This is a genomic window from Flavobacterium sp. 22659 (assembly GCF_052044235.1).
Lineage (GTDB): Bacteria > Bacteroidota > Bacteroidia > Flavobacteriales > Flavobacteriaceae > Flavobacterium > Flavobacterium johnsoniae.
The window spans coordinates 86,818-175,362 of sequence record NZ_JBQEMU010000010.1 but is presented as its reverse complement, the minus strand read 5'-3'; the positions used below and the strand labels follow the sequence as shown (position 1 = coordinate 175,362).

Sequence of the window (88,545 nt, the reverse complement as noted above, 5' to 3'; positions counted from 1 at the left end):
CCTACTGCTCTATCCCGCGATGTTTCGGGTGCAAAGATACACACTAAATACTGTTATGCAAAGAAATTAGTGAAATATTTTTATTTAAGTTTGTTTTTGTTGTAATGGTTTGGTTTGTAGTTGGTTACTTTTTGTTCTTGACGAAATTAGACTTGATAATCAAGTAATTCTTTGTAAGGATTGTTTTTTAAACCCAATAATTTGCCAAAAGCAGGCTCGGTTTTGTAACCGTTTTGTTTAAGTTTTATAATTTCTAATCGAAAGTTTTCGTCTTTCGATTGCAGGATTTTGTGCTCAATAACCATATGTTTGTAACCATTTTGATTTTGAGTTGGAACGTTCTGCCCAAAAATTTCGATTTCAAACCCCTCTATTTTAAAGTTTGCAATTACAGATTGGTGTTCGTCTATATTGGCTTCCCAAATTTTAAAATCGGTTTTGTTTTCAAATGCAGAAGCGATTTTAGTAATAAATTCAGTTTTGGTTTTCCAATAACAAATAATATCCAGATCGCTGTTTTCAATATCAATATTTATAGGAATTGTGCCAGCCAGAATTGGATCAAATTCAGCCAGGATTTCTAAAACCTTATTTTCAGTCAGGGTTTTATATGCTTGAATTTGTCTGGGATTTCCGTTTTTTAAATATTCTATATTGGTAAAATCAATCATTAATAGGTATAATTTTATTTGATATTTTTTAGAGCTGATAAATATTTCAATCTCCAAAAGCAATAATCCCACTATTGGTGTTTTCAATGATTTCAATTATCTTAAATAATTGTTTTACATCAGTATCGTTTTGTAGTTTATGGTCTATATTATTTTGGCAAATTTGCTTTATTTGTTCACTCTTCCATCTAAAGTCTGAGTTATACTCATAATGGTTTTCAATAATTCCCTTAGTTTTTAAATTTTTAAATGTTTTACTGTCAAGTTGCCCAATAAATTCAAGTTCTGTTGGTGAATCGGGAGTAATTTGATCGTCTTTTATGAGATAAAAATCTAACATTATTTAGTTATTCTTTGATGTAATTTTTTTCTTCGTCAATTTCCTGCTGAAGTCTTTTGTTGATATTGACTTTGGCATTGGTAAAAACAAAAATGGTTGTTCCGTATTCTCTGGCATATTTATTTGTGATTTTGCCCGCTATAAAAGCCGACTGAAAAAACGGACTTGTTTCTTTAAATTCATTGCTGTTTTCTTCAAAGGTTTTAACCCGAATTAAGTTTTTGTAATACACATTCAAATTGAACCAGTTTACATAATCGGCATTAAAAGAAACGGCTTTGATTCCTTTTTTGGTATAAAAATTAATGGCGCCCGCTTGTCCGTAATTGTCACAAAGCACCAACGTGTTTTCTGATTTTGGAAACAGAGTATAAACCGAATCTGTTTTTCGGGCCAGTTCTTTCCAGCCCAGCATATCGGCAAAATCCTGAGATAAGTTGTGTTCTTTTCCGTCTTCCCAACGATGTGTCTGCTTTTCGGCAGCTAATTTTTCGGGACTTCTGTTTGGGAAAGCCAAGTAATACATCGGAACAAAAAATAATAACGGAAGCGCAATAAAAACAGGTTTTAAATAGCGTTTCCATCCCGAGTTTAAAATATCTGCAAGAAAAACAGAACCCAAAGCAATGTATATAGGATACAAACCAATGGCATAATAGGCTTTTGCCTTAAAATATAAAAACACAAGTATTGTAAAAATTATTGAAGCAAAAAGGAACTTAAATTTTTGAAACGGTTTGTAAAATAACAAAGCATAAAATGAAGCAAGGATTACAAAAAATGAGCCTATAAAAAACAAAAGCTGTTCTTTTAAAAAATCGGCACGATTGACATTTACCAATTGTGTTTCAGACAATTCTTTCATGTGATGCACAATTGGAAAATGATTATTATACTGCCATAATAAGTTTGGCAGAATCAGAATTAATCCTAAAAATAAAGCGAAGTATAGCTTTTTTTCAGCCAGTATTTTTCTTTGTTTAGAAAGAATAAGTGCTGGCAAAAGTCCGATAAGGAGAAAGAGAATGTTGTATTTATTTAAAAATCCAAAAGCAAAAACAACGGCTCCAATATAAAGCCATTTTGGTTTTTCGGAAATAATATATTGTATCAAAATATAATAAAATGCCGTCCAGCACAAAACATCAAATGAGTTGGGCTGATAAAGCATGTTGATTCTTAAAAGTGATGAAAATACGATGCACATTGCACCTAAAACCAAAGCGTAAAGATTTCCTTTTAAAAGCTCAATAGTTTTCCAGACAATTATAAGTGTCAAAACACCAAAAAGGGCAGGGAAGAATTTAACCCAGAAAACAGAATTTCCAAGCAGTAAAATAAGATACGAAAACCATGAAGTAACAGGCGGAACAGATAAATAGCCCCAAGCGAGATGATGCGCCTGATCGAGATGTAAATACTCATCACGCTGCAAATCATATTCGGGACTTATTAAAACATATTGAAGAACAAATTTTAGAATAATAAACCCAATTAAGATTAGTGTTTTTTTGTTCATGGAGCTTTTGGTTTAGTAAATGGTTTTGTATAACGAATATAGGGTTTATTTTGATTTGAAAAATGCTTACAGGTTATCGTTAGAAAATAAAAAAGCTCCAGATTTCTCTGAAGCTTATTTTTTTGGATTTTTAAGAAAATTTATTCTTCTTCTGCGGTTTCAAATTCCATGTGGTCTACTATTTCTGCATCTGGTTTTGCAGGTTTAGAAGCTTTTAGCGCATTGAATCTTTCCAGCATTTCGGTTTCTTCTTCTTCACCGCTGAAATACGGGAAAACGTCCATAATTGGCGATTCTGAAATGGCAGGGATAGAATATTCTCCCATTGTGTTTTTCATTACATGAATCGTGTTGTCGTAAGCTTCTCTAACATCATTTGCCTGAACCAGCATGTACATGTTTGATTTTCTTTCTTTACCGCTTTCTTCATCATAAGCAATTAAAGAAACTTTTGATTTAAACCAGCGATCGGCATTTTCAAACGGATGTATTTCGGCATAATTAGCCACTTTTATATTTGTGATTTTAAATTCTTCACTAATATAAGCCCCCATTTCTTCATTAATTCTTTTTTCGGCTTCAGTATAAGATACAGCATCTACCAAATAAGGTTCTGTTAAAACTTTTTGGCCTCCAGTTTCATCTGTTTTTCTATATTTTACTTTGCATTCGTACCAAATTGCGCTCATCTTTTCTATTTTTTAAGGATGCCAAAGATAGATTTTACAGCAAAATAAATCCCGAAAATCAATAAATAGATATTCACAATTTGTGCATGTTTCTGGTAAAGTGCTGACTGTTTTTGGGTTAGGAGATAATTAAAAAAAGCCTCAGAAAAACTGAGGCTTTAATTTCCAAAAACATGATTTCTAAATTATGGTAGATTTAGATCTTTAAATCCTGAAACTTCGGTTGAGACTTCTCCTAACCATCCGCCTTCAGCGCGATTTGAATTGTAAACTTTGATAAAGTCAATTCCTTTTAGTTTTACCGATTCGCCTTTTGCATTTACTGCCCAGCTGATATCGATATATCCTCTTGCATCTGTATTAGCCCAGTTGTCTGTATAACCCCATTCGTAAGCAGGATTTGCCCAGTTTGTTCCTGTTCCTGATTTGTCGTAAATATTAGATTTTAGGAAAGTTCCTTTTAAAGTAACTGTATTTCCTTTCCATAAAGGATAGAAAGATTGTCTGTGAAATTGGTTTTTCGCAAGATATCCGGTTTGTCCCTGATTATCTGTCCAGCGAATGTAGTTTGGTTCGTTTGCATTCGCAGGTTCAGTTTCTGGTTTGTAGTAGGTAATCTCGTAGTTTTTAATTGTAGTTGGTTTGTTGTGTTCAGAGCCTGCAATTTCAAACCACTCGTCGTCAGCAATTCCATTTCCGTTTGCATCATAAGAAACCATTACAATTCCTGGCTCAGACCAATCTGTAAAAGCATTTCCAAGAACTACAAAATCTGCTCCGTCTTTATTAACAATAGTATGATCGAAACCAAATTGTACATAACCTCCAAATCCTCCTAAACTTACCATGCTTCCGGTAGTTAAGGCCGTTTCTGCTTTTGCACGCATTGTTTCATCTGTATCTGCAGCAGTTGCAGCAGGCAGTGTATTGATAAATTGCCCTGGAGCCGGGAAGAAATCAAAAACACGTGTAATTCTGTTTAAATATGTTTTTTCGGCAACAGTTAAAGTGAAATTTTTTGAACTTTCGCCCACACCGTTTTTAGCTCTAAACTCAACATTATAAGTTCCTGCATTAGCAAAAACATAAAACAAATCAATAGTTGAGGAAACTTCCTGATCGTTTACCAGCCATTTGTAAGTAGCACCAGAAGCATTTGCTGTTTTTGCTTCAACTTTAAACCACTGCATTTTATCAACAGTAAAACCTCCTGCTGGATTTGGTAGAGTAATTTCGGGAGCGCTTGCATTAATGCTGATGGTGCGTCCGTCTGCAAAAGTAAAAGTCATGATTCCGTTTGCCAATGAAACCGAAATGATTTCAGCAGCATCTTTTCCTTTTTGCCCAGATGCCGAAACACCCGTATCAGTCCCGTCGATAATCCAGTTTCCGTTAGATCCAATAGTAATTTTTACTGCTTCACCTTTGTCTCCGTTTTGTCCTTTGGCAGATGTTCCGGTATCAACACCGTCGATCCACCAGTTTCCGTTTTCTCCAATTTTTATGAAAGATGAAGTGTTGCGAACCGTTAGTTTTGATCCGTCACTCATTGTAATAACATAGCTTCCGTCTTTAGTTTCATAACTTACAACGTACAATCTTTTATTAAGAACATCAAGCAGGTTTTCATATTGTGCCATTCTGTTTTTCAAGTCATTGACGTCGTTTTTAAGATCGTTAATATCGTCTTTGTAACATCCTGATAGAAGCAGGATAACCGACAATGCTAGTAGAATTTTCTTCATTTTTAAAAATTTAAGGTTATGGATTAATTATTGTTTTTTTGGTTTTAAAAGCAAAATGAGCCGGAATGTCGCCTGTGGTAACGGTAAACTTTGTATTTCCGTTTTTGTCAATGCAGTACAATTTTCCGGGCGAAACATAATCTCCTGCATCTGTTACATAAACGTTTAAAGAAACCGGATCTACCGCAATTCCGTAAGGCATTACAATTTCGTCGCTTACCGCTTTTGGCAGATAACTTTCAGAAAGAAGGGTTTCGGTTTTTACATTAATCATCGAATAATTAATGGCCCAGTCGCCGGTTGCATAACTGAATTCAGAACCTATAATGTAGGCCTTCTCCCCGGCAATTGTGATATTAGAACAGGCAATATCAAAGGTTTTTTTGATGTTGTCTGTTTTAGTGTCGATTACAAATAATTTAGGGCGAATGTTGAAATAATCACCGCGTGAGCTTACGTACAAATCTCCGTCTTCATCGGCTTCAATTCTGTGAAGATTTATGGCAACTTCAATATCTTTTATTTTGGTAAAAGTGCTTAGGTCAATTACAGAAACGGTTTTTTCATAATCAGGCGGACTATATCCTCCTGAATTGGCAACATAAAGTTTATTGCCTACAATTGCCATTTCTTCAGGCTGGCGGCCTACTTTTACAGTTCTTGTAATGGCAAGAGAAGTGGTGTCGATTTCGGCAACGAAACCATTTGGAGAATTCTCACCCAATTGTACTTCACCGTCGTAAGCGCTTAAATAAGCTTTTCCGTTGGCAAAAGTTATGTAACGGCAGTTTTTGGCATCAATTACTTTAAGACGTTTTGCAGTAACCACATCCATAACTTCAACTTTGTTTGAGTTGTTAATTACTGTATAAAGTTTAGAGCCGTAAATACCAATGTCGTTGCCCACATCTCCTAAGCCCAAAGTTGCATCAGGATTTGCCTGTCCGTACACATTGCGTTTGTAAGTTCCTGTTTCGTAGTCGTAATAATCTAACGAAGCTTTGTTCATGTTCATATTTCCTTCGTTAAGAAGGTAAAAACCTTGTACTGTTGTAACCGTTTCCGGAGGTAAAACCACCACTTCTTCAGGAATAATGGGATCTTCTTCCTGACATCCCTGAAAGGCAATTGCTGCGAATACGAGTAAAAGCCAAAATTTGAAATTTGTTTTCATTATTGAGATTTTAATTGTTGATGCTGTTTTAGTTTAAAGATTTATAGACATACTTAATCGGTAATTTCTTCCCGGCATAGGGAAATTGAGTACGACATCATAGTATTGATTAAATAAATTGTTAACCTCACCGCTTATTTTTACAGGAAGTTTTTCAATTTTTCCGTTCCAGATAAGCGCCATGTCGCTCGTGTACCAAGGTTTTACATAATTGACAGGAATGTTGGCTTTCTGGCTGTATCTTTCGCCTGTATAAATAAAACTGTAGTTTAAATTCCAGTTTTTCCAGTTAATAGAAGAAGTTAAAGTACCGCTGTTTCTAGGTGTGTAAGGAATTTGATCGGCATAAGTAGTGCCTTTTGGTGTAATATCGATTGCCTGCTGATAGGTATAACTAAGACCTAAGTCTAAAAATATTTGTTCAGGAAATTTAAAAACCAAATTGGTATTGATTTCTAAACCGCGAATATCAACTTCTCCCAAATTCATCATCGTCCATCTAAAAAGATTAGAAGACGGCATTGCTACAATTTTGTCTTTTACGCGGTTGTAGTAAACATCTGCCTGAAATGAAGCTGATTGTAAAAACTTTTTAGGTTCGATAAGATAAGTGGTTCCAAAATCATATTGAGTTGTAAATTCCGGGCGCAAAAAGCTGTTCCCGATAAAAGTGTAATACAAATCATTAAAAGTCGGCATTCGGAAAGATTCTTTATAAAATGCCCTGATTCTAAAATTCTTTACATCAAATGGCTGAAAAGAAGCTGATACAACCGGACAAAAAACATGCTGACTGTCTCCCTGCTGGTAATATTTGACTTGTTCATCGATATAAGCGCCCAATAAATTTGCCTGAATATCCAGACGTTTCCAATGCATTTCGCTTGAAAGTGCTCCTAAATAAGAATATCGGGTAGGATAGGGGAAATGGTATAAATTAGCATCGAGTGTATTTATAGAAAGATCGGCTGCGAAAGACATTTTCCACCAGTCTTTTATGTTGTAGAGATTAACAATCGAAGCATAAAATTCGTTTTGGTAATATTTGTTGTCTAATGCCCCTTCAAGAGTTTTATAATCCGGGTCGATGTAACGGCTGTAATCACGGCTGAATTTTACATTTGCCAGCATTTCGTGTTTTTCAAAAAAAGAATTTTGTACCGAAGCGTGAATAAAGAAATTCCGATCCCATTGACGCTGTACATATTCGTACCGATTGGCTAAAATAGCGCCAGGAAGACCTCTTTCAGAATCGTAATAATAGGCTTTAAGATTGGCTTGTCCGTTTGTTCCAAACTTTGTGTTTAGGTTTAATTCAGCGCGAAGAGCGGTTATATCTCCATTTTGACGAACAGCTGTCGTGTCGTAACCGTGTTTTTTTTGATACCTGTATTTGTACTTTCCATCGGCTTTCATCCATTCAATATTTGATGAAAGAGCTATTTTAGAAGTTATTTTTTGCTGATAAAGAACAGAAGGATTCACCAGTCCGAAAGATCCGGTTTTAAAAGAAGCCCTGACATTTGCATTTTTACCCGATTCAAAAACGGGAACTTTCGATTTTAGGAATAAAGTATTAGAAGAGAAAAATCCGCGTGCCGGCTGAAAAATAGTAGACTTTTGACCGTTATAAAGTTCGATGGCTTCAATATTGTCAAGCGAATATTTTCCTAAATCGACCTGTCCGTTTTGAGCATTTCCAACCGTCATTCCATCGTAAAAAACTGCTGTATGAGCGCTTCCTAAACTGCGGACGTTAATGGTTTTTAAACCGCCAATTCCGCCGTAATCTTTTAATTGTACGCCTGAAAAATAACGAACCGCATCGGCAACAGAAAGACTGTTAAGGTTTTCGAGCTGTTTGCCAGATAAAATCTGGACAGGCATAGGCGACTCTATCCTGAACTCGCGTTTGCTTGCGGTTAGAATAACTTCGTTTAATGGAAGCGGTTTTAAAGAATCAACTTCTTTAGCTTTGGGATGGTTTTGTGCCAAAATTGGATTCGAGAACAAAATCCAAAGCAAAAAACATAATCCACAATGTATTAGGCTTAACGGCCTTTGTTTACATACGTGCATAAAAAAATGGTCTATTTGTAACAAATAGTTTTAAACGGAAAAAATCGAAATCAAATGTTAGTTTGATATTGCGCTTGTTCAAAGCTTTGGTCCGCGAAAGCCTGAATTTATTTGCAGTGGCAGGTCTCCTGACTTATTCCCATTTTGAACCGCCTTCCCACATTTGATGAAAAATGCAGTGGCAAAAGATTAGATTTTAAAAGCCTCAAAAAGCTTTTTTGTCTGTCAAAATGTTGCATGGAACTTACAGTAACGGGCTTGTTCAGGATTTGCACCTGATTCCCTCTTCGTTAGCTGCCCTCGAAAAGTTGCAGCTAAACCAATGCGGGTGCAAAGGTAAATAAACTAAGTTGGGTTATGGTGCTGTTTTTGAAAAAAATGTTCTGTGCTTTTTTTCAGAGACTTATTGATTGAAAATTCAGTTTTGAGAACTGATATTTAGAGCAGACTATTTTAAACAAAAAAAGCTCCAGATTTCTCTGAAGCTTTTTGTAGTCCGTGGGGGAATCGAACCCCCCTTACCAGGATGAAAACCTGGCGTCCTAACCGATAGACGAACGGACCTGCTTTGTTATTGCGGGTGCAAAAGTGCAACTATTTTTGAGATGTACAAAGGATTTTGATAAAAATTTTTTAAATAATTTTATTAAAAGATCATTTTTGATGATCGTTTTTCTTTAATAAGTAAGATTAATAAATTTGTATTTATTTGATATATAATTTGTTGTTTAGTTTTAGAAGAGCCAATGAAGAAAATTTTATTGAGAAAAAATAATTTTAAAAAAAGTGAAAAAATATTCTTTTGAGGGAATATTCTTGTATGTTTTCTTCTGTATTTTAAAAATCATTTATTCGTTAATAGCTTTTCAAGTCTTGCCATCATTTCATCTTTTTCTTTTAGCATGCGCTCGTACAAAGCAATTTTTTCTTCGTGTAGTTGTACGATTTTATCAATTGGATTAATAGCGCAATTGATATATCCAGAATTGTTAGCAACAGATCCTTCATGAAAAGTGTTAGCAATAATATTTACGGCCTGTTCTTCATCAAAGTTTTGAAAAGCTTCAACAGGAATTTTCAATATTGAAGAGATTTGTTTAAGCAGATTATCCTCAATTACTTCTTTCTGTTCCAGCAAAGAAATCTTTTTTTGGCTCCAGTCTTCGCCCAAATCATAAGCCAAAGCTTCCTGTTTTATGTTGAGCATTTCTCTAAAACGTTTTACGTTTCTTCCCTGATGAATTTTCTGTTCCATAAATGAATCTTGATTTCTGAAGGCTCAAAGATAAAGCCATTTCGATTAAAAAACCTGAATTTCAAAGATAAAAAAATATCCCGAAAATATACTTTTTGTCAGATATTATATCTAAATATGGAATGTCAATTTGAAATATATGTATACTCTCCTTTAGCGATATTTTTTGATGAATAATACTCACAGGTGAAAAAATTATTTCAAGTGCAAACTTTTTTTAACTTCTTTAACAATCTGCATTAGGATGTTAGTTGATATTCTATATATTTGGGACTTAATATTAACAAAATATTTACTATGAAAATAAAACTACTCTATTTACTATTCTTTGCGAGCGTATCATCTTTTGCCCAACAATACACCCTGATCCCCGATCCGTATTTTGAAGCAGAACTAATCCGTCAGGGAATTGATTCTGGTACACCGGATGGTAAAGTTTTAACTTCAAAAATAAACACTCTTACTACTTTGAATGTTAGGGGGATAAGTCTAATCAGCGATTTAACAGGAATTCAGGATTTTACTGCTTTAAAATCTTTACTTTGTGATACGAATCGATTAACGGCTTTAGATGTTTCAAAGAATACTGCTTTAACATACTTGAGTTTTGGAAGCAATTACTTAACGACTATAGACCTGTCCAAGAATACTGCTTTAGTAGAGTTACGTTGTTATCACAATCAGTTAAAATCTTTAGATGTTTCCAAAAATACTGCTTTAACAATTTTACATTGTTATGAGAATCAATTAAAGTTTTTAGATTTTTCTAAGAATCCTGCTTTAACATACTTAGATTGTTCTTCCAATCAATTAGTAGAACTGAATTTGAAAAACGGAAATAATACTAAGTTATCTATAAATAGTTCCTTTGATGGCAATTACTTAAGCTGTATTCAGGTAGATAATGTGGCTTATGCTAATGCCAATTGGAAATCAAAAGATACTGAGGCAAGTTACAGTTTAGATTGCTCAGCTGTTGTTGAATACACCCTTATTCCTGATGTGAATTTTGAGAAAAAATTAATCTCTTTAGGAATTGATTCCGGTATAGCAGATGGAAAAGTACCGACCTCTAAAGTCTCAGTAGTAACTTCTTTGAATATTTCCAGCGGTTCTATTACTAATTTAACCGGAATTCAAGATTTTACAGCTTTGCAGTCTTTAAATTGCAGTGGCAATCAATTAACGACTTTAGATTTTTCTAAGAATACTGCTTTAAAATCTTTAGTATGTTATTCGAATCAATTAACGGCATTAGATATTTCTAATAATACAGTTCTAGAACAATTAACGTGTTATTCTAATAAATTACCAGCTTTAGATGTTTCTAAAAATGCTGCGCTGACCTATTTATATTGTTCTGGTAATGAATTAACGGCTTTAGATGTTTCTAAGAATCCTGCTTTAATCTCTTTAGAATGCTATAATAATCAATTAATAAGTTTAGATGCTTCTAACAATCCTGCTTTGACAGAAGTAAGATGTTACTCAAATAAATTAACAAGTTTTGATGTTTCTAAGAGTACTGTTTTAAAAAAAATATATTGTTATTCTAATCAGCTGACATCTTTAGATGTTTCTAAAAATACAGCTTTAATTGAATTATATTGTTATTCGAATCAATTAACGGCTTTAGATGTTTCTAAGAATACTGTTTTAAGATATATAGACTGTAATTCAAATCAATTAACGAGTTTAAATCTGCAAAATGGAAATAATCAGTATTTCACTAGCTTCAACTTTAAAAACAACCCTAATTTAAGCTGTATTCAGGTAGATAATGATTATTACTCTACTAACAGCTGGAAATCATATAAAGACGCTGTGGCAAGTTACAGTAAAGACTGCTTATCTTCCATTCTTATTCCTGATGTGAATTTTGAAAATAAGTTAATCTCTTTAGGAATTGATTCCGGAGTAGCTGACGGACAAGTGCCGACTTATAAAATAAACACATTAACTGATTTGGATGTATCCAATAGTTCTATTTCTGATTTAACTGGTATTGAGAGTTTTATAGGGTTGTATACATTAAATTGCAGCGGTAATAAATTAACTAGTTTAGATATTTCTAAGAATAAATCTTTAAATTCTCTAAATTGTAGTTCGAATCAATTAACTAGTTTGAATTTAAAGAATGGAAGAAATACTTATTTAACGACCAGAAACTTTAAAAACAACCCTGATTTAACTTGTATGCAGGTAGATAATGTTGCTTATTCTGCTGCTAACTGGGCTAGTTCAAAAGATCCTGCGACTGGATATAGTACAGATTGTTCAGCTGTTGTTCAATACACCCTTATTCCTGATGCGAATTTCGAAAAGAAACTAATCGCTCTTGGTATTGATACCGATGGTACAAACGGAAAAGTGTCAACAGCGAGTATCTCTTCATTGACTTCTTTGGATGTCACGTATAGTAAAATTACTGATTTAACCGGAATTCAAGATTTTGCGGCTTTAAAGATTTTAAAATGTTATGAGAATCAATTAACGAGTTTAGATGTTTCTAAGAATGTACTAGAAGAATTATATTGTTCCGAAAATCAATTAATGGCTTTAGATGTTTCTAAGAATGTTGCTCTAATATCTTTATTTTGTGGAAAAAACCAATTAACTGCTTTAGATGTTTCTAAGAATACTGCTTTACGAGCTATATCTTTTTATAATAGTCAACTAACGAATTTGGATGTTTCTGCGAATACTGATTTAAGATATTTGGATTGCAGTTCAAATTTATTAACGAATTTGGATGTTTCTAAGAATACAGTTTTGTCAGCTTTATATTGTTATTCAAATTCATTAACAAATTTGGATGTTTCTAGGAATATTAATTTACTGGATTTAAGATGTGAAAAAAACCAATTAGCGAATTTAGATGTTTCAAGTAATACTAAATTAGATGTTTTAACTTGCAGTCAAAATCAATTAATTAATTTAAATGTTTCCAATAATAAAGCTTTAACAAGCTTAAATTGTGGTTATAACTTACTGACAAGTTTAAATTTAAAGAACGGGAGTAATGTTAAATTAAGCGGCATTAATTTTACAAACAACCCTAATCTAAGCTGTATTCAGGTAGATAATGTTGCTTATTCTAATGTCAATTGGGCTACAAAGAAAGATGCTGCGGCAAGTTATTCTGATTACTGTCCTGGTGTGGTCGTAGTCAGTAGTGAGTTTGAAGACAAATTAATTGCTTTAGGTATTGATACAGATGGCAAAAATGGTTCTGTTTTGCTGGCGAGTATAACAAATGTAACCAGTTTAAACGTATCCAATTCGGGTATCACCAGTTTATCAGGAATCGAATCTTTTCAAAACCTAGAAATATTAAATTGTCAAGGAAATTTATTGACTTCAATAAATTTGTCTTCGAATCTTGCACTGAAATATTTAGATTGTTCCAAGAATCCATTAACGACTTTAGATGTTTCTAAAAATGCCCAGCTTACAGAATTGTATTGTGATGGTATCGTAACAGGCACTAATAAAATCAATGCCAAAAACAATGCTGTCAGCCAGCTAACAGCTTTAGATGTTTCTAAAAACGTATCTTTAATTAAATTGAGTTGTTCTAACAATCAGATAGTAAGTTTAGACCTTTCTAAGAATACTCTTCTTACAGATGTAAATTGTTCAAATAATCTATTGACCTCTTTGAATTTAAGTAATGGAAATAATGGCAAACTGGTTAATGTCAATTTTAAAACGAATAAGCAGCTATCCTGCATTGTGGTTGATGATGCTGCTTATGCTGATACCTATTGGTCAGCGGCCAAAGATGCAACAGCAATTTATTCGAAAACAAATTGTACTTTAGGAATCGAAGATATGGTTTTTTACAAAATCGCCGTTTACCCTAATCCGACCAAAGAAGAATTACACATTGACAACATTGTACTTGAAAAAGTAAGTGTGTACGATACATTAGGAAAATTAGTAACAGTTGCTAAGTTTACTACTGGTTCAAATCATAATAGTATTAATTTATCAGGATTCTCAAAAGGGATTTATTATCTGTATTTAGAAGTCGAAGGATCTACTGTTGTTAGAAAAATAATAGTCGAATAAATTAAAATGCATATATAAGTTAAAAACCACATTTTTGTTCGCTTGAAAATGTGGTTTTTAAATTTCACTTATCTTCTATTGATAGAAACATAATTTAATATAACAGAAAGTTTAAGAATAAGAAGTGCAACAAGAATATTGAAAAATATCAGTGGCAACATAATTGAAAAGGATTGCTTCTATTGCCAGAAATATCACCACTCATATATCGCAGATTTGAAATCTGTGTTTGCAAAGAACAGAAAGATAAAAACAAAAAAGCTCCAGATTTCTCTGAAGCTTTTTCTTAGTAGCGGGAACAGGACTCGAACCTGTGACCTTCGGGTTATGAGCCCGACGAGCTGCCTACTGCTCTATCCCGCGATGTTTCGGGTGCAAAGATACGCCGATTTTTGTGAAATCCAACGAAAACTTTAAAAAATGTTTTATTTTCTGTATTAACTTGATATGACTACCTTTGCAAAATAAATAATATGCAAATGTCACATAAAGCAGGTTTTGTAAACATCATCGGGAATCCAAATGTTGGAAAATCGACACTAATGAACGCCTTTGTTGGAGAAAGATTATCAATCATAACTTCAAAAGCACAAACAACACGCCATAGAATCTTAGGAATCGTAAATGGCGAAGATTTTCAAATAGTACTTTCAGATACTCCCGGAATTATAAAACCGGCTTATGAAATGCAGGAGTCGATGATGAACTTCGTAAAGTCGGCTTTTGAAGATGCTGATATTTTAGTTTACATGGTCGAAATAGGGGAGCAGAATTTAAAAGACGAAGATTTCTTTAAAAAAATCTTTTATGCTAAAATCCCGGTTTTACTATTATTAAATAAAATCGACAACTCAAATCAGGAACAATTAGAAGAGCAGGTTGCTTTTTGGAAAGAAAAAGTGCCAAATGCTGAAATTTTCCCAATTTCAGCACTTCAAAATTTTAATGTCCCGGAAGTTTTTGACAGAATTATTCAATTACTGCCAGAATCTCCGGCTTATTACCCTAAAGATCAGTTAACAGACAAGCCGGAACGTTTCTTTGTAAACGAAACGATTCGTGAGAAAATCTTGTTGAATTACGCTAAAGAAATTCCATACGCAGTAGAAATCGTAACAGAAGAATTTCATGAAACCGATACGATTATCAGAATCCGTTCTGTAATTATGGTAGAACGCGATACGCAAAAAGGAATCATTATTGGGCATAAAGGCGCAGCTTTGAAAAAAGTAGGAACAGATGCCCGCGTTGATTTGGAGAAATTCTTCGGAAAACAAATTCACATTGAACTTTACGTAAAAGTGAACAAAAACTGGAGAAGCAACGCCAATATGCTGAAACGATTTGGGTATAATCAATAAAAGAGTTTACAGTCGCAGTATTCAGTCTCAATCTGATACTGATAACGGGACTGAAAACTAAATCAATAAGAAAACAGCTGCTAAAAAAAGTAGTCCATTTTTAGTTTAGAGCCACATTTTTACCAGTTTTTTTACTGAATACTTAAAACTGTGACTGCAAACTAAAAAAGACTACCTTTGCAAAAAATTTAAATAAGGCATTTAGGGTTTTAGTGATCCGGTTTTTAGGCAGCTAAAAATCTGAAATCTAAAGTCTAAAGTCTAAAATTCAAAAAAAATGAATAATAACATTGTTGCGATAGTAGGAAGACCTAATGTAGGGAAATCGACCCTTTTTAATAGGCTGATACAAAGAAGAGAAGCTATTGTAGATTCAGTATCTGGGGTTACCCGTGATAGAAACTATGGTAAAAGCGAGTGGAACGGAAAAGAGTTTTCTGTCATTGATACTGGAGGATACGTTCGCGGATCTGATGACGTATTTGAAGGTGAAATTCGTAAACAGGTAGAACTTGCTATCGACGAAGCCGATGTTATTATTTTTGTGGTTGATGTTGAAGAAGGGATTACACCAATGGATGAAACAGTAGCAAAGTTACTTCGTAAAGTAACAAAACCTGTTTTATTGGCTGTAAACAAAGTAGATAACGCCATGCGCGAAAAAGATGCTGTAGAATTTTATAATCTTGGTTTAGGAGATTATTATACTTTCGCCAGTATTTCAGGAAGCGGAACAGGAGATTTATTAGATGCTTTAATTGAAGCATTTCCAGAAAAACCAGAACCAGCAGAGGCAGCAGAAGAATTACCTCGTTTTGCTGTGGTAGGACGCCCAAATGCAGGAAAATCTAGTTTTATCAACGCCTTAATTGGTCAGGATCGTTATATCGTAACCGATATTGCCGGAACAACACGTGATGCGATCGATACAAAATTTGACCGTTTTGGTTTCGAATTCAATTTGGTTGATACTGCGGGAATCCGTCGTAAAGCAAAAGTAAAAGAAGATTTAGAATTTTATTCTGTAATGCGTTCTGTAAGAGCAATTGAGCATGCAGATGTTTGTATATTAGTAATCGATGCAACACGTGGTTTTGAAGGTCAGGACCAGAGTATTTTTTGGCTTGCAGAGAAAAACCGTAAAGGTGTTGTAATCTTGGTTAACAAATGGGATTTAGTTGAAAAAGACACCATGTCAAGCCGTGATTACGAAGAGAAAATCCGCAAGGAATTAATGCCTTTTACAGATGTGCCTATTTTATTCGTTTCGGCTTTAACGAAACAACGTTTATTAAAAGCATTAGAAGCTACGGTTCAGGTTTTTGAAAACAGAAAGCAAAGAATTTCTACTTCAAAATTCAACGAATATATGCTGAAAGTTATCGAAGCATATCCGCCGCCGGCAATGAAAGGAAAATATGTAAAAATTAAATATTGCATGCAATTGCCAACGCAGACTCCTCAGTTTGTATTTTTTGCCAATCTGCCGCAGTATGTAAAAGAACCATATAAGAGATATCTGGAAAATAAAATTCGTGATAATTGGGATTTTGCAGGAGTGCCAATCGATATTTATATCAGAGAGAAATAATAAAAAAAAGTCCCCAAAATAGGGGACTTTTTTTATATGATAATTTTAATGGCACGTTATTTGAATAAATGTAAAAACTACAATTAAAAAATAAAATTTTAAACCTTTTGTTTTTTCTGTAGTCTAACTAATCTAACTAACCCAATTTTATGACCAAGATTTATTCATTTTTATCGTTTTTATTCCTTTTTGTTTTGACTGCCAATGCACAAAACGACGTTACACTTAGAGGAACCGTTTTAGACGTTAACACACAATTGCCTCTGGAAATGGCAACTGTTTATTTTACTACTATAAAAGATTCTACCGTTATCGAATACGCCACTACAGATAAAAATGGTGCTTTTAGAATGGATATCAAAAAATATGAAAAGCCTGTTTTTTTAAAGGTGAGTTATATGGGATATCAAACCTATTACGAAGAATACAAGGGGCTTACTGAAAACAAAGATTTCGGAAAACTTTACATGATAGAAAATGTAAATACGCTGAATGACGTTGTTATAAAAACCGAAGCAGCGCCAATTACTATCAAAAAAGATACTTTAGAGTTTAACGCGGCTTCTTATAAAGTCCGTCCGGATTCTAATGTTGAAACTTTATTAAAACAACTGCCGGGATTTGATGTCGATAATGACGGAAAAATTACGGTGAACGGACGAGAAGTGAATCAGGTTTTGGTAAACGGAAAAACGTTTTTTGATAAAGATGGAGCTATTGCCATTAAAAATCTGCCGGCCGATATTATTAAAAAAATTCAGGTTTCTGATTTTAAAACCAAAAAAGAAGAGCTTTCTAAACAAGAATCAACTTCAGATTTTTCGAGTATCAATATTACTATTGATGAAAAGAAAAACAAAGGATATTTTGGAAAAATAATGGGAGGTTACGGTACCGATGATCGTTATGAAGCCAATGTGAATCTGAATTATTTTAATAACAAGCAGAAAATAAGTTTACTGGCTTCGTCAAACAATATCAATTCGACCGGATTTTCAATGGACGATGTTTTTGATAATATGGGAGGCGGAAGAAACAGCAGCGGAAGAGGTGGAAGTACAAGCTCCGGTTCTAGTGGAAAAGGAATTACGCAGTCAAATCTAGTGGGAGTTAATTACTCTGATGACTGGACTGAAAAACTGCTGGCTATGGGAAGTTACAATTTCTCAAATACCATTAATAACAACGACAGTAAATCAAACCAGCTTAGTTTTTTACCAACCGGAAATATTATAACCGAGGCCGAAGCTAAAACAAGAAACGAAAGTACAGGAAATAACGTCAATTTTGAATTAGAGTATAAAATCAGTCCAAGTATTCGATTGGTTGTAGCGCCAAAATTGAATCAATCGAGAACCAACAGTAATTCGACTTCGTCTAGTTTTTCTGAGGATGAAGATGGAAATGAGTTGAACAGAAGTACTTCAAAATCATATTCTGAAGGTGATAATACCAATTTTGGAAACACAATCAATTTTAATAAGTCTTTCGAAAAGAAATCCCGAAATTTTAGTTTTGTATTTACTAATAACAACACTAACAATACGGCAGATGGGTTGAATCTTTCGGAAACAATTTTCTATCAGGACAATCAGCCGAATGATGAAAGAAATCAAACTACAAAAAAGAAAAATACCAGTGATTCTTATTCGGCAGATATTGAATATACTGAGCCTATAACAGATTCGCTGCGAGTACGATTTGGATCTAATTTTGATTGGAAAAGTACTTCAAACGACGAAAGAACTTTTAATTTTGATCCAGATACACAAGAATATACCGATCTTAATTTAGCATTGAGTAATTATACAAGTTCAATTCAAAACTCGGTTACGCCAAAAGTTGGAGTTACGCTTCAAAAAAATAAATTTACGCTTAACCTTGACAGCCGAACATCGATTGTAAATTTTGATAATCACTCACTGTATTTGAATAATGCGACAGATTTAAGTAAAAAATATGCTTTACCATTTGCAACAGCGGTACTGCGATATAAATTTGACCGTTCTAAAAATCTATCATTCAAATACGATTATTCTAATACTCTGCCATCGGCTGCACAATTAATGCCGGTTGTAAATCTTAATAATCCATTGAATACCATTATCGGAAATCCTGATCTGCATCCTGTAGAAAAAAACAGTATTAATTTTAATTACAGAAATTATGATTTTCGTTCTCGTTCTGGGTATAGCTTGTACATAAAAGGAGATTATTATGATAATGATATTGTTTCGACTTCAATTTATGATGAAAGCGGAAAAAGAACGACAACGTATGTAAATATTTCGGGTGTTTACAATGCTTCGATTGGAGCAAACTGGAACCAGTCTATAAAATCTGGCGCGCATACACTGCGTTACGGATTAGGATTAAATGCTGGTTATACTTTTGATAAAGGTTTTACAAATGCTGTTTTGTATAATGCAAAATCGACTTCTATTACGCCAAAAGTATATTTATCATACGATTATGGAGATGTTCTGACCATTGCACCATCTTATAATTTATCGTACAACCAGTCGAAATACGAAAATTATTCGAGAGATGCTACTTCAAATGTTGTACACAGAATCAATTTACAAACTACAACTTACTGGCCAGAAAATTTAATCTTCGGAAATGATTTTGGTTATACTTATAATTCAAATATTTCCGGCGACTTTAAAAAAGATTTTTATTTATGGAATACGAGTTTGTCGTATGGATTTTTAAATAAAACACTCTATGCTAAAGTAAAAGTATATGATGTTTTAAATCAAAATTTAAGTGCTACAAGAACCATTTCGGCAACTTCAATCCGCGATGAAGAAAATACGGTTTTAAGACGTTATGTAATGTTTTCTCTGGCTTATAAAATAGGAAACTTTACAGGATCTGAAAAAGGAGGAAAGAGAAGACCGAGAGATTAGTTTTCTTTGAGGTTCAAAGGGACAAAGGTTCAAAGGTTCAAAGGGACAAAGGTTCAAAGGGACAAAGGTTCAAAGTGACAAAGGAATAGAATAAAAAAATCCTAAATCAAATTGCAAATTTGATTTAGGATTTTTTATTAAAATCTGCGATCAATTTTATGGTAAAAAGTAAACCTTATAATATCACGGTCATAAAAATCTACACCGCTTGCGCGTCTTTGAAAACTTTTTAAATAACCTAATTCTAAACCAATATTAGGATTAATGTGATAGCGAAGCGCAGTATAAAAACGATTTTGATCAAATGTATTTCGTTTGTTATCTTTTCCGTAATTCAATAAAATTTCATCAGAAATTGTTGCTTTTAGGCTCTGTTTTTCTTTTTTCCAAAGATCAAAAGTAGATTGTAATCTATAACGGAACCGGAATGCAAAGGAGAAATCGTCAAGTAATTCTGTTCGTGTTGCTTTTTGTGTAAAACGTTCTTCGATCTGAAATCGATTATGAAAAGTAATTTTTGCAATATCGTTTATAAAAGTAATATCCTGTTGTGTGCGATATTCTGGAATCGAAAAGTCAGGATCAATATTTGGATCCTGTGTATTTACGTTAAAGTATGCAAAACCGCTGCCCAAATCGATAGTTTCAGTCGCTCGGTATCGGCCTTGTACTCGTATAACAAATAGATTTTGATGAACTGGATTTACAAAACTGCGATTATCAAATTCAGAATGCAAAGCCCATTTTTCGCTTAAAGGAAGAATATTATAATACCGAATCCAGGTCAGTGTCTGCTGATCTGTTTTCTTTATATTCTGCGCCGATAAAAAAGGACTTATAAGCCCTAAAATAAATAGTAATTTGAAAATCTTCATCTATTCGATTGAGGCAGCGAATATATACAAGAAGGATTAATTTAATGTAGAATAAAATTTGTTTTTAAAAGCTTTTTGTGATTTTGGACATAAAAAAAACGAGATGTAAATACTTTACATCTCGTTTTCTGTTTCTTTTTATTCGAATGTATTATTTGTTAAATAATTCTTCTGCATTTACATTTTGGCGTTGCGCTTCTGCTGCCATTTGCCATTCATGCTTTTTGAATCCAAATTTAGAGCCAATTACATTCCCCGGAAAAGTACTAAGCCTATTATTATAATCAGTAATAGATGCACTTAAATAGCGACGGCCGGCGGCTATTTGTTCTTCAGATTCAGTCCATGAATATTGCAAATTCAAAAATTGAGTATTTGCTCTTAAATCAGGATAATTTTCTACTTGCAGCATGATTTGTTTCATCATTTGACTGGCTTCACTATCTGCTTTATATTCAGTTGTATCCGCTTTTAATTGACGTAATTGTGTAATTTTTTCTAATACGTCTTTTTCGTAATTTGTATATTGTTTTACAATTGTTACAAGATTAGGAATAAGCTCACTTCGTTTTATAAATAAAGCATCTAAAGATGAGAATGCATTTTGAATTTGATTACTTCGTACATTTAGTGAGTTGTAAACAGAAATTATAAATATGATTATGGCAATTACAACGATGCCTAAAATTATTGCTGTCATAATGTAAATGGTTTTAATTAGCTTGTTGTTTCCAAATATTGATATTCAGTTTTAGATCATCAATAATTGAAAATTGTTTGTATAAATCTTCATAAAAGGAAACAAGTAATTCTGGATTTAATTTGGTAGTTACTCCAGTTTCAAATTTGTTTATTCGATTATTGTTTGCAGCAATTATTTTATTGTTTATAAAAAAGAAGAAAAGACTTCCTTTTGCTTTATGTGCAATATCTTTAATGTTCTGCATAGTGGTTGGAGTTAAAATATAGCGTGCTTCTACCTGATCATTAGCATATACATCAAACATTTTTGCAAACTCTGGATCTTCCAGCATTATCTTAGCAGAAGGCTTCACTATATTAGAAGAAAAAGAATTACCAATAATAAATTCTGAAATTCCGGCCTTTGGAGAAATTACAATTTGTGTACTAAATGTTTTATTGAATTTGGCCATAAAAAATTGTCCGGAAAAAACTTCTTCAGGCGATTCGTTTTGTAAACGAAAAGTTGGTGTATGGCTCATATACAAGTCACAATATTGAAATGGAACCCCGTTATAGCTGCCAAGTATTTGATCATTTCCTGTAACATCATAATTTTTATCTCTAAATATATCTAGTTCGTGTAATTCTCTTGCTCCAATATAGCCATGCTCTACATATTGAAAAGACGGATTGATAAAAGCAATCATTTTCTTGAAAATCTGCTCTTTAAATGAAGTGTAATTTTCTCCTGAATCTCCAATTTGCTTATATCTCTTTTTCATAATTGGTATGTATACTAAATAAATTAGAGCACAAACAACTCCAAATCCTACTATATAACTAGTAAACAATGAATTTGCATAAGAAGAGGCTTCTTCCGGACTGCTATTACTTGATATGTTAGCTGCTGTTATATAATTAAAAGCTGCAAAACCACCAACAACCAAAACACAAAAAATTATTCCAATGATATAAAGGTTCAATCCTTTTTTTCGGCTTTTTTCAAGGTTTTCCAGTTCAGGAGCCAATTCAGCATCAGCATACTTCTTAAATTCAGGAATTGTTTTTAAGGGAACAGATTCGATAGTTTCAATAACCTTATCACTATTAAGATTTTCTTTAAGATTGTTTACATGATCAATATTTACACCGCTCAATAAAACCTTAAAGTCCGGTTCTATACCTGGAGGTACAGGTAAATTGTACACTTCATTTTGTATTGAAAAACAAACGAAATTTATAGGATACACCCTGACTCTGATTTTACCTAACGGTAATGTTATCTTGTAATCAACAAATTGTGTTATTGAAGCAGCTTTTTTTCCTGCGTTTAAATCATTAAAAAGCTTTTCTATTAATAAATGACGATTATTAAGTATTTTTATTTTTTTAAATATTGAAAATCCAAATGCAATAAGAATGATAGGTATGATCAATTTGTAATAAATAGGAGTACTTGTTGTACTTTCGTTTCCACTGAAGCGAGACAGGAAAACATTAGATAAAACACTTATAACCACAATGCCGATTACTGCATAAAGAGCGAAAGCATAATAGGTTAATTTTTTATCACGATTATGTTCTCGTAAAAGGATTTCTTGTATGTTGTTATTGTTCATTGTATTTTTAAATTATGCAATTATTTATCTTTTAATACAGTAAAAAAATCTAGTATATAGCTGTTGGAAAAAGAGGGACTATAAGCCCCTCTAAAAAATAATCATGTAAAAAGAAATATAAGAACTACTTTAATGGATAAGTATTCCAAATGCTCTTTTTACTGCTTAGCATTGCTAATATCACGGTTGCAAAGTCTATAGGGCTGCCTCCGTACATAAATGCACGGCCAGTCATAAATGAAGCAGCATACTCAGACCAGTTATTATATCTTTCTTTTGCCATTTTTCTGGCAGTTTCCAAATATTGTAAACAAGTTTGCTGATCTATATATCCGGCAGCATAGCAATATCTTGCTACAGAACCTATACGCTCAATATCCCATGCATCAATGTCAGTTGGATTTCCGTCTTCATCAATGTTTAATTTTAGAGCGGGAGCCAGTGCCTGTTCATATTCTTTGATGTCATCTTCAGTATCTTCGTCAATTTCTGCATCTTCTCCTCTGTGACCTTCATCTTTCAGCCATTCCAATATTTCAACTGCATCTTCATGATCTGTAATATTCCAGGCATTTTCAAGCATTTCTTTTAAATCACTTTTATAACCGTTGATTTCAAATGTATCTGTAGGATGCTGGTGCAATATTATTGAACCAATAGAAAGCAGTTCTTTTTTGTCATCAGGTACAGGTTCAATGTTTTCGAAATCGTCATCATCGTCATCGTCATCACCACCGCCAAATAATCCTGAAAAATTATTCATTAGCTGAGTAAAGCTTGAATTAGCTTCAGCGTTGCTGTTTATTTGTTCATTACCAGCAAGATAATTGAATTTAGGACATAACGCCGGATTACTGTAATACTGCATATATGTGCCCATATCCTGCAAGGCAGCAAATTGATATTTAGTACATACTTCTGTCCACTGTTCAGAAGTGATATTTAGGGCTTTAAGTACAGCATCAGTATCAATTGACTGAGTTGTCAAAGCACCAATTGCGGCTGCATATTCTGGTAGGCTTACGCCATGAACTGTATTGCTCATTTTATTTGTGTGTAAATATTAAAGGATTATTTCCAGTCTTTTTCTAATTTCGTATCCCATTTTACCTGAAACGGACTTTTTGTATCTTTTTTTAATTCAGAAATAAATCCTTGACGTTCAGCGTATTTTGATGAGCTGTCTTTAGGATTTTCGTTACTCCAGTATAAATAGCCATACATGTAGCTTCTGTTGTATTCATCCCATGATTTAAAAGTTTTTTGAATACGTTTTGAAACTTCTAATGCTTTGTCTAAAGCTGTATTTTCATCATTAAAACCAGCTACATAAAAACTAGTTAACAAGAAGTTCGCTCTGCCAAGATCCCATCCTAAAATAGCATTATAGCCAAGATCAGTATAAGCATCATATAATAATTGTAAATGAATTTTTTGCTCAGGATCTGTAATAGCAGCTAGTTTAGTTTCAAACTCTTGTTTACTCATCTTATCAATACCAAGTTCTTTTACTTGGTCAACAAATTCTTTGCTGTGCATTCCATTTTCAGATGTAAGTTCCTGAACTTGTTTCATTCCTGAATTTAAATCAGATATTGACCAGTATTGCTGCAGCATTTGTTTTATAGGTTCTTTCATACTGCTGTCCTGACCGCCAACTAAATTATAGTCTCCTTGATTCTGCATAGTCATAATAGCATAAGTACCATTTATAAAACGTGTAGTTTCACTTGCTGTATCAGCAGTGTTTCCTTTTTTGCATCCGGTTAATAAAAAGCATGTTGTTAATACAAGAGTTGCACTTAGGTTAAAAAACTGTTTTACTTTGTTCATTTTGTTCATTTTAATGTTTAATAATTGGTTTTAAAAAATTATCTTTTAAGTATTTTATCTTTTTCAATTTTAAATTCTATTTGTTCAAAAGAAAATATGCCTTTCCATGAAGTTGCAAAACTTTCTTTATTGAAATGAATTATGCTGTAGCAGGTATTTGTAAACCGTTTTGTAGAAGTTCTAAAAAAACATCAGGGCTTGTTATCTGCGAATAAAAAATTACAAACATTTCATCACCGCTTTTGTTGAATGCTATAATATTACCATCATGAGTAATAGAAGCAGTCTGCATATCGGTAAAGAAAAAGTCTTTATTATTGATCATTACTTTTGTCTTGGATACGAGTATATTTTTATTGTATTTGCTTAATCTTGAAAGTGGGTCATGAACCATTTGATTCATAGTTGGATTATTGTCTGATGATGTTTTAAAAATAATATCGTTTCCGTTGTCCTGTTGTTGAATTAAAATTGGCGTACGTTGTTTTTGATAAAGATTTTTAAAATTCTGTATTAATTCCATATAATTTTTCACCTGCGGATCAATAATATGCCACTCATCATCATCATTTTTTTGAAAGCCAAGATGTAGTAAAGACATTTTGCCACTGTAAAAGCTTACTTCGTTTTTAATATCCCTAATAAGGATTTGTTTTCTTTCTTTGGTTTTTCGATTGATAACTGTAATATCTGTTTCTGAAAGTTCAAAACTTTCTTTTGGGAGTATTTTGCGGGATAGTACAAAAAAGAAAATACCGCCAATTAGGAAAAGAAAAAGGCTTTTTTTTGACTCATTTGCTAATTCTGGCATTTGTTCAGAATACTTAAATAAAATGAAAAAACAACCAGCACCAATTGTCAGGCATAATATAGCAGCTGCCATTAATAAATTGCTGTTTAATGAACTAGAGTTATATGTCTTTTTCATAATGTTTTATTTGTGGTAAAAAGTTTAACAAGAAGTGTGAAATGATTTAATGTTTTTTCCAGTAAACTATTATTGTGATTATTATAGAAATAATAAGACCAGTGAAGAACCATATTTTAGGACTTGGAAGTTTTGTCTTATATTCCTCTATGTAAGAAGTTGGCATAGTATGATCATCAGTACTATATCCGCAGCTGCTGCATACCGTTACACCTGAGCGGGATAAAGGTATCATAGGAATAAACCAAATATGATAGTATTTTTGATAATACTGAATTTGAGTAGTATTGTTTTTCCCGCATCCTGTACAGGTTATATTGTTTGTCTGCTCTTTTTTTGTTTTTACTGTTCGTGTTCCGTAAACAATCATGATGTTTTTTATAGTTATTGTCTAATCAAGAATTTGTTTCTTTTTAAATAATTGATTTTTAGTGAATTGTGTAAATGGTGTAAAACGAGAGCAAATTTATTGCGCAGAATTTCTATGAAATGCCCCTAAAAGTTTAAAGTATGATAAAATAAGGTATTTTTTGATGGAGGAAATATTGTTGGACAGGAGTTATTTATAATAAAAAACCTAAATCAAATGGAGAGTTTGATTTAGGTTTTTGGAAAACAAAAAAAAACAGGATATGCTTTACACATATCCTGTTGATTTAGTTTTTAGCTTTTATTTTATATGTTTTATAAGCTGTATTTCAATGTAATTCCGTAAGTTCTTTGGTCTCCCAATACACCAGCATATTGTCCTGCGTTACCACCTGCAGGCAATAATTGCTCATAGTAATCTTTATTTAAAAGGTTACGTCCCCAGAAGTGAACAGACAAACCTTGTGATGCGCGGAAACCTAAGCGGGCATTAAAAATTGCATAACCCTGAACTACTAAATATTTTGAAGCCGAAGGGCTTGATGAAAATTCAGAACGAGCATAAGAGTCAACAGCTAAGAAAACTTTTCCTGCGTTTCCAAAAAATCTTGCATTATCAGAAAGCTCACCGCCTAATGATCCTGCCCATCTTGAAGCACCTGGAAGATTAGTTCCTGAAACATCTTTGAAAGATACTGGAGCTCCTGTTTCTTCTAACGGCAGCGGTGCATTTGTAAATTTCACATAAGTACCATCAGTGTAAGTTACGGCACCATTTATTGTTAAGTTTGGACTTATAACAAAACTTCCGTCTACTTCAACACCTTGTACACGTACTTTATCAGCATTGGCAAGATAACCGCGGTTTACACCCAATTCAGCTGCCTGAACGTTAGTTTGGAAATCTTTAATATCAGTTTTAAATAATGCAATATTGAAGATTGAGTTTCTAAAAGGAGAAGTTTTTACTCCCACTTCATAATGATATACTTTTTCAGGTTTAATTACCGCAAGATCAAGTAACGGCTGACCAGCAGAGTTAGTTGGAAGTCCGGCAACGTTTACACCAACTGGTTTGTAGCTTTTTGCAAAAGTTCCGTAAGCATTGATTTTGTCTGAAGCTTTAAAAGTAACCGTAATGTTTCCAGAAAAGTCAGTATTGTCAGTACTTGAATCAAAAGCCTGATCAGAATAAACCAGTTTTTTCAAAGCCAATAACTGCGGATCTGTTGTTTGTAAACCTCCGTATGTTGTACGTGCGTAATGCGCGTCTTTTTTGTCAAAATTATATCTTAAACCAGGTAAAATGTGTAAACGATCTGTAATTGCCCAGTCAATTTGTCCAAATACAGCAGCACTAGATGCTCTGATTCTTGCATCAGTTTTGATTCCGTATCCTTCAAAAAGCCCTGGTGTTTTCCATAAGTTACTTGTTGTGCTTTGAGAAAATCTCCATTGTGCATTTCCAGATTCTTCAGTTCCATCAGTCTGTGATGTCTGGTCAATAAAAAATACTCCGGCAACACCGCTTATTTTAGAAGTAATCTGTCCTGCGTAACGAACCTCTTGTGTAATTTGTGTTTGTCTTGTAGGGTTTTGAGATTTAGCCAAAACTTGTAATCCTGTAAAATCTCGGTCATTTGACGGATCCCAGTTCCAGAAACGCCATGCTGTAGTAGAAGTAAGAGTTCCGCCTCCAATTTTTGTATCAACATTTAAAGAGAAACCTCCCATATCCTGATTAGAACGCCAAGGTGTATCCTGATCAATTTTACGGTCAAAAGCATTTAAACTTGGTAATTGATAATTTAAATCGGCAATAATGGCGTCAAACTGGCGGTAAGCTGCTCTTTGTGTTGGAGCAACGCCAGCAACAACCTGCGCATATCCGTCTGGGCGCTGTGTTGTAATATCAGCAGCAAAAATAACATTTGTATTTACAGTTGGAGTCCAAAGCAATTGTCCTCTAATCCCCTGATTATTTAAAGTGTTTGTAGATCTTCCAGTTGCAATATTGTCAACTAAACCGTCACGTGAAGTACCTGAAAACGATAATCTACCTGCCACTTTTTTACCTAGAGCACCTGTAACAGAAGCTTTAGCCTGTAAGAAAGAATAATTTCCATAACTAACCTCAAAATCAGCACCTGAAGTAAAACTTGGTTTGCGTGTTGTAATATTGAAAGCTCCCGAAGTTGTATTTTTTCCAAATAAAGATCCTTGAGGGCCGCGTAAAACCTCGATTTGTTCTACATCAATAAAATCTAGAGTAGTGGCAGCCGGACGGGCATAGTAAACACCATCAACATAAAAACCAACACCCGGATCAATTCCGTCGTTTGTTAATCCAAAAGGAGAACCTAAGCTTCGAATATTAATACCTGTATTTCTTGGGTTTGAAGAATAAAGCTGTACAGAAGGAACTAATTCTTTAATACGGTTTACGTTAAAAGCTCCGGTTTGTTCTGCTTGTTTTCCTGTAATTACAGAAATAGCGATTGGCACATCCTGAACTTTTTCGATTCTTCTTCTTGAAGAAACGACAACTTCAATAAGTTCGTTTTCTTCTTTAAGTGCAACCTGCAGCGGATTTGCTGGGATTGCTGTAAGTTCGATTTCAGCAGTTGTATAACCTACATACTGAATTAAAAGTGTTAATGGAAGTCTTCCTTTAGAATCGATTATAAATTTACCGCTGTTATCAGTAACAGCACTATTTGTAGTTCCTTTAACTACTACGTTTACAGCTTCTAAAGGAACATTTTCACTTGTTGTAACTACACCTTCAATATTTTGAGCGAATGAGATAGAGAAGGTTAAAAAGAATAATATTGTAAAGATATTTTGTATTGATGTTTTCATTTTTATATTAAGTATATGTGATTAGTAGAATTTAAAATAAATTTTTTTTAAATCAACATATACACATCATAGATGAATTTCTTTTTACAGAAGCAGAAAGCTTTGTTTGGTTATTTTGCAAAAGTTTTGTGACACCTGATGAACTAAAATGTACTTTCATGTTAAAAATTTTGTAAATGGTTAGTTAAATATTTTGTGCAAATATAAATATTAATTCTATCGATTTACTAGGAATTAGAAAATATTTTTTTATTTTTTTACTAATGAGGCGATTGTGATACCTTCCATTGCCTTTAAAGTTTTGTCTCTAATAAGCATTAAACCGTGACGCAGACTGCATTCAGACTCGGTTTTGCAATCAGAGCAAGGCTCGTAAAAATTTAAAGAAGCACATGGCAAAAGTGCAATTGCACCGTCAAATAATCGGTGAATTTCTGCCAGAGTGATGTCATTTTTGGATTTTATCAGATAGTATCCGCCAAATTTTCCCTGCTTACTGCTTACAAAACGTCCTCGTTTTAGATCTAATAGAATCTGTTCTAAAAACTTTTTAGGAATATTAGCGCCATCAGCAATTTCCACAGTTCTGGAAATGTGATTTTCGTCTTGTTCTGCTAAATAAAGTAAGGCCTTAAGGGCGTATTTTGCTTTATGTGATAACATCTATATTGAATTGTAATTTGTAAAAGTATGAAATTATTAATTATTGTTAACTGAAAACTGTGACTGAAAACTTTTTTCTTTTCTACCAGCTTCCTCCAGAACCTCCTCCAGAGAATCCGCCTCCGCCAAATCCACCGCCGAAGCCTCCGCCTCCGCCAGATGATCCGCCTCCAAAACCTCCAAATCCACCGCCGCTGCTTCTGCCAAGACTGCTTAAAAGAATTACATCCATAAGACTTGGGCCTCCGCCATTGCTGCCAGAATTTCCTCCACCGCCTCTTTTGCCTCTTGAAAGTAAAATTAAAACAATTACAACAATAACAATAAAGGGCAGTATTGGGAAATCGTTTCCTTTAGACTGTTTGCGTTCGCCTTTATATTTTCCTTTAAAAACATCAAAAAGTGCATCCGCACCTTTATCAAGTCCGCGGTAATAACTTCCTGCTTTAAATTCAGGGATAATAATATTTCTGGTAATTTCGCCGCCAATTCCTGCCGTCAAACGATCTTCTAAACCATAACCAGGAGAAATCCAGATTCTTCTTTCGGCTTTAGCCAATAAAATTAATACACCATTATCTTCTTTAGCCTGTCCAATTCCCCATTCCTGCGCCCATTTTGGTGTCAGGATTCCAATATCTTCGCCTTTAAGGCTTTCGATGGTAATAACAACAATTTGGGTTGAGGTTGAATCTGAGTAACGAATTAATTTTTCTTCTAATTGTGTTTTTTCAGAAGCACTTAAAACGTTGGCATAATCGTAAACAGAAGTTTGAAAATCAGGTTTTTTTGGAATATCAAATTGTGCAAAAATTGTATTGCAGATAAAAAACGCGATAAACAAAAAACTAAACTGAAAAATTCTATTGGAATTTGAGATTTTATTTTTGGAATTTTTCATTATTTATCCTTTTGAGATTTCGTTAGATAATTCGTTTATATCGTCTTCCTGAGATGGGAAATATTTTTTAAGCTGTTCGCCGGCATTCAAAATACCGTCTACAATTCCTTGTTTAAAATTGCCGGCTTTAAAATGATTTGTCATAATATCTTTTGTACAATGCCAAAAGTCATCAGCAACAAGATCATTAATTCCTTTATCGCCGCAAATCACGAAGTTTTTATCTTCAACTGCAAAATAGAGCAGTACGCCATTCTGCAATTTAGTTTCATCCATTCGTAATTGATGAAAAACTTCTAAAGCCCTATCAAAATGGACTTTAGAAGTTGTTTTTTCTATATGTACTCTAATTTCGCCAGAAGTGTTATTTTCGGCCATGCGAATAGCTTCAACAATTTCGTGTTCTTCTTCTTTGGTTAAAAAATCTTCTACTTTTGACATGGAAATTATTTTAGAGTTTAGAGTTTAGATTGTAGATTTTAGATTGCAGATTAAATCTGAAATCTAAAATCGCTAATCAAAAATATTAAATCTTTAGAATTTTACTTCAACTGGCTTGTCTGCTCCTGTAGAAGCTTCGAAGTATGGTTTTTCTTTATACTCGCTCAAGAACCAGTTATTAGGAATTTTTAAAACATATCCGTTGTAAACTTGTACAGCTTCGTTAAAACGAGTTCTAGCTGTTAAAATCTGATTTTCTGTACTTGCCAGTTCATCCTGTAATTTTAGGAAGTTTTCATTAGCTTTTAAAGTTGGGTATTGCTCAACAGAAACTAATAATCTAGATAATGAAGAACTTACACCGCTTTGTGCCTGGTTAAATTGTGCTAATTGCTCTGGAGTTACATTGCTAGGGTCAATTGTTACAGATGTAGCTTTTGCACGAGCTTCGATTACCGCTGTTAAAGTAGATTTTTCAAAATCAGCAGCACCTTTTACTGTGTTTACTAAATTTCCAATAAGGTCATTACGTCTTTGGTAAGCCGTTTGTACGTTACCCCATTCTTTATTTACAGCCTGACTGTGTTGTAAAGCAGTATTTTTAATTCCAATCGACCAAAATGCGATGATAGCGATAAATGCGACAATAATTCCAACAGGGATTAACCACTTTTTCATATTTGTTTAATTTAAGTTTATTTCTATTTTTAATTACAATTCGTTTTTGATGTCGTTTAATTGCGTTTTTATGGACTCTAATTTACGTATTATTTCGAATTTATCTAACGTTTTCTTCTGACCTTCTTTTAAATGCGTTTTGGCTCCTTCAAGTGTAAAGCCCCTTTCTTTTACCAAGTGATAAATCAATTGGAGATTGGTTATATCTTCCGGAGTAAACATTCTGTTGCCTTTGGCGTTCTTTTTAGGTTTCAGGATATCAAATTCGCTGTCCCAAAATCGTATCAAGGATGCATTGACATTAAAGGCTTTGGCTACTTCGCCAATGCTGTAATATCTTTTATCTTTTGAAAGCTCAATATGCATGTTTTTTTATTTCTAATTTATTTCAAAAATAATACTTTTTGCAGTATTAATCTAATGACTGATTTTCCTGGTTTGCCATTTGCGAAATTGCGACGTATTCTGCTGCCGAAATATTGCCGTAATAGAAGTTCAGCGGGTTTACGACTTTTCCATCTTTATGTACTTCGTAATGACAATGTGGTCCTTCAGATCTTCCTGTACTTCCTACATAACCTATAACGTCGCCTCTTTTGACTTTTTGTCCTGGTCTGCAGTTGTATTTGCTTAAATGCGCATATAAACTTTCATATCCAAAACCGTGCCTGATCACAACATGGTTTCCAAAGCCTGAAGCTGTGTCATCTGCTCTTGCCACAACGCCGTCTCCAGTGGCATAAACCGGAGCTCCGGTGTTGGCAGTAAAATCCATTCCGTTATGCATTTTTCTCACTTTCGTGAAAGGATCAATTCTGTATCCAAAACCAGAAGCAACACGTTTTAAATTTTCATTCTGAACAGGCTGAATTGCCGGAATCGCCAATAATAAACTTTCTTTTGCTCCGGCTAATTTCAATATTTCATCTAATGATTTAGATTGAATTGCTAATTCTTTCGAAAGCTTATCTACTCTTTTTGTGGTATTCAAAACCAGCTGGGAGTTGTTATAACCTTCTAATGCTTTATATCTTTCAGGATTTCTAAAACCAGCTTTTCTAATAGAATCGGGAATTTCTGCTTTATTAAAATACACCCGGTAAATATTATTATCACGTTCTTCCAGGGCATCTGCAGCAGCGTCGATTTCGTCCAGTTTTTTATTCAAAATCGAATATTGAAGTTTTAAATTTTCAATTTCACGTGCCTGAAGCCGATCTTTTGGAGTTTCAAAGTAAGGTGTGTTAATTAAAAGTACAAAAACTAAAAAGCCAAACAATGCCGAAGCCACTAAAAACAGTAATGCGTAACCAATTTTTATTCTTTTTCTGGTTTTTATTTTCGTATAAGCCAGATTTTCTGAGTCGTAATAATATTTTACTTTCGCCATATTTTAAAATACGCTATTTTTGCAGCTTGTAAAATAACTTAGACGAACAAAATGGCTAAATGCTGCAGTTATTCGGGGGACTTTTTTACAAGAACAAAATAATTTGATAATTTGGGGGAATTACATAAATTATATAATGCGCAAAATAGGCAATTTATTGTTGTAAAACATAAGTTTTTAATTTTCGATTTTAAAATTAACGCATTATTAATTTGATAGGATTTCTAATTGTCACATTATCAAATCAACACATTTTAAACAGACACATTTTCTAATTTAAATATGAAATCACAAGACGTACGTAAACAATTTTTAGATTTTTTTGAGAGTAAAGGTCATACTATTGTTCCTTCAGCTCCTATTGTACTTAAAGACGACCCAACCTTAATGTTCAATAACTCGGGAATGGCCCAGTTTAAAGAATTTTTCTTAGGAAACGGAACTCCAAAAAGTCCTAGAATAGCCGATACGCAAAAATGTCTTCGTGTTTCAGGAAAACATAACGATCTTGAAGAAGTAGGTATTGACACGTACCACCATACGATGTTTGAAATGTTAGGAAACTGGTCTTTTGGTGATTACTTCAAAAAAGAAGCAATTAACTGGGCTTGGGAACTATTGACAGAAGTGTATAAAATTCCAAAAGAGAATCTTTATGTTTCTGTTTTTGAGGGAAGTAAAGAAGATAACGTTCCGTTTGATCAGGAAGCTTGGGATATCTGGAAAACATTAATCGACGAGGACAGAATTATTCTTGGAAACAAAAAAGATAACTTCTGGGAAATGGGAGACCAAGGACCATGCGGACCTTGTTCTGAAATTCACGTTGATTTACGTTCTGCAGAAGAAAAAGCTTTAGTTTCTGGAAAAAGTCTGGTAAACAATGATCACCCGCAAGTTGTTGAAATCTGGAATAATGTATTCATGGAATTCAACCGTAAAGCAGATGGTTCGTTAGAAAAACTTCCTGCACAGCACGTAGATACCGGAATGGGATTTGAGCGTTTGTGTATGGCATTACAAGGAAAAACATCAAACTATGATACTGATGTTTTCATGCCATTAATTAGAGAAATCGAAACGATTACAGGTGCAAAATATACAACTAATGATGTAACAGGCATTAGTGAAGAACAAAATAAAATGAATATTGCTATTCGTGTAGTGGCAGATCACGTTCGTGCGGTAGCTTTTGCTATTGCAGATGGTCAGCTGCCATCTAACACAGGAGCTGGTTATGTAATTCGTAGAATTTTGCGTCGTGCAATTCGTTACGGATTTACTTTCTTAAATACGAAAGAGCCATTTATCTATAAATTGGTTGAAACTTTAAGCGAGCAGATGGGAGATTCTTTCCCGGAAATCAGAACGCAGAAAGCACTTTGTTCGAATGTAATTCGTGAAGAAGAAAATTCATTCCTGAAAACATTAGATCAGGGATTAATTCTTTTAGATGCTGTAATTTTAAATAATACAGGAGATACAATTGATGGTAAAAAAGCTTTCGAATTGTACGATACATACGGTTTCCCGATTGATTTAACCGCTTTGATCCTTTCTGAAAGAGGATTGAAATTAGACGAAGAAGGATTCCAGAAACAATTGCAATTGCAAAAAGAAAGATCTCGTGCAGCATCAAAAGTGACTGCTGGTGACTGGAACGTAATTGTAGAAGACGATATTCAGGAATTTGTTGGATATGACAGATTATCACAACAAGTTAAAATCACGAAATACCGCAGAGTTGAAAGTGTTAAAGATGGTGAGATTTTCCAATTGGTTTTCAATGCAACGCCATTTTATGGAGAAAGCGGAGGACAAACAGGAGATAAAGGATATCTTGAAGCTCAAAACGGTGATATCGTGTATATTATCGATACTAAAAAAGAGAATAACCAAACGATACATTTAACACAGTCGTTACCGGAAAATATTACCGGTACTTTTAATGCAGTTGTTGATGCAAACCAGAGAGCCAAAACTTCGTCAAATCACTCGGCTACGCACTTATTGCACCAAGGTTTACGTAAGATTTTAGGAACGCACATTGAACAAAAAGGATCAATGGTTCGTAATGCTTCATTGCGTTTTGACTTTTCTCACTTCTCTAAAGTGACTGATGAAGAGTTGTTAGAAGTAGAAAACTTTGTAAATGCAAGGATTCGTGAGAGTTTGCCATTAATTGAAAAAAGAGCAATTCCAAAAGAACAAGCTCTTGAAGATGGAGCAATTGCTTTGTTTGGAGAGAAATACGGTGATCTAGTTCGTACTATTAAATTTGGAGATTCTGTCGAATTATGCGGAGGAACTCACGTTGCGAATACATCTGACATCTGGCATTTTAAAATTGTTTCAGAAGGAGCTGTTGCAGCTGGAATTAGAAGGATAGAGGCAATTACTAGTGAAGCAGCAAAAGAATATTTTGAGTCTCAGGCTGTTTCTTTAGCAGAAATTAAAGAAGCACTTAAAAATGCTCAGGATCCGGTGAAATCGATCTTGGCATTACAAGACGAAAATGCACAGTTGAAAAAACAATTAGAAGCTTTATTAAAAGATAAAGCTAAAAATATGAAAGCTGATTTGGCTAAAGAATTACAAGAAATCAATGGCGTTCAGTTTTTAGCAAAACAAGTTGATTTAAACCCAGAAGGAGCAAAAGATTTAGCTTACGAATTAGGTGGTTCTTATAACAACTTATTTGTAGTTTTCGCAACGGCTCACGAAGGAAAACCAATGTTAACTTGTTACATCTCTAAAGAAATTGTAGCATCCAAAAATCTAAACGCAGGACAAGTTGTTCGCGAATTAGGTAAATACATCCAAGGCGGCGGCGGAGGTCAGCCTTTCTTCGCTACAGCAGGAGGTAAAAATGTTGATGGAATTGCTGAGGCTTTAGCTAAAGCGGTGGATTTCGTCAAGTAGTTTTTTTTATTCTCGCAAAGACGCAGAGTCGCAAAGTTTAATTTTTAAGCTTTGCGACTTTTTTTTAAGTCCAATTTAATCGTTAAGATTTTTTTGTTGAGTTGATGGTGTTTTAATCTCGCAAAGTTTTTAAATTTTATTTTTGTAAGTTTATACTTTAATTTTTTAAGAATGAATGAGAATGAAATTTCGGCTATTGTAGTTGATGTTTGCTATAAAATACATGTCAAATTAGGGCCAGGATTATTGGAATCAGTTTATGAAGCGATTTTGTTTCATGAATTAACAAAGAGAGGATTAAGTATAGAGAGGCAAAAAACGTTGCCTGTTATTTGGGATCAAATAAATCTGGATATTGGATTTAGAGCAGATCTAATTGTTGAAAATAAAGTAATTCTAGAAATTAAGTCTATCGAACAATTAACAGATGTACATGCAAAACAAGTTCTTACATATCTAAAAATCACAAAAATGAAGTTAGGTTTACTCATTAACTTTAATGTACCAATTATCAAATTTGGGATAAAAAGAGTTGTTTCTAATCTTTAGTAAAACACTTAAAAACTTAAATAAAAAAAAGAGTCGCAAAGCTTAAAAATAAACTTTGCGACTCTGCGTCTTTGCGAGATTCTTTACCCGTGCCTATTTTCGCTCGCCAATCTGCTGGCGCCACATAGCGTAGTACAATCCTTTTTCGACAATTAAATCTTCGTGTTTACCTTGCTCAATGATTTTACCTTGTTCCAGAACAAAGATTCTATCAGCGTGCATAACGGTTGATAAACGGTGAGCGATTAAAACTGTGATTCGGTTTTTGTCTGAGATATTTCGAATCGTATCGTTGATTTCTTCTTCGGTAATTGAATCCAAAGCAGAAGTTGCTTCATCAAAAATCAATAAATTCGGATTTCTAAGAATAGCTCTGGCGATAGATAAACGCTGTTTTTCTCCACCCGAAACTTTAATTCCGCCTTCACCAATTGTAGTATTTAAACCATCTTCGGCACGTCTTAAAAGTTTGTCGCAGCTTGCTCGTTTTAAAGCGTCGTATAAATCCTCGTCGGTTGCATTTGGTTTAACAAACAATAAGTTTTCGCGAATAGTTCCTGAAAACAATTGCGCATCCTGAGTTACAAATCCAAGTTGTTTTCTCAGATCAAGCAAATCAATATCTGTTGAATCAATATCATTGTAAAGAACCTGACCTTCGGCTGGAGTGTATAAACCGACTAATAGTTTTACTAAAGTTGTTTTTCCGGAACCAGACGGACCGACAAACGCAACAGTCTGCCCTTGTTTAATTTCGAAATTGATATTTTCTACAGCTTTAAATTTGGCTGTTTTATGCTGAAAACTCACATTTGAGAATAACAATGACTGAATTGCTCCAACATGTTTTGGATTCTGCGGACGAAATTCTTTTGGAGCACTTAATAAAGTTTTGAAATTCTCCATAGATACTTTGGTTTCATTCAATGCAATAATGAAATTTCCAAGTTCCTGAAGCGGACCAAAAATGAAAAATGTAAAGAAAACCATTGTAAGCAAATCACCCACAATAATTTTTCCTCCAAATAAGAAATAGTACAAAGTAAAAACCACACAAGTTCTTAAAAAGTGAACTGTTGTTCCCTGAATAAAACTTAAGCTTCGAATAAATCTGATTTTTTCTAATTCTAACTGCAGGATTTTAAAAGTGTTTAGATTTAAACGCTTCTCTTCCTGATAAGTCAAACCAAGACTTTTTACCAATTCGATGTTTCGTAAACTCTCCGTTGTAGAACCCGCCAAAGCATTGGTTTGGTTTACGATTTTTTTCGAAACAATTTTAATCTTTTTACCCAGATAAGAACTTACCAAAGCAATAATTGGTGCTGTGATTAAAAAGATAATCGAGATTCTGTAATCAATGCGTGCAACATAGAGAATTACAAATATAAATCCGATAATGGTTTGAAAAATAAGCGAAATAGAAAGTGTAATCAGTTTTTCTGAATCAGAACGTACTTTGGTTAATTTGCTCAAAGTTTCACCGCTTCGCTGATCTTCAAATTCAGCATAAGGAAGATCTAAAGATTTTTTAATTCCGTCAGTATACATTTGAGCGCCGGTTCTTTGAATCACGACATTGGTAAAGTAATCCTGAAAGTTCTTAGTAATTCTGGAAATCATGGCCGCACCAAGCGAAAGCCCAAGCCAGAAAGATAAAGATTTAATAAAGCCGGCAGCATTTCCGTCGTATTTATGCAGACCAACCCCGCAGTCCTGCATTAATTTACCGGTAATAATAGAATCTGATAAACTGAAACAAATGTTTATCGAGGCCATAATCAAAGCAAAAAACAACAAAAGTTTATGTTTGATTATGTAAGAATATAATAATTTCATAGAGTATTTAAAAAAATGGAAGATGCAAAAGTAAGCAATTGTTTTAGTTTCTGAAGTTCATTTTTGTTATTAAAAATCTAATTTTTTTACAGATGCAGTTATTATAAAAACCAAATACTTTTCGTATTTGGTTTTTTTATTGGTGAAAATTGGTGAAATTCGTGTTTAAATTTAGAAATCATGCAATTCAGAACCCAAATTCCAATTTCAAAAAGTAATTTTCCAATCGATTATAATTCGAAAATACTTTCTATTGGTTCTTGTTTTGCAGAAAATATGGCAGCGAAATTTGATTATTTTAAATTTCAAAATGAAACCAATCCGTTTGGGATTATTTTTAATCCTGTTTCAATTGAAAAGCTGTTTGAAAGAGTTTGTAACAAACAGTGGTTTACAGAAAAAGACGTTTTCTTTTACAACGAGCGCTGGCATAGTTTTGAGGTTCATTCTGATTTAAGTAATGCTGACAGGCAGGAATTACTGGAAACGCTCAACAAAGCTATTACAGAAACCAATAAACAATTAAAAGAAGCTTCACATATCATCATTACATTTGGTACTTCCTGGGTTTACAGAAACCTCGAAAGTGAGCAAATAGCGGCCAATTGTCATAAAGTCCCGCAAAAACAATTCTCAAAAGAATTATTATCTGTTGATGTAATTCAGAAAAGCATTCAAAAAACAATAGATTTAATTCAGGTTTTAAATCCTGATATTAATTTCATTTTTACAATTTCGCCGGTACGCCACATAAAAGATGGATTTGTAGAAAACCAGTTAAGTAAATCTCATTTGTTTTCGACTTTACATCAAGTTTTAAAAACGCATAATTCGAAACTCATAACTCATAGCTATTTTCCTTCTTACGAAATTATGATGGACGAACTTCGCGATTATCGTTTTTATAATGAAGATATGCTTCACCCCAATCAAATTGCCATTGATTACATTTGGAAACTGTTCAGCGAAAATTACATTTCGCAAGAAAGTGTTTCAATAATGCAGGAAGTAGACGAAATTCAAAAAAGCCTTCGCCACAGAAGCTTCAATCCAGAATCTGAACAACACCAAAAATTCTTAACTAAACTTCAGCAGAAAATAAACCTTTTAGGAGAAAAATTACCACACATTAAATTCTAAATCGGGGGATCAAATAGTATTCTAATCTCAAAAATAGGTAATATCTTACTTTTTGGTATCTTTGCGTTTGTTAATCAAAGTAAATTTTTGTTTTAACTCTAAATTTAAGTTGAGAAATGAAAGCATTAGAATCCAAAAGAGGACTGCCCCGTATTATTTATATAGGAAATGATGAGCCAGATCTTAAATCTGTAAAATTAGCCAGTTATGAGTCTAATGATTTAGAGGTAATGTATTTAAAGGATGATAAGGATATTAATAGATCTATCATTTCATTTAATCCAGACTGTATTGTAACTACTGTTAGTTCTCCTGAGCATTATCTCAATCTGATGAACCTGCCAATAGACATAAGAAGAAGATGGATAAATTTACCAGATTCAAAAAAAGATGATATTGGTGAAATCGCATACAATTGTGCGATGAATTATATTCTGTCCTATCAGACTCATGATTTGATTTCTTTTTTTACACCGATTTATAATACAGGTGAAAAACTTTTAAGGACTTATGAATCAATAAAAAATCAAAGCTATATTAATTGGGAATGGATAATAGTAAACGACTCAAATGATAACGGAAAAACTCTAAAGATTGCTGAAGATATAGCTGCAAAAGATCTACGTGTTAAAGTGTATGATTTTAAAGAAAAATCAGGAGGAGTAATTGGTGAAGTTAAATATCGTGCTGCGTGTATGTGTAATGGAGATTACCTGGCAGAACTGGATCATGACGATTATCTTATACCAGATTGTGCTTTTAATATAGTAGAAGCATTTAGAAAGTATCCGGAAGCTGGGTTTGTTTATTCAGACTGCGCAGAAATTGATGAGAACTGGAATTCTTTAACTTATCCAGAGGAGTTTGCTTTTGGTTACGGGAAATACGAAAACCAATTTGTAATGGGGAAATTGATGCAGGTCTATATTTCTATGAATATCAACCCCAAAACAATTCGTCATATAGTTGGAATACCCAATCATATTAGGGTATGGAGAAAATCGTTATATCATCAAATTGGAGGACATAGAAGAAGATTATCTATTGCAGATGATTACGAATTAATGGTACGGACTTTTCTAGCGACCCAATTAGTAAGAGTACCTAAAATAGGTTATTTACAATTTATTTATTCTAACGAAAATGCTGCCAATACCCACGATACGGCCAGAGCAGATATTCAACGCAGGGTTAGAACTATTGCCGCTTTTTATAATCAAAAAATAAAAGAGCGATTTGAAGAACTTGGCGTAAAAGATTGGGCGTACGAAGAAAATCCAACAAATCCATTATTAACGCAAAGCAAATTTGGAGCAGAAGAAGGAGCAGTAAACCTGACTTTAGATTAACATAGAAATTTAGAGATATTAGAAGTCTGGATTTTCAATTTTTAATAGACCTTTAATGTAAAGAATTAACTTTTTATAATATTAAGACAAAAAGGGGCAGTGCTGATATTCTCAGCGCTGTTCCTTTTTTGTTTGTATTTGGAATATTTGAAAATGTGAGAAATTAACTATTTAACAGTGAAATTTTAGAATAATTGCTAATAATTATGTAAATTGTTAAAGGTTTAAAATCTACATTTTTGTAAGATGTATAACCCTGCTTTTTTCAGAAGTAATTAAATCCTGTATTTTATTGACCTATGAATAAGAAACCCATTCATTATTTAAAAAAAACACTTCGTGTACTGGTATGGTGCGTGGTTTCTGTAGTGGCACTTTTATTGCTTCTTATTATATTAATTCAGGTTCCATCGGTTCAAAATTTCGTTAAAAATAAAGCGGTTACTTATCTTCAGGATAAAATAAAAACCAAAGTTTCCTTAGATTATATTTCTATAAAATTTCCAAAAGACGTAGTTCTGGAAGGTTTCTATTTTGAAGACCAAAAGAAAGATACTTTATTGGCTGGTAAACGTTTAGAAGTTGATGTTGATCTTTTTAAACTCGTAAGCAGTGAACTCGAAATCAATTCTGTTTCACTTGAAAACGTAAAAGCAAATATTTCCCGAAACAAAAACGGTGTTTTCAATTTTGATTACATCATAAAAGCATTTGAATCTAAAGAACCAAAAGTTGAAGATCCTAATGCAAAACCATTCAAAATATCAGTTGTAAAAGTAAATCTGGATAACATTAAATTTAATTTTAAAGACGATTATGCTAAAAATGATATTCGGGTAAACCTGACACATTTCGATACTAAATTCAAGGAATTCGATTTGGATAACATGAAATTTAATATTCCGAATATCAATCTTGATGGATTAAAACTGGTTTTAGATCAGGATGTTGTCGAAAAAATAGCCGAAGTTTCGGTTGAAACTGTTGATACTATTTCAAAACGTCCGGATTTCAATTTAAATCTTAAAAAAATCAGTCTTTCAAAAATTGATATCCTTTACGATAATAAAGATTCAAAATTAGATTCGGGAATAAAACTTGGAAACCTGAATTTATCCGTTAATGAAATTGATTTAAACAAACAGTTTTTAGATTTCGACACTTTCGAATTAAAAAATCTTAGCGGTAACTTGCGATTAGGGGCAAAAGACAAACAAATCAACGCACCAAACTTAGACACAACCGCAATTAAACAAGCAGGCTGGAAAGCCAGGCTCAACAAAATTAATATACAAAACGTAGCTTTTAAATTTGATGATATGCAGTCGAAACCCACCGCAAAAGGAATCGATTACAGCCATTTAGATTTGAGTAAATTTAATTTTGAAGCCGAGAAATTATATTACGGAAATGATACAATTTCGGGAAATATAAAAAAGCTGACCGTTAATGAAAAACGCGGTTTACAGATTCAGGCTCTAAAAACAGATTTCTTTTACGGGCCTAAAAATGCGTCTTTGGATAACTTGTATCTAAAAACTCCGCAGACATTGGTGCAAGATAAAATAAAAGCCGAATATAAATCGCTTGCATCACTTCAAAAAGAGTTAGGAAATCTTGCTGTTGACGCCAATTTGAAACAGTCTAAAATTGGATTCAAAGACATTTTATTGTTTGTGCCCGATCTTCAAAAAACAAATCCGTTTAAGAGTAATCCAAATGCGATTTTGTATGTGGACAGCCGTGTAAGCGGAAAAGTAAAAGATTTGAATATTGCAAAATTCGAAATGAGCGGTATTGGTACTACAAAAGTTTCCCTTTCGGGGAAAATAACCGGACTGCCTGATGCCGAAAAAGCGTATTATGATTTGAATATTAAAAAAATTTCGAGCACATCAAAAGATATCAATATGTTTGTGCCGGCTGGAACTATTCCTAAAAACATTCAATTACCCTCACAATTAAATCTGCAGGGAAAATTTAAAGGTTCGGTTCAAAACTTTAAAACCAATTTAGCTTTAAACAGCAGTTTTGGAAACGCAAAAATCGATGCACTATTCGACCAGAGAATCAAGAAAAAAGAGAAATACGATGCCGAAGTATATTTGCTGGATTTTGATTTGGGAAGATTAATCAAAAATGATTCAATTGGAAAAATTACACTTAAAGCAAAAGTCAAAGGAAATGGTTTAGATCCTAAAACTGCTAATGCTGTAATAGACGGTCTGGTTCAAAAAGCAGCTTTTAACGGCTATACCTATAGAGATTTAGCGTTAAAAGGAAACATTGCAAACGGTTCATTTGCTGTAAAATCCGGAATGAAAGATCCAAACCTCAATTTTGATTTAACAGCCAGCGGTGACACAAAAGACAAGTACCCAACTGTAAAATTAAAACTGAATTTAGATATTGCCGATTTAGAAAAGCTGAATCTGCATGCGGGACCAATGAAACTTCGTGGAAATATAGATGCAGATATTGCCAACAGTAATCCTGATTTTTTAAACGGGAAAGTATTTTTGTCTAATGTTCAGATTTTACAAGATGCTGAGCCAATCGTTCTGGATTCTGTTCGTGTAATTGCGTTTTCAGATAATACCCGAAATAATATTAAAATCTCATCTCAGTTTTTAAAAGCCGAAGTCGACGGAAAATATAAATTAACCACGCTTGCCGATGCAGTTAAAAAATCACTATCGAAATATATTGATTTAAAAACGCCAAAAGCAAAAGCAGAATCTGATGAACAAAGACTTGCATTTACATTAACAGTAGACAACGATCCGATTCTTTTTAAATTGATTCCGAAACTAACAGGGTTAGAACCAATTAAAATTACCGGAAAGTACAATAATGCAACAGATTCTTTAGAAGTAAGAGGAACTATACCAAGAATTACTTATGGAGACAACACAATCTCTGACGGGAAAATAAATATCGAAGCCAAAGAAAATGCTTTAGAATATTCTATTTCTATTGCCACAATAGAAGGTGGTTCATTGAAAATACCGTTTACCACTTTAAAAGGCGATGTACAAAATAATACTTTGACTTATGCTCTCGAAGTTCAGGATGCCAAACAAAAACAGCAATATTATGTAGCAGGAGAATTTAAAACAGAAGATTCTAAAAACATTGTAAAACTCAATGCCGAGAACTTTGTTTTAAATTATGATAAATGGAATCTTGATCCGGAAAACGCCATTGAATTTGGAGAAAAAAGATTGTATGTAAACAAATTCAATCTCAACAATAACGGAAATGAATTAAAAGTCCAGTCGCAGGGAACGCAGGATAATGCGCCTTTACAAGTTGATTTTGTAAACTTCAAAATAGAGACTATTATGAATATGGTCAAAAAAGACGAAGTTTTAATGCAGGGTTTAATTAACGGAAATGCTCTGGTCGAAAATGTAATGACAAACCCGACTTTTACATCAGATTTAAAAATTGATGATTTTGCGTTTAAAGGAGAAAAAGTAGGCGATTTAGAAATTAAAGTAGACAACAAAACTGCTAATACTCTTGCCGCAAATGTAACTTTAAGCGATGAAGGAAATGATCTTAAACTAACAGGAGATTATCAGCTTGATGCCGGAAATTTTGATTTTGATATCGACATCAATAAACTAAATATAAAAAGCATTCAAGGCTTTACAATGGGCAATATTACCGAAGGAACGGGATATTTATCAGGAAATTTTAAAGTAACCGGAAATACTTCGCAGCCAAAAATTAATGGAGAATTAAATTTTAACGATACTGGTTTTAGAGTAACACAGCTCAACTCGTATTTTAAAACTAAAAACGAAAAAATCACTTTTAGTAATGAGACAATTACATTTGATAAATTCTCTCTTTTTGATGAAAACGACAATGAATTATATGTAAACGGAAATATAAAATCGCCTGATTTTAGAAAATACAATTTCGATTTAGTTGTCGAAGCCGATGATTTTAGAGCCATAAATTCGAAAGCAAAAGACAATGATTTGTTTTATGGCGATTTGTTTTTGGATACAAAACTGAATATCAAAGGAAATCTGGACAGTCCTGTTGTCGACGGAACGCTTAAAATTAATAAAGAAACCAAATTTACGGTTGTCCTGCCGCAGTCAGATCCTTCAATCGCTGATCGTGAAGGAATTGTTGAGTTTGTGAATGAAGATAATATGTATTTGAAACAAACGGTCGACTTGCAGAATAAACTCGATCAGTCTGAATTAAAAGGAATGGACGTGAATGTTGCCATTTCGATTGATAAAGAAGCAGAATTGACCTTACTGATTGATAAGGCAAATGGCGATTATTTAAATTTAAAAGGTGAAGCAGAATTGGTGGGCGGAATTGACCAATCAGGAAAAACGACTCTGACCGGGAAATATGAGTTTTCTGATGGTGCTTATGAAATGAATTTTAACGGAATAAAAAGGAAATTCGATATTCAAAAAGGAAGTTATATTACCTGGAATGGCGAACCAACAATGGCTAATTTAAATATTACAGCTATTTACAAGGTAAATGCGGCACCAATTGATTTACTTGGAAATCAGTTATCAGGAATGGAACAAGCGGTTCAGAATACCTACAAACAAAAGCTTCCGTTTCAGACTTTATTGAAAATGAATGGAGAATTGATGAAGCCTGAAATTTCATTTGGAATTGTATTACCGGAAGGGAATTATAATGTTTCGACAGATGTGGTTACAACAACACAAAATAAATTAAAACAGCTCGAACAAGATCCTGCAGAATTAAATAAACAAGTTTTTGCACTTTTATTATTAAACCGTTTTGTTGGTGAAAATCCGTTCGCGAGTCAAAGTGGCGGCATAAGTGCTGAAACAATGGCGAGACAAAGTGTTAGTAAAATACTTTCTCAGCAATTAAATAACCTGGCAGGAGAATTAATTACAGGATTTGAAGTCAATTTTGATTTAGAATCGTCTGAAGATTACACTTCGGGAACCATGCAAAACAGAACCGATCTGAATGTGGAGGTTTCTAAAAAACTGTTGGACGACAGATTAAAAGTAACCGTTGGAAGCAGTTTTGGAGTAGAAGGAGCAGAGCGCGCCAATGAAGAAAGCACCAATATTGCCGGTGATGTTGCTTTAGATTATCAATTGACAAAAGACGGACGTTATATGGTTCGTGCTTATAGAAAAAATCAATATCAGGTTGCAGTAGAAGGGCAGGTTGTAGAAACAGGTGTTGCTTTTATTATCACGATGAGTTACAATAAATTCAGAGAACTTTTCCATCGCAGTGAAAAAGAAAAAGAATTGATTCGAGAAGAAAAGCTTCGAAAAGAAAAGGAAAAACAGAAAAAAAAGGAAGACAAAGAGAAGGAGAAATTGCAGGAAAATCAAATTGAAGGAAATGAACAAAAAACATAATCATATAAATAATCATTTTATAAAGTATTTTGTACTGCTATGCCTGTTTTTTGTTTTTGGATGCAGTAATACAAAATATCTTCCGGAAGGCGATTTGCTTTATACGGGTGGTTCTGTAAAAGTGAAAGATTCTATTATGAAAAAGAAAGATAGAAAAGCACTGCAAACCGAGCTGGAAGGTCTTCTTCGTCCAAAACCAAACAAAACATTTTTAGGATTACGTCCAAAATTATGGTTTTATAATATAGCAGGCGAACCAAAAAAACAAAAAGGATTTAGATATTGGCTTCGAACCAAGGTTGGAGAAGAGCCTGTGCTTTTTAGTAAAGTCGATTTAGATTATAATGCATCGGTTTTACGAAATTTTACTGAAAACCGTGGTTTTTTTAAAACACGCGTAAGTGCCGATTCTACCGTTCGAAACAAAAGAGTTACTGCCGAATATACAGTTACGCCCAGAAAACAATACAAAATTAAAAGCGTTATTTTTCCCGATGATTCACTCGCAATGTCCAGAATTATAGGAAGATCAAGCCGAAGAAGCCTGCTTAAAGTTGGAAATCCGTATGATCTGGATGTAATTAAATCCGAAAGAGAACGAATCGACGCCAGATTAAAAGAAAAAGGTTATTACTATTTTAACCCAGATTATCTTTTAGCAAAAGTAGACAGCAGTAAAGGCGATCACGAAGTCAATATTAGACTGGTAATAAAAGACGATACACCTGTAAAAGCACTTACGGCTTATAAAATTGATAAAATCTATGTATATCCCAATTATTCGCTGAACAATGACAGCATGGTTTACAGGAAAAAAAATATTCAGCAGTATAAAGATTTTACAATTATAGATACTGCCGAAACTTTTAAGCCCAGAATTTATGACCGTACAATCTATTTTAAAAAAGGGGATTTGTATAATAGAAAAGATCACAATCTAACCTTGAACCGATTTGTAAATCTAGGAACTTTCAGTTTTGTAAAAAATGAATTTAAACCGTCAGATAGTATTAAAAATGCTTTGGATTCCTATTATTACCTCACACTTCTTCCTAAGAAATTTATTCGGGTTGAGGTTTTAGGAAAAACCAATTCAGCAAGTTATACAGGAACAGAAGTAAATGTAAACTGGAATAATCGTAATTTCTTTCGCGGCGCAGAATTGTTCACTTTCTCAATTTTTGGAGGTGCCGATTTTCAGTTGGGTGGTGTAAACAAAGGTAAAAACATCTATAAACTTGGAGCCGAAACCAGTTTAACCTGGCCAAGATTCATTACGCCTTTTAATATTGAAGGAAACAGCGAATATGTACCAAGAACCAAAGCAACATTACGTTATGAATATCAAAAACGTACACAATTGTATGCTTTAAATTCCTTTAATACCTCATTTGGATATTTATGGAAAGAAAACATTCGCAAAGAACATCAATTGAATGTAATAGATGTAACTTATGTAAGTCCAAATCATGTTACGCCAGAATATTTAGAAGATATTCAGGAAGATCCTGCTTTAGGAAAAGTAATTGAAAAACAATTGATTTTTGGCCCGACCTACAATTACACGTATACTAATACAATGCAGAAACGCCGAAAAAACACCATATATTTTAATGGCGAATTAGATCTGGCAGGAAACATAACGGGATTAGTAACCGGTGCAGATTATCCAAATAATGTAAAAACCATATTTGATGTTCCGTTTAGCCAATATGTCAAAATCAAATCAGATTTCAGACATTATTTAAAGTTAGGAAAAGAAAGTGAACTCGCCAGCCGATTAATCGTAGGAGCCGGATTTGCGTACGGAAATTCGAATACACTTCCTGCTTCAAAACAATTTGTGGTGGGGGGAACCAACAGTATTCGAGCTTTCAGAGCAAGAACTTTAGGGCCGGGAAGTTATGTGATTCCAGAAACGACAACAAATATTAATTACACACCAGATCAATCAGCCGATTTAAAATTGGAATTCAATACAGAATATCGTGCAAAATTGTTTAGTATTGTGAGAGGCGCTGTATTTTTAGATGCAGGTAATATTTGGCTTTTACATGCCGATCCGGACAAACCCGGTGCCGAAATTTCAAAAGATTTCATGAAAGAACTTGCCGTTGGTGCAGGAGTAGGCCTGCGTTTTGATTTATCATTCCTGATTTTAAGAACAGATTTAGCCATGCCGCTTCGAAATCCTGCTTTGCCAGACGGACAAAGATGGGTAATTGATGATATTAATTTTGGAAGCAGTTCCTGGAGAAAAGACAATCTGATTTTGAATATCGCTATTGGATATCCGTTTTAAGTTTTCGTCATTTTTTCCGCCACGAATTCACGAATTTTCGTTAATCTATACGGATACTTATAGTTGAATTTCTCAAATTTTAATTTGTGAAATTGAAAAAATAATAGACAAAGTGATTTGCGAAAATTCGTGAATTCGCGGCGGAAAAAGAAACAATTTCGTGGCTAAAAAAGAAAAAAATGAAGTAAATTGGTCTAAAATATTTTAGAATGCAAAACTTGATCAAAAGAATTATAGGTATTGGAGTTGTTGTTTTATTAATTGTTCTGGCTTTTAAATATTGCCAGTTTAAGAAAGAAGACGACTCTGATATTCAGTACAATACTAATTTGATTCAGCAGCAGATTTTAAATGTTGGAAAACTAGTTGTTACCGAAGGACATTTCTCAGAAGTCATTACCTATAAAAATCAGCAGAAATATTTGATGGACATGATTTCTTTTGAGAAAAAAGCACTTATTGTAGTTAATGCCAATGTAACCGTTGCCTACGATTTGCATAAAATGAAATACGATATCGACGAAAAAAACAAAACAATCACGATTCTAAATATTCCAAAAGAAGAAATCACAATCAATCCTGATATTCAGTTTTATGATGTAGAACAAAGCAAACTGAATCCGTTTACAGGAGATGACTACAATAAAATCAACAAATCAGTAAAAGCCAATCTGGCGAAAAAAATCGACCAGTCAACGCTAAAAACAAATGCCCAAAATAGATTAATAAGCGAATTGTCTAAAATTTTAATACTGACCAATTCAATGGGCTGGAAATTGCAATACAACGGAAAAACCATTGAATCAGAAACTGAGCTGAATCAGGATTTGAAATTGTAATTTTTAATATTCTAAGGTTTTTTGCCCACAAGTTTAACCGATGAAACGGGTTTCCACTGGAATTTGTTTAAGTTTTAATAGGCATTAATAAAATATGCTTTGCAACTTTGTAAGATTTAAAAAAATCTGTGTTTATTAGCTTAAATCAGTACAATCAGCGGGCAATATTTATACAGCTTCTTTATCAAAAATCAAATCCAATCCGCCGGAAATCAAATGCGCAATTTCTGGACGTTTTTCTTTCAGCTGGTCTAAATGAACCAAGACTTCCTGTAAAAGTTGTTTTTCATCAGAATCCTTTAAAAGTTCTGCGATTTCAACAGACAAAAGCCAATCGTTAGAATGATTATTTTTTAAATTTTCAAAAACAGATTTAAGTTCCGTTTTAGAGCCTTTATTCTTTCTGATATCTCTTACTTTTGCGTACAAATTCTCTAATTCGTCGCGCTCTTCAGTATGCTTTGCTTTAATAGTTTTTGTAGACGGAACAATATTAATTAAGTCAAAACTATTTACATCAGCAGGACCGGAAAAAGCAGAAATCACTTTTTTCCCAATTGCCATATCATAATTTCCCCATTCAGGCTGAAACAAAATGGTTTCGCCATGCGTTACAGTACAATTTCTAAAACTGATTAAAATAATTTCGCCGTGTAAGTTTCGCGATCCGGTGATAATTTCACCTTCTACAATAATATTCCCTTCAAACTCCAGTTTTACGGTTTCGTTTTCAACAATACTGTAAGCCTGTAAATCCTTTGGACTCATATCTTCAATAGCCAGGTTAAAACCTTTCAGTTTTCCAATCGGACTTCCAAATCCGTGCGGATGCGTTAAAGTCCCGTGACCTACTAATTCTTTTTCTCTATATGATAAAGCTGTTTTTCCAGTTGTTTGAATGTAAACCGGTTTTCCCTCTTCTTCAATAACATTCGTAAAAACTCCTGAAATTTGTAAACCTGTACTCAATTCAATTGTGCCCAGAGCATTGGATTGAATTAGTTTTTTTATTCCCGAAAGTCCTCCGGTACGAAGTGCCATTTTATTGGCAAATTCTTCTAAAACTAAACTTAAATAAGAAAAAGTAGGAGTTACATAAAGTTGCGGCTGTAACTGTGTAATGTCAAAATTCTGATTTGCAGCCGAAATATCATAAGGGATTTTCTTTACATTATCAGTCATGCACCAAGCACTTTCGCCAATTGAAGAAAGTAATCCGGCGCCGTATATTTTAGGGTTTTCAATCGTTCCAATCAAACCATATTCAACCGTCCACCAGTGAAGGTTTCTAATTTGAGCCATTTCAGACAATTCGCCCATATCATTTTGCAAATCAGCCACTGCTTTTTCAGCTTCGTCGATTTTTTCCTGCGGCGTATCTTCTGCTTCTTTTAAAATCGAAAGCAGTCGGATTGCCTCATACATCTGATAATCTTTATGAGATGAAATTGCTTTGCACCCAATTTCACCAAAACGTCTTAAATATTCAGCATATTCAGGATTTGCAATAATAGGAGCGTGGCCGGCACCTTCGTGAATGATGTCTGGAGCAGGTGTATATTCAATATGTTCTAATTGTCGAATGTCTGATGCAATAACCAAAACATTATAAGCCTGAAACTCCATAAAAGCATTTGGCGGAATAAAACCATCAACAGCAACCGCAGCCCAGCCAATTTCGGTTAAAATACGATTCATTCCGTACATACTCGGAATAGAATCGATTTCGATTCCCGTTTTGCGTAAACCATCTAAATAAGAGTGATGTGCAACTTTTGAGAGATAATCTACATTTTTGCGCATAACATATCGCCAAACCGCCTGATTAATTGGTGTATAATCACTATAATCCTGAGGTTTAATAAATTGCTTTAAATGTTTTGGCAATCGTTCTAATAACGGATTGGTTTCTATAGATGCATTCATTTCGAAAACGTTGTAGATTAGAATGTAAAATTACGAATTTAGACTCCTAATTTTTGCATTTCATCACAAAATTTTTATTCGAAACTGATTTTTATTGCGTTTTTGTAGATTTTAGATCGTTAACAGAAAAATAGAAATTTTAGCAGTCGTTATTTTCAAAACTTACTCTTTCCAGTGTTTGTTCGTAGTTTTCAACCTCTTTTTTAGTCATTGAAACTTCTTTTAAATCGATTTTTAACTGCTTTTTAGTATCGGGACTAATCCATAAACCAGAGAAAGTATTTCCAGTTTTCTTTAAAATCAAAACACCACTGAAACCATGTTCAACCATAATGAATTCATTTTCAGCTTTTCTGTTCTGTGTAATATCCAGATGAAGCCATTTATTTGATTTATAACGGTATATTGCTACATAACTTAAATCAGCCGTACATTGGTTTTCTGTTGCTTTAATATAAAAAGTAACTGGCGTTTTTCCATCAACCGTTCCTTTATATAAATTAGAAAAGGGCGCTTGTGATTGTGCCGTTAATTGGTTTATAAATGTAAAACAGATAATAACAAATGAGAATGCTTTTTTCATAACTAAGAAATATAGATTTGGGTTTAATTCATTTAGCCAAATATAAAGTTCTGTTTGTTATTTGAAAGAAATTTTCTAAGATTTTTTTGCAGCATTTCTCATTTCATTCTCAGCATTCCTGAAATATTCAATTTTATGACTAAACATAAAAGCCATGTTTGTGGCACGCATTTTTGCTTCTTCGGTAATTACACCTGCAAATTGAGCATCGATTGTAGTATTAAAAATGGCAATCCAGCGGTCAAAATGCGTTTTGTCAACAGGCAGTTGTTTGTGAGGCGGAAAAGGAGTTCCGGAATAAGCACGAACATCAAATAAAATAGTCTGCCAGAATCCGTACATTTTTTGCAGATGAGGTTCCCAGCGGTCTTGTAGTTTGTCATTAAAAATTGGGCCTATTAGATCATCTTTTCTAACATTGGCATAAAAGCTGTCAACCATTTGTTTGATGTCTTCTAAGGTTGAAATATCTTTAAGTTCTGACATGATTCACTGTGTAAAATTGAAATGCAAAAATACGCCATAACTCCAAGTTTGTTCTATGATATTTGTCATTTGTGAAAATTTTATAACATCATAAAATAGGCTGCATATCGATTAAAGAATTCATTTTTAGAATATTCTAATCAATGTAAAAAATAAGATTAGTTATTTTATGATTTTTAAAATATTAAATATTTGATTTTTAGGTATTTGTGAAAAATGAAGATAAGTTTTTGTTAAGTTAATTTTTACAAATGATGTGTATTTGTAAAGTTTAAAATATATCGATTTCGTGAAAATTGAATTAATTTCGATGCGTTTTAATAAAATTAATCATAATAAAATGAGAAAAATTTAACTATCTACAAACCTCAAAAACCACAAAAAATGCACAAAACTACTCAAAAACCTACAAATCGAGTGAAAAGCATAATGCAGGTCATTATCATGCTTTTATGTATTAATGTAAGCGCCCAGACTGTTACACCTTTTATAACGTCTGGCGATCAGACAAGACTCTTGCAGCAGCAAGGTACAGTAAATTTCGGAGCCAATTCAGGGACAAATCCCTCAACCGTTACGGTTAACGCAGGAACTACTTACCAGACAATGGACGGTTTTGGTTACACACTTACCGAAGGAAGTGCCGAAGTAATCAGCGGAATGGCCGCAACACAGCAAAATCAATTGTTAAACGATTTGTATAATCCAACTACAGGATTAAATGCAAGCGTAGTTCGTATTAGTATTGCAGCTTCAGATTTAAGCAGTTCTTCTTATAGTTATAATGAAACTTCCGGCGATACCAACATGAACAATTTTAGTTTGAACGGACCGGATCTAACGTATTTAATTCCAATTATTAAAAAGATCCAGCAGATCAATCCAAACATTAAAATATTGGCAACACCATGGTCAGCACCCCGCTGGATGAAGACTAACAATTCATGGGTAGGAGGAAGTCTGCAGACACAATATTATGCTGCTTATGCAAGATATTTTGTAAAATATCTTCAAGCTATGCAGGCACAGGGAATTCCAATTTGGGCAATTACCCCTCAAAATGAACCTGAAAATCCGCATAATGAACCAAGTATGCTGATGAATTCTACAGAACAAAAGAATTTTATTAACCAGCAGCTTGGGCCTCAAATGGCATCAGCGGGTTTTGGAAATGTCAAAATTATAGCTTTTGATCATAACTGCGACAATACAGCTTATCCAATCGATGTATTAAACAATAGCAGTTATGTTGACGGTGCTGCGTTTCATTTGTATTTAGGAAATATTTCTGCAATGTCAACTGTAAAGACTCAAACAAACAAAAACGTTTATTTTACAGAACAATATACAGGTTCGGGAGGCAGTTTTAGCGGCGATTTTGGCTGGCACATGCAAAATGTAGTTATTGGAAGCACCAACAACTGGTCTAAAACAGTTTTAGAATGGAATGCTGCCAATAATTCTAGTTTAGGGCCGCGCACACCAGGCGGATGCAACACATGTTTAGGTGCTATTACGGTTAATAACAGTACGAGTTATACCAGAAATGTGGCGTATTATATTATTGGTCAAATTTCTAAATATGTAAAACCGGGTGCAGTAAGAATTGGTTCTTCGAGCACAAGCGGCAGTATTTTATCAGTTGGATTTAAAAATCCTGACGGATCTATCGCTCTTGTAGTATATAACACTTCCGGATCATCAAATACAATAAAAGTGGTTTCGGGTTCATCAGCGTTTAATTATGCAGTTCCGGGTTCATCAGCAGTTACTTTTACCTGGGGAGCAGGAACACCGCCTCCAACTGGTTTTCCGGGATATTATAATATCATTTCAAGAAACAGTAATAAAGGACTTGACGTAGCAGATAATTCAACAACGAGCGGCGGAAGAATTCAGCAATATGATATAACTAACGGCGGCGGAAATAACCAGCGTTGGAGATTTGTTTCTGACGGAGCCGGCAATTATTATATTATAGTAAAATCAACCGGAATGTATCTGGCAGTTGAAAATAATGGAACAGCAAATGGACTAAAAGTACAGCAGAGAACTTTCTCTAATTCTAATGAATTTAAATGGACGGTTGAAAGTCTTGGCGGAGGATATTATAAAATTACGAATGTAAATACAGGTAAGTCTCTTGATGTTGAAAGTGTATCTACAGCAAATGGAGCTAATATTCAGGTTTGGGATTATACAGGAGGATTAAATCAGCAATGGCAGTTTGTTCAGGTTGAGTCTACGGCAAAAAAAGCGTTATCTGTAAACCCTGAAGAAAATGAAAATACAGCTGATATGGCTGTTTATATTGATGAAGTAAGCGATCATTTAAAAATTGAAACAAATCACGAAGGCAGTGCCGATGTAGAAATATTCAATATCAACGGACAAAGCGTGTTAAAACGAAATGTAAATTTTGTAAAAGGAAATCTTTCTGAAATTGAAGTTTCGAGACTTCTAAAAGGAGTTTATATTGTGAGAGTAAACGATGGTGCAGGGTCTTATTCTAAAAAAGTATTAAAACAATAATTATCAATTAAGGGTTCAATTAGTAATTTTATATTGATGCTTAAAAGGCTGTCTAAATTTTTTAGGCAGCCTTTTATTTTATCAATTTATCCAATTAATTGCGTAAACAAATCCTGATTATCGTTTAAGTATTGAAATTCAAAACCGTATTGTGTCATTTTCATTTTGATAGGCAGAATATCTTTTTTCTTTTTTAATTCTAAACCAACTACAACAGAACCAACTTCGCGGCTGTTTTTCTTGGCAAACTGAAAATAAGTAATGTCATCATCCGGACCTAAAATATTATTTACAAATTCTTTTAAAGCTCCCGGACGCTGCGGAAACTGAATCATGAAATAATGCATTAAACCTTCATAAAGTAAAGAACGTTCTTTTATTTCAGCAGTTCTTTCAATATCGTTGTTACTGCCGCTTACAACGCAGACTACGTTTTTACCTTTAATTTTATCCTTGTAAAAATCCAAAGCAGCAATAGTTAAAGCACCTGCAGGTTCTACAACCATCGCTTCTTCATTATACAATCTTAAAATGGTCGTGCAGACTTTTCCCTCTGGAACGAGAATAATGTCTTCTAGATTATAACGGCAGATTTCAAAAGTTTTATCACCAACTTGTTTCACTGCTGCACCATCAACAAATTTGTCGATTGTTTTTAGTGCCGTATTTTTATTTTCTTCTATGGAAGTTTTCATCGAAGGAGCACCTTTTGGCTCAACGCCAATAATTTTAGTATTTGGACTTAAATGCCTGAAAACTTCCGACAATCCAGAAGCCAGTCCGCCGCCGCCAATAGGTACAAAAACATAATCGATAGGTTCCTTATATGTTTCCAATATTTCTAATCCAACAGTTCCCTGTCCGGCAATTACTTTTTCGTCATCAAAAGGATGAATAAAAGTTTTGTGGTTTTTGATAGCATCTGCAGTTGCCGAAGCATAGGCATCATCAAAAGTATCTCCGGTTAAAACAATTTCAACAAACTTTTTTCCAAACAATTGTACTTGCTTTACTTTTTGTTTTGGAGTTGTTTTTGGCATATAGATTTTGCCGTTTATTTTAAGAAGATTACAAGAATAGGCAACACCCTGCGCATGATTACCAGCACTGGCACAGACAATTCCGTTTGTTTTTTCTTTTTCGTTTAACGAAGAAATCTTGTTGTAAGCACCCCGAATTTTGTATGAACGAACAATTTGCAAATCTTCTCGTTTTAATAAAATAGTAGATTTGAATTCGTCTGAAAGATTCAAATTTTGGGTTAAAGGCGTAGCAGAAATTACATTTTCGAGCTGCTTTTTGGCGTTAAGTACTTCGTTAAATAAACTCATGATGTTTTTTGTTTTTGCCACGAATTACACGAATTGACACTAATTTTATTGTCTTAAAAAAAAAATAATTCGCGCTAATTTGTGTAATTCGTGGCTATTTAAAATCTCTATTAAAATAAAAAACCTCCCAATTGGGAGGTTTCTATAAATTATATTTTACAAACTTATATAACACCTCGCCATCATTGCAGAATTGCAATAATGCTGATAATAGCGATAATAATGTTGTTAAAGTTTTTCATTTTTTTAGCTGATTGAATAGCAAATGTATTAATTATTTTGGAAAGTTCACAACTATTTAAAGTTTTATAAAAGCTGAAAACTACCAGCTGCAACTGAAAACTATTTCTTAACAGGCGGATATTGAGCTAAAATTTTAGCAACAAATTCGGCAATTCTTTCATCTTTTTTATCGATGTTTCTTGTCAAAGTACCAATTCCTTCACCCTGCCAGATCATTTCTTTCTTTTTAGCATCGATTAAATCAATGTACAAAGTTCCTTCGGTAGAAGTAGAAACAGTAGTTTGGTTTCCGTACATCATCCACGGATTCCAGCCCCATCCCCATCCGTAGCCCCATCCGGCACTGAATTGGTTTACATCAACCTGCTCTCTTGATTTTGTAAAAATATTTACCAATAAATCAGGATTGTCGCTTTTTGTAAAACCTTTAGCTGCCATTTGGTCATCAATTGCGCGAAGAATTCTTCTTTTATCTAAATCTGATATTTCGACTTTGTCAATTCCGGGCTTAAAGTAAGCGTATGTTTTATAAGGCGCAAAATCGACAGTTTTGTCATAATCAGAATAAACGGTCACAGTACTGCAAGAGCTAAGTATCAGCAGTAACAAAAGTGGAATTAACTTAAGTGTTTTCATATTTCTAAGAATTAATGTTCTCAATTTTAATTAAAGCAAACTTTCATCGACTAGATTAGGTAAAGTTACTTTTAATAAAGGCTCAACTTCCATTGCTCTTTTTATAGCAAAAACAGCACCCTCGTTTCTTGCCCAGCTTCGTCTTGAAATTCCGTTGTTAACATCCCAGAAAAGCATTGACGCTAAACGCTTTGAAGCCTCTGTAGAACCATCAAGAACCATACCAAATCCGCCGTTTATAACCTCTCCCCAGCCAACGCCGCCACCATTATGAATAGAAACCCAGGTTGCTCCTCTAAAGCTGTCGCCAATCACGTTATGAATCGCCATGTCGGCAGTAAAACGAGATCCGTCATAAATATTTGAAGTCTCTCTGTAAGGTGAGTCAGTTCCAGAAACGTCGTGGTGATCACGTCCTAAAACAACTGCGCCAATTTCGCCTTTTGCAATTGCCTGATTAAAGGCTTCGGCGATTTTAATTCTTCCCTCAGCATCAGCATATAAAATACGAGCTTGAGAGCCTACAACCAATTTATTTTCCTGCGCGCCTTTAATCCATTTGATATTATCCTGCATTTGCTGCTGGATTTCATTTGGAGCAGTTTCGGCCATTTTTTCTAAAACTTCGCAGGCAATAGCATCAGTTTTTAGCAAATCTTCTGGTTTTCCTGAAGTACAAACCCATCGGAAAGGACCAAATCCGTAATCGAAACACATTGGTCCCATAATATCCTGAACGTAACTAGGATATTTAAAATCGATATTATTTTCGGCCATTACATCGGCGCCTGCGCGAGAAGCTTCTAGTAAAAAGGCGTTTCCGTAATCAAAAAAGTAAGTTCCTTTTGCGGTGTGTTTGTTAATTGCATCTGCATGGCGACGTAAGGTTTCCTGAACTTTTTCTTTGAATAATTCTGGATTATTAGCCATCAAATCATTAGCTTCTTCAAACGAAATTCCAACCGGATAATAACCTCCAGCCCACGGATTATGAAGTGAAGTCTGATCTGAACCTAAATCAATTTTGATGTTTTCCTGATCGAAACGTTCCCAAACGTCAACGACATTTCCTAAATAAGCAATAGAAACCGTTTCTTTATTGGCTTTCGCCGAATTTACTCGGGCAACCAATTCATCAGTCGTAGTCACAACTTCATTAATCCAACCTTGTTCATGACGGATTTTAGTAATTTTTGGATTTACTTCGGCGCAGACCGTAATACAACCTGCAATATTTCCTGCTTTTGGCTGTGCGCCAGACATTCCGCCAAGACCCGAAGTTACAAATAAACTTCCTTCTGGATTTTGTTTTATTTTTCTAAAACCGTTTAAAACTGTAATTGTCGTTCCGTGTACAATTCCCTGCGGGCCAATATACATATAACTTCCCGCTGTCATTTGCCCGTATTGCGAAACGCCAAGTGCATTCATTTTCTCCCAATCGTCCGGTTTAGAATAATTCGGGATTACCATTCCGTTTGTTACCACAACTCTTGGCGCTTCTTTATGAGAAGGAAATAATCCCATTGGATGACCTGAATACATGGTTAAAGTCTGCTCATCTGTCATTTCAGACAAATACTGCATCGTCAATAAATATTGTGCCCAGTTTTGAAAAACAGCACCGTTTCCGCCATAGGTAATTAATTCATGCGGGTGCTGCGCCACAGCATAATCCAGATTGTTCTGAATCATGTGCATAATCGCTTTTGCCTGCAATGATTTCCCTGGATATTCGTCAATTGGTCTTGCGTACATTCTGTAATCAGGACGAAGACGGTACATATAAATACGGCCATAAGTTTCTAATTCTTCTGAAAATTCAGGAATTAATTCAGCATGATGTTTTGGATCAAAATAACGCAAAGCATTTTTCAGCGCCAGCTTTTTTTCTTCTACCGAAAGAATTTCTTTTCGTTTCGGAGCGTGATTAATAGCTGGGTCGTATACCTGCTTTGGTGGTAATATAGAAGGTATTCCTTGTTGTATTTGTTCTTTGAAAGTCATTTTTTTTAGAGATGCTAAGGTGCTGAGGATCTAAGATGCTAAGGTATTACAGTTAGATTAACAGCAGATTAATTTTTTGTTTTTTTTGATTATGCCGCCCCACTGGGGCTCAAATGTGACTGACGGTTATTATTTCTATAAATATATCGCTCCTCACGGAGCTTTTAAGTTTAGAAAAATCTATTTAAAATATGCTGCCCCGTTGCTTAAAAATGATGGACTGTTAATTGATTGTATAAATATTTCGCTCTTCTGGAGCTGATAAAATAAAGCCTTGGAAAGGCGAAATATTTATAGGAAAACAATAACCCCAATATAAAAGCTCCAGCGGAGCGAAATATTACCCAACCAAATTGCAATTTAAAATCTGAAATTTATTTAAATTATCTCATTTTTAAATTGACTCATTGGCAAATTGTCACATTTTCTAATATAAAAAACTAGGGATAACGGATATCCGACCTATGATAGGATTTGTGGATCGTAATCCTAAATTTTCTTGAACGAATATCCATCTCTGATATTTTAGATTGTTGATTTTAGATTTTAGATTGGGAAATTATCTTAAATTATCAAATTGCCACATTATCTCATTAAGAATAAACTTCCTCATTAACACAAAACGGCATTTTTTTGCCTTCAATAACCGCAATTACATTTTGTGCTGCACAAACTGCCATTCCGTTTCGGGCTTCGTATGTTGCTGAACCAATGTGCGGTAAAACGCAGCAATTTGCAAGCGACAATAACGGATTATCTTGTTTCATTGGTTCTGGATTAGTAACGTCTAATCCTGCGCCCCAGATTATATTATTAGTCAGTGCCTCAAACAAATCATTTTCATTATGAAATTTTCCTCTTGCGGTATTGATGAAAATGGAATTCGGTTTCATTTTGGCAAAAGCATTTTTATTGAAAATTTCATTGTTTTCTGCACTGTAATTAGCATGAATGCTTAAAACATCGCTTTCTGCAAGTAAGGTTTCAAAATCTACATACTTAGCATCCAATTCTTTTTCTGCATATTCTTTTCGGGAACGATTATGATAAATAATGTTCATTCCAAATGCGGCTTTACATTTTTGAGCCATTTCAAAACCAATTCGTCCCAATCCAAATATTCCTAAAGTTTTGCCATACAGTTCCTGCCCTAAATTGGCTAACGGATCAAAACTTCCCCAATCGTTGTTTAAAATTCTTTTATGATTGAAAAATGATTTTCTCGCAACACTTTGCATCAATAAAAATGCAACATCTGAAGTGGCTCTGCTTAAAACATCAGGTGTATTCCCAATAGGAATTTTACGGCTGTTTGCAGATGGAATATTGACAGAATCAAATCCCACAGAAAACAAAGCAATACCTTTTAAATTGGGACATTGCTGAAAAAAATCTTCGTCAAAAAAGTTTTGGGTTCCAACATTTAAAAGAACATCGTTTTTCTGGCAGATTTTAATAAAATCTTCTCTGGATAATACATTTTCTGTTGGGTTTATAGTTAGATTTATGTCTTTTTCCTGAAGTAATCTAAGACCAGCTTCTGGTATATTTTTATTGATAAAAACGTTCATTATGTATTGTTTTTAACCCTTAGGTTTAATTCGTAAAAAAAAATAAACACATAAAAACATAGATTTTATGTGTAAAAAAGGAGAGAAAAAGAAATATATTTCTTTCACAGAGCTCCTTATGTGTATTTTAAATAAGTAAAACGCCTTTTTTAAGCAGTAAATCTATGTTACTATGTGTTAAAAATTTGACGGTTTATTTATTCTTCCTGTTTTTTTATCATATCCGTACGGACAATGACGACAGCCGCTTTTGCAGCAATAGCCTCTTTTTAAATGATGTTTTTCAGTAAAGCATTTATAACCTTCGGGCGTATAGTAAAAATCTTCGCCTTCGATTAATTTATTTTCATTACTTTGCTCTTTCATAAATCTGCTTCGTGTTCTTTTTTGAATAAACTAAAAATCAAAAATATAAATATTTGATTGTGATTTTATTGAAATCGAACAATTTTATAGCTACAAATTTATAAATTTTACAGCCAATGTTTCTGATTGTTGCCAAATATTTAATTCCGAAAGGTTATAGAGGAATGGCTGTATTTCCGTTTCTAATTGCAAAATATGATTATGATAAGACGAATAAAGTTTTTGTTAATCATGAAAAAATACATTTAAGACAACAATTAGAGCTTTTAGTGATTCCGTTTTTTATCTGGTATTTTTTAGAATATCTAATTCGTCTCATTCAATATAAAAACGGGGCTTTAGCATATCGAAATATTAGTTTTGAAAGAGAAGCTTACGCAAAAGAAACCGACGTTAATTATCTAAAAAACCGATCTTTTTTTCAGTTTTTACATTACATGAAGAGTTATAAGCAATAGGCTTTAATCAATAAGCTTGATGCTAAGACAAGAATTATAACTTTTGACTTTCGACTTTCCAACTTAAAAAAAAAATGAATCCAGTTTTCAATCAAAATATAAATATTCAGTTTCCAAATCATATTTCGCTGACTATAAAGCGTGAAGATTTAATTCATCCGTTTGTTTCGGGAAATAAATTCAGAAAACTAAAATACAATTTACTTCAGGCGAAAGCCGTAAATAAAGAAACTTTACTGACTTTTGGCGGAGCATTTTCCAATCATATTGCAGCAGTTGCTTATGCAGGAAAAGAACAAGGCTTCAAAACCATCGGAATAATTCGAGGCGATGAACTTTTGGACAAAATACAGGAAAATCCAACCTTGAAATTTGCTCAGGAAAACGGAATGCAGTTTGAGTTTGTTTCGAGAGAAGAGTACCGTTTAAAAAGTGAAAAGTCGTTTATAGAAAAGCTGAAAGACAAGTTCGGTGATTTTTATTTGGTTCCGGAAGGAGGAACAAATGAACTTGCTGTAAAGGGCTGCGAGGAGATTTTAACAGAAGAAGATTCGGTTTTTAATTACGTATGCTGTGCAGTTGGAACAGGCGGCACAATTTCGGGATTAATTAATAATGCATTGCCAAATCAGAAAATTTTGGGCTTTCCAGCGTTAAAAGGTGACTTTTTAAACGATGAAATTCGTATTTTTGCAAAAAAAGATAACTGGAATTTAATTTCTGACTATCATTTTGGAGGTTATGGCAAGATAAATTTAGAATTAATTGAATTTATTAATTCTTTTTTTGAAGAAACAAAAGTGCCCTTAGATCCAATTTATACAGGAAAGATGGTTTTTGGCGTTATAGATTTAATAAACAAAAATTATTTTCCTGCACATTCAAAAATTTTACTCATTCACACAGGCGGATTGCAGGGAATAGACGGAATGAATATAAAATTGAAGCAGAAGAAATTACCAATACTCAAAACCAATGATTAAAAAAATTGTATTACTTCTCGTAATATTAGCTTTAGCAAGCTGCTCTTCTAGTAAGCCTGCCATCGCGACGACTAAAAAAGCGGCAGCCGTTCAAACCAGAACCGCATCTGCAAAAAGAACCGCTCCTGCTAAACCTACTGCTAAATATCCTTCTACAAATAATACAACTGAGGTTATTCAATCTACTTCAAAAACAGTTGTTACCAGCGATTTAATTAATAATTATGTTTTGCAATACAAAGACATTGCAATGGGAAACATGAAAACTTACGGCATTCCGGCAAGTATTATTCTGGCGCAGGGAATTTTAGAATCGGGTGCGGGCAGAGGAGATTTAGCTGTAGATGCTAATAACCATTTTGGAATTAAATGTCATAATGATTGGCTGGGAGAAAGTGTTCGCCACGACGATGACTCAGCTCAGGAATGTTTTAGAAAATATCCGCAGGCATCTGAATCATATAGAGATCATGCCTTATTTTTGGTTGGGAAAAAGCGATATGCGACCTTATTTACTTACGAAAAAGACGATTATAAATCCTGGGCAAAAGGATTGAGAGCTGCTGGTTATGCAACAGATCCGAAATATCCAGACAAGCTGATTAGTTATATTGAACGTTATAATCTGCATCAATATGATTGTCAGGTTACAGGAAGAAACTATGTGCCAATTAATACTTCGGCTCCACCAAAAAAATCATCTTATGATGTCGCGTCAGATCCAAAGATCAATATGAATTCAAACGATCCTAATTTATACGAAGTTCAAAAAGGAGATACGTTATACTCAATTTCGAAAAAATTCAATTTATTAGTTGATGATTTAAAACAAAAGAATAATCTAACTGATAATGCGATTTCGATTGGGCAGAGGTTGAAAGTGAAGTAAGTTTTCAGTCGCAGTCTCAGTTTTCAGTCGCGTTTTGATTTAATTTTAAAATCCAAAATAAGTTTTCAGTTTACAATCTAAAATTTAAAATCTGAATTCTAAAATCTAAAATAAAAAATGTTATATAAAAGAAGTAGTCAGCTTTTTGCTGAAGCAGAAAAAGTAATTCCGGGAGGAGTAAATTCACCAGTTAGAGCATTTAAAGCAGTTGGCGGAACTCCGATTTTTGTAAAAAGTGCCAAAGGTGCTTATTTATATGATGAAGACGGAAACAAATTAATAGATTACATCAACTCTTGGGGACCAATGGTTTTAGGCCATGCTTATCAGCCGGTTGTTGATGCTGTAATCGAAAAAGCAAAACTGGGTACTTCATTTGGAATGCCGACAGAATTGGAAACAGAAATCGCTGCTTTAGCCGTTTCTATGGTTCCAAATATTGACAAAATACGTTTTGTAAATTCGGGAACAGAAGCTTGTATGAGCGCAATTCGTCTAGCTCGCGGATTTACAAAAAGAGATAAAATTATCAAATTTGCAGGTTGTTACCACGGGCATTCTGATTCATTCCTGATTCAGGCAGGAAGCGGGGCAGTAACTTTTGGATCTCCAAATAGTCCAGGGGTTACAGAAGGAACTGCAAAAGATACTTTATTAGCGAAATACAATGATTTAGAGAATGTAAAAACTTTAATCGAAGCTAACAAAGGAGAAATTGCTGCTATCATTATTGAAGCTGTTGCTGGAAATATGGGTTGTATTCCACCAGCAAAAGGTTTCTTACAAGGTTTAAGAGATTTGTGTACAGCAAACGGAATCTTATTGATTTTTGATGAGGTAATGACTGGTTTCCGTTTAGCACGCGGCGGAGTTCAGGAATTATATGGAATTGATGCTGATATTGTGACTTTTGGAAAAGTTATTGGCGGTGGACTTCCTGTTGGAGCTTTTGCAGCACGCGAAGAAATCATGAATTATTTAGCACCTCTTGGACCAGTTTATCAGGCAGGAACATTATCAGGAAATCCGTTAGCAATGGCAGCAGGATATGCGATGTTAAAAGCTCTGGATAATGACAGAGAAATTTTTACTCGTTTAGAAGAAAAAACGGCATATTTAGAAGCAGGAATTGACAGAGTTTTAAAAGCAAACAATGTTGTGTTTACAATCAATAGAGTTGGTTCTATGATTTCTGTTCACTTTGATGCAGATCCGGTGACAGATTTTAAAACTGCTGCAAAAGGAGATAACGAAACGTTTAAGAAATTCTTCCACGGATTGCTGCAGGAAGGTGTTTATATCGCGCCATCTGCATATGAAACTTGGTTTATTACAGATGCTTTAACGTATGAAGATTTAGATTTTACAATTAATGCGATCGACAAGGTTTCGAAAACATTTTAATAACAAAAAAAGAGGCTTTTAAAGCCTCTTTTTTTATGGATTATTTTTTGTCTTTTCTGTGTTCTTTCATTTTGTCTTTATGCTCTTTTTGAATTGCGGTCCATTTTTTATATTGATCTGTATTCAAAATAGATTTCATTTTAGCATCATACGCTTTGTGATCTTCTTCCATTTGTTTTTTCATGGCTTTTTTGTCAGCATCTGTTGGCTGAATACCAGAATCTCTTCTGCTTTTTTTAAGCATCGCCATTTTTGTACTTCTGTCAGATAAAAGTTCGCTGATTTGTTTTTGCTGATCTGCATTTAAGTTTAAATCAGTTGTCAGTTTTTGCAAATGAGCCTGATCGCGTTCCTGTGGCGATTTAAAATGACCTTTGTGATCTCCTTTGTGATCTTTATAGTCTTTTTTTAAAGCCGTCCATTTTGTGTATTGATCAGCATTTAAAATGGCTTTCATTTTAGCATCAGCCGCTTCTTTATCAGCTTTCATTTGTTTTTTAAATGCTTCTTTTTCTTCAGCAGTAGGTTTTGTTTTGTTGTTTTTTCTGTCTTCTCTAAACTTTTCTGCTTTTGCACTTCTTTCAGCCAAAAGCTGTTTTACCTGTTCCTGTTGATTTTTATCTAAGTTCAAATCAGAAGTTAATTTTTGCAAATGTTTCTCACTGCGTTGTTCCGGAGTTAATTTTTCGCGTTGATCTTGTGCCGGTTTCTGATTGATGTCTTGTGCAAAACTTACTATTCCAACGAATAATAAAGCAGCAATAAATAATTTTTTCATTTTTCGTCTTTTTTAAAGGTTTATAGCAATTAGACTTCTACAGGTTTATTAAGTTTAATGGCATTTTCAGGTTTATCTTTTATTTAACAGAAAGTATTAAGAAAAATATAATGTCATTTAAAAAAACAAAAAAGAGGCTTGCGGCCTCTTTTTGTAAAAACTAATTAGTTGTTTTCTTTTCTATATTCTCTCATTTTTTCTCTGGCTTTATCTTTGTTTTTTTCTTGTAAAGTATGCCATTTTGTGTATTGATCTGCTGTTAAGATTGTTTTCATTTTAGCATCGTTAGCATCTTTTTCTGCTTTTAGTTCATTTTTAAGAGCTTCTCTTTCGGCTGCAGTTGGTTTGGTGCCGCTGTCTTTTTTATCTTTTCTTTCTGCTCTTAGTTTTTCTGCTTTCGCACTTCTTTCTGCTAATAATTGTTTTACCTGAGCCTGCTGATTAGCATCTAAACTCAATTCAGAAGTCAGTTTTTGTAATTGCTTTTCATTACGTTGTTCCGGAGTCATTCTTTCTCTCTGTTCACGTTCTGGTTTTTGATCTGTGTCTTGTGCAAAGCCTGCTATTCCAACAAATAACATCGCTGCGATAAATAATTTTTTCATGATTTGTCTTTTTTAAGGTTATAGCATATTAGACTATAATAAACTGAATTGGTTTAATTTATATTGCTCAAATTGTTTATTTAACTTTTGAAAGAAGTAGTTTATGAAAGTTAACATTGAAAATATTTTCTTATTTTTAAGGTATCAACAAATTAAAATCCAGAAAACATTATGAGCAAAATCGCCTTTTTCTCAACGCAGCCTTACGACAAAGCTTTCTTTAATAAATACAATGCTGATTTTGGTTTTGAATTAGATTTTTTCGAAACACAATTGAATCCGCAGACTGTAATTTTAATTGAAAATGCTGAAATTGTCTGTGTTTTCGTAAATGATATTGTAAACGAAACAGTAATAAAACAATTGGCAGAAAAAAATGTAAAAATTATTGCATTGCGATGTGCGGGTTTTAATAATGTTGATCTGGATGCTGCAAAAAAGTACAATATTAAAGTCTGCCGTGTTCCTGCTTATTCACCGCAAGCCGTTGCAGAACATGCAATGGCCATGATTTTGACTTTAAACAGAAAAACACATAAAGCTTATAACAGAGTCCGCGAACAGAATTTTTCTCTAAACGGATTATTGGGGTTTGATTTGTTTGGAAAGACAATTGGAATTATTGGAACAGGAAATATAGGAAAAGCATTTTCTAAAATTGCTCTGGGTTTCGGCTGTAAGGTTTTGGCTTATGATATTGTTGAAAATGAAGAAATGAAAAAAGAAGGCGTATCTTTTGTTGGTTTAGAAGAGATTTTTAAATCAAGTGATATTATTTCGCTTCACTGCCCATTAAATGATCAGACGAAGCATGTAATTAATAAGACTTCGATTTCTTTTATGAAAGATAATGTAATGATTATCAATACAAGCCGCGGTGGATTAATAGAAACTTCGAGTGTAATTGAAGGTTTAAAAGAAGGTAAAATAGGTTATTTAGGAATTGATGTTTACGAACAGGAAGAAAAACTGTTCTTTAGAGATTTATCAGCAGATATTATTCAGGATGATGCAATTCAGCGTTTAATGAGTTTTCCAAATGTTTTGGTAACGGCGCATCAGGCATTTTTTACTAATGAAGCTTTGACACAGATCGCTTTGGTGACTTTTAATAATATAAAATCATTGCTGGAGAAAAACGATATTGAAAATAAAACAGCTCTGCTGGTTTAAATTATGTAGGCGTAAACTCGGTTTCAAAAAACTGCTAAGTTTGGAAGGAATTTATAATTTAAAATATCAGATTATGAGAAATAAAATTTCAATTCTAGTTACAATTCTGGCATTATATTCATGTCAGAATAAAAATGATTCAAAAAATATTGTCAAAACAATTGTTCAGGATACTTTATCTAAAACAATAGGAGGAACAGCAAATTTAAGCGATGCTCCGCCAAGAGATGATAAAGCAGTAGAGCTGATACGAAAACAATTGAATGTTTTATTAAAAAAAGATATTCCTGCAATGACAAAAGAAGATCGTTATTTTTATTACGAAGAATTTGATTTGAATAATGATAAGAAAAACGAGTATTTTGTTGGGTTTTCTAATTCCTATTTCTGCGGTAGCGGAGGCTGTTCCGGATATATTTTAAATAACGATGGAAGTGTAATTAATCATTTTACCGTGACCGATTTTCCAATTTATGTCACGACTTCATCTACTGAAAAGTTTTATGACCTTTTGATGAAAAGCGGCGGTTTATTTCATCATATAAAAATGAAAAACGGAAAATATCCTTCGAATCCATCTATAGAAGAAAAATGGAAAGGAGATGTTCCTAAAGAAACTACCAAGATTTTGGATATCAATGATAAAAAGTATGAAAAATATTCGTTCTAAAAAGAAAACCCGACAGGTTTTTAAAACCTGTCGGGTTTGAATATTATAAAGTTCCAATTTGGAATTTTAATTTGAAATTTAACCAACTAGTTCCACAAATTTAAACTCGCCGTCAACAACAACTTTAGTTAAACCGTGTTTAGATAAGTTTTTCATAGACGCATCCCATTTTTTACCGCTTAAGTTAGCTGTAATTTTTAGCTGCGTTAAATCCATTCTGTTTTCATTTTTCGTAAGCAGGTCAATGATAAATTTTTCTTCATCAGAAAGTTCAATCTGAGCTTGTTTTTTCTCAGGACGCATTTGAGGGAACAATAAAACTTCCTGAATAGAAGCATTGTTTGTTAAATACATAATCAAACGATCCATTCCAATTCCCATTCCAGATGTTGGAGGCATACCGTACTCAAGAGCTCTTAAGAAATCTTCGTCGATAATTCCGTTTGCTTCGTCATCACCTTTTTCAGAAAGACGCATTTGGTCTTCAAAACGCTCTCTTTGATCGATTGGGTCATTTAATTCAGAATATGCATTTGCGATTTCTTTTCCGCAAACCATTAATTCAAAACGCTCAGTCAAATCTGGATTATCTCGGTGCTCTTTACAAAGCGGAGACATTTCTTTTGGATAATCTGTAATGAAAGTTGGCTGAATATAATTTCCTTCACATTTAGCTCCAAAAATCTCATCAATCAATTTTCCTTTACCCATTGTTTCGTCTACCTCGATTCCCATTCCTCTTGCCGCTTCAAACAATTCTTGTTCTGTTTTTCCAGAAATGTCGAAACCAGTAAAATGCTTGATAGAGTCTGTCATTGTAACGCGTGCATATGGCGCTTTAAAGTTGATTTTGTGCTCGCCAAAAGTAACTTCGCTAGTTCCGTTAACAGCAATTGCACAATGCTCTAATAAACCTTCAGCAAATTCCATCATCCAGTTGTAGTCTTTATAAGCTACATATATTTCCATTGCAGTAAACTCAGGATTATGCGTTCTGTCCATTCCTTCGTTACGGAAGTTTCTAGAGAACTCATAAACACCTTCGAATCCACCAACAATTAATCTTTTTAAATATAATTCATTCGCAATACGCATGTAAAGCGGAATATCAAGTGAGTTATGGTGCGTAATAAATGGTCTTGCCGAAGCTCCGCCAGGAATTGACTGTAAAACCGGAGTATCTACTTCCAGATATCCAGCATTGTTAAAATAACCACGCATTGCAGTAAATAACTTTGTACGTTTAATAAACGTTTCTTTTACCTGCGGATTTACAGTTAAATCTACATAACGCATTCTGTAACGCAATTCAGCATCGTTGAAAGCATCGTGTACATTTCCGTCTTCGTCAACTTTTGGTAAAGGTAACGGACGTAAAGTTTTGCTTAAGAAAGTAAAGCCGGTTACACGAATACATTTCGCACCCACTTGTGTAGTAAACAATTCACCTTCAATACCAATAAAATCTCCTAAATCGGTTAATTTTTTGAATACTTGGTTGTATAAAGTTTTATCATCGCCTTCGCATAAAACATCACGGTTTACGTACAATTGAATACGTCCTTCGCTGTCTTGTAATTCAGCAAAACAAGCCTTACCCTGATCACGAACACTCATCAAACGTCCCGCAACGATAACCTTCTTACCTTCCTCAAAAGTTTCCTTTATCTGCTTCGAAGTATGATTTACAGGAAAAAGATTAGCTGGATAAGGATTGATTCCCAGATTGCGTAAGTTTTGAAGTTTTTCTCTTCTGATGATTTCTTGTTCTGATAATGCCATTTTGTGCTCTATTTTTTAAGTGTGCAAAGATAAAGAAAAGAATGCAGAATTTAGAATGCTGATTTTAGATTTTTTGCAGTATCAATTTATTGGAGTTCAACCACCTTTCGTCCCGCTATCCGCTTGTATCTTTTCTTCCCTAAAGAAGGGAAAAAAAGGATACCGCTTCTATCGGGGCTGGACTAGATGTTTTGTTTTTTGGATGTGCTTTATTGTTGGGTAAAATATTTCTGTAAGAAATAAACGTAGAAAAACTTACTATCTTAGCTTCTTAAAACCTTAGCCTCTTAAAAATAAATGAAATATTTATCGATTTTTCTACTACTGGTTTCTTTTACCGGCTGTCAAGTTACTGAAACTATTACAATCAATCCAGACGGAAGCGGTGTTGTAGAAATGAAACAGGATAGAGAAGAAAATAGCTATATGCGGCTTGCAGGCGAAGAATATACTAAAGAGAATGTTTTTAAGGATACAACTTATATTTTTAAGGATTACATTAATAAATACAATGAAAACTTTTTGAAATATCTGCCGGAAGAACAACAGTTATTTCAAAAATATGCCAATGTAAAAGTGCATACCAAAAGAAGTTCTTTTGAAAAAGAATATAGAAATGAGTTTGTCCTTCATTTTAATACAGTTTCGGAAATTCCGGATTTGTATAAAACAGAAGATTATGCATCAGATATTGAGCATAATTATGCCTTAAGTGCAGAAAATCATTATTTCAGAATCGGTTATAATTTTGACGGAAAAACTTTCAGCCGTTTAGTTTCGATTATAAATGAAACAGAGCTGGAAAAAGCAAAAAAACAATCTAAAGAATTCAATGCTAAATATGGCGCTTTAAAATTAGTACAGTCATATGTTTTAAATTATCATTTTCCCAGAAATATAAAATCAGTTTCTAATTCAAAAGCTTTTATTAGTGCAGACAAAAGATCTTTAACCTTAGAATTTCTGCTTTCAGATTGTTTGCAAGATCCTGAAGTGACAAATTTAGAAGTGGTTTTAGAATAAATTCATCTGCGCGGTATCCGTTACATCTGCCAAATCCGTTAGCTATTTTTTCGCCTCAACGATTAAACAAATCAACAATTAAACAATTCAAAATAGACTTCGTATCTTTGATAAAAATTGTACTACGATGAAATTATATAAATTATTTGCTTTTTGTTTTTTATTAGCAACTCTAACAAGCTGCACTTTTACTGAAAATATTACAATTAACGATAACGGAACCGGAAAATTCTCTGTAGATATGGACGGTTCGGCTTTAATGGAAATGGCAGGCGACCAGATAGGAAATCAAATGGGAGCTGATGCAAAAAAAGAGATCGATTCTAGTTTTACTTTCAAACAATTATTTGACGAGAAAAAAGACAGTATTGCAAAACTATCACCTGAGACTCAAAAAGAAATTAAAAAACTCGAAAATTTTGTAGTCAATACTAAAATGAGTTCTGAGAAAAAGCAATTTTTAATGACGTTGTCGACTGACTTTAAAAATGTAAACGAAATGCAGGATATTCTGCAAACACTCAGCACACTTCAAAAACTAGAAGGCGGAGCAGCTACATCTCCTTTTGGAAGTGGTTTTGGAGACAATAACAGTAAATTAAGTTATAGTTACGACGGGAAAAAATTCACCAGAAAAGCAGTTATTGATGCGCAAAAAAAGGCACAAAAACCGAAAGATTCTGCCGGAGATATGTCTAAAATGATGTTTGCTTCTTCAACTTATGTGGTGAAATATAATTTCCCAAAAAAGATAAAAAAAGTATCCAATCCAAACGCTTTATTCAGCGACGACCGAAAATCAATTACAATTCAATACCCTTTCACGGATTATATGGAGAATCCTGACAAACTTAACTTTGATGTTGAGTTTGAAAAATAATTAAAATGAATAAAAAAATTCAACTTCAGGATCTGGGAAACAGAGACTATAAATCGACTTGGGAATATCAGGAAGAACTTTTTCAGGATATTGTCGATTTAAAAATCAAGAACAGAAGAGAAGAACTGGACTTGCCAACATCCAATTATTTATTGTTTGTTGAGCATCCGCATGTTTATACTTTAGGTAAAAGCGGCGATTTAGAAAACTTATTATTAAACGAAAAACAACTCGAAGCAAAAGGAGCGGCTTTTTATAAAATTAATCGCGGCGGTGATATCACATATCACGGACCGGGACAAATTGTTGGATATCCAATTCTGGATTTAGAAAATTTCTTTACGGATATTCATAAATACCTGCGTTTACTCGAAGAATCTATGATTTTGACTCTGGCAGAATATGGATTAGAGTCTGGCAGAAGCGAGGGCGAAACAGGAGTCTGGCTGGGAGTTGGAACTCCGTTTGCACGTAAAATATGCGCAATGGGCGTTCGTGCTTCGCGCTGGGTAACCATGCACGGATTTGCTCTAAATGTAAATGTTGATTTAGGTTATTTTGATAATATTATTCCGTGCGGCATTCGTGGAAAAGGTGTTACGTCTTTAAACGTTGAACTTGGCGTAGAAAAAGTAGATGAAGACGAAGTAAAGTCTAAAATCATAAAACATTTAACCCATTTGTTTGAAGCTGAAATAGTTTAAAATAAAAAAAGACTTATCATTTTGATAAGTCTTTTTTTATTCGAAAAAATTAAGCTCTAATTGATCCGGCAGAAGTCTAAAACTCATTCGGTGATATTTTGTAGTGCCATATTTCTTAATCGCTTCGCGATGTTCTTTGGTTGGATATCCTTTGTTTTGTTTCCAATTGTACATTGGAAATTCTTCATGAATTTGGTCCATATATTCGTCGCGGTATGTTTTTGCCAATATAGAAGCAGCGGCAATACTTAGAAATTTAGCATCACCTTTAATTATACTTTGATTAGGAATTGATTTTAAGAGTTCAATTTCTTCTTTAGAAAATTGCTTCCCAAAAGTATTTTTCAATCCCAATTTTGCATTTAGAGAACGATTTCCATCAACAATAATATATTCAGGTATATGTTTTAATTTCAAAATACATTCCTGCATTCCTTTCATAGAAGCATTTAAGATGTTTATTTCGTCAATTTCATCAGGAAATAAATGCGTAACCGAAAAACAAAGCGCCTGTTCTTCTATAATAGGTTTTAAAAGTGCTCTTGCTTTTTCAGACAATTGCTTACTGTCGTTTAATATGTTATTCTCAAAAACATTGGGTAAAATTACCGCGGCCGCGGTAACCGGCCCCGCTAAACATCCACGTCCAGCCTCATCAGTTCCAGTCTCTAAAGTAAATCCTGAATAATTAAGTTGCAGCATTTTTATTTTTTTTGAACCACAAATATTATATTTTTTTTTCTAAAAATCATTAAAAAGCAATATTCAAAATAAAGGAGGTAAAGTCTTTTATTTTGATAAATTGAATACAAGTATGTTAATTTTTAACAATCGCTTTAATGGTATTGTGTTTGATTTTGGAAAAAAAATGAGTTTTTAGAAAAAATGATTTATGTAATGCTTTTATTTAAAAGTAAGTTATTTCTATTTTATTATATTTTTTAAGTAGGAAAAGTATTTATTTTTAACATTTTAAAATTTGTTTTGTAAGAAAATAAATTGATTTTTGTCAGGTTATTAACTTAAAATAATTTTAAAATGAGATTAAAATTTACGTTTATTTTAACATTGTTGATGTTGATCTGCACGCAGTTTTCTTTTGCACAGGAAAGAACAATATCAGGAATTGTTACAGATGGAGGTGGAGCGGTTCCGGGAGTCAATGTGATTGTAAAAGGAACCAAAAATGGTACGCAAACCGATTTTGATGGAAAATATTCGGTAAAAGCCAAAACAGGAGATGTTTTAATTTTCTCTTACATGGGAATGCAGGATTTTACAGCAACAGTAGGAACCAGTTCTGTTGTAAATGCTAAACTGCAGGAAGCAGGTAAAGAACTTCAAGAAGTTGTTGTTGTGGGTTATGGCGTACAAAAAAAGAAAGAAGTTACAGGTTCAATTTCTAAAATTTCTGGAAATGAAATTGCAAATATAGTTACACCTAGTTTTGAAGGAGCATTAGCAGGAAGGGCTGCAGGAGTTCAAATCGTTACGAATAGTGGTATAATAGGTGTTGCTCCAAAAATTAGAATAAGAGGGATTGCTTCAATATCTGGAGGTACTGAACCTTTAATTGTTGTAGATGGTATGCCTATAGTTTCTGGAGATATTGGAGGAGTTGCAAATACAAATGGTTTAGCAGATATAAATCCTGCTGATATCGAATCTTATGAAGTTTTAAAAGATGGAGCTTCTACGGCAATTTATGGTTCGCGTGCTGCAAATGGAGTGATTTTAATTACGACAAAAAGCGGTAAAAAAGGAACTATGAAGGTTAACTTCTCAAGTACATTAGGTATTGCCAGCGCAGCAAAAAAATATGATTTGCTGCAAACTCCTGATTTCTTAGTTATTTCTAATGAGAAAAGAACTAATGCAGGTCAAAGCCCGTGGGCAATAGGTGATACCTATAATACTGACTGGCAAAGTGCTATTTTAAGAAATGCACCGCAACTTACCCATAATGTTTCTTTTAGTGGAGGTTCTGACAAAACAAAATATTATTTATCTCTTGGGTTAACTGATCAAGATGGTATTAATAAAGGAAATAACATGAAAAGATATTCGATTAGAGCAAATATTGATCAGGATATTAATAGATGGTTGAGTGTTGGAACAAATTTAAGCGTTACTAGAACAGAGTATAATGGTTTAAACACAAATGCAAGCGGTCTTTCTGGTAATATTTTTAATGCTATAAGACAGCAGCCAAATGTTCCTATTTATGATCCAAACAATCCAACAGGTTACAATCTTTCTGAAGATAATACTACTGTTGGTAAGTGGGATAATACTGATCCGGTTGGAGATAATATTACAAATATTGTTTATGTTTTAGATCATAATAGATATTATTCAAAAGTAAATAGAACATTGGCAAATATTTTTGCAAATGCAAAAATTACATCTGATTTGACTTATAGGTTACAAATAAGTGCAGATAATGCAATTACTGATGGTTTTCAGTATTGGAATCCAATTCATGGAGATGGACGTACTAGTAATGGAATTCTTTATAATGATAATACTGAGTACTTAAGATGGAACTGGCAGAATATTTTGAACTATAAAAAAACATTTGCAGAGAATCATAATATTGGAGTTACGCTTGTCTCTGAATATCAAAAGCAGACTTATAAGAATTTTTGGGGAGAAGGTACAGACCTAATGAGCGATTTTTACAATAAAAATCTTGTAGATAATTCTTATTCAACAAAAGATTCAGGAGGATCGGTTACAGAAAATGGTATTATTTCTTATTTAGGGCGTTTTACATATAACTTCAAAGAAAAATACTTTATTCAGGCTTCTATTAGAAGAGATGGTATTTCAAAATTAGACCCTGATACCAGATGGACAAATTTTCCGGGTGTTTCTGCAGGCTGGACAATTTCTAAAGAAGAATTCATGCAGCCTCTAAGCAGTGTAATTACAGATTTGAAACTTAGAGGGTCTTATTCTAAGGTTGGAAATACCGATATTTTAAATGGAGCAAATTATCCATATTTAGGATTAACAATCAGTTCTCCTTATGCTAAGTTAAATGGTTTAGGTTATTATCAATTTGGTAATGATAAACTTCAATGGGAATCTAGCGCAAAAAGCGATTTTGGAGTTGATTTAGGATTACTGAATAATCGTTTAACGATTGCTTTTGATTACTATAGAAATAATATTGACAAATTAATTTTAGCAGCACCAACAGCACCTTCACTTGGAGTTCCTAACAATACCATTAACAAAAATATTGGAAAGCTTTATAATCAAGGTTACGAGTTTGCGGTTAGTTTTAAGGCATTTAAAAATGAAAAATTCACATGGGATTTATCTTCTAATCTAACATTGTCTAAAAATGTTGTAACGAATGTTTACAATGGTCAAGATATTATTGGAGGATCATCTACAGACACAAATATTGCTCCTAATATTATTATTAGAGAAGGTGAATCATTAAATTCTTTATATGGATTTAGATATTGGGGAGTAAATAAGGCAAATGGTAATCCGGTTTATTATAAAGCAGATGGTTCATTAGTGCAAGGGTTAATCGGACAGTCTACTTATGCTGTTTTTGATCCGGCAGATCCAACTAATACCAGTACTCCATCATCTTTAAATTCAGCTACTGATAAAGTTATATTAGGAAAAACACTGCCTACTTATTACGGTTCATTTACTTCTAGCATGAAATATAAAAATCTTGATTTAGGTTTTATGTTCAGATTTAGCGGAGGAAATAAGATTTTTAATGGTACCAGAAGAGAACTAATGAATCAGAACTTTAATAATAACAGTACTGAAATTTTAGGAAGATGGCAGAGTGTTGAAAACCCTGGAGATGGATGGACGCCGCGATTATATGCAAGTTCTAACACATTTACGAATCTTTCAGGAAGTGCAAGTTCGCGATTTGTTGAAAGCGGAAATTTTATTTCTCTTGATAATATAACGTTTGGATATACTCTTCCTAAAGAATTAATGGATAGAATTAAGGTTGATAATTTTAGATTTTTTGTTCAGGCCCAGAATATCTGGTTAATTACTAAATATAAAGGACTGAATCCAGAAATGGAAACATCAGGAGTAGATATTAATGGAACTCCTAGAACAAAAGTGATGTCAATGGGAATTAATGTAAGTTTATAATAAACCTATGAAAAATTTAATAAAATCGATTATAGTTTCTGCACTTGTTTTTGGAATGAATTCTTGTACAGAAGAAAAAATATTGGATTTAAGTCCAATTAATAATATTTCAGAAAAAGATGCTTTTTCAACACCATCATTAATAGAATCTTCAATGAATGGCGTTTACAATGCAGCGGCAATTGGACAATATAATGCTGTTCCTACTTTACCAAATGGAGGTAGAGGTTATATTTGGGGAGCTGCTTTTATTGAGCAGGGAGAATGCCGAGGCGAAGATGCTGTGAACACTGCAACATTCTATCAATTAACTTATACAGCAACTTACGATCCAACTACAGCTAATAATGTTTATTATTGGGTTGATGGTTACAGACTTATTAACAGATGTAACTTAATGATTGAAGGAACAACAGATGCTGTGGCTAAAGGTATTATATCGAAAGAGGTAGGGGATGATTATATAGGTCAGTCCAAATTTTTACGCGCAATAACTCATTTTGAATTGTTAACTTACTTTGCGCGACCTTATAATTATACGCCAAATGCAGATCATTTAGGAATACCTTACAGAGAAGTTGGTGTTAATACACAAGGAGAAATTGATTCCGAAACGTTAAAACCTAGAAATACTGTAGCAGAATGTTATGCAAAAATCTTAGCAGACTTAACAGATGCTGAGAATTTGATAACTACTAATTCAATTGCTAAGGCTTCTAAAAATGCCGCAATTGCATTCAAAACAAGAGTTTATCTTCATAAAAGAGATTGGCAGAACGTAATTACTGAAGGAAATAAATTAAATGGTCAATATACTTTAACTGCTAATCCAGGAGAACCTTTTGTTTTAGCTAATAACTTTACGAATTCTGAATCTATTTTTTCAATTCAACATTCTGCAACATCTAATCCTCAAACTAATGGAGCATTAGCAAGTATTTTGAAAAACAGGGGATTGGTAACAATTAGTCCTATAATTTGGCGTGACCCAAGCTGGCTTTCTACTGATAAGAGAAGAGAAGAAGGGAAAATGATTGTAACAGTTGCTGGAAGAAAATATACTAATAAGTATACTGATGTAACAAACTTGTCTGATGCAGCTCCTGTGATTCGATATGCAGAGGTTTTATTAAACATGGCAGAAGCATATGCCCGTATGGGGTCAGATTTGACAGAGTCTTTAAATTTATTAAACAAAGTTAGAAATAGATCTTTGGCAAACCCAGCAGATGAATCATATACGTCAGCAGATTTAAATTCAACACCAGCTTTAGTGAATGCAATATTAAAAGAAAGAAGGATTGAATTTTTAATGGAAGGACGCAGATGGTCTGATATTCATAGATTACAAGGTGATGATATTGCGCCAATTGATGGTATCCCTGCTAAACTTGCTAATGCAGCACCGGCACCGGAACTATTTACATTAGGTACACCATATACAGGTCCTTATGGAGTGCCTGCTATACCAGCCTCAGATTATAAGTTTTTGTGGCCTATACCGCAAATAGAAATGAATACTAATCCGGCATTAGTTCAAAATCCAAATTGGTAGAACTCAAAAATCAACTGTAACCCCTTCAATTATCTTTTAATTGAGGGGGTTATTAATTAATTATGCTTTGTAATTAAAACAAAAACTTCTCAATACTAACAATTTGTTTTTTTTCGTTTATACGTTTTTATCTTTTACCTTTGCTCAACAAATTTTGCCGAAATAATTTTATATAACGCTATCAAATGAGAATATTCATTTTTTTATATCTATTAATTATACCAACATTATTGTTTTCTCAAGAAAAAACTACTTCAAAAGGTAGTTTAGATATGAATACAAAATATTCAAGTATAACAGACACTGTTAAAAAGAAAAAGGCAAAAATTGCTAAAATAGAGCAATATCAAATTATTTCTCTGGAACATGATACCATTCATGCAGATACTTCGCTGACTATAAAAAGTGCCTATAAACAAAACCATCTTAGAAAAGATCTTTTTGGGCTTTTAGAGTTTCCAAATATAGGACAGCCGTTAAATATCCTGCAATATAGTTTAACCAGTTATTCACCATATCCGGAAATTGGTTTTACTGCCAAGCATTACAATTATATACAAGCTGATGAGATAAGATATTATTCTGTTCCAACACCTTTAACGGAGTTGTTTTTTAATACCACAATAAATAAAGGTCAGAATGTAGATTCGTTTATTACATTAAATACATCTAAAAATCTTAATTTCTCAATTGCTTATAGAGGTCTGCGTTCAGAAGGAGATTACATTAATCAGTTAGTAAGTGCAGGAAATTTTAGATTTACGACAAGTTATGCGACTACAAATCGAAGATATGCCTTAAATGTACATTATACTTATCAGGATAATTTAAACGAAGAGAATGGTGGTATTACAACAGCTGAAGATTTTGAAAGTGGTAGTGCCGATTTTAAAAACCGTCAACGTCTGCAGGTTTATCTAACAGATGCGAAATCCTTTTTAAAAGGAAGACGTTTGTTTTTTGACCATGCTTTTAGAATAAATCCTAAAGATGGAAATAACAACTTATACATAAACCATCAGTTTAATTACGAAAATAAATTTTTCGAATACAATCAGGCAACTGTTCTTTCTGCTGTTGATGGATTTGCAGAGCCGGTAAAACGTTTTGGAGAATCTTATGTAACAAGCGGTATAAACGATCAGACACATTTTGAAAGACTGTATAATAGAGTTGGAGCTGCTTATGAAAATTCTCTTTTAGGTAAATTCAATTTCTTTGTTGATGATTACCGATCAAACTACAAGTACAACAGAATTTTAATTGATGCTTCTGGAAATGTTATTCCTGATAATTTGTTTTTGCAGATTAATAATTTCGGCGGGCAATATGAATATCAAAAAAATAAATGGAATGGACGCTTTTTATATACAAGATCGATTACAAACCAATCATTATCAGATCTTGACGCTAAATTGCGTTATGATTTAAATGATAAGATACAATTTGATTTTAGATATAGAAATATCAACAAACTGCCTAATAATAATTACAACTTGTACCAAAGCAGTTATGTAGAATACAATTGGTCGAATAACTTTAAAAATGAAAAAATAAATTCATTAGGTGCAAGCATTTCTACACCTTGGGTAAATGCTGAAGCTCAATATACAGTCCTAAAAGATCACTTGTATTTTGTTGATATGGCAACTCCTGCACAAGCAGCACTTAGAACACAAATTGTAAAACCGGCTCAGTACGGAAATGTGATTAATTATTTAGAAATTAAAGCCAGTAGAGAATTTAAATTTGGAAAATTTGCTTTAGACAACACATTATTGTATCAAAAAGTAGATCAGTCAGAGTTGATTTTAAACGTGCCTGATTTTGTAACAAGAAACACATTCTATTACACAAATTACTTTTTCAAAAAAGCGTTATACGCACAGGGAGGAGTTGTATTTAACTATTTTACCAAATATTATGGAAATAGTTACAATCCTGTTATTGGAGAATTCTTTGTGCAGAATACTAAAGAAATTGGTAATTATGCCACTTTTGATGTTTTCATAAATGCACGAATTCGCCAGACACGCTTTTACTTAAAAGCAGAACATTTAAACGCTTTGTTCTCAAGCAGTAATTATTACTCAGCACCTGATAATCCGTATCGTGATTTTGTTATCAGATTTGGTTTAGTTTGGAATTTCTTCCAATAAAAATCATACAATTATTTAAATACCACATTAAACTTAAATAAAATGGACTTTTCAAATAATATTTTAGAAACAATTGGTAACACACCATTGGTAAAACTCAACAAAATTGTTGCTGAAATTGATGCGTTAGTATTGGCAAAAGTCGAAACATTTAATCCGGGAAACTCTGTAAAAGACAGAATGGCCGTAAAAATGATTGAAGATGCTGAGGCTGACGGAAGACTTAAACCAGGAGGAACTATAATTGAAGGTACTTCTGGAAATACCGGAATGGGACTGGCACTTGTAGCAATCGTAAAAGGGTACAAATTAATCTGTGTAATCTCAGATAAACAGTCGAAAGAAAAAATGGATATACTTCGTGCTGTTGGAGCAAAAGTTGTAGTTTGCCCTACAGATGTTGAGCCTACAGATCCACGTTCGTATTATTCAGTTTCAAAACGTTTGGCCGAAGAAACACCAAATTCATGGTATGTAAACCAGTATGATAATATGTCAAATTCGTTGGCACATTATGAGCAGACCGGCCCGGAAATCTGGAAACAGACAGACGGAAAAATTACACATTTTGTTGTAGGTGTTGGAACTGGAGGAACAATTTCTGGAGTTGGAAAATACTTAAAAGAAAAAAATCCAAATATTAAAATCTGGGGGATCGATACTTATGGTTCTGTTTTTAAGAAATACCATGAAACAGGGATTTTTGACGAAAACGAAATTTACTCATACATAACAGAAGGAATTGGAGAAGATATTTTACCTAAAAATGTTGATTTCTCCTTAATTGACGGTTTTACAAAAGTAACCGATAAAGATGCTGCTGTTTATACAAGAAAAATTGCTCTTGAAGAAGCTATTTTTGTTGGTAATTCTGCAGGAGCCTGTATAAAAGGATTACTTCAGTTAAAAGAACACTTTAAACCAGATGATGTTGTTGTTGTTTTATTTCATGATTCAGGAAGCCGTTATGTAGGTAAAATGTTTAATGATGACTGGATGCGTGAACGCGGATTCTTAGAAGAAAATGTTACTAAAGCAGAAGATGTTATTAAAGATCACATCGACAAGGAATTAATTGTTGTTCGTACAGAAGAATTAGTTTCTCATGCCATTGAGCGTATGCGTAAATATAAAATCTCGCAGATTCCGGTTGTTGATATAAACGGTTTTGTTGGTTCTGTAGATGAAACAGATTTGTTTAGAAGTTATGTTGCTGATAAAAATGTAGCCGAAAAACCAATTAAAGAAGTAATGGGGAAACCTTTTCCAATTGTAAAATTAGGAACACCAATCGAAGAAGTATCAAAACTATTTACCAAAGAAAATGATGCAGTTCTTGTTGATTTAGGAAACGGAAACCATCACATTATTACAAAATATGATATTATTGGCTCTATAAAATAGGCTTATAAATAAAACTTTAATCCACAAATCAGATTGAATCAGGTTTGTGGATTTTTTATTCCTTAAAATAAATTTGTAAGAATAGTATTAAATTTGTTATTTTTAAATTGTAATTACAATAGTAAAAAAAATGAAAGAAGATTTTCTTCATTATTTATGGAAATTCAGGAAGTTTGATAACCTGAATTTAAAAACAGTACAAAATGAATCAATCACAATTATTAAGCCTGGTGATTATTTAGAACTTTCTGGACCAGATTTTTTCAACGCACACATAAAAATTGGAGATCAAAAGTGGGCAGGAAATGTAGAAATACATTTAAAATCTTCAGATTGGTATCTGCACAATCATGAAAAAGATCCTGCTTATGAAAATGTTATTCTCCATGTTGTTTGGGAGAATGATACAGCAATTTTTAGGGAAAACAACACAGAAATCCCAGTTTTGGTTCTTAAGGATTATGTTTCTCAGGAAATAATAGAAAATTATTATGCACTTGTTTCGCCAAAAACATGGATTTCCTGTGAACGACAATTAAATGAGATTGATGAATTTATATTTAAAAACTGGCAGGAAAGATTGTTTTTTGAACGGTTAGAACGCAAGTCGGCATTTGTTTATGAATTGCTTGAAGAAACAAACCAGGATTGGGAAGCCGTTTTGTTTTGTATGCTGGCAAAAAACTTTGGCTTAAATACAAACGGAAATTCATTTTTACAGATTGCTAAATCAATACCTTTTTCGATTATTAGAAAGGAAAGTTTTGAAGCAGGCAGTCTTGAAGCTTTATTTTTGGGAACTGCAGGTTTGTTAGACGGGGAAAAAGAAGATGTTTATTTTAAAGATCTGAAGTTTAAGTATTTTTTTCTTCTCCATAAATACCAATTAGTAAAAACACATGTTGATCCGGTTTTGTTTTTTAAGCTCCGTCCGGATAATTTTCCAACAATAAGACTTTCTCAACTTGCGGAATTATATCATAAACATCAAAATTTGTTTTCTAAAATAATCGCTTTAAAATCTGCTAGAGAAGTTTATAACCTTATGAATGTTTCTTCGGGAGAATATTGGAAGAATCATTATCAGTTCGATAAAGAAAGTCCAATGAAAGCGAAACCATTGTCAAAATCATTTCTGGATTTGATAATTATAAATACTATAATACCAATTCAGTTTGCTTACTCAAACACAATAGGAGAGTTTGTAACAGAAGATTTAATTGATTTTATGGTCGAAGTTGATTCAGAAAAAAATGCCGTTATAGATAAGTTTAATTCATTTGGCATAAAATCGGCAAACGCATTTGAGAGTCAGTCTCTGTTAGAACTTAAAAATGAATACTGTAATAATAAAGCCTGTTTAAAATGCGCTGTTGGAATTGAATTGCTTAAAAACAATTAGATAATTTGTACTTTTGTAATCAGGAATATAAAATCTAAAGTCTAAAATAAAGATGTCAGCAATTTTAAAACTTAAATTCTTTTTCGAAAAATATGGTTTCCATGTTTCATCGAGATTAGCAGATAAATTGGGAATGCGTGTAACAAGTGTGCGATTATTTTTTATCTACATATCATTTGTAACTGCTGGTTTAGGATTTGGAGTTTATTTAACTCTGGCCTTTTGGATTAGATTGAAAGATTTAATTCGTTCTAAAAGAACTTCAGTATTTGATTTATAAAAAAAACTCCAAATCTTAGATTTGGAGTTTTTTTTTATATAAATAGTATTTTATTCTTCAGTTGTAGTATCGTTAAGTCTTGATCTTTTCTTACTGTATCCGAAGTAAACCAGAATACCAATTATAAGCCATCCAAATGATAATAATTGAGCATCTAAACTTAAATTGAAAATTAAGTAAGAATTGATTGCGATTCCAAGAACAGCAATAATTGGTAAAGCAGGAACTTTAAAAGTTCTGTTTAATCCCGGTTGTTTTACTCTTAAAATCCAAACAGCGATACAAACCATTGTAAAGGCAAACAAAGTACCAAAACTTGTCATATCAGCTAATTTGTTGATTGGTGTAAATGCAGCAACAGTTGCTATAATACCTCCTAAAATCATTAAGTTTGTTTTTGGAGTTCCGGAAATAGGATTTACTTTAGAGAAAACAGAAGGAATTAATCCATCTTTAGACATACCTAAGAAAATTCTTGATTGTCCCATGATCATTACCATTAATACAGATATCAAACCTATAGTTGCAGCAACTGTAATAATAGAACCAGCCCAGCCTTGCCCTGCAATATCAAACGCATAAGCTACTGGAGCTTTAATAGCATCAGGGTATTTTCCTAGTGGATTAAAATCTTGGTAATTCATCATTCCTGTTAGTACTAATGAAACAAGAATATATAATGTAGTACAAATTAATAAAGAAGCAATGATCGCAAACGGAACATCTTTTTTAGGATTAATAGCTTCTCCGGCTTGTGTAGAAACAGCATCAAAACCAACATAAGCAAAGAAAATTGCAGCAGCTCCGGAAACAATTCCTCCAATACCATAAGCATTATGAGTCGTTTCTTTTTCTATGATCTGAGTTGCTTCAGGAATAAACGGGCTCCAGTTTGCTGTGTTAATAAAGAAAAGACCAGCTATAATTACAAAGATTACTGCAGATACTTTAAGGATTACAATAGCATTATTTGCTTTAGCAGCGCTTTTTGTACCTTTAATAAGTAATGAAATAACTAAAATTACAATCAAGAAAGCAGGAAGATTCATTGAAAATCCTTCACCAGTGTAACTTGCAGGGTCTGTTGTGAGCCATTCAGGAAGTTTAATGTGAAACAATTTAAGTAATTTGTTGAAATATCCTGACCAGGAAACGGCGACTGTCATTGATCCCATTGCATATTCAAGAATAAGTCCCCAGCCGATTATCCATGCAAACATTTCTCCGATAGTACCATAAGCATATGCATAAGCAGATCCTTCAACAGGTAAGATAGAAGCAAATTCAGAATAACAAAGAGCTGCAAAAACACAGGCAATACCTGCAATAATAAACGAAATTGCTAAAGCTGGACCTGCATGGTAATAAGCTCCAGTACCGGTAAGTACAAAAATTCCACCACCGATAATGGCACCAACCCCAATGGCAGTAAGGCTCCATTTTCCAAGGACTCTTTTTAAATCACTTTTTTTCATATCAGCCTCAAAGGCAGATATTGGTTTAACTCTCCAAATTGACATACTATTTTATTGGTTTATTTGTTATTAAGTGCCAAATGTATTGTTTTTTGTAAAAAATAAAAACAATTATCATGTTTTAAGTTATAAAATATTTAATTTTTTGGATGAATAATTATTGGGTTTGCTTTAATAGCTGAGATTCATTAAATTAATTAGCAAGTAATGGATCGAACTTTAACTTTTTGAGAATTGTGTTTTTTATTATTTTTCTTATTAAATGTGTAAATTCTTACGTAATTTGCACTGTTTTAATTTTTGATTTTTTTATTAATAATGAATTTTCAGGTACTTAACCGTTATTTTAAGTTTACAAATAGACAACAAACAGGGATTTTTCTATTTTTTACTATAATAATTATTTTACAGCTTATTTATTTTTTCTCGGATTTCAGTAAGGATGAAAAAATCTCCGCAGAAGAAAAGCAATGGCTTTCAATCCAAAATGAGATAGACGCTCAGAAAAAAAATGAGTTAGAGAATAATCACAAGGTTTATAAATTTAATCCAAATTATATATCAGACTATAAAGGGTATAAACTGGGAATGTCGATTCAGGAAATCGACAGGCTGTTAGCATTTAGAAAACAAAATAAATATATCAATTCTGCAGAAGAATTTCAAAATGTAACCCAAATTTCAGATTCTTTATTAAATGTGCTTTCACCGCTTTTTAAATTTCCGGACTGGGCGCAAAATAAGAATGACTTCAAAAAAGAAAAAAAAGAATATGTCCCGAAGGTGTTCGAAAAAAAAGAAAGAATTATTTTGACAGATATCAATCAGGCATCTCAAGAAGATCTAATAAAGATATATGGGATAGGAGAGGTGCTTTCTACAAGAATATTGAAACAAAAAGAAATATTAGGAGGTTTTGTTTCTATGGAACAACTAACAGATGTTTGGGGATTATCGCCAGAAGTAATAATAGAATTAAATAATCATTTTAAAGCCGTCTTACCTTCTAACTTTAAAAAGATTCCTATAAATGACGCGTCATTAAAAGAGTTGTCGCAGTTTCCATACTTTAAATATGCATTAGCCAAACAAATTGTAACGTATAGAAGTATGAATGGAAATTTTAATAATATTGAGGATTTGTCAAAAATTAAAGGTTTTCCTGTTGAAAAAGCAAAAATAATTAGTTTATATTTGGAGTTCTAAAAAATTAGTAAAATGAATTTTGAATATAACGAAACGCAGTCAATGATTGCGCAATCTATAAAAGACTTTGCTGAAAAGAATATAAAACCTTATATAATGGAGTGGGATGAGGCGCAGATTTTTCCTGTCGACTTGTTTAAGAAATTAGGTGAAATGGGATTTATGGGGGTTTTAGTACCTGAAGAATATGGAGGTTCAGGATTGGGTTATCACGAATATATTACAGTAGTTGAAGAAATCTCAAAAGTTGATCCTTCAATAGGATTGTCTGTAGCTGCGCATAATTCACTTTGTACAAATCATATTCTAACATTTGGGAACGAAGAACAAAAGAAAAAATATCTGCCAAAACTAGCAACGGCTGAATTTATTGGAGCTTGGGGGCTTACAGAGCATAATACAGGCTCTGATGCTGGAGGAATGAATACAACAGCTGTTAAAGATGGAGATTTTTGGATTATTAATGGGGCAAAAAACTTTATTACACACGCTATATCTGGAGATGTAGCTGTTGTAATTGTTAGAACTGGAGAAAAAGGCGACTCAAAAGGAATGACAGCTTTTGTATTAGAGAAAGGTATGGCAGGTTTTTCTTCGGGTAAAAAAGAGAATAAGTTGGGAATGCGCGCGAGTGAAACGGCTGAATTGGTTTTTGACGGCTGTCGTGTGCCAGATGCAAATAGATTAGGAGAAGTCGGTCAGGGATTTGTTCAGGCAATGAAAATTTTAGATGGAGGCCGAATTTCAATTGGGGCCTTATCATTAGGAATTTCAAAAGGAGCTTACGAAGCAGCATTGAAATATTCAAAAGAAAGATATCAGTTTGGTCAGCCAATCAGTAATTTTCAGGGAATTTCTTTTAAATTGGCTGATATGGCTACAGAAATTGAAGCCTCAGAACTGCTTCTGCATAAAGCTGCTTATTTAAAACAGCAACATAAACCAGTAACAACTTCGGGAGCTATGGCAAAAATGTACGCATCAGAAGCTTGTGTGAAAATCGCAAATGAAGCAGTTCAGATACATGGAGGTTATGGTTATACAAAAGATTTTCCGGTAGAGAAATTTTACAGAGACTCTAAATTGTGTACTATTGGAGAAGGAACTACCGAAATTCAGAAACTGGTTATTTCGAGAAACTTATTGAAAGAATAGATTTTGTAAAATAATTTACATTTTATAATTCATAATTCATAATTAATTTTTACATTTGCAGCCTTAACGAGAGGAGGTGTCTATATTATGTTAATTATACCAATTAAAGACGGAGAAAATATCGATAGAGCATTAAAGCGCTATAAGAGAAAATTTGATAAAACAGGAACTGTTCGTCAATTAAGAGCACGTACTGCTTTTATTAAGCCTTCTGTTGTAAAAAGAGCTCAAATTCAAAAAGCTGCTTACATTCAAACTTTGAAAGATAGTTTAGAAAGTTAGTATTTTGCTTTTCAAAAATAATTACCGTTAGTGGTCAAAATGTATTAATTTTGATCCTAACGGTTTTTTATTTTAAAACCTTTTGTAATTTATTGATGATATGAAATCAAATAAGCAGGCATTTCAGGATTATTTACAGTTTGAGAAAAAATATTCTCCTCATACTGTAAATGCTTATTTAAATGATTTGGGTTTTTTTGAAGAGTTTAATAAAGAGCGTTTTGAGCAGGATTCTATTGAGAAAGTAAATTATAGTCAAATCAGGAGCTGGATTGTTTTTTTGGTAGATCAAGGAGTTTCGAATGTTTCTGTAAATCGTAAAATGGCGTCTTTAAAAGCGTTTTATAAATTCCTTTTAAAAATAAAGCAGATAGAGGTAAGTCCAATGCTTAAACATAAAGCGCTCAAAACTCCTAAAATTGTCCAGATTCCGTTTTCAGAAAAAGAAGTAAGTGATTTGATGTTTGGAGTTGGGTCTCCAATTGGCTTTGAGGAGGTTAGGGATAAGCTTATTGTGGATTTGTTTTATACTACAGGAATGCGTCGGGCAGAATTGATAGGTTTAATGTTGAAAAATGTTGATTTGTCTTCGGGTGTTGTGAAGGTTTTGGGTAAAAGGAGTAAAGAACGTATTGTGCCGCTTCTGCCGATAGTTGCGGATCAAATTAATTTATATATAAAAGAAAGAGAGCAGCTTGATCAAATTGTGGATTCTGAATATTTTTTTATTTCGAAAAAAGGGTTAAAATTAAGCGAATCTTTTGTGTATCGATTAATAAATTGTTACTTTAGTAGGGTCTCTGAAAAGGTAAAGAAGAGTCCGCATGTGCTTCGGCATACTTTTGCGACTCACTTGCTGAATAATGGGGCAGATTTAAATTCAGTTAAGGAATTATTAGGGCATTCGAGTTTGGCGTCTACGCAGGTTTATACTCATAATAGTTTAGCAGAGTTAAAAAAAGTATATTCAGAAGCACATCCGAGAAATAAATAATAGTTCCAAAAGTTTAACCCTAAAATTATTATTATGAAGGTAGATGTTCATGCAGTTAACTTTACTGTCGACAGAAAATTGGTGGATTTTATTCAAGAAAGAATGGATAAACTTGAAAAGTATTACGACCGAGTGGTTTCGGCTGATGTTTTTTTAAAAGTTGAAAGAACAAGTGAGAAGGAGAATAAAGCAGTAGAGATTAAGATTAATGTTCCGGGAGATGAGTTTTTGGTTAAAAAGCAGTGTAAAACCTTTGAGGAAGCTGTGGAACTTTCGGCAGAATCGCTAGAACGTTTGCTGGTTAAAAGGAAAGAAAAAATTAGAGCACATATATAATTGAAATTTTTTTTAAAAAATGTTTTGATTAAAAGATAAAATAGCTACATTTGCAGTCCGTTAGAAATAGCGGACTTTTTTAATGTATTCGCCGATGTAGCTCAGCTGGCTAGAGCAGCTGATTTGTAA

68 protein-coding genes, 2 tRNA genes and 1 riboswitch are annotated in these 88,545 nt (G+C 33.4%); of the genes, 32 read left to right on the top strand and 38 right to left on the bottom strand.

From position 1 onward, the window contains the following. Window positions 1-146 precede the first annotated feature (146 nt). The 9 genes from ACTJIW_RS12445 to ACTJIW_RS12405 form a co-directional block, all read right to left on the bottom strand. On the bottom strand, window positions 147-671 hold the full coding sequence (locus tag ACTJIW_RS12445; RefSeq protein ID WP_149208356.1) for a DUF4269 domain-containing protein: 525 nt from the start codon (window positions 669-671) through the stop codon (window positions 147-149). A 46-nt stretch (window positions 672-717) separates the two neighbouring features. Beyond that, window positions 718-1,011, bottom strand: a complete 294-nt coding sequence (locus tag ACTJIW_RS12440) for a hypothetical protein (RefSeq protein ID WP_073407720.1) — start codon at window positions 1,009-1,011, stop codon at window positions 718-720. 7 nt (window positions 1,012-1,018) lie between these two features. Continuing rightward, complete coding sequence (locus ACTJIW_RS12435) at window positions 1,019-2,530, bottom strand: glycosyltransferase family 39 protein (protein ID WP_149208355.1); 1,512 nt, start codon at window positions 2,528-2,530, stop codon at window positions 1,019-1,021. 140 nt (window positions 2,531-2,670) lie between these two features. After that, complete coding sequence (locus tag ACTJIW_RS12430) at window positions 2,671-3,219, bottom strand: DUF4494 domain-containing protein (protein ID WP_440714379.1); 549 nt, start codon at window positions 3,217-3,219, stop codon at window positions 2,671-2,673. A 185-nt stretch (window positions 3,220-3,404) separates the two neighbouring features. Further along, a complete protein-coding gene (locus ACTJIW_RS12425; protein WP_440714378.1) occupies window positions 3,405-4,964 on the bottom strand; it encodes a PKD-like domain-containing protein in 1,560 nt (519 codons plus the stop codon). Window positions 4,965-4,980: 16 nt separating this feature from the next. Beyond that, window positions 4,981-6,138, bottom strand: coding sequence for a DUF5074 domain-containing protein (locus ACTJIW_RS12420; RefSeq protein WP_012023950.1), 1,158 nt, complete (start codon window positions 6,136-6,138; stop codon window positions 4,981-4,983). Between the two features lie 33 nt (window positions 6,139-6,171). Then, complete coding sequence (locus ACTJIW_RS12415; protein WP_440714377.1) at window positions 6,172-8,133, bottom strand: TonB-dependent receptor; 1,962 nt, start codon at window positions 8,131-8,133, stop codon at window positions 6,172-6,174. A 185-nt stretch (window positions 8,134-8,318) separates the two neighbouring features. Next, window positions 8,319-8,556: riboswitch (cobalamin riboswitch) on the bottom strand. A 153-nt stretch (window positions 8,557-8,709) separates the two neighbouring features. Then, a tRNA-Glu gene (locus ACTJIW_RS12410) sits at window positions 8,710-8,781 on the bottom strand. A 280-nt stretch (window positions 8,782-9,061) separates the two neighbouring features. Next, on the bottom strand, window positions 9,062-9,472 hold the full coding sequence (locus ACTJIW_RS12405; RefSeq protein ID WP_440714376.1) for a helix-turn-helix domain-containing protein: 411 nt from the start codon (window positions 9,470-9,472) through the stop codon (window positions 9,062-9,064). Window positions 9,473-9,769: 297 nt separating this feature from the next. Here ACTJIW_RS12405 and ACTJIW_RS12400 point away from each other — a divergent pair, with 297 nt between their 5' ends. Further along, window positions 9,770-13,546, top strand: coding sequence for a T9SS type A sorting domain-containing protein (locus ACTJIW_RS12400; RefSeq protein WP_440714375.1), 3,777 nt, complete (start codon window positions 9,770-9,772; stop codon window positions 13,544-13,546). Window positions 13,547-13,836: 290 nt separating this feature from the next. Here the strand turns inward: ACTJIW_RS12400 and ACTJIW_RS12395 are convergent. Continuing rightward, window positions 13,837-13,909 (bottom strand) — tRNA-Met (locus tag ACTJIW_RS12395). A gap of 116 nt (window positions 13,910-14,025) precedes the next feature. Here ACTJIW_RS12395 and era point away from each other — a divergent pair. From era to ACTJIW_RS12380, 3 genes are all read left to right on the top strand, one after another. After that, window positions 14,026-14,907 carry a GTPase Era gene (gene era / locus ACTJIW_RS12390; RefSeq protein WP_121362129.1) on the top strand — a complete coding sequence of 294 codons (882 nt, stop codon included), beginning with the start codon at window positions 14,026-14,028 and terminating at the stop codon, window positions 14,905-14,907. 277 nt (window positions 14,908-15,184) lie between these two features. Continuing rightward, window positions 15,185-16,498 (top strand): ribosome biogenesis GTPase Der, encoded by a 1,314-nt coding sequence (gene der / locus ACTJIW_RS12385; protein WP_121362128.1) that lies wholly within the window; start codon window positions 15,185-15,187, stop codon window positions 16,496-16,498. A 149-nt stretch (window positions 16,499-16,647) separates the two neighbouring features. After that, window positions 16,648-19,410, top strand: a complete 2,763-nt coding sequence (locus ACTJIW_RS12380; protein WP_012023956.1) for an outer membrane beta-barrel protein — start codon at window positions 16,648-16,650, stop codon at window positions 19,408-19,410. A gap of 137 nt (window positions 19,411-19,547) precedes the next feature. Here ACTJIW_RS12380 and ACTJIW_RS12375 read toward each other — a convergent pair whose 3' ends face one another. From ACTJIW_RS12375 to ACTJIW_RS12310, 14 genes are all read right to left on the bottom strand, one after another. Next, entirely contained in the window at window positions 19,548-20,285 is a 738-nt protein-coding gene (locus ACTJIW_RS12375; RefSeq protein WP_440714374.1) for a DUF2490 domain-containing protein, read from the bottom strand. A gap of 151 nt (window positions 20,286-20,436) precedes the next feature. Next, window positions 20,437-20,985 (bottom strand): LemA family protein, encoded by a 549-nt coding sequence (locus tag ACTJIW_RS12370; RefSeq protein ID WP_440714373.1) that lies wholly within the window; start codon window positions 20,983-20,985, stop codon window positions 20,437-20,439. A gap of 13 nt (window positions 20,986-20,998) precedes the next feature. After that, the gene (locus ACTJIW_RS12365; protein ID WP_440714372.1) at window positions 20,999-22,588 is read right to left on the bottom strand and encodes a DUF3137 domain-containing protein; all 1,590 of its coding nucleotides are present in this window, start codon (window positions 22,586-22,588) and stop codon (window positions 20,999-21,001) included. A 124-nt stretch (window positions 22,589-22,712) separates the two neighbouring features. Next, the gene (locus tag ACTJIW_RS12360) at window positions 22,713-23,633 is read right to left on the bottom strand and encodes a DUF1266 domain-containing protein (protein WP_440714371.1); all 921 of its coding nucleotides are present in this window, start codon (window positions 23,631-23,633) and stop codon (window positions 22,713-22,715) included. 26 nt (window positions 23,634-23,659) lie between these two features. Then, window positions 23,660-24,421 carry a DUF1266 domain-containing protein gene (locus ACTJIW_RS12355; protein ID WP_183044608.1) on the bottom strand — a complete coding sequence of 254 codons (762 nt, stop codon included), beginning with the start codon at window positions 24,419-24,421 and terminating at the stop codon, window positions 23,660-23,662. Between the two features lie 139 nt (window positions 24,422-24,560). Then, a complete protein-coding gene (locus ACTJIW_RS12350; protein WP_440714370.1) occupies window positions 24,561-25,349 on the bottom strand; it encodes a hypothetical protein in 789 nt (262 codons plus the stop codon). Window positions 25,350-25,395: 46 nt separating this feature from the next. Further along, window positions 25,396-25,719 carry a zinc-ribbon domain-containing protein gene (locus tag ACTJIW_RS12345; RefSeq protein WP_440714369.1) on the bottom strand — a complete coding sequence of 108 codons (324 nt, stop codon included), beginning with the start codon at window positions 25,717-25,719 and terminating at the stop codon, window positions 25,396-25,398. 314 nt (window positions 25,720-26,033) lie between these two features. After that, window positions 26,034-28,580 carry a TonB-dependent receptor gene (locus ACTJIW_RS12340; protein ID WP_149208344.1) on the bottom strand — a complete coding sequence of 849 codons (2,547 nt, stop codon included), beginning with the start codon at window positions 28,578-28,580 and terminating at the stop codon, window positions 26,034-26,036. Window positions 28,581-28,829: 249 nt separating this feature from the next. After that, window positions 28,830-29,243 (bottom strand): RrF2 family transcriptional regulator, encoded by a 414-nt coding sequence (locus tag ACTJIW_RS12335; protein ID WP_012023964.1) that lies wholly within the window; start codon window positions 29,241-29,243, stop codon window positions 28,830-28,832. Window positions 29,244-29,325: 82 nt separating this feature from the next. Further along, window positions 29,326-30,144, bottom strand: a complete 819-nt coding sequence (locus ACTJIW_RS12330) for a TPM domain-containing protein (RefSeq protein ID WP_440714368.1) — start codon at window positions 30,142-30,144, stop codon at window positions 29,326-29,328. Between the two features lie 3 nt (window positions 30,145-30,147). Then, window positions 30,148-30,585 carry a TPM domain-containing protein gene (locus tag ACTJIW_RS12325; protein WP_121362116.1) on the bottom strand — a complete coding sequence of 146 codons (438 nt, stop codon included), beginning with the start codon at window positions 30,583-30,585 and terminating at the stop codon, window positions 30,148-30,150. 93 nt (window positions 30,586-30,678) lie between these two features. Next, a complete protein-coding gene (locus ACTJIW_RS12320; RefSeq protein WP_012023967.1) occupies window positions 30,679-31,263 on the bottom strand; it encodes a LemA family protein in 585 nt (194 codons plus the stop codon). 33 nt (window positions 31,264-31,296) lie between these two features. After that, on the bottom strand, window positions 31,297-31,629 hold the full coding sequence (locus tag ACTJIW_RS12315) for a MerR family transcriptional regulator (RefSeq protein WP_012023968.1): 333 nt from the start codon (window positions 31,627-31,629) through the stop codon (window positions 31,297-31,299). Window positions 31,630-31,675: 46 nt separating this feature from the next. After that, entirely contained in the window at window positions 31,676-32,653 is a 978-nt protein-coding gene (locus tag ACTJIW_RS12310) for a peptidoglycan DD-metalloendopeptidase family protein (protein WP_121362115.1), read from the bottom strand. A 282-nt stretch (window positions 32,654-32,935) separates the two neighbouring features. Between ACTJIW_RS12310 and alaS the strand changes: the two genes are divergently transcribed. Both alaS and ACTJIW_RS12300 read left to right on the top strand, forming a co-directional pair. After that, window positions 32,936-35,575 carry an alanine--tRNA ligase gene (alaS, locus tag ACTJIW_RS12305; protein ID WP_440714367.1) on the top strand — a complete coding sequence of 880 codons (2,640 nt, stop codon included), beginning with the start codon at window positions 32,936-32,938 and terminating at the stop codon, window positions 35,573-35,575. Window positions 35,576-35,746: 171 nt separating this feature from the next. Next, window positions 35,747-36,124 (top strand): GxxExxY protein, encoded by a 378-nt coding sequence (locus ACTJIW_RS12300; RefSeq protein ID WP_440714366.1) that lies wholly within the window; start codon window positions 35,747-35,749, stop codon window positions 36,122-36,124. A 93-nt stretch (window positions 36,125-36,217) separates the two neighbouring features. On the opposite strand, the gene ACTJIW_RS12295 is transcribed toward ACTJIW_RS12300, so the two are convergent. Further along, on the bottom strand, window positions 36,218-37,963 hold the full coding sequence (locus ACTJIW_RS12295; RefSeq protein WP_012023971.1) for an ABC transporter ATP-binding protein: 1,746 nt from the start codon (window positions 37,961-37,963) through the stop codon (window positions 36,218-36,220). Window positions 37,964-38,143: 180 nt separating this feature from the next. Between ACTJIW_RS12295 and ACTJIW_RS12290 the strand changes: the two genes are divergently transcribed. The 5 genes from ACTJIW_RS12290 (at window position 38,144) to ACTJIW_RS12270 (ending at window position 48,992) form a co-directional block, all read left to right on the top strand. Beyond that, the gene (locus ACTJIW_RS12290) at window positions 38,144-39,103 is read left to right on the top strand and encodes a GSCFA domain-containing protein (protein WP_440714365.1); all 960 of its coding nucleotides are present in this window, start codon (window positions 38,144-38,146) and stop codon (window positions 39,101-39,103) included. Between the two features lie 116 nt (window positions 39,104-39,219). Then, window positions 39,220-40,452 carry a glycosyltransferase gene (locus ACTJIW_RS12285; RefSeq protein ID WP_440714364.1) on the top strand — a complete coding sequence of 411 codons (1,233 nt, stop codon included), beginning with the start codon at window positions 39,220-39,222 and terminating at the stop codon, window positions 40,450-40,452. Window positions 40,453-40,751: 299 nt separating this feature from the next. Further along, entirely contained in the window at window positions 40,752-45,851 is a 5,100-nt protein-coding gene (locus ACTJIW_RS12280) for a translocation/assembly module TamB domain-containing protein (RefSeq protein WP_440714363.1), read from the top strand. Then, the gene (gene tamL, locus ACTJIW_RS12275; protein ID WP_440714362.1) at window positions 45,835-48,153 is read left to right on the top strand and encodes a translocation and assembly module lipoprotein TamL; all 2,319 of its coding nucleotides are present in this window, start codon (window positions 45,835-45,837) and stop codon (window positions 48,151-48,153) included. The genes ACTJIW_RS12280 and tamL overlap by 17 nt, the downstream gene beginning before the upstream one ends. Before the next feature lie 209 nt (window positions 48,154-48,362). Further along, the gene (locus tag ACTJIW_RS12270; RefSeq protein ID WP_440714361.1) at window positions 48,363-48,992 is read left to right on the top strand and encodes a DUF4230 domain-containing protein; all 630 of its coding nucleotides are present in this window, start codon (window positions 48,363-48,365) and stop codon (window positions 48,990-48,992) included. A gap of 168 nt (window positions 48,993-49,160) precedes the next feature. Here ACTJIW_RS12270 and ACTJIW_RS12265 read toward each other — a convergent pair whose 3' ends face one another. The 3 genes from ACTJIW_RS12265 to ACTJIW_RS12255 all read right to left on the bottom strand — a co-directional run bounded on the left by ACTJIW_RS12265 (window position 49,161) and on the right by ACTJIW_RS12255 (window position 51,987). Further along, on the bottom strand, window positions 49,161-50,918 hold the full coding sequence (locus tag ACTJIW_RS12265) for an aromatic amino acid hydroxylase (RefSeq protein WP_440714360.1): 1,758 nt from the start codon (window positions 50,916-50,918) through the stop codon (window positions 49,161-49,163). Window positions 50,919-51,057: 139 nt separating this feature from the next. Continuing rightward, a complete protein-coding gene (locus ACTJIW_RS12260; RefSeq protein WP_440714359.1) occupies window positions 51,058-51,501 on the bottom strand; it encodes a hypothetical protein in 444 nt (147 codons plus the stop codon). Window positions 51,502-51,576: 75 nt separating this feature from the next. After that, complete coding sequence (locus tag ACTJIW_RS12255) at window positions 51,577-51,987, bottom strand: group III truncated hemoglobin (RefSeq protein ID WP_073410893.1); 411 nt, start codon at window positions 51,985-51,987, stop codon at window positions 51,577-51,579. 384 nt (window positions 51,988-52,371) lie between these two features. Between ACTJIW_RS12255 and ACTJIW_RS12250 the strand changes: the two genes are divergently transcribed. Continuing rightward, on the top strand, window positions 52,372-54,519 hold the full coding sequence (locus tag ACTJIW_RS12250) for an RICIN domain-containing protein (protein ID WP_440714358.1): 2,148 nt from the start codon (window positions 52,372-52,374) through the stop codon (window positions 54,517-54,519). Window positions 54,520-54,605: 86 nt separating this feature from the next. Here the strand turns inward: ACTJIW_RS12250 and ilvA are convergent, their stop codons facing one another. The 5 genes from ilvA to ACTJIW_RS12225 form a co-directional block, all read right to left on the bottom strand. Beyond that, the gene (gene ilvA, locus ACTJIW_RS12245; RefSeq protein ID WP_440714357.1) at window positions 54,606-55,850 is read right to left on the bottom strand and encodes a threonine ammonia-lyase IlvA; all 1,245 of its coding nucleotides are present in this window, start codon (window positions 55,848-55,850) and stop codon (window positions 54,606-54,608) included. 342 nt (window positions 55,851-56,192) lie between these two features. Next, window positions 56,193-56,729, bottom strand: coding sequence for a DUF4136 domain-containing protein (locus ACTJIW_RS12240; protein ID WP_012023983.1), 537 nt, complete (start codon window positions 56,727-56,729; stop codon window positions 56,193-56,195). A 30-nt stretch (window positions 56,730-56,759) separates the two neighbouring features. Further along, on the bottom strand, window positions 56,760-58,736 hold the full coding sequence (locus tag ACTJIW_RS12235) for a urocanate hydratase (protein ID WP_440714356.1): 1,977 nt from the start codon (window positions 58,734-58,736) through the stop codon (window positions 56,760-56,762). A 593-nt stretch (window positions 58,737-59,329) separates the two neighbouring features. Next, window positions 59,330-60,307, bottom strand: coding sequence for a 2-hydroxyacid dehydrogenase (locus ACTJIW_RS12230; RefSeq protein WP_440714355.1), 978 nt, complete (start codon window positions 60,305-60,307; stop codon window positions 59,330-59,332). A 177-nt stretch (window positions 60,308-60,484) separates the two neighbouring features. Continuing rightward, window positions 60,485-60,673, bottom strand: coding sequence for a DUF5522 domain-containing protein (locus ACTJIW_RS12225; protein WP_073410886.1), 189 nt, complete (start codon window positions 60,671-60,673; stop codon window positions 60,485-60,487). A gap of 116 nt (window positions 60,674-60,789) precedes the next feature. Here ACTJIW_RS12225 and ACTJIW_RS12220 point away from each other — a divergent pair, with 116 nt between their 5' ends. From ACTJIW_RS12220 to hemL, 4 genes are all read left to right on the top strand, one after another. Then, a complete protein-coding gene (locus ACTJIW_RS12220; RefSeq protein WP_073410885.1) occupies window positions 60,790-61,131 on the top strand; it encodes a hypothetical protein in 342 nt (113 codons plus the stop codon). Between the two features lie 74 nt (window positions 61,132-61,205). Beyond that, window positions 61,206-62,114 carry a 1-aminocyclopropane-1-carboxylate deaminase/D-cysteine desulfhydrase gene (locus ACTJIW_RS12215; protein WP_440714354.1) on the top strand — a complete coding sequence of 303 codons (909 nt, stop codon included), beginning with the start codon at window positions 61,206-61,208 and terminating at the stop codon, window positions 62,112-62,114. After that, window positions 62,107-63,003 (top strand): glucosaminidase domain-containing protein, encoded by an 897-nt coding sequence (locus ACTJIW_RS12210; protein WP_073410882.1) that lies wholly within the window; start codon window positions 62,107-62,109, stop codon window positions 63,001-63,003. Before ACTJIW_RS12215 ends, ACTJIW_RS12210 begins: the two co-directional genes overlap by 8 nt. 117 nt (window positions 63,004-63,120) lie before the next feature. After that, window positions 63,121-64,407, top strand: coding sequence for a glutamate-1-semialdehyde 2,1-aminomutase (gene hemL, locus ACTJIW_RS12205; RefSeq protein WP_440714353.1), 1,287 nt, complete (start codon window positions 63,121-63,123; stop codon window positions 64,405-64,407). Window positions 64,408-64,447: 40 nt separating this feature from the next. On the opposite strand, the gene ACTJIW_RS12200 is transcribed toward hemL, so the two are convergent. Together ACTJIW_RS12200 and ACTJIW_RS12195 are read right to left on the bottom strand one after the other, a co-directional pair. Further along, window positions 64,448-65,185, bottom strand: a complete 738-nt coding sequence (locus ACTJIW_RS12200; protein ID WP_440714352.1) for a hypothetical protein — start codon at window positions 65,183-65,185, stop codon at window positions 64,448-64,450. A gap of 164 nt (window positions 65,186-65,349) precedes the next feature. Then, the gene (locus ACTJIW_RS12195; RefSeq protein WP_073410879.1) at window positions 65,350-65,790 is read right to left on the bottom strand and encodes a hypothetical protein; all 441 of its coding nucleotides are present in this window, start codon (window positions 65,788-65,790) and stop codon (window positions 65,350-65,352) included. A gap of 171 nt (window positions 65,791-65,961) precedes the next feature. On the opposite strand from ACTJIW_RS12195, the gene ACTJIW_RS12190 reads away from it, so the two are divergent. After that, on the top strand, window positions 65,962-66,963 hold the full coding sequence (locus tag ACTJIW_RS12190) for a 2-hydroxyacid dehydrogenase (RefSeq protein WP_440714351.1): 1,002 nt from the start codon (window positions 65,962-65,964) through the stop codon (window positions 66,961-66,963). 73 nt (window positions 66,964-67,036) lie between these two features. Then, window positions 67,037-67,633 (top strand): hypothetical protein, encoded by a 597-nt coding sequence (locus tag ACTJIW_RS12185; protein ID WP_440714350.1) that lies wholly within the window; start codon window positions 67,037-67,039, stop codon window positions 67,631-67,633. Window positions 67,634-67,711: 78 nt separating this feature from the next. Here the strand turns inward: ACTJIW_RS12185 and lysS are convergent, their stop codons facing one another. Beyond that, on the bottom strand, window positions 67,712-69,415 hold the full coding sequence (lysS, locus tag ACTJIW_RS12180; protein WP_433815621.1) for a lysine--tRNA ligase: 1,704 nt from the start codon (window positions 69,413-69,415) through the stop codon (window positions 67,712-67,714). A gap of 297 nt (window positions 69,416-69,712) precedes the next feature. Here lysS and ACTJIW_RS12175 point away from each other — a divergent pair, with 297 nt between their 5' ends. From ACTJIW_RS12175 to lipB, 3 genes are all read left to right on the top strand, one after another. Next, entirely contained in the window at window positions 69,713-70,438 is a 726-nt protein-coding gene (locus ACTJIW_RS12175) for a hypothetical protein (protein WP_440714349.1), read from the top strand. A gap of 127 nt (window positions 70,439-70,565) precedes the next feature. Then, window positions 70,566-71,318, top strand: coding sequence for a hypothetical protein (locus tag ACTJIW_RS12170; RefSeq protein WP_440714348.1), 753 nt, complete (start codon window positions 70,566-70,568; stop codon window positions 71,316-71,318). Window positions 71,319-71,323: 5 nt separating this feature from the next. After that, on the top strand, window positions 71,324-72,022 hold the full coding sequence (gene lipB / locus ACTJIW_RS12165; protein WP_012023998.1) for a lipoyl(octanoyl) transferase LipB: 699 nt from the start codon (window positions 71,324-71,326) through the stop codon (window positions 72,020-72,022). Window positions 72,023-72,058: 36 nt separating this feature from the next. On the opposite strand, the gene ACTJIW_RS12160 is transcribed toward lipB, so the two are convergent. Then, entirely contained in the window at window positions 72,059-72,724 is a 666-nt protein-coding gene (locus ACTJIW_RS12160) for a ribonuclease HII (protein WP_440714347.1), read from the bottom strand. A gap of 336 nt (window positions 72,725-73,060) precedes the next feature. On the opposite strand from ACTJIW_RS12160, the gene ACTJIW_RS12155 reads away from it, so the two are divergent. The 6 genes from ACTJIW_RS12155 to ACTJIW_RS12130 all read left to right on the top strand — a co-directional run bounded on the left by ACTJIW_RS12155 (window position 73,061) and on the right by ACTJIW_RS12130 (window position 82,968). Beyond that, a complete protein-coding gene (locus tag ACTJIW_RS12155; protein WP_440714346.1) occupies window positions 73,061-76,168 on the top strand; it encodes a SusC/RagA family TonB-linked outer membrane protein in 3,108 nt (1,035 codons plus the stop codon). A 7-nt stretch (window positions 76,169-76,175) separates the two neighbouring features. After that, the gene (locus tag ACTJIW_RS12150) at window positions 76,176-77,723 is read left to right on the top strand and encodes a RagB/SusD family nutrient uptake outer membrane protein (RefSeq protein ID WP_073410864.1); all 1,548 of its coding nucleotides are present in this window, start codon (window positions 76,176-76,178) and stop codon (window positions 77,721-77,723) included. 185 nt (window positions 77,724-77,908) lie between these two features. Beyond that, on the top strand, window positions 77,909-79,882 hold the full coding sequence (locus ACTJIW_RS12145; protein WP_440714345.1) for a putative porin: 1,974 nt from the start codon (window positions 77,909-77,911) through the stop codon (window positions 79,880-79,882). 42 nt (window positions 79,883-79,924) lie between these two features. Then, on the top strand, window positions 79,925-81,286 hold the full coding sequence (locus tag ACTJIW_RS12140) for a pyridoxal-phosphate dependent enzyme (protein WP_012024003.1): 1,362 nt from the start codon (window positions 79,925-79,927) through the stop codon (window positions 81,284-81,286). 130 nt (window positions 81,287-81,416) lie between these two features. Then, window positions 81,417-82,688 carry a DUF2851 family protein gene (locus ACTJIW_RS12135; protein WP_440714344.1) on the top strand — a complete coding sequence of 424 codons (1,272 nt, stop codon included), beginning with the start codon at window positions 81,417-81,419 and terminating at the stop codon, window positions 82,686-82,688. A 52-nt stretch (window positions 82,689-82,740) separates the two neighbouring features. Then, window positions 82,741-82,968 (top strand): PspC family transcriptional regulator, encoded by a 228-nt coding sequence (locus ACTJIW_RS12130; protein WP_008466940.1) that lies wholly within the window; start codon window positions 82,741-82,743, stop codon window positions 82,966-82,968. 50 nt (window positions 82,969-83,018) lie between these two features. Here ACTJIW_RS12130 and ACTJIW_RS12125 read toward each other — a convergent pair whose 3' ends face one another. Beyond that, entirely contained in the window at window positions 83,019-84,488 is a 1,470-nt protein-coding gene (locus ACTJIW_RS12125; protein WP_073410859.1) for an APC family permease, read from the bottom strand. Window positions 84,489-84,761: 273 nt separating this feature from the next. Between ACTJIW_RS12125 and ACTJIW_RS12120 the strand changes: the two genes are divergently transcribed. The 5 genes from ACTJIW_RS12120 (at window position 84,762) to hpf (ending at window position 88,416) form a co-directional block, all read left to right on the top strand. Continuing rightward, window positions 84,762-85,649: a ComEA family DNA-binding protein gene (locus ACTJIW_RS12120; protein WP_440714343.1), complete on the top strand. Its 888-nt coding sequence runs from the start codon at window positions 84,762-84,764 to the stop codon at window positions 85,647-85,649. 12 nt (window positions 85,650-85,661) lie between these two features. After that, window positions 85,662-86,804 (top strand): acyl-CoA dehydrogenase family protein, encoded by a 1,143-nt coding sequence (locus tag ACTJIW_RS12115; RefSeq protein ID WP_012024007.1) that lies wholly within the window; start codon window positions 85,662-85,664, stop codon window positions 86,802-86,804. An 87-nt stretch (window positions 86,805-86,891) separates the two neighbouring features. After that, a complete protein-coding gene (rpsU, locus tag ACTJIW_RS12110; protein ID WP_012024008.1) occupies window positions 86,892-87,086 on the top strand; it encodes a 30S ribosomal protein S21 in 195 nt (64 codons plus the stop codon). Window positions 87,087-87,186: 100 nt separating this feature from the next. Then, on the top strand, window positions 87,187-88,080 hold the full coding sequence (locus tag ACTJIW_RS12105; protein ID WP_440714342.1) for a tyrosine-type recombinase/integrase: 894 nt from the start codon (window positions 87,187-87,189) through the stop codon (window positions 88,078-88,080). Between the two features lie 33 nt (window positions 88,081-88,113). After that, entirely contained in the window at window positions 88,114-88,416 is a 303-nt protein-coding gene (hpf, locus tag ACTJIW_RS12100; RefSeq protein WP_012024010.1) for a ribosome hibernation-promoting factor, HPF/YfiA family, read from the top strand. Window positions 88,417-88,545: the final 129 nt, after the last annotated feature.

Bases quoted from the DNA above. Each gene is read 5' to 3' on its own strand.
- ACTJIW_RS12445 (WP_149208356.1), bottom strand. From the start codon at position 671: ATGATTGATTTTACCAATATAGAATATTTAAAAAACGGAAATCCCAGA.
- ACTJIW_RS12440 (WP_073407720.1), bottom strand. From the start codon at position 1,011: ATGTTAGATTTTTATCTCATAAAAGACGATCAAATTACTCCCGATTCA.
- ACTJIW_RS12435 (WP_149208355.1), bottom strand. From the start codon at position 2,530: ATGAACAAAAAAACACTAATCTTAATTGGGTTTATTATTCTAAAATTT.
- ACTJIW_RS12430 (WP_440714379.1), bottom strand. From the start codon at position 3,219: ATGAGCGCAATTTGGTACGAATGCAAAGTAAAATATAGAAAAACAGAT.
- ACTJIW_RS12425 (WP_440714378.1), bottom strand. From the start codon at position 4,964: ATGAAGAAAATTCTACTAGCATTGTCGGTTATCCTGCTTCTATCAGGA.
- ACTJIW_RS12420 (WP_012023950.1), bottom strand. From the start codon at position 6,138: ATGAAAACAAATTTCAAATTTTGGCTTTTACTCGTATTCGCAGCAATT.
- ACTJIW_RS12405 (WP_440714376.1), bottom strand. From the start codon at position 9,472: ATGGAACAGAAAATTCATCAGGGAAGAAACGTAAAACGTTTTAGAGAA.
- ACTJIW_RS12400 (WP_440714375.1), top strand. From the start codon at position 9,770: ATGAAAATAAAACTACTCTATTTACTATTCTTTGCGAGCGTATCATCT.
- era (WP_121362129.1), top strand. From the start codon at position 14,026: ATGTCACATAAAGCAGGTTTTGTAAACATCATCGGGAATCCAAATGTT.
- der (WP_121362128.1), top strand. From the start codon at position 15,185: ATGAATAATAACATTGTTGCGATAGTAGGAAGACCTAATGTAGGGAAA.
- ACTJIW_RS12380 (WP_012023956.1), top strand. From the start codon at position 16,648: ATGACCAAGATTTATTCATTTTTATCGTTTTTATTCCTTTTTGTTTTG.
- ACTJIW_RS12375 (WP_440714374.1), bottom strand. From the start codon at position 20,285: ATGAAGATTTTCAAATTACTATTTATTTTAGGGCTTATAAGTCCTTTT.
- ACTJIW_RS12370 (WP_440714373.1), bottom strand. From the start codon at position 20,985: ATGACAGCAATAATTTTAGGCATCGTTGTAATTGCCATAATCATATTT.
- ACTJIW_RS12365 (WP_440714372.1), bottom strand. From the start codon at position 22,588: ATGAACAATAACAACATACAAGAAATCCTTTTACGAGAACATAATCGT.
- ACTJIW_RS12360 (WP_440714371.1), bottom strand. From the start codon at position 23,633: ATGAGCAATACAGTTCATGGCGTAAGCCTACCAGAATATGCAGCCGCA.
- ACTJIW_RS12355 (WP_183044608.1), bottom strand. From the start codon at position 24,421: ATGAACAAAGTAAAACAGTTTTTTAACCTAAGTGCAACTCTTGTATTA.
- ACTJIW_RS12350 (WP_440714370.1), bottom strand. From the start codon at position 25,349: ATGAAAAAGACATATAACTCTAGTTCATTAAACAGCAATTTATTAATG.
- ACTJIW_RS12345 (WP_440714369.1), bottom strand. From the start codon at position 25,719: ATGATTGTTTACGGAACACGAACAGTAAAAACAAAAAAAGAGCAGACA.
- ACTJIW_RS12340 (WP_149208344.1), bottom strand. From the start codon at position 28,580: ATGAAAACATCAATACAAAATATCTTTACAATATTATTCTTTTTAACC.
- ACTJIW_RS12335 (WP_012023964.1), bottom strand. From the start codon at position 29,243: ATGTTATCACATAAAGCAAAATACGCCCTTAAGGCCTTACTTTATTTA.
- ACTJIW_RS12330 (WP_440714368.1), bottom strand. From the start codon at position 30,144: ATGAAAAATTCCAAAAATAAAATCTCAAATTCCAATAGAATTTTTCAG.
- ACTJIW_RS12325 (WP_121362116.1), bottom strand. From the start codon at position 30,585: ATGTCAAAAGTAGAAGATTTTTTAACCAAAGAAGAAGAACACGAAATT.
- ACTJIW_RS12320 (WP_012023967.1), bottom strand. From the start codon at position 31,263: ATGAAAAAGTGGTTAATCCCTGTTGGAATTATTGTCGCATTTATCGCT.
- ACTJIW_RS12315 (WP_012023968.1), bottom strand. From the start codon at position 31,629: ATGCATATTGAGCTTTCAAAAGATAAAAGATATTACAGCATTGGCGAA.
- ACTJIW_RS12310 (WP_121362115.1), bottom strand. From the start codon at position 32,653: ATGGCGAAAGTAAAATATTATTACGACTCAGAAAATCTGGCTTATACG.
- alaS (WP_440714367.1), top strand. From the start codon at position 32,936: ATGAAATCACAAGACGTACGTAAACAATTTTTAGATTTTTTTGAGAGT.
- ACTJIW_RS12300 (WP_440714366.1), top strand. From the start codon at position 35,747: ATGAATGAGAATGAAATTTCGGCTATTGTAGTTGATGTTTGCTATAAA.
- ACTJIW_RS12295 (WP_012023971.1), bottom strand. From the start codon at position 37,963: ATGAAATTATTATATTCTTACATAATCAAACATAAACTTTTGTTGTTT.
- ACTJIW_RS12290 (WP_440714365.1), top strand. From the start codon at position 38,144: ATGCAATTCAGAACCCAAATTCCAATTTCAAAAAGTAATTTTCCAATC.
- ACTJIW_RS12285 (WP_440714364.1), top strand. From the start codon at position 39,220: ATGAAAGCATTAGAATCCAAAAGAGGACTGCCCCGTATTATTTATATA.
- ACTJIW_RS12280 (WP_440714363.1), top strand. From the start codon at position 40,752: ATGAATAAGAAACCCATTCATTATTTAAAAAAAACACTTCGTGTACTG.
- tamL (WP_440714362.1), top strand. From the start codon at position 45,835: ATGAACAAAAAACATAATCATATAAATAATCATTTTATAAAGTATTTT.
- ACTJIW_RS12270 (WP_440714361.1), top strand. From the start codon at position 48,363: ATGCAAAACTTGATCAAAAGAATTATAGGTATTGGAGTTGTTGTTTTA.
- ACTJIW_RS12265 (WP_440714360.1), bottom strand. From the start codon at position 50,918: ATGAATGCATCTATAGAAACCAATCCGTTATTAGAACGATTGCCAAAA.
- ACTJIW_RS12260 (WP_440714359.1), bottom strand. From the start codon at position 51,501: ATGAAAAAAGCATTCTCATTTGTTATTATCTGTTTTACATTTATAAAC.
- ACTJIW_RS12255 (WP_073410893.1), bottom strand. From the start codon at position 51,987: ATGTCAGAACTTAAAGATATTTCAACCTTAGAAGACATCAAACAAATG.
- ACTJIW_RS12250 (WP_440714358.1), top strand. From the start codon at position 52,372: ATGCACAAAACTACTCAAAAACCTACAAATCGAGTGAAAAGCATAATG.
- ilvA (WP_440714357.1), bottom strand. From the start codon at position 55,850: ATGAGTTTATTTAACGAAGTACTTAACGCCAAAAAGCAGCTCGAAAAT.
- ACTJIW_RS12240 (WP_012023983.1), bottom strand. From the start codon at position 56,729: ATGAAAACACTTAAGTTAATTCCACTTTTGTTACTGCTGATACTTAGC.
- ACTJIW_RS12235 (WP_440714356.1), bottom strand. From the start codon at position 58,736: ATGACTTTCAAAGAACAAATACAACAAGGAATACCTTCTATATTACCA.
- ACTJIW_RS12230 (WP_440714355.1), bottom strand. From the start codon at position 60,307: ATGAACGTTTTTATCAATAAAAATATACCAGAAGCTGGTCTTAGATTA.
- ACTJIW_RS12225 (WP_073410886.1), bottom strand. From the start codon at position 60,673: ATGAAAGAGCAAAGTAATGAAAATAAATTAATCGAAGGCGAAGATTTT.
- ACTJIW_RS12220 (WP_073410885.1), top strand. From the start codon at position 60,790: ATGTTTCTGATTGTTGCCAAATATTTAATTCCGAAAGGTTATAGAGGA.
- ACTJIW_RS12215 (WP_440714354.1), top strand. From the start codon at position 61,206: ATGAATCCAGTTTTCAATCAAAATATAAATATTCAGTTTCCAAATCAT.
- ACTJIW_RS12210 (WP_073410882.1), top strand. From the start codon at position 62,107: ATGATTAAAAAAATTGTATTACTTCTCGTAATATTAGCTTTAGCAAGC.
- hemL (WP_440714353.1), top strand. From the start codon at position 63,121: ATGTTATATAAAAGAAGTAGTCAGCTTTTTGCTGAAGCAGAAAAAGTA.
- ACTJIW_RS12200 (WP_440714352.1), bottom strand. From the start codon at position 65,185: ATGAAAAAATTATTTATTGCTGCTTTATTATTCGTTGGAATAGTAAGT.
- ACTJIW_RS12195 (WP_073410879.1), bottom strand. From the start codon at position 65,790: ATGAAAAAATTATTTATCGCAGCGATGTTATTTGTTGGAATAGCAGGC.
- ACTJIW_RS12190 (WP_440714351.1), top strand. From the start codon at position 65,962: ATGAGCAAAATCGCCTTTTTCTCAACGCAGCCTTACGACAAAGCTTTC.
- ACTJIW_RS12185 (WP_440714350.1), top strand. From the start codon at position 67,037: ATGAGAAATAAAATTTCAATTCTAGTTACAATTCTGGCATTATATTCA.
- lysS (WP_433815621.1), bottom strand. From the start codon at position 69,415: ATGGCATTATCAGAACAAGAAATCATCAGAAGAGAAAAACTTCAAAAC.
- ACTJIW_RS12175 (WP_440714349.1), top strand. From the start codon at position 69,713: ATGAAATATTTATCGATTTTTCTACTACTGGTTTCTTTTACCGGCTGT.
- ACTJIW_RS12170 (WP_440714348.1), top strand. From the start codon at position 70,566: ATGAAATTATATAAATTATTTGCTTTTTGTTTTTTATTAGCAACTCTA.
- lipB (WP_012023998.1), top strand. From the start codon at position 71,324: ATGAATAAAAAAATTCAACTTCAGGATCTGGGAAACAGAGACTATAAA.
- ACTJIW_RS12160 (WP_440714347.1), bottom strand. From the start codon at position 72,724: ATGCTGCAACTTAATTATTCAGGATTTACTTTAGAGACTGGAACTGAT.
- ACTJIW_RS12155 (WP_440714346.1), top strand. From the start codon at position 73,061: ATGAGATTAAAATTTACGTTTATTTTAACATTGTTGATGTTGATCTGC.
- ACTJIW_RS12150 (WP_073410864.1), top strand. From the start codon at position 76,176: ATGAAAAATTTAATAAAATCGATTATAGTTTCTGCACTTGTTTTTGGA.
- ACTJIW_RS12145 (WP_440714345.1), top strand. From the start codon at position 77,909: ATGAGAATATTCATTTTTTTATATCTATTAATTATACCAACATTATTG.
- ACTJIW_RS12140 (WP_012024003.1), top strand. From the start codon at position 79,925: ATGGACTTTTCAAATAATATTTTAGAAACAATTGGTAACACACCATTG.
- ACTJIW_RS12135 (WP_440714344.1), top strand. From the start codon at position 81,417: ATGAAAGAAGATTTTCTTCATTATTTATGGAAATTCAGGAAGTTTGAT.
- ACTJIW_RS12130 (WP_008466940.1), top strand. From the start codon at position 82,741: ATGTCAGCAATTTTAAAACTTAAATTCTTTTTCGAAAAATATGGTTTC.
- ACTJIW_RS12125 (WP_073410859.1), bottom strand. From the start codon at position 84,488: ATGTCAATTTGGAGAGTTAAACCAATATCTGCCTTTGAGGCTGATATG.
- ACTJIW_RS12120 (WP_440714343.1), top strand. From the start codon at position 84,762: ATGAATTTTCAGGTACTTAACCGTTATTTTAAGTTTACAAATAGACAA.
- ACTJIW_RS12115 (WP_012024007.1), top strand. From the start codon at position 85,662: ATGAATTTTGAATATAACGAAACGCAGTCAATGATTGCGCAATCTATA.
- rpsU (WP_012024008.1), top strand. From the start codon at position 86,892: ATGTTAATTATACCAATTAAAGACGGAGAAAATATCGATAGAGCATTA.
- ACTJIW_RS12105 (WP_440714342.1), top strand. From the start codon at position 87,187: ATGAAATCAAATAAGCAGGCATTTCAGGATTATTTACAGTTTGAGAAA.
- hpf (WP_012024010.1), top strand. From the start codon at position 88,114: ATGAAGGTAGATGTTCATGCAGTTAACTTTACTGTCGACAGAAAATTG.